Annotated in this window: 89 protein-coding genes (2 of these 89 running past the window's edge); 45 read left to right on the top strand and 44 right to left on the bottom strand. The window is 51.5% G+C overall.

Annotated elements, in window-relative coordinates; translation table 11 throughout:
- Both PJI16_12540 and PJI16_12535 read left to right on the top strand, forming a co-directional pair.
- A protein-coding gene (locus PJI16_12540; GenBank protein ID MDT3778388.1) for a TonB-dependent receptor crosses the window boundary here: on the top strand, positions 1-1,600 show its 3' portion. 368 nt of this gene lie to the left of the window's left edge; 1,600 of the gene's 1,968 nt are visible here — the last part of the coding sequence; its start codon lies beyond the left edge, outside the window; it ends in the stop codon at positions 1,598-1,600.
- Positions 1,601-1,767: 167 nt separating this feature from the next.
- On the top strand, positions 1,768-2,754 hold the full coding sequence (locus PJI16_12535) for an HDOD domain-containing protein (GenBank protein MDT3778387.1): 987 nt from the start codon (positions 1,768-1,770) through the stop codon (positions 2,752-2,754).
- Between the two features lie 26 nt (positions 2,755-2,780).
- On the opposite strand, the gene PJI16_12530 is transcribed toward PJI16_12535, so the two are convergent.
- Positions 2,781-3,932 (bottom strand): GGDEF domain-containing protein, encoded by a 1,152-nt coding sequence (locus PJI16_12530; protein ID MDT3778386.1) that lies wholly within the window; start codon positions 3,930-3,932, stop codon positions 2,781-2,783.
- A 370-nt stretch (positions 3,933-4,302) separates the two neighbouring features.
- On the opposite strand from PJI16_12530, the gene PJI16_12525 reads away from it, so the two are divergent.
- Positions 4,303-4,923 carry an RNA methyltransferase gene (locus tag PJI16_12525; protein ID MDT3778385.1) on the top strand — a complete coding sequence of 207 codons (621 nt, stop codon included), beginning with the start codon at positions 4,303-4,305 and terminating at the stop codon, positions 4,921-4,923.
- Positions 4,924-4,994: 71 nt separating this feature from the next.
- A complete protein-coding gene (locus PJI16_12520) occupies positions 4,995-5,252 on the top strand; it encodes a DUF1653 domain-containing protein (protein MDT3778384.1) in 258 nt (85 codons plus the stop codon).
- Positions 5,253-5,526: 274 nt separating this feature from the next.
- On the opposite strand, the gene purE is transcribed toward PJI16_12520, so the two are convergent.
- Entirely contained in the window at positions 5,527-6,015 is a 489-nt protein-coding gene (purE, locus tag PJI16_12515; GenBank protein MDT3778383.1) for a 5-(carboxyamino)imidazole ribonucleotide mutase, read from the bottom strand.
- A gap of 249 nt (positions 6,016-6,264) precedes the next feature.
- Here purE and PJI16_12510 point away from each other — a divergent pair, with 249 nt between their 5' ends.
- Entirely contained in the window at positions 6,265-6,900 is a 636-nt protein-coding gene (locus tag PJI16_12510) for a peroxiredoxin (protein MDT3778382.1), read from the top strand.
- Positions 6,901-7,284: 384 nt separating this feature from the next.
- Here PJI16_12510 and PJI16_12505 read toward each other — a convergent pair whose 3' ends face one another.
- From PJI16_12505 to ettA, 4 genes are all read right to left on the bottom strand, one after another.
- Positions 7,285-7,629, bottom strand: a complete 345-nt coding sequence (locus PJI16_12505) for a hypothetical protein (GenBank protein ID MDT3778381.1) — start codon at positions 7,627-7,629, stop codon at positions 7,285-7,287.
- Between the two features lie 86 nt (positions 7,630-7,715).
- On the bottom strand, positions 7,716-8,168 hold the full coding sequence (locus PJI16_12500) for a hypothetical protein (protein ID MDT3778380.1): 453 nt from the start codon (positions 8,166-8,168) through the stop codon (positions 7,716-7,718).
- Positions 8,168-8,350: a hypothetical protein gene (locus PJI16_12495; GenBank protein MDT3778379.1), complete on the bottom strand. Its 183-nt coding sequence runs from the start codon at positions 8,348-8,350 to the stop codon at positions 8,168-8,170. The genes PJI16_12500 and PJI16_12495 overlap by 1 nt, the downstream gene beginning before the upstream one ends.
- 94 nt (positions 8,351-8,444) lie before the next feature.
- Entirely contained in the window at positions 8,445-10,130 is a 1,686-nt protein-coding gene (gene ettA, locus PJI16_12490) for an energy-dependent translational throttle protein EttA (protein ID MDT3778378.1), read from the bottom strand.
- A gap of 324 nt (positions 10,131-10,454) precedes the next feature.
- Here ettA and PJI16_12485 point away from each other — a divergent pair, with 324 nt between their 5' ends.
- The gene (locus PJI16_12485) at positions 10,455-11,012 is read left to right on the top strand and encodes an NUDIX hydrolase (protein MDT3778377.1); all 558 of its coding nucleotides are present in this window, start codon (positions 10,455-10,457) and stop codon (positions 11,010-11,012) included.
- Positions 11,013-11,170: 158 nt separating this feature from the next.
- On the opposite strand, the gene PJI16_12480 is transcribed toward PJI16_12485, so the two are convergent.
- Complete coding sequence (locus tag PJI16_12480; GenBank protein ID MDT3778376.1) at positions 11,171-11,674, bottom strand: methylated-DNA--[protein]-cysteine S-methyltransferase; 504 nt, start codon at positions 11,672-11,674, stop codon at positions 11,171-11,173.
- A 108-nt stretch (positions 11,675-11,782) separates the two neighbouring features.
- On the opposite strand from PJI16_12480, the gene PJI16_12475 reads away from it, so the two are divergent.
- Positions 11,783-12,250 carry a helix-turn-helix transcriptional regulator gene (locus PJI16_12475; GenBank protein MDT3778375.1) on the top strand — a complete coding sequence of 156 codons (468 nt, stop codon included), beginning with the start codon at positions 11,783-11,785 and terminating at the stop codon, positions 12,248-12,250.
- Positions 12,251-12,341: 91 nt separating this feature from the next.
- Here the strand turns inward: PJI16_12475 and PJI16_12470 are convergent, their stop codons facing one another.
- From PJI16_12470 to PJI16_12455, 4 genes are all read right to left on the bottom strand, one after another.
- The gene (locus tag PJI16_12470; protein MDT3778374.1) at positions 12,342-12,710 is read right to left on the bottom strand and encodes a hypothetical protein; all 369 of its coding nucleotides are present in this window, start codon (positions 12,708-12,710) and stop codon (positions 12,342-12,344) included.
- A 306-nt stretch (positions 12,711-13,016) separates the two neighbouring features.
- Positions 13,017-14,255 carry a hypothetical protein gene (locus PJI16_12465; protein MDT3778373.1) on the bottom strand — a complete coding sequence of 413 codons (1,239 nt, stop codon included), beginning with the start codon at positions 14,253-14,255 and terminating at the stop codon, positions 13,017-13,019.
- Between the two features lie 321 nt (positions 14,256-14,576).
- Positions 14,577-17,138: a DUF2791 family P-loop domain-containing protein gene (locus PJI16_12460; GenBank protein ID MDT3778372.1), complete on the bottom strand. Its 2,562-nt coding sequence runs from the start codon at positions 17,136-17,138 to the stop codon at positions 14,577-14,579.
- Positions 17,139-17,252: 114 nt separating this feature from the next.
- Entirely contained in the window at positions 17,253-17,993 is a 741-nt protein-coding gene (locus tag PJI16_12455) for a hypothetical protein (protein ID MDT3778371.1), read from the bottom strand.
- Positions 17,994-18,779: 786 nt separating this feature from the next.
- Here PJI16_12455 and PJI16_12450 point away from each other — a divergent pair.
- Complete coding sequence (locus PJI16_12450) at positions 18,780-19,406, top strand: pseudouridine synthase (protein ID MDT3778370.1); 627 nt, start codon at positions 18,780-18,782, stop codon at positions 19,404-19,406.
- Positions 19,407-19,425: 19 nt separating this feature from the next.
- Here the strand turns inward: PJI16_12450 and PJI16_12445 are convergent, their stop codons facing one another.
- Together PJI16_12445 and PJI16_12440 are read right to left on the bottom strand one after the other, a co-directional pair.
- Positions 19,426-21,114, bottom strand: a complete 1,689-nt coding sequence (locus PJI16_12445; protein ID MDT3778369.1) for a glutamine--tRNA ligase/YqeY domain fusion protein — start codon at positions 21,112-21,114, stop codon at positions 19,426-19,428.
- A 609-nt stretch (positions 21,115-21,723) separates the two neighbouring features.
- Positions 21,724-22,401: a hypothetical protein gene (locus tag PJI16_12440; protein ID MDT3778368.1), complete on the bottom strand. Its 678-nt coding sequence runs from the start codon at positions 22,399-22,401 to the stop codon at positions 21,724-21,726.
- 453 nt (positions 22,402-22,854) lie between these two features.
- Here PJI16_12440 and PJI16_12435 point away from each other — a divergent pair, with 453 nt between their 5' ends.
- Entirely contained in the window at positions 22,855-23,121 is a 267-nt protein-coding gene (locus PJI16_12435; GenBank protein ID MDT3778367.1) for a YtxH domain-containing protein, read from the top strand.
- Between the two features lie 305 nt (positions 23,122-23,426).
- Entirely contained in the window at positions 23,427-23,564 is a 138-nt protein-coding gene (locus PJI16_12430; protein MDT3778366.1) for a hypothetical protein, read from the top strand.
- A 475-nt stretch (positions 23,565-24,039) separates the two neighbouring features.
- Here the strand turns inward: PJI16_12430 and PJI16_12425 are convergent, their stop codons facing one another.
- Complete coding sequence (locus PJI16_12425; protein MDT3778365.1) at positions 24,040-24,582, bottom strand: hypothetical protein; 543 nt, start codon at positions 24,580-24,582, stop codon at positions 24,040-24,042.
- Between the two features lie 336 nt (positions 24,583-24,918).
- Between PJI16_12425 and PJI16_12420 the strand changes: the two genes are divergently transcribed.
- From PJI16_12420 to PJI16_12405, 4 genes are all read left to right on the top strand, one after another.
- On the top strand, positions 24,919-25,857 hold the full coding sequence (locus tag PJI16_12420; protein ID MDT3778364.1) for an alpha/beta fold hydrolase: 939 nt from the start codon (positions 24,919-24,921) through the stop codon (positions 25,855-25,857).
- 221 nt (positions 25,858-26,078) lie between these two features.
- Positions 26,079-27,431, top strand: a complete 1,353-nt coding sequence (locus PJI16_12415; GenBank protein ID MDT3778363.1) for a DUF3422 family protein — start codon at positions 26,079-26,081, stop codon at positions 27,429-27,431.
- Between the two features lie 253 nt (positions 27,432-27,684).
- On the top strand, positions 27,685-28,551 hold the full coding sequence (locus PJI16_12410; GenBank protein ID MDT3778362.1) for an HDOD domain-containing protein: 867 nt from the start codon (positions 27,685-27,687) through the stop codon (positions 28,549-28,551).
- An 85-nt stretch (positions 28,552-28,636) separates the two neighbouring features.
- Positions 28,637-29,353, top strand: a complete 717-nt coding sequence (locus tag PJI16_12405) for a TIGR04255 family protein (GenBank protein ID MDT3778361.1) — start codon at positions 28,637-28,639, stop codon at positions 29,351-29,353.
- Positions 29,354-29,438: 85 nt separating this feature from the next.
- Here the strand turns inward: PJI16_12405 and PJI16_12400 are convergent, their stop codons facing one another.
- The 7 genes from PJI16_12400 to PJI16_12370 all read right to left on the bottom strand — a co-directional run bounded on the left by PJI16_12400 (position 29,439) and on the right by PJI16_12370 (position 49,234).
- On the bottom strand, positions 29,439-29,738 hold the full coding sequence (locus tag PJI16_12400) for a hypothetical protein (protein MDT3778360.1): 300 nt from the start codon (positions 29,736-29,738) through the stop codon (positions 29,439-29,441).
- A gap of 99 nt (positions 29,739-29,837) precedes the next feature.
- The gene (locus PJI16_12395; protein MDT3778359.1) at positions 29,838-31,352 is read right to left on the bottom strand and encodes a diguanylate cyclase; all 1,515 of its coding nucleotides are present in this window, start codon (positions 31,350-31,352) and stop codon (positions 29,838-29,840) included.
- Positions 31,349-42,511: a DUF4347 domain-containing protein gene (locus PJI16_12390; protein MDT3778358.1), complete on the bottom strand. Its 11,163-nt coding sequence runs from the start codon at positions 42,509-42,511 to the stop codon at positions 31,349-31,351. The genes PJI16_12395 and PJI16_12390 overlap by 4 nt, the downstream gene beginning before the upstream one ends.
- A gap of 379 nt (positions 42,512-42,890) precedes the next feature.
- A complete protein-coding gene (locus PJI16_12385; GenBank protein ID MDT3778357.1) occupies positions 42,891-45,020 on the bottom strand; it encodes a biotin/lipoyl-binding protein in 2,130 nt (709 codons plus the stop codon).
- On the bottom strand, positions 45,021-46,466 hold the full coding sequence (locus PJI16_12380; protein ID MDT3778356.1) for an HlyD family efflux transporter periplasmic adaptor subunit: 1,446 nt from the start codon (positions 46,464-46,466) through the stop codon (positions 45,021-45,023).
- Between the two features lie 48 nt (positions 46,467-46,514).
- Positions 46,515-47,372 carry an efflux RND transporter periplasmic adaptor subunit gene (locus PJI16_12375; protein MDT3778355.1) on the bottom strand — a complete coding sequence of 286 codons (858 nt, stop codon included), beginning with the start codon at positions 47,370-47,372 and terminating at the stop codon, positions 46,515-46,517.
- On the bottom strand, positions 47,369-49,234 hold the full coding sequence (locus PJI16_12370) for a TolC family protein (protein ID MDT3778354.1): 1,866 nt from the start codon (positions 49,232-49,234) through the stop codon (positions 47,369-47,371). Before PJI16_12370 ends, PJI16_12375 begins: the two co-directional genes overlap by 4 nt.
- 671 nt (positions 49,235-49,905) lie before the next feature.
- Here PJI16_12370 and PJI16_12365 point away from each other — a divergent pair.
- The 7 genes from PJI16_12365 (at position 49,906) to lipA (ending at position 72,350) form a co-directional block, all read left to right on the top strand.
- Positions 49,906-58,527, top strand: coding sequence for a DUF2341 domain-containing protein (locus PJI16_12365; GenBank protein MDT3778353.1), 8,622 nt, complete (start codon positions 49,906-49,908; stop codon positions 58,525-58,527).
- 340 nt (positions 58,528-58,867) lie between these two features.
- Positions 58,868-59,092, top strand: a complete 225-nt coding sequence (locus tag PJI16_12360) for a hypothetical protein (GenBank protein MDT3778352.1) — start codon at positions 58,868-58,870, stop codon at positions 59,090-59,092.
- The gene (locus PJI16_12355) at positions 59,089-64,992 is read left to right on the top strand and encodes a DUF4347 domain-containing protein (GenBank protein ID MDT3778351.1); all 5,904 of its coding nucleotides are present in this window, start codon (positions 59,089-59,091) and stop codon (positions 64,990-64,992) included. The genes PJI16_12360 and PJI16_12355 overlap by 4 nt, the downstream gene beginning before the upstream one ends.
- Complete coding sequence (locus tag PJI16_12350) at positions 64,989-67,529, top strand: ATP-binding protein (GenBank protein ID MDT3778350.1); 2,541 nt, start codon at positions 64,989-64,991, stop codon at positions 67,527-67,529. The genes PJI16_12355 and PJI16_12350 overlap by 4 nt, the downstream gene beginning before the upstream one ends.
- A 229-nt stretch (positions 67,530-67,758) precedes the next feature.
- On the top strand, positions 67,759-69,591 hold the full coding sequence (locus tag PJI16_12345) for an EAL domain-containing protein (GenBank protein ID MDT3778349.1): 1,833 nt from the start codon (positions 67,759-67,761) through the stop codon (positions 69,589-69,591).
- 395 nt (positions 69,592-69,986) lie between these two features.
- Positions 69,987-71,219 carry an HDOD domain-containing protein gene (locus tag PJI16_12340; protein MDT3778348.1) on the top strand — a complete coding sequence of 411 codons (1,233 nt, stop codon included), beginning with the start codon at positions 69,987-69,989 and terminating at the stop codon, positions 71,217-71,219.
- Between the two features lie 216 nt (positions 71,220-71,435).
- Positions 71,436-72,350 carry a lipoyl synthase gene (gene lipA, locus PJI16_12335; GenBank protein MDT3778347.1) on the top strand — a complete coding sequence of 305 codons (915 nt, stop codon included), beginning with the start codon at positions 71,436-71,438 and terminating at the stop codon, positions 72,348-72,350.
- Between the two features lie 459 nt (positions 72,351-72,809).
- On the opposite strand, the gene PJI16_12330 is transcribed toward lipA, so the two are convergent.
- Together PJI16_12330 and PJI16_12325 are read right to left on the bottom strand one after the other, a co-directional pair.
- Positions 72,810-73,151 (bottom strand): hypothetical protein, encoded by a 342-nt coding sequence (locus tag PJI16_12330; GenBank protein MDT3778346.1) that lies wholly within the window; start codon positions 73,149-73,151, stop codon positions 72,810-72,812.
- Between the two features lie 393 nt (positions 73,152-73,544).
- On the bottom strand, positions 73,545-74,231 hold the full coding sequence (locus PJI16_12325; protein ID MDT3778345.1) for a Spy/CpxP family protein refolding chaperone: 687 nt from the start codon (positions 74,229-74,231) through the stop codon (positions 73,545-73,547).
- Between the two features lie 124 nt (positions 74,232-74,355).
- Between PJI16_12325 and PJI16_12320 the strand changes: the two genes are divergently transcribed.
- The 6 genes from PJI16_12320 to PJI16_12295 all read left to right on the top strand — a co-directional run bounded on the left by PJI16_12320 (position 74,356) and on the right by PJI16_12295 (position 79,735).
- Complete coding sequence (locus PJI16_12320) at positions 74,356-75,501, top strand: citrate synthase (GenBank protein MDT3778344.1); 1,146 nt, start codon at positions 74,356-74,358, stop codon at positions 75,499-75,501.
- A 65-nt stretch (positions 75,502-75,566) separates the two neighbouring features.
- A complete protein-coding gene (locus PJI16_12315) occupies positions 75,567-77,285 on the top strand; it encodes an FAD-binding protein (protein ID MDT3778343.1) in 1,719 nt (572 codons plus the stop codon).
- Between the two features lie 114 nt (positions 77,286-77,399).
- Positions 77,400-78,359 carry a succinate dehydrogenase iron-sulfur subunit gene (gene sdhB / locus PJI16_12310; protein MDT3778342.1) on the top strand — a complete coding sequence of 320 codons (960 nt, stop codon included), beginning with the start codon at positions 77,400-77,402 and terminating at the stop codon, positions 78,357-78,359.
- Positions 78,356-79,240, top strand: a complete 885-nt coding sequence (locus PJI16_12305) for a CoB--CoM heterodisulfide reductase iron-sulfur subunit B family protein (GenBank protein ID MDT3778341.1) — start codon at positions 78,356-78,358, stop codon at positions 79,238-79,240. Before sdhB ends, PJI16_12305 begins: the two co-directional genes overlap by 4 nt.
- Before the next feature lie 97 nt (positions 79,241-79,337).
- Positions 79,338-79,550 (top strand): type II toxin-antitoxin system HicB family antitoxin, encoded by a 213-nt coding sequence (locus PJI16_12300; protein MDT3778340.1) that lies wholly within the window; start codon positions 79,338-79,340, stop codon positions 79,548-79,550.
- Positions 79,547-79,735 (top strand): type II toxin-antitoxin system HicA family toxin, encoded by a 189-nt coding sequence (locus tag PJI16_12295; GenBank protein ID MDT3778339.1) that lies wholly within the window; start codon positions 79,547-79,549, stop codon positions 79,733-79,735. The genes PJI16_12300 and PJI16_12295 overlap by 4 nt, the downstream gene beginning before the upstream one ends.
- A 167-nt stretch (positions 79,736-79,902) precedes the next feature.
- On the opposite strand, the gene PJI16_12290 is transcribed toward PJI16_12295, so the two are convergent.
- A complete protein-coding gene (locus PJI16_12290; GenBank protein MDT3778338.1) occupies positions 79,903-80,874 on the bottom strand; it encodes a DUF2891 family protein in 972 nt (323 codons plus the stop codon).
- Positions 80,875-81,053: 179 nt separating this feature from the next.
- On the opposite strand from PJI16_12290, the gene PJI16_12285 reads away from it, so the two are divergent.
- From PJI16_12285 to PJI16_12270, 4 genes are all read left to right on the top strand, one after another.
- Positions 81,054-81,488, top strand: a complete 435-nt coding sequence (locus tag PJI16_12285; GenBank protein ID MDT3778337.1) for a hypothetical protein — start codon at positions 81,054-81,056, stop codon at positions 81,486-81,488.
- A 269-nt stretch (positions 81,489-81,757) separates the two neighbouring features.
- Positions 81,758-82,144, top strand: coding sequence for an SET domain-containing protein (locus PJI16_12280; GenBank protein MDT3778336.1), 387 nt, complete (start codon positions 81,758-81,760; stop codon positions 82,142-82,144).
- A gap of 196 nt (positions 82,145-82,340) precedes the next feature.
- The gene (locus tag PJI16_12275; protein ID MDT3778335.1) at positions 82,341-82,787 is read left to right on the top strand and encodes a hypothetical protein; all 447 of its coding nucleotides are present in this window, start codon (positions 82,341-82,343) and stop codon (positions 82,785-82,787) included.
- Between the two features lie 446 nt (positions 82,788-83,233).
- Positions 83,234-83,551: a hypothetical protein gene (locus PJI16_12270; GenBank protein ID MDT3778334.1), complete on the top strand. Its 318-nt coding sequence runs from the start codon at positions 83,234-83,236 to the stop codon at positions 83,549-83,551.
- A 102-nt stretch (positions 83,552-83,653) separates the two neighbouring features.
- Here the strand turns inward: PJI16_12270 and PJI16_12265 are convergent, their stop codons facing one another.
- On the bottom strand, positions 83,654-84,016 hold the full coding sequence (locus PJI16_12265; GenBank protein MDT3778333.1) for an HIT family protein: 363 nt from the start codon (positions 84,014-84,016) through the stop codon (positions 83,654-83,656).
- A 395-nt stretch (positions 84,017-84,411) separates the two neighbouring features.
- Between PJI16_12265 and PJI16_12260 the strand changes: the two genes are divergently transcribed.
- Complete coding sequence (locus tag PJI16_12260) at positions 84,412-85,221, top strand: hypothetical protein (protein MDT3778332.1); 810 nt, start codon at positions 84,412-84,414, stop codon at positions 85,219-85,221.
- 45 nt (positions 85,222-85,266) lie between these two features.
- Here the strand turns inward: PJI16_12260 and PJI16_12255 are convergent, their stop codons facing one another.
- From PJI16_12255 to PJI16_12195, 13 genes are all read right to left on the bottom strand, one after another.
- Positions 85,267-85,959, bottom strand: coding sequence for a glycerophosphodiester phosphodiesterase family protein (locus PJI16_12255; GenBank protein ID MDT3778331.1), 693 nt, complete (start codon positions 85,957-85,959; stop codon positions 85,267-85,269).
- 385 nt (positions 85,960-86,344) lie between these two features.
- Positions 86,345-88,384, bottom strand: a complete 2,040-nt coding sequence (locus PJI16_12250; protein ID MDT3778330.1) for a TonB-dependent receptor — start codon at positions 88,382-88,384, stop codon at positions 86,345-86,347.
- Between the two features lie 273 nt (positions 88,385-88,657).
- Complete coding sequence (locus tag PJI16_12245) at positions 88,658-89,383, bottom strand: ZIP family metal transporter (protein ID MDT3778329.1); 726 nt, start codon at positions 89,381-89,383, stop codon at positions 88,658-88,660.
- Between the two features lie 371 nt (positions 89,384-89,754).
- Entirely contained in the window at positions 89,755-90,249 is a 495-nt protein-coding gene (locus PJI16_12240; GenBank protein ID MDT3778328.1) for a hypothetical protein, read from the bottom strand.
- 185 nt (positions 90,250-90,434) lie between these two features.
- On the bottom strand, positions 90,435-90,779 hold the full coding sequence (locus PJI16_12235; protein MDT3778327.1) for a cytochrome c: 345 nt from the start codon (positions 90,777-90,779) through the stop codon (positions 90,435-90,437).
- 69 nt (positions 90,780-90,848) lie between these two features.
- Positions 90,849-91,547, bottom strand: a complete 699-nt coding sequence (locus PJI16_12230) for a c-type cytochrome (GenBank protein ID MDT3778326.1) — start codon at positions 91,545-91,547, stop codon at positions 90,849-90,851.
- Between the two features lie 28 nt (positions 91,548-91,575).
- Positions 91,576-92,094 carry a cytochrome c gene (locus tag PJI16_12225; protein ID MDT3778325.1) on the bottom strand — a complete coding sequence of 173 codons (519 nt, stop codon included), beginning with the start codon at positions 92,092-92,094 and terminating at the stop codon, positions 91,576-91,578.
- 95 nt (positions 92,095-92,189) lie between these two features.
- Positions 92,190-92,786 carry a superoxide dismutase family protein gene (locus PJI16_12220; protein MDT3778324.1) on the bottom strand — a complete coding sequence of 199 codons (597 nt, stop codon included), beginning with the start codon at positions 92,784-92,786 and terminating at the stop codon, positions 92,190-92,192.
- A 91-nt stretch (positions 92,787-92,877) separates the two neighbouring features.
- The gene (locus PJI16_12215) at positions 92,878-93,342 is read right to left on the bottom strand and encodes a cytochrome c (protein ID MDT3778323.1); all 465 of its coding nucleotides are present in this window, start codon (positions 93,340-93,342) and stop codon (positions 92,878-92,880) included.
- A 510-nt stretch (positions 93,343-93,852) separates the two neighbouring features.
- The gene (locus PJI16_12210; protein MDT3778322.1) at positions 93,853-95,139 is read right to left on the bottom strand and encodes a DUF2130 domain-containing protein; all 1,287 of its coding nucleotides are present in this window, start codon (positions 95,137-95,139) and stop codon (positions 93,853-93,855) included.
- An 80-nt stretch (positions 95,140-95,219) separates the two neighbouring features.
- Positions 95,220-95,690 (bottom strand): toll/interleukin-1 receptor domain-containing protein, encoded by a 471-nt coding sequence (locus tag PJI16_12205; GenBank protein MDT3778321.1) that lies wholly within the window; start codon positions 95,688-95,690, stop codon positions 95,220-95,222.
- A 143-nt stretch (positions 95,691-95,833) separates the two neighbouring features.
- Complete coding sequence (locus tag PJI16_12200) at positions 95,834-96,085, bottom strand: hypothetical protein (protein ID MDT3778320.1); 252 nt, start codon at positions 96,083-96,085, stop codon at positions 95,834-95,836.
- Between the two features lie 237 nt (positions 96,086-96,322).
- Complete coding sequence (locus tag PJI16_12195; GenBank protein MDT3778319.1) at positions 96,323-96,622, bottom strand: hypothetical protein; 300 nt, start codon at positions 96,620-96,622, stop codon at positions 96,323-96,325.
- Positions 96,623-97,029: 407 nt separating this feature from the next.
- On the opposite strand from PJI16_12195, the gene PJI16_12190 reads away from it, so the two are divergent.
- A complete protein-coding gene (locus tag PJI16_12190) occupies positions 97,030-97,722 on the top strand; it encodes an SDR family NAD(P)-dependent oxidoreductase (GenBank protein MDT3778318.1) in 693 nt (230 codons plus the stop codon).
- Between the two features lie 108 nt (positions 97,723-97,830).
- Positions 97,831-98,424, top strand: a complete 594-nt coding sequence (locus PJI16_12185; GenBank protein MDT3778317.1) for a heme-binding beta-barrel domain-containing protein — start codon at positions 97,831-97,833, stop codon at positions 98,422-98,424.
- A gap of 991 nt (positions 98,425-99,415) precedes the next feature.
- On the opposite strand, the gene PJI16_12180 is transcribed toward PJI16_12185, so the two are convergent.
- Entirely contained in the window at positions 99,416-100,012 is a 597-nt protein-coding gene (locus PJI16_12180; protein ID MDT3778316.1) for a carbonic anhydrase, read from the bottom strand.
- A 216-nt stretch (positions 100,013-100,228) separates the two neighbouring features.
- Between PJI16_12180 and PJI16_12175 the strand changes: the two genes are divergently transcribed.
- The 6 genes from PJI16_12175 (at position 100,229) to PJI16_12150 (ending at position 105,552) form a co-directional block, all read left to right on the top strand.
- Complete coding sequence (locus tag PJI16_12175; protein MDT3778315.1) at positions 100,229-100,582, top strand: TraR/DksA family transcriptional regulator; 354 nt, start codon at positions 100,229-100,231, stop codon at positions 100,580-100,582.
- A gap of 157 nt (positions 100,583-100,739) precedes the next feature.
- On the top strand, positions 100,740-101,351 hold the full coding sequence (locus PJI16_12170; protein MDT3778314.1) for a class I SAM-dependent methyltransferase: 612 nt from the start codon (positions 100,740-100,742) through the stop codon (positions 101,349-101,351).
- 26 nt (positions 101,352-101,377) lie between these two features.
- Positions 101,378-102,649: an NAD(P)/FAD-dependent oxidoreductase gene (locus tag PJI16_12165; protein MDT3778313.1), complete on the top strand. Its 1,272-nt coding sequence runs from the start codon at positions 101,378-101,380 to the stop codon at positions 102,647-102,649.
- Positions 102,649-103,434 carry a methyltransferase domain-containing protein gene (locus PJI16_12160; GenBank protein MDT3778312.1) on the top strand — a complete coding sequence of 262 codons (786 nt, stop codon included), beginning with the start codon at positions 102,649-102,651 and terminating at the stop codon, positions 103,432-103,434. The genes PJI16_12165 and PJI16_12160 overlap by 1 nt, the downstream gene beginning before the upstream one ends.
- Before the next feature lie 399 nt (positions 103,435-103,833).
- Positions 103,834-104,292, top strand: a complete 459-nt coding sequence (locus tag PJI16_12155; GenBank protein MDT3778311.1) for a response regulator — start codon at positions 103,834-103,836, stop codon at positions 104,290-104,292.
- 183 nt (positions 104,293-104,475) lie between these two features.
- Positions 104,476-105,552, top strand: a complete 1,077-nt coding sequence (locus PJI16_12150) for a mechanosensitive ion channel (GenBank protein ID MDT3778310.1) — start codon at positions 104,476-104,478, stop codon at positions 105,550-105,552.
- A 74-nt stretch (positions 105,553-105,626) separates the two neighbouring features.
- On the opposite strand, the gene PJI16_12145 is transcribed toward PJI16_12150, so the two are convergent.
- Both PJI16_12145 and PJI16_12140 read right to left on the bottom strand, forming a co-directional pair.
- The gene (locus PJI16_12145; protein MDT3778309.1) at positions 105,627-106,040 is read right to left on the bottom strand and encodes a CBS domain-containing protein; all 414 of its coding nucleotides are present in this window, start codon (positions 106,038-106,040) and stop codon (positions 105,627-105,629) included.
- A gap of 126 nt (positions 106,041-106,166) precedes the next feature.
- Positions 106,167-106,970, bottom strand: coding sequence for an iron-containing redox enzyme family protein (locus tag PJI16_12140; protein MDT3778308.1), 804 nt, complete (start codon positions 106,968-106,970; stop codon positions 106,167-106,169).
- Positions 106,971-107,737: 767 nt separating this feature from the next.
- Between PJI16_12140 and PJI16_12135 the strand changes: the two genes are divergently transcribed.
- The gene (locus PJI16_12135; GenBank protein ID MDT3778307.1) at positions 107,738-108,049 is read left to right on the top strand and encodes a hypothetical protein; all 312 of its coding nucleotides are present in this window, start codon (positions 107,738-107,740) and stop codon (positions 108,047-108,049) included.
- Between the two features lie 83 nt (positions 108,050-108,132).
- Here the strand turns inward: PJI16_12135 and PJI16_12130 are convergent, their stop codons facing one another.
- Entirely contained in the window at positions 108,133-108,270 is a 138-nt protein-coding gene (locus PJI16_12130; protein ID MDT3778306.1) for a hypothetical protein, read from the bottom strand.
- A gap of 736 nt (positions 108,271-109,006) precedes the next feature.
- Here PJI16_12130 and PJI16_12125 point away from each other — a divergent pair.
- Both PJI16_12125 and PJI16_12120 read left to right on the top strand, forming a co-directional pair.
- Complete coding sequence (locus tag PJI16_12125) at positions 109,007-109,624, top strand: hypothetical protein (protein ID MDT3778305.1); 618 nt, start codon at positions 109,007-109,009, stop codon at positions 109,622-109,624.
- Positions 109,625-109,627: 3 nt separating this feature from the next.
- Positions 109,628-110,836, top strand: a complete 1,209-nt coding sequence (locus tag PJI16_12120) for a L,D-transpeptidase (GenBank protein MDT3778304.1) — start codon at positions 109,628-109,630, stop codon at positions 110,834-110,836.
- Between the two features lie 20 nt (positions 110,837-110,856).
- Here the strand turns inward: PJI16_12120 and PJI16_12115 are convergent, their stop codons facing one another.
- Positions 110,857-111,348: a hypothetical protein gene (locus tag PJI16_12115; protein MDT3778303.1), complete on the bottom strand. Its 492-nt coding sequence runs from the start codon at positions 111,346-111,348 to the stop codon at positions 110,857-110,859.
- A 115-nt stretch (positions 111,349-111,463) separates the two neighbouring features.
- Between PJI16_12115 and PJI16_12110 the strand changes: the two genes are divergently transcribed.
- Positions 111,464-113,431, top strand: coding sequence for a S8 family serine peptidase (locus PJI16_12110; GenBank protein ID MDT3778302.1), 1,968 nt, complete (start codon positions 111,464-111,466; stop codon positions 113,429-113,431).
- A gap of 456 nt (positions 113,432-113,887) precedes the next feature.
- Positions 113,888-114,454, top strand: a complete 567-nt coding sequence (locus tag PJI16_12105) for a TIGR00645 family protein (GenBank protein MDT3778301.1) — start codon at positions 113,888-113,890, stop codon at positions 114,452-114,454.
- Positions 114,455-114,457: 3 nt separating this feature from the next.
- Here PJI16_12105 and PJI16_12100 read toward each other — a convergent pair whose 3' ends face one another.
- A protein-coding gene (locus PJI16_12100) for an amino acid permease (GenBank protein MDT3778300.1) crosses the window boundary here: on the bottom strand, positions 114,458-115,343 show its 3' portion. The gene runs 566 nt beyond the window's last position; the window shows 886 of its 1,452 coding nt (coding positions 567-1,452); the start codon falls outside the window, past its right edge — the gene reads right to left on this strand; the stop codon is at positions 114,458-114,460.

The raw sequence follows: 115,343 nt of genomic DNA, 5'->3' as shown, positions 1-115,343 counted from the left end.
CCAGCGAGGCGGTTCTGTTGATCTTTCCACTATTCCTATTGATCGGATCGAGCGAGTAGAAATTGTTCGGGGGCCTCTCTCGGCATTTTATGGTTCTGAAGCTATGGCGGGCGCAATCAATTTCATTACCAAATCTGCTTCCACGACTCCCTCCTTTCGCCTTTTGGGCGAAGGAGGTCGATACGATTATCTCAAAGGGCTTGTCCAAACCGGAGGATCACTTGGACCATTGTCCGCCAATCTGACGCTGTCCCATACCCAAAATGGAGAGCAAATCGAGAAAGATTCATTTTTGATGGACTCGGCTGGATGGAATTTTTCCATTCAGACAGATCCCAACTTTGACATTCAACTAAACGGGCAATATACAGATTCAACGGTACGGAGTTTTCCAGAAGGCAGCGGTGGTTTGGAATTCGCTTTGCTCCGGGAAACCGAACGTCGAAAGACCCAAGAATTTCTGACCGGTTTGTCAGCCTCATTTCACATGCCTTCGGGTTGGCAGCATCAGGTATTTCTGAGCGTCACTCGGAGACTTCAAGACGTCTCCAACCCCGGAATTCTTGCGACTCCCGCCACCTATGCCCTGCCTCCGACTGACTTTGAAACCCTCTACACCCGTTTTCAAACACGCATGACGACAACATGGACGATCAACCCACAATGGAAGTTTTCCCTTGGTGAACAGCTGACTCATGAACGCGGAAGACGGAACGGGACGCAAAACTTGAGTTCCTTCGGAGGCCCCTCCGACCAACCAGATGACTTTGCCATTCGGCGAACACTCGGTGGGACCTTTGCCGAACTCACATCGGTCTTGTGGCAAAAACTGACCCTGAATTCCGGTGTTCGAGCCGATATCTCACAAGGGTTCCAGCCGAAGATTAGTCCCAGGATTGGAGCGAAATATCAACTGGTAGACTCAATCCAGATTCGTGGTGGCTATGGAAGGGGGTTCAAATTGCCGAGCCTATCCAGCTTAGGAGATCCCTTAATTGGGAACCCGTCCTTAAAACCCGAAACCAGTGTCGGGTGGGATCTCGGCCTAGACTATCACACAGTCGATGAAAGCTTTACCGCAACAATAGAATACTTTCACAACCGGTTCAGGAACCTTATTGACCTCGATCCCGACCTCCTCAACCAAGGAATTATTCGCTTGGCCAATATTGATGAGACAGAAACTCATGGTTGGAATATTTCCCTGTCTCTTACGCCAATCCCTATTATTACTTTCCAGTCGAGTCTCACCCACCTCACCACTCGAGTGACGGAAACTGGAGATCAACTAAGGAACCGCCCAAAATGGCGCGGATGGCTTGGGGTTACGATGAAGCTATCTTCGACCCTCAATGTCAAAAGCCAAGTTACATGGGTCAGTTCCAGTTTTGATTTTCAAGTTCCTACCCAAACCACACGAGTAGGAGGATTTGCCAAGGCAGACATCACGGTTAATTACCATCCCTTTACCGAATGGAGTTGCTACGCAGCCCTCGAAAATGTCACCAACGCTTCCTATGAACAGTTTGCCGGCTTCCCGGCTCAACCATTCACCTTTCGTTTGGGATTGGAATATAGGCCAGAATTTTCAGTTCGGTAATGATGCCGAAAAATATGACAGATACGTCATCACCCCATATTCCCCCATGAATCTATGGGGACCCTGCTTAAGCCATGCCTTGTTTTGACCGAAAAAAGGAAAGACGTTAAAGAGGCAACGAAGTTTTAATCTCTATCGCTTTTTTTTCATTTCACTAGGATTCTTTCATGCAACTCACACTTCCATTAGATCCCGTTCAAGACGAAGAGCGTTCCACGATTTTTGAGAGGATAAAAGGCTGTAAATCCTTGCCCATTTTGTCTCCCCTGGCCTCGACCATTCTCAAAATGTGCCAAAATGAAAAAACTGATGCCTCAGAATTGGCCACGATCATAAGCCAGGATCCAGGAATGGCCGCTCAAATTTTATTTATGGCGAATTCGGGGTATTACGGTGGATCTCGACACAAGGTGACCAGCATCGGACAGGCCGTGACTCTGCTTGGATTTTCAACGATCGCCAATCTGGCTTTGTCTTTTTGCTTTTATCGTTTAATCAAAGATATGAAAGAGGTCTCAACTTCCGGGATTGACCATGTAAAATTTTGGCGGCGATCCATTCTGGCCAGTGTGGCAGCTCGTGCCATTGGAAAACACTTTTCTTTTCCGGACGTAGAACTCATGTTTCTTGGTGCCCTGCTTCAGGATATCGGCCTCTTAGCATTAAACGAGGTGGCCTCGGGTGAAATTGCTTCCCTCCAGGAACACAATCAGGACAATCATGCCACATTACACCAGTATGAACTTGAACACTTGGGAGTCGATCATTCACAGGTGGGAGCCTGGCTGGCCCAGCATTGGCAACTTCCTGAGGAGTTTCAGATGGCCATTCTCTATAGCCATACACCTGAATTATTTGAGACTCCGTTGGACTTTCAGCCTCTAGTAGATACCGTTGCACTCTCCGGTATCATTGCGGACATCTGGACCAATCCCGATACCAACGCTGCCATTGCCTCAGCCCAGAAGAACAGTCAGGGGCGCTTAACCGTTCAACCGGAAGACTGGGAACCGATTCTGGGGCACATCATGGCGGGAATTCCACAAATTGCCAGTTTTTTCCACAGCCGGATTGGGAACTTTGAAGACATGGCCCACATCCATCAATTAGCCTTACAACAACTGAGCTCTACTGATCCTCAATTATTCGGCTAAACGAAGCTCATACCTACCATTTTGACTCAGTCTTTCTTCCCCACTCCAACATTATCAGTTGCCAGACACAATTGATTCCGCCCGTTGTCCTTTGCCCGGTACAACGCACGATCTGCACGTTCTATCCATGAGAACACGGTTTCCCCAGGGAGTAACTCTGCCAATCCGATCGATGCCGTGACCGGAATAGTGATGTCTTGGTAGGAAAATTCCTCTCTTCTCACAGCATCCAACAGACGCTCACCCAATCGCTGGCTCAGTTCCTCTCCGGCTCCCTGAAGCAAAACACAAAACTCCTCCCCTCCATATCTGGCAATAAAATCGGTTTTTCTGGGAAAGGTCGACACCAGGCGCTTCGCCAGTTGCTGTAACACCACATCGCCTGCCGGATGGCCATAGGTATCGTTGACATGCTTAAAATGATCGACATCAACCATTAAAATACAGGCCAACGTCCCGGAGAAGAAACTCATGCCGGCTGTTCGCTCTAATTGAAGATCCAACGCTCCGCGGTTATAGAGTTGAGTGAGAGCATCCAGCGTCATGAGCTTTCGTGCGCCACCCAGCTCCTCTTCAACAACACGCAATTTTTCTCCAAGACTTTCCAAGCGTTGTTGCTGACGTTCTTTTCGTTCATCCACAAGAGCACTGATACCTTCAACCACAGCCAAGAGGGCTTGTTTCACATCCTGTAAAGAACCGTCCTCGATTGCCGTACGTAATTGGCCCAAATGATTGGATACTTGTTGATCAGTTTCCTGATCCTCCACAAATGTGCGTCCCATGATATTGGTAAATTCGCAAAGAACATTTCGCATATCTTGAAGATTGCGTGTCACATAGGATTTTTCCTGTTGACGATGGCCATTGACAAATTGAGTGAGTGCCCCCCAATCCCGTCGTGGGCTTGCATCCCCTTTTTTTGTCTCGTCGCCGATCTGGGCACCCACCAATACATGTCTCGCCCACCGTTCAAACTCCTTTTCTATCTCATCTTCCGAAAGGTGGTCTAGTTCAATCGCATGACGGCCCAGACATCGCAAAACCCTGGCTAAGGTTTCTGCAGCCTTGTCGGATTCTCCCGATTCTCCTGTAGGCCTAGATTCGTTTGCGTCTTGCTCCTTTTGGGACCCATTAGCAGATTGATCTTTTTTCCCAATGGACCAAGATCCTAACATGTCGTCCTCCTCTTCAAGTCACTTCTGCCTATATGTGTTTCAGTCAAACATCCAGCGAATGCATGGGCCGAGCGGGGTAACTGTTTCATTCAGTTATCGGCATTTACTCTAGGTCTCTTGAGTCACTTTTTGTTATGCTCTCTCCCAATAGCTACAAACAGTAGGGCTAAAGGGATTTCTTGATCCCCGTTTACCTCGTTCACTCCAATTTCTCTAAAGGCTCGTGAATCAACCACACCCGATCTCCAGTAGACAAAATGCCCACTTCAAGCGATGGGTATCATTACTTGACTCTCATGGGATTAAACGGCATCGCCTCTGCCTTGTTTCTGGGCATAAACTCCGAAAGGAAATCGGATCGAATTCTGAGGTGACGGTCCATGAAATCTTACTTCCCCCATCGTGGAGCTACAGAGAGGACCTCCCATCTCAGGCCATCCCCTATCAACTGTCTCATTCCCTGTTTCAGGAATTGGACGTGTTTGGAACGAAAGAACCGCTCCTGGTCTGCGGCGTTCCCGAAATGTCTCAGGCAAATCTAAGCCGATCTCCAAACGGATTGGAAGTCTTGTGTCCAATTGGAGACCCTGGGAACCTGGGGGCCTTACTCCGGTGCTGTCGAGCGTTTGACGTGCGAACGGTGGTGTTGCTTCAGGAAGCCGTTCACCCCTTCCACCCGAAGGTCATTCGTGCCAGTAGCGGCGCGGTATTTGTCCAGTCGTTACAATGGGCAGACTCCATTACCGACCTGAATGCTCCTGACACATTGCAATGGATTACCGCTTTAGATTTGCACGGGACAAATATCTCTACCGTGAAATGGTCTAAGCATGTCCGACTCCTTATTGGAGAGGAAGGCGTCGGTGTGCCACCCTTTCAGTTTTCGGAACGCCTGTGTATTCCTCAAATCCATCCCTCGATCCCATTAAATGCCACAGTCGCAGGAAGTATCGCCCTCTATGCCTATCGCCAATACCACTCACAGGACTAACCAATGGCGATCGGACCGTACTTCGTAACCGGTTGTGGCACCATTCGAACAGAACAACACCCATTCGCCTTATGGACACATCACACTCGCCTCAAGACCAGCAACTCCCAACGATTCAACCCGGTAGATATCGTCACTATAAAGGGAAAGAATACCAGGTCATTGGCGTCGCCAAACATTCCGAAACAGAAGAAGAGCTCGTGGTCTACCGCGCACTCTATGGCGATTGCGGCCTTTGGGTCAGACCGGCCAAGATGTTCTGTGAGAAAATTGAAATGGAGGGAAAACTAGTCTGCAGATTTGAAAGGATCGACGATGTAAAAAACTAAAATGGACGCCACGACCATCAAAACGTGATGAGATGACTCGTAACTCGTCTGGTCAGACAGAATGTCTTTCCTCTTCGGATTCAAGAAAGGCGATTTACATCGTGGTACTCATCCCTCCCAATTCTGGGATGGGTTGCCTTGTCAATATCGGGCAGCCGGACATGATATCCAACACTCTGGTTCGGGAGGCTTCTATGCACTCTCCTCATCAAGCGCCCTGCCTGTTGTCATACACCTTTTTTCGCAAACTATTTGCGAAATTCTCCACCGACACTCACAACTGTTCGGCTAATACCGAACGCGTTTGTTCTTCTCGATACGCTTGTAACCGTCTAGAGAGGGAATCATCTGCCAATGCTAAAATCGCAGCAGCCAACAGCGCCGCATTCACGGCACCCGCGCTCCCTATCGCCAAGGTTCCTACAGGAATACCTCTGGGCATTTGAATAATCGACAAGAGGGAGTCGAGGCCTTGCAAGGACTTTGATTGCATGGGAACACCCAACACAGGCAATTGGGTTTTCGCCGCAATCACTCCGGCTAATTGGGCTGCCCCCCCAGCCCCGGCAATAAGCACCTGCACTCCACAAGATTCCGCCTCACTAATAAACTCCATCAAAACATCCGGAGCCCTATGCGCAGAAAGGACCCGACTCTCATGGATAATATGCAGCTTAGTAAGCGTCTCACTGGCCAACTGCATTATTTCCCAATCCGATTGACTCCCCATGATAATCGCGACCTGAAATGATGACTCAGCCATAACCTCTTGTACTCCTTCTTAATTTGTTATTCTTATATGATAATGGGTGGGGAAAAAGTCCATGTCTCAATTAAACGGGCTTACCTTAGAGCATTTCGACCCAAGTTGACCATATAACGGGAACTGTCTTACACTAAAATGCCTCTGAATTTTTTGAGGAAATTCCCAATAGGAGCCGACCAATTTTCTCGCGGGTTTTCTACCGCAGAGATATATTACTCACTTTATTCATAATGGGAGAGAAATAATATGGCAATACGTCTTGGAGATGAAGCACCAAATTTTACAGCAGAAACGACGCAAGGCACCGTGAATTTTCATGAATGGCTTGGGGACGGGTGGGGCATACTTTTTTCGCATCCCAAGGATTTCACTCCGGTTTGCACCACGGAATTGGGAACAATGGCGAACATGACAGAGGAGTTTAAAAAACGAAACGTGAAAGTGTTGGCTATCAGCGTGGATCCGCTCGACTCTCATAATGGCTGGGTCAAGGACATTAATGAAACTCAACACTGCACGGTGAGTTATCCCATTATTGCCGATCCAGAAAAAAAGGTCGCGAATCTCTATGACATGATTCATCCCAATGCCCTCGACAATATGACCGTTCGCTCGGTGTTCGTGATCGGACCAGATAAAAAAGTCAAATTAACCCTGACCTATCCCGCCTCAACTGGCAGAAATTTCAATGAAATTCTTCGTGTGATTGACTCACTGCAACTAACCGCCAAACATAAAGTTGCCACCCCGGCAAATTGGAAAGACGGAGAAGACTGTATCATCACGCCCGCTGTGACGGATGCAGAAATCCCCGCACTATTTCCTAAAGGTCATCGTGCGGTGAAACCCTATCTTCGCTTCACCCCGCAACCCAACCGCTAGAGCCCCCCAAAAAACTGAGGCAGCGCCACACAAGTGTGGCGCTGCCCGTGATTCATCCATTCCTTGTCCTCGTCTCCCCTGACAATTTCTGATCTGGCAAGTCCGTCTTATGGCTCATAATGCAGCATTTCTATTAAGCAGGACTGTGTAATGATTCGGTCTACGGTCAGAATGGCAAACGTCCTGAGACGATAAAAAGCCAGAAGGAAATAGGTCCTCGGAATTGAGCGCGAGGGGGGAGGGCACGGACAGATATGTTGAATATCCCCAATCCGGAATTGTTTCCCTTCGGTCCTTCTCAGAACGCTCCTCATTGGAAAACTGCTGTGGGGCAACCAACAAGAATTTGATAAGGGACGGGAACAAATTCTAGAAAAAGATCAGTCAGGATTGATGGGTTTCAAATAGGGCCACATTCAACGCATAGTTGCAATGACAGGACCCACATCTGAATTCTACGGCAGACTGTTCGATATGAACCAAGCTGACCCTGACCTCTTTGGGATGGCTCTGAACACATTCTTGAAGCCGAAGTAGTTCATGGCTATCAATTCCGGTAGTCTCTTCTGAGGATACCGACGCTTCGGGAAGGGTCAAACGATGGCGCATCTGACAATTCGTACAAAGCACCCCGACAATTTGCGGGGGAGAAACAAGTTTAACATTCAGGCACAGCGGGTGTACGGAGAAACATTGTTGAAGAAAAGCTCCGCTTTTATGCACGCTCATACGATTAATCCCATCAATTCTCTTGTAAAAAGAATGACCTCACCTCTTGAGGATTTATTCATCACTTACTATATATAGGACCAAACTTACCCGGAAAGACCACTCTGAAATGGATCGGGAGGTTGGGGAATTGGACAGACATCCCGCTCCCATTGACGCAGGATCCCCTCTTTATCAAAGGTCAAAATATACATAAAACAAAACACCTTTTCACGTGGGCCACCTTGAGCCCCACCCATCAGGCTTCCAGCCTGCTTGCCTAAGGCCTTTACTCCAGACGGATCCAATTCACTTTCAGACATGGCAAATCTGTAGGTCCAAGTGGTCTTGTCTGAAAGCAATGGATCTTTGACCATATGAGGTTTCCCCAACTTCGCTTGGATATCCGCCTGCGTTAACTCCCCCACGCCATCGTCGAAATAGCTATCGCGCCAGTGAGAACAGGCAACGAGTCCAAGACAGAGCATGAGGACCAGACCTGGAATAAATAGGTTCACATTAAAACGATGAGGCGACATGCCCCCAGATGATTCAGCCATCACCCCTTGCCCTGTGAACCTGCAAAACAAGCCTTCACTAAAGCGAACACTTGGGCGACTAAGCCTGTCGCAATCATCCCTAACGCGGTCGGAAGCATGGGAGAGCCAGGATGTTCTAATCCCTGAATACCCAACATAAACCCTACCGCGACACACAGAATCCCTATAACTCTGGCAATCATGATGGAACCAGATTTCCCGCTCGATCTTGCAACGGGAGGAGACTTCTCTGAGGAAGATGGCATATGGACAGGTTCTTTTGACATCCTCAAACCATCAGGATTTGGTCAGTTTTCTGTATCTGATTTGATGGGGACGTTCAGCAGCCTTCCCCAGTCGCTTTTTGCGATTAGCCTCATATTCACTGTAATTGCCTTCATACCAACTCACCTGGCTGTTCCCTTCAAAGGCTAAAATATGGGTGGCCACACGATCCAGAAACCATCGGTCATGACTGCTGATCACCGCACACCCCCCGAAATGATTCAAGCCCTCCTCTAAAGCCCGCAGGGTATTGACATCCAGATCGTTCGTCGGCTCATCCAGTAATAACAAGTTCGCACCCTCCTTCAGGGTGCGGGCTAAATGAACCCGGTTGCGTTCTCCACCGGATAAATCCTTAACCATTTTTTGTTGATCAGACCCGGAAAAATTAAACCGTGACACATAGCCACGCGAATTCACTTCCATTTTCCCTAATGCGACGGTTTCTTTTCCATCAGAAATACATTCCCAGACATTCAGATTGCCATCAATCTCGCGATTCTGATCGACATAGCCCAGGGTAACCGTTTCACCCAAAATCAGATCGCCCGTATCCGGTTTAACCATCCCGGCAATGATTTTAAACAGGGTGGACTTTCCCGCCCCATTCGGCCCGATTACACCAACGATACCGCCTTTGGGCAAAGAAAATGAGAGCCCATCAAATAGCAGACAATCCCCATAGCTCTTTGAGAGATTGGAGGCTTCCACCACAACATCACCAAGCCGTGGGCCGGAAGGGATATAAATCTCCAAATCATCAGTTTGTTGGCTCTGCTCTTCACTCACCAATTGTTCATACTTCGTCACACGGGCCTTCCCCTTAGCCTGACGACCCTTGGGAGACATGCGAATCCATTCAAGTTCCCGCTCCAGAGTTTTTTGTCGTTTCGACTCGGACTTTTCTTCCTGGGCCAGTCTAGCCTGTTTCTGCTCTAACCATGAAGAATAGTTGCCCTGGAACGGGATACCTTGCCCACGGTCCAACTCGAGAATCCAACCAGCCACATTATCTAAAAAATACCGGTCATGGGTCACCGCAATCACCGTGCCCTTATATTCCTGAAGATGCTGCTCCAACCACCCCACTGTCTCCGCATCTAAATGATTGGTGGGCTCGTCAAGCAGCAAGATATCTGGTTCTTGGATCAACAATCGACACAAAGCCACTCTGCGACGTTCGCCGCCGGACAAGAGGTCAACTTTAGTATCCGGAGGTGGACAGCGGAGGGCATCCATAGCGATCTCTAATTGATGCTCCAATTCCCACCCATTGACTGCCTCGATTTGCTCTTGCAGTCTCCCCTGCCGCTCAAGTAACTTTTCCATCTCCTCAGGACTCACATCTCCCGAAAAAGCTTGACTGATCTCTTCGTAATCCCAGAGCAGCTTGGCAACCTCGGCCCGCCCTTCCTCAACGACTTCCTTCACCGTTTTTCCAGGCTCCAAATACGGCTCCTGCTCGAAAAGGCCTATGGAATATCCCTTCGAGAAGGTAATGTTCCCGATATAATTGGTATCCAGGCCGGCAATAATTCTGAGGAGCGTACTTTTTCCCGATCCATTCAATCCCAACACTCCGATTTTGGCCCCGTAAAAAAATGAGAGGTAGATATCTTTCAAGACCTGTTTTTTCGGAGGATGAATGCGTCCCACACCCACCAATGAAAAAATAATTTGCCGATCATTCGTACTCATGCCATTCGCTCCAATCAGTTCTTACGCGATCCAAGATTTGTCAGGGTTGCAAGAAGACACATGCAGATGCCAACCTTACCAAAGGAATACGAGGATTCACAATCCAGGCTGGGAAGTGAGCCCCTTCCCTTCAAAACGTGACTGAGATATGCTCCGCATAATGGAAAGGGCTCATTGTAAAGCACGGCATTGAATTACGGGCGAGACAGAGTATGCTAAAGAAAGGCCCACGCAACCCAGGTCTTTCAGATCGTGAAACACGCTCAAGTATCTCGCTCAACGACCTGTTCATCTAAATTTCGATCTACCACCTTGCCCAACAACATCAAATACTGTGCTCAATGCGGATCCGTCGTTGAAGAAAAAATTCCTTCAGGCGAAACCCTTCTCAGAGCCGTCTGTCCATCCTGCCATATCATCCACTATGAAAACCCCAAAATCGTGGCGGGCAGTATTCCTGAATGGGAAGATAAAATTCTTTTATGCCGGCGGGCCATTGAGCCACGATTAGGGCTCTGGACTTTTCCGGCTGGATTTATGGAATTAGGTGAGAGCACCGAAGAGGCGGCAGCCCGGGAAACCCTGGAGGAAGCGCATGCGGAAATCGCCATTCATAGCTTATTGGGTATTTTTAGCCTTCCACATGTTTCTCAGGTCTACGTGGTCTACCGGGCACATTTACAGAATCTGAACTTTAAACCCGGCCCGGAAAGCTTGGATGTCCAACTGGTCCCCTTGGCCGACATCCCCTGGGAGCATCTGGCCTTTCCTGTCATCCATGAATCGTTAACTCGATACGTAAAGGATATCCAAACAGCCACTGCGCAAACCCATTCCGCCGTCGTCCCCACCAAAAAGCCTCCGTCATTTTATTCGTCCTAACCGTCGACCGGCAGTGAAGTGGTTCAATCAAGATAAATGGTTAAAAAAAAGATTCATAGGAATAATTGTGGACAATAAAATGGGGCAAAGGATTTGTTTACGGTCGAAGCTACTATTCCAGACGTGAGGTAAGGGGCCTGGCGAAAATGACAAGCGTTTTAATGCCTCAACTGTTCTAATGCCAGAAGTGCGGTTTTTATGGGTAACCCGCCGCCGTAGCCCACCAGCTTGCCACTAGATCCGATCACCCGGTGGCATGGCACGATAATAGAGACAGGGTTTTGGCCATTAGCAGCCCCCACGGCCCGTGAAGCTTTCGGGCTGCCCACCTGCCTGGCAATTTCACCATACGACACCGTGCGACCATAGGGAATGCCTTGGAGAGCTTTCCACACATGTCGTTGGAAGGAGGTCCCTTGAAGGTTCAATGCTATCTGAAACTGTGTTCGGGAACCGTCAAAGTATTCCTTCAGTTGCTCCAGTGCGGCATGAAATGGCTCACGCGATTTTTTCCAGGTCGGCAGGATGTCGAGGGGGTGGGCTCCATCTTGAAACTGCAGAGCATGCAACCCATATGGGCTTCCCACCAATAGAAGCCGGCCAACCGGACTTGGACTAATCCAGTAGGATACCTCTAATTCCTTGGATGACTTTTGAGTCACAGGTGGCTTCCTCATAGTGAGTTTCACGATTGTAGAAAGTGAAGCACGTTCGGGTTTGGTAAAAATTGAGGATGGACAGGCTAATCAATATTTTCCTATGATCGAATCATGTCCATTCATCAACATTTGGGGCAGTGGTGTCAAACAAGAGGACTCTCTCTGGCCGACCTTAGCCAACAAACGGGAGTGCCACTCACGACCTTACAGGATTTCCAAAATGGAAACTGGGACCCACCGTTATCCATTATGACCTTGATTGCCCAATCGTTGAATGTGCCTGATGCCTGGCTCCATCATGATCCCAGGACCCTTCTGCGATTATGGAATGACCCGGACGAGGATAATCCTGAACTTCCGAACCTGGCTTCTCCCGATCCCCTGTTTCAACGACTGATCCAGACAAGCCGTGACCACCAGGACCTCTTCGTCCTACTCACCAGCCTGCTTCACCACGGTGATCCTAAATTAATTCGCGCGGCTCAGGTCAATCTTCAAAGTCTCTTCAAACAGATACGCCCCACCACTGTCCCATGGGGGTCGAGACCTCCAGGACATTTCGAACCTCCCAATGATTAACCACCCAACCTCATCTTACTCAAAGATTGAGTTGAGCCAAAGGGAGAAATGACTGTTATGAAAATGGAGCAGAAACAGGAAAAGTACCGACTTAATATACCAAAGCCCTTTTCACGGTTTGGAGAAGCTCATCTACAGTAAAGGGTTTTTGCAAGGTACAGATCGGCTGGAATTGTTGATGAGGGCCCTTCATCGTTCCGCCCGGTGTGGGAATATTGCCCGTCAAAGTAATCATCGGAATACTTGGAGATGGTCCGGAACCAAGCCCTGTGGGTTCGTCTTCCCTCTCTTCCATGGCCACCACATCCATAATAATCAGGGACGCTTGAAAATTTACATGATTTTGAAGACCTTCCTGACAGGTCCCTGCGGCCATAACTGTATACCCGGCTGATTCCAAAGAAAGAGAAAGAGACTCTCTCACCTGAATATCATCATCAATCACCAAAATTCTATTCATTGAGTTAACCATAAGTTATTCACAAATAAAATGAAAATAACCGTTACCATAGAACAAAACGCAACTTTCTCCTCCGGTAAACGAGCAATTTACGTTCCTTCTCAATTAAAATGGCCTAATGTAATTATTCACTCATAAAAACAAATACTTACGAATTAAACTCGGAAATATTTTCGTTTGCAATATGAAGGTCTAAACATTCAATATGCAGGGATTAGCATTCAATGATCCCCATCCACTCCCTAATGAACCTTGGAATAACCTGACGGGACCTAGAACGAACTGAGACACCCACACGGTAATTCTTTAAGTATTTGATGAGCGGTCCTTAAATCGTCGACTGTTCCTCCATAACCACCATAGCTGAAATCCAAAGCCGGTAAGCATCGCGGCCAATCCCACATATAAGCCGGTTATTTTCCCATAAAGAACTCCGACCAGTAAGAAGATGGAACTTCCAGTCAGATACAAACAGACAGCTTGAGTAATGGTGGAAGTGGCCCCACGATGAACGAACTGACCTTGAAAAAAACTTTCCCATGGACTCAAAGCAGGGAAAATCACCATAAGCCAGAGCGCTGTCGAGGCCAACATGGTCAGCTCAGGAGTCAGAGCCGCGCCCCATTCAAACCAGAGGGTAGAGAGTGGAGTCGCGGCAATCACGAAAAGCATTCCGCTCGTACACATGGAAATCATTGCCACAAATCTCTTCAAAGGAACCAGAAAGTGTGGCCGGTCACACAGGGCAACAACCACTTCCTGCATCGCCAATCCTCCACCCCGAAACACAAATGAGAGCCCTCCCAATACCGGCCATACAGCCAAGGACTCTATTGCGTTCGGCATCCGACTGATGGCCGCACTGACAATCGGTAAGTTCCCAAGGGAAATCAGTGGAGTAAAGGCGAGAGGCCAATAAAACACGCTCAATTGTTTCAACGTGAGAGGCGAAGAATGCGCCGGGCTCGCCTTAAGATTTCGGAGGATTGGACGCACAAAAATAAGAATAAAGCCGGCCTCGACCATCGCTCCGGAGGACATCGCGACAGTTGCCACGACAATTCCGGGAAAACTGGATACGGCTAATCCTCCAAGAAGGACAGCACTACTCACAATTAATCGGACCAACGTTCCCAGACCAATCAAGCGGGTCTGGCCTGCGCGAATGACCACTCCTTGTAAAAACCTTCTCACCGCAATGGAGAGCGTCCAAGGCGTCATGCACTGGAGACCCATTCTGGCCGGTTCCACAATAACCTCGGGAACTCCCAACACGTCTTGAACAATGATCCCATACACGGGGGTAAAGGCCACCACAACATGAATGACTGTCAGAATACTTCCTAAGGCCACAATGAAATTGCGAATAAGCCGGTAGGCTAACCAATCCTTACATAATGCGGTTGACGCAACCAGAATCATAATGACGGGTGCTTCGATCATGAGGGAGAGAGGAAAAACCACTCCACCATAAGCCGCTAAATGGATCTCCGGATCAACAAGGCGTGAAACCGTGGCCGTCACCAGTGGAAACTCGAGGGCCATGAGCATCCAACTCGTGGCCAAGGGCCACCACATGCGGAAAATTGTGTGGTACGGAGAGAAAGGTGTAAGGAGACCGGGCGAGTTAGTAGCCACGAAACGACGAGTGATTCAAAATAAACATGTTCGCTCAGAGTCCGACATGGGCAGGAAAGCTGAGAAGAAACGAAATGCGAATACGATTATACACAACTACATATAGCTCATTGCCTGGGAAAGTACAGCAGGAGGTCATTCACGAAAGGGAGCGACCCTTTCGTGAAGATTCTACACTATCATGAAAGCGAGGAGTTCCGCCAAAAGGCCGGAACCTTACAATGGAGACTATGGAAGGTTAGTAGAAGAATCAGGCACACCTCGAATCCCATGGGAAACGAATTCCTGTTCTTCAGGCGATTCCCCCGTGACCGACTCGGGATCCGAAGCAAAGCGGCCCGCATGGCTTTCCTCCTGGACATCCTCTTCCTGGAGATTTACTTGGTCAATACAAGAGGGTTTCCATGTCGAGGCTTCAATTTCACATTCTTCTCCAGGATAGAAACGAAGGGAGTCCCAATGCGTCACCCAACTCTTCACGTATTTCCGCATACTGGTTCCTGGGACTATTTGGGCCGGATCATTCGCCGCATTTTCCCACATATGCCACCCATGCCCTTTCAGATGAAGCGATCGAATCGTCTGATAGGCTTCTTGAATTATGTCGTTCGGTGGCTGTCCGAGGGGAATACGTTGCGACTCCAATAAGCCCATGCCTTTCTCTGCCTTGTCGGCTAATATACGCTCGTCCTCTGTATTCTTGGCTCGAAGTTTCTCCAAGAGTTTAATCTTGTCACCTTTTTTCTCTAAGACCTCTTCTCGAAAGTCATTGGTTAATGCCAGCACAGTACCCAATCCCGGCAGAGTAGGACCGCCATCCAAATTCATGAGGCGTGCCACTTCAGCATAGGATTTCGCCCGCTGATTCACCGAATATCGGCCGATCAACTCGGCTTCATCGACCAGCAAAATCCACCCGGCATACCCCGCAGCTTGCATCAGACGAGCCGCAAACTGAAAACGCTGAAGCGCCAACTCTGCAGCCGATATCTTGCCAAACGCATATCGCTCTCCAAATCCGGCCTCTTGCAGGTACTTTTTTAAATCGCCTACCCCGATGGGGTCTCCCGTCCAAAATCGGGTCATTCGGTGACCCAACTCCATATCGGAGCTCAATCGTTCATACAGCATCAACGTCGCCGCAAACCTCGAATCAATCTGACTCTCCGGATTATTCACCCACGTGACAAGCTCTCTATAGCGGGGTGCCCAGACATCACATTGACCCGCGATTTCCGAAAACACTTCCCCTCGCTTATCAGGGATTACGGCAGCCTCGATCGCGGAGTAATACAGACGGACAGGGTGATACAGAGGCGTTTCCTTACTGATCACAATCCTGCTGCAGATGAAATTGGCATCCAACGCCAGGTTTTGGAGATACTCCAGAATATGCGACTTCCCACTGCCAAACTCACCCTCGATCACCATGCCACGAGGGCACGGACCCGTCGTAATATTTTGCTGTGTAGCTTCTAATAACCGCCGAAAACGTCCCTCCACCTCAGGCTGAAGACATCCGAGCGTCGTCACCACATGCCGGTTCGGAACCCCAGCCCGCAGACCTTCAATGACACGACGGGCTTCTCCATCAGGTGCCATTCTCCTTGGCATCCCGGTGGAAGAACCGGTCTCTCCTTCAGACACCGACTCATGGTCATCTTGAATCCGAACCAGCGACGACAATGGATTCTGGCGGTGTTTCGGACGAACGTCATCCCACACTCGCAGCTTCAACGCCTCGTACCGATCCACGCCCCGGCGGGCATCGGTCAAAAAATCTTGTGGAGCCAGGATCACCATCAGCAAGCCTTCCATCTCATCAGCCGAATCAATAAATTGACGAAGCAATTCATATAAATCCATGGTGGCTGAAGGAGAAAAGGACAGAGAGCCATCAGTCGGCAACGCATCCTTTTTAATAAAATACCGGGAGATATCGAGTGAGAGAAGGAGGCCTCCCTGTCCCGTTAATCGAAGCCAGCGGGTTAAAGAAGACAGCATGTGCCGTGCATTATGACGCGAGATTTTTTGATAGATGAGAGCCTTTTTGACTCCAGTCACAAGCCGAAGGTCTCCACACAGCCACTCTTTCACGGCTGTGGCCAAGACACGATCCGAATCGCCCGCATCTAACTGAGCCATGCACAACCGAATCATCGCCATGCGAAATTCACGGCACAGGCCTGAATCGCCTTCAATTGCTTTCTCCATCCATGTTTGAATGTCCCGGCGGAGCATCGGCTCCTTCCGTTCATTCACCATTGCAACCTGCCGCAACGAAAATTCTTGCCGGTCCGAAGGAATTTGATGCCCATGCTCTTCGAGCAACCGTTGGAGAAATCTATAGGCAAGTTCATCCCAATCTATTTGTTTGGCAATTTTTTGAAACAGTCGCTCGACCATGTGGGCTTTTGTGAATCGCGCGTCGACTCTTGCCAACACATATTTTTCACGTTTGGCGAGTCCCTCCAATTCCTGTTGGCAGGTTCTCAAGACGTCTTCACCCGGGAACACGGCAAATTTGACCGCCCCTCCCCCCTCACGGACGAAACTCCCAAGATATTCATGGTGAAGGATGCCCAGCCATTCTCGGAGATCCAGATTAAATCGTGGACCCTCCTCGGGGTGAATATTTTTCTTTGGCGATGGCTTCGAATCTGACTGATGTTGTTGCACACATTCAAACTCGTCCTGACGTATGTCATTGAGCAAAGAGGGGGAGGAAGGCAGCTCCTTTTCTGTTCTCACGGACTGTAAACGATTCAAGGCCTCAATTAATTTGCTCATTGTACGGTTCCTTCCCCCATGAACATTCTGAAAATTTCAGATTTCACCACTCCACACCTTATTCCATGACCATCCTTGACCATACTTTGACAGGCTCCACTAAACATAAATCCCTTACACAGGAAAATGCACACTGATTTGACAGGCACGTTTAAACAATTGATTGGCTCGTGCTTCGCATATTTCATCATCGTGAAGATTGAATAAGGTTCGTCCGATTTCATGAAACGGCACACCCAGATCCACCGCATCCAACACACGTAGATACATTGGCCATTCATCACGACATTTTCGCCGTTCGAGACTTCGACCCACTTGATGTTTTTGCCATTCCATAAGATCTGCCTTAACTTTTTCAATTTGACCCGATAAGGGCTTTTTCAGATCAAACACGGCCGCCATTCGCCATTCCGACAAACACAAGGTGACCTCTTCACCTCCCCCCAGCCAATCCGGTCCCTGTCCGAAATAGATCCGACCGTAATTCGAATCAAAGGACAACATCCAGGGTTTCGCAATGGAGGGATTGGGAAGCCCACTGAGATGGTATTTTTCTAATGAATTTGGCATTCGAGCTTTAAATGCCGGATGATCCGGCGAAAAAACTTTTTTGCGATACCGGGTGGGATACTGAGGATCTTTGGCACAGGACAGATCAAAATCATATGTTTGTAGGTAATGTTGTTCCCAATCCTTCCGGTAATCTGAACGCCGACGGAGAAACTCCCACCGCCAAAATGTATCGTTTAAACTCTGAGCGCAGGGATAGGTCTCCTCAATCTTCCAGTTAGGAACGGGGACTGACACTCGGGGATGCCCGTGTATTTCCTTGGGCGGTCGTTTACTGCTAGACATCTTGCAGGACCTCCTGTTCGGGAATATTCAATGGTAGAATGCCGGATATTAGGTACTTTCGTGCCGGGAGAAGACAGCCAAAGACCGTCAGTCCCGGCTCACGTGACATTCCAGCGACCACCCTCAAACCCGCAGGCACTCAGGTATACTGATAACCCGGTTTAAAAAAGGATTTTGTCGATTCTCAAACTACGGCACGAATAAAAGAGGCAGGTGTCGGGAGACGAACTGAGGGATTTTCATTCATGATGAGGAGAACAGGTTTTGCGCCTTGACCAAGAGACCCCATGGACCCATCCAAACCAGGAGAGCACCGTCACGAAACAAGCTAAAGCAACCATGGCCAAGACAAAACAAATTTTCCCTATCATGTCGAAGACCCCCAGGATAGCGGTTCTTCATGCCTGCCAATACTCTCTGTATCGGCAGAGTTTTTACAGGTCTTTACTAGATACCTAAAAAACATACCCTTCTTTAAAGAAAATAACTCCAAAAATTCTACAAAACAATGGGCAAGATTTTCCATTCCTTAATTTTCATCTATTTTTCCTGTAAATCACCAAAATCCAGAATACGTTTATAAAAAATGGATCACAGGCAATTGGTACATTCCTCATCAGTTCAGACGGGATCGGATCAGAAAACCAAAAACGATTGATGAAAATATTTCTGTTAAAAATCAATACATTAGAACAAAAATAGGCAGAACATGTGAGCTCCCTAGTACAAGGACTATCAAAGATCTCGAATTACTTCTTAGGTGTCGATTCCAACAAAAAACCAACCATGTCTGACTTTGAGAGGTCGATCACAGAAGCACAGCCTCCTCGTCCGGCACGAACCACCGTCATCCTTTTCCATAAGCCCAAAGGGTATCTGGTCACTCGAAAGGATGAGAGGGAGAGAAAAACGGTCTATCATGTCCTACCGCCTTTCCTATTGCAGGAAGGATGGGTACCCATCGGCCGACTGGACAAAGACTCCCGTGGCCTCCTGCTCTTCACCCAAAATGGAACAATGGTTGACCGCCTCACTGAGCCAGGCGGATGCGAAAAAACTTATGCGATTGAGATCAGGGGAAGAATTTCAGACAATGACCTATCCCGGGTGTTACAGGGAGTTTCCACTTCCATCGGACCATTAAAAGTACACAGGATTACAAAAAAAAGAGAAGTCGGACCCAAAACACAACTAGAGGTCGTCTTACGGGAAGGGAAAAACCGTCATCTCCGTCGAATCTTTCATGCCCTAAAGGATCCAAAATTTCATACGCCGCTCAAAGTTCTCGACCTCAAACGAATACAAATCGGCCCATTGACTTTGGATATCCCGGTAGGGGCATGGAGATTTTCAACACCGGACGAGGAGACTCAATTGCTGACTATGTTTAAAATCCCCATACATACGGGTTGAATTCCTGCTCAAGAAGCTTTCATTTCTTATCAATTTTCGCCCAGGTATCTCGAAGAGGCACCGTCCGGTTGAACACTAACCGTTCCTGAGTAGAGTCCGGATCCAGGCAAAAATATCCCTGCCGCTCAAACTGAAACCGACTACCTGATGGCGCTCCTCTGAGACCGGATTCGACCCGGCAATTAGACAGTACCGTCAAGGAATGTGGATTGAGCAACCGGTGAAGGTCCTGAGGCTCACCACCTGAACCGGGATTTGTGTGAGTCAGCAAGGCCTCATACAGTCGCGCTTCGGCAGGAAGGGCATGCTGAGCTGAAACCCAGTGGAGAGTCCCTTTTACCTTTCGACTTGATTGATTTCCTCCACTTTTCGTCTCAGGATCGAAAGTACATCGTAGAGCCGTGACTTCCCCTGTTTCTGGATCTTTCTCAACACCGACACAGCGAATAATATACGCATAACGAAGGCGTACTTCCTGCCCTGGAGATAAGCGAAAAAACTTTGGAGGCGGATTTTCACGGAAATCGTCCTGTTCAATATACAGTTCACGAGAAAAAGCTATTTCCCGTTTGCCTTGGGTGGGATCCTCAGGATTATTGACGGCCTCTAAAGCCTCAACCTTCCCAACCGGATAATTTTCAATTATGACTTTCAGTGGATGCAAGACCGCCATCACCCGTGGCGCCGACCGATTTAAATCTTCCCGAATGGCATGCTCCAACAAAGCCATTTCAATCACACTGTCACGTTTCGCCACCCCCACACGCTCACAAAAATTTCGAATCGCCTCAGGGGTGTACCCCCGACGCCGAAGCCCTTTCAAGGTGGGCAACCTGGGATCCCCCCACCCGTCCACATGCTTCTCCTCAACCAACTGGTGAAGCTTGCGCTTACTCATCACGGTATGCCCGAGGTTCAAACGGGCGAATTCAATTTGCTGGGGATAGCACGAGACTTCACATACCTGGAGGAGCCAATCATATAGGGGTCGGTGATCCTCAAACTCCAGGGTACATAACGAATGAGTAATGCCCTCCAAGGAATCGGAAAGCGGATGCGCAAAATCATAGGTAGGATAGATGCACCAGTCATCACCTGTCCGATAGTGCGTGGCATGTCGGATACGATACAAGGCAGGATCACGCAGATTAATATTTGGAGAGGTCATATCAATTTTGGCCCGCAACACATACACCCCATCCCCAAATTCTCCGGCCCGCATCCGAGTAAATAAGGCCAAATTTTCTTCAATGGTGCGGTTCCGGTGTGGGCTATCCTTCCCCGGTTCCGTCAGAGTCCCGCGATAAACCCGGATCTCTTCGGCCGTTAAACTATCAACATAGGCGTGGCCGGTTTGAATCAGTCGCACCGCAAACTGATAGAGCTGCTCAAAATAGTCTGAGGCAAAAAAGAGGCGATCGCCCCAATCAAAGCCTAACCACCGGACATCTTCCTGAATTGAGGAGACATATTCCATGTTCTCTTTGGTCGGATTCGTATCATCGAAACGAAGATTACACAGACCACCGAATTCCTGGGCAATGCCAAAATTCAGGCAAATCGATTTCGCATGGCCAATATGCAAATGTCCATTGGGCTCGGGGGGAAAACGGGTATGCACTTGGTGGGGAATAGCCTGGCGTTCCAGATCTGAAGAAACCTTTGCTCTGATAAAGTCGATGGAAGAATGTTGGTCAAGTGACGACATAATTACAAGCTTTCCGAAAAATTAATGCCAGAATTTCAAAGTAATCGCATCTACAGGAACAAAACCCGGTTTCTTTGGTTTCCATCAATCAGCACATAGAAACTCGTGAAAGGATGATCCAGGCCTCTCCCAATACCTCTTTTGCAACCTGTGTGTTGTTTTCCGTTCAGAAGACCGATCCCCCACGCTACCATGAGCCACGCCAACTCTCAATACAAGGGAGACAAAATCCGATCCCTTTTGATTGCCCAAACAAGGCAGATAAGACAGGAACGTCGAAACTCTCGAGACTAATTCGCACGGCTTGTGAAGAGACAAAGACAATCCGATTCAGCATATCCCCCGGTTTGGATCTCCCGGGAGAATGAGGAATAGTCGGTTTATTAAGCAGGAAAAACCCTGACTTTATGGACAGATGGTAAACCAACAAGAAAAAAATTGGGAGATTTCTACAGTGAATTACAAAAAATCGTGCATTGGGAGAGGAGGGAGCGACGGGGAAGGAGGAGCGTTTTTACGCCATCCAAAAGACACAGTCCCTGTGATATCCGTGGGGGGTGGTAGAAGATTAGGGTAACCACGGACTGGCGGAAGGACCGGAAACTTGTTTTAAGAGAAGGTTTTGGTATAGACAAAATTCTGACGCACGGAGACCCCATCTTTCCCTACTGGAGCCGTCTTTCCTTGTGGAGCTACCCCTTTCTCTTTTGTCCCTTTCGAGGCTTCTTCATTGTGCGCGTTCAATTCGGAGAACTCAGATCCCTTTGCCGCTTTCGATTCCCCACCCTCATCCTGACCATTTTTCAATTGTCTCGCCCACAGGTTGGGCTGACAAACAAGGTGAAAGTTGGGAGCAGGGACGGAATCATCAATGCGCCATAATTCGAGTTCAGCCCCATAGAATTTCACTTCATCACGGGAAACTCCATTCAGCCAATCCAGGGTCTGGCGAATTTCCGGAGAAATGGCCTGGGCCACACACACCACCGTCTTCGCATCAAGGCCCGCAGCATACATGATCAGTTTACCCAGGGCGTCGGGATCAATGCCCTCCAAATGACCCAACACAATCACGTAACTCCCGGTCTTCGCATCTTTGGCGAGGACGCCTCCGGACAAAATACTGAGAGGAATGTCACTTCCAGCGGGCTTGAGGGCTCGCTCGATCGTCTCACCCAATATATCTAAAATTTCTTCTTGTTGAAGCCACGAGGCAAACCCGTCGGCCTCATTTCCCCACACTTCACTTAAATTTATTTTTCGAAGTTTTCCAACTGGTTTTGCCATAACAACCTCAACCGGATAATTGTTGGTTTTTGCTTACTATTCCAATGAGACGTACTAGTTCTTATCGACCGTTGCTCAAAAAAGTTAAGACAAAAAACACGAAACGCACGACCTTCCTATGAACAGAGTCATCTCGTGTCATACCGACAGCCAACCCAAACATTCCTCAGGAAGTCCTCATCCAAAACGCCCAGTGGCTTGAATCTGAACCATCCCTGAAGTTTTGGGGTTCAATCAGGTCTCCGGTCATAGGAGACATTCACGTAAAACAAATTACTTACGACTCATTGATCTTTCTTCAATTTAGAGTACAATAGATTAAGTTCATTCACGCATGAATGGTCCTCGTATTCCATTCAACACCCTTCTCCTGACCCTAAGATCCCACTGGAACGAGAGACCAAACAGGATGGACAAGCACGTGTTTCCCACTTTAAACAGGAGGTTTCTGCTATGAATCGATTCCCCTTATTAGGGCTAAGTCTTGTTTGTGCATTTGGACTGGTGGCTTCACTATCAGGGTGCGGGGAAACAGAGGGCCCTGCCGAAAAGGCTGGAAAGAATCTTGATCAAGCGGCCGAAAAAACATCCGAATCCGTCAATAGCGCCATGGAAAGCACGGGTGAAGCCATGGACAATGCTGCCGAGCAAACGGGAGAAGCCGCCCACGAAGCAATGGAAAGTACCGAACATATGGCAGAGGATGCCGCGAAACATTAAGGAGGCTTTCCTTTATTCACCTCGCTGCTAGTACCTGCCACCCTCCCACAGTTTCCAGCTTGAACTGCCAACGGCAGGTAGGGGAGGGGTAAAAGATCTCATCTTCCTCTTTTTCTTGTGCATTCAGATGGTGAATGTCATACCATCAGAATCCAGGGAAGAGGGGGGGTAGGTTTTGTTGTGAACACAAACCTGAGCTAAGACGAAAACCTCAACACGGATGCTCAAGGGATAATTCACAAATAATGCGGAGTTGAGTCCCACTGCTCACATTTCGTGTTTAACCAAAAGGGGGCAAGAACGACATGATGGTCGATAAGTGGATAAAAACTATCGTGGCCCTGCTAGCTCTCCTCTTTGCTCTCTCTAGTACGTCCCTACGGGCAGAAAACCAGTTGGAGTTTGGAACGGATACCGAGTTCCTGGCAGATACCCACCGATGATACCGTGTTCACGCTCAGTTGCCAGGTACACTATTTTCTGGGCTCATAATTCCCGGTCGGCCCACAACTCCTGATTTCCCCTGCCGAAGGCCTCACTCAGATTACCTCCACTTGAATCGGCCGGTATCACATTCCGGTCGTTCCAGTCACCATCATTCATTTTGGCGGAGTGGAGCTTGTCTATGCGAATCATGACCAAGGCAGTCAGGCCATGTCCCTGGCAACCACGCTGATTTTCACCTTCCAGGCTCTGGGTCTACCGAATCAGGTGAGTAGCAACCACCATCGGTATGTTATTGGGAATTCGATTCTAACTCTAACATTCGCACAGCCCAACCTCCCTACGATGCCAGGCATTCCTAGGGTTAGATCACCATCAACATGGAAACTTATGTTCTCCAAGGTGTTGGGAAAAAGTAAGACGACATGAGACAAACTGACGTATTCACGTCGTTTGAAGCTGTCCGGGAATTTTTTACTCCTTCACATTTTCTAAATACTCTGCAATACGATTCAATGCCAGCGCATTGAGCCGCGTCCCATACCACCGGGGCATCACCCTATCGGAGTATCCGGGCACCACATACGCGCCTGGATTCAAAATGGATTCCTGGATATATTCTCGAACGGTTGTCGCCGTCCCTTGATATTGAGGGTCTGCCAATCGAAGGGGGCCATTCGTCCCTAAGACTAACCGAGGTCCCTCACGCCCCAGAGCCGGGGCAATACCTGGAATGGTATGACACACCGCACAGCCGGATTGCACAAACAACTTTTCCAGCGGCTCGGTGCCCGTGGCCAGTGGCACATCGGTGAGTTTCACCGACGGGACTTTCTCTGGAACAGACTGTGATTGGTTCGAACGGGTGGATTCCCCTATATTTGCTTCGCTAGGGTCCGATGCCGATTGATTGAACAGATTCACTGAAAGAGTCGCCATAATCCCGCAGGCCACCACCATAAAAATAAGAAACGTTTCCCGGCTTCCTGAGGTTTGTAAGGACTTCGGTTTTTTCATAGACACTTCCACGATCCTACGGTAAAGATTGACAGCATACGGCCAAACAAGATGGGCCAACAACGAATAAAAACCTGAGGTGGTCTACCGAAATTTCCACTGCCCTGTCAAATAAGTACTCACGTTCAATGTGATCACACCCACCTGATTGACCAGTCTCTACTGAACCATTTCCGTTATCCAGACTTGTTTCACACACAGGAGTTTTGGTATCCCAATCATGAGAGACAGAGGAAAAGCCCTCATCATAAAACTCTATCCCCACCCATGCTTAATCATTCCTTGTGGCCATCCGAGGCATTTATTCCACACCCATGGCTAGCTGACCCACACCGTATGACCCTTCTCCCACGCTGGTGGCCACGCGGTAACTTTCCATCCGGAATGCCCACACAAGAACGCATCTTTCAGGTCTCCCCCCAGGTGGGCCTTCTGACAAAATGTCATTGGCAACCCTCCCCCTCACAACACCCCACCATCCTGATAGTTCATGGCCTCGAAGGGTGTACCGAATCACACTATATGAGGGGTCTGGCCAGGAAATGCTGGGATGCAGGATGGAATAGTATTCGCATCAATCAACGAAATTGCGGGGGATCCGAACATCTCACTCACACTCTCTATCACAATGGGCTCAGCCAGGATTACGCCAGAATTATTCAAGAAATTACCGAAGAGGATGGCTGCACGGCAGTGTGGCTCATCGGGTATTCCATGGGAGGCAATCTCACACTCAAATTAGCCGGCGAGCATGGAACCACCCTCCCCTCCCTTCGTGGAGTCGCAGCCGTCTGTCCCAACATCCAACCCGCAGCCTGCGTACGTGCACTGCAACGTCCCTCCAATTGGCTCTATCATCGCTATTTCCTCAAAAGCCTAACCGCCAAATTACGAAAAAAATCCCAACTATTCCCGGGTCGGTGGGATCTCTCACACCTCTCTCATATTCGTACTATGTGGGAATTTGATGAGATCTATACCGCTCCAGACGGAGGGTATCGGGATGCCGCAGACTATTACGAACAAAGCGCCGCTCGTAATACGCTGTCTTCAATCAAAATTCCGACCCTCGTGATCACGGCCCAAGACGACCCGTTTATCCCCTACCCCATGTTTGCCGACCCTGGTCTCCACTCCAATCCCTTCATCCACCTTGAGGCGCCTGCACATGGGGGTCATTGCGGGTTTTTTCAACGGCACCATAGCCATGAGGACCCCTTTTGGGCGGAAAATCGAATATGTGAATGGATTCAGGCTCAACTCGCCCCAGCATGACCACCATTGGTGCCTGAACTCGTTCCGTGTGAATGCCATCCAAACCCCTTTAAACACTCAGCTGCCTTCATTCCCATTCTCCTCTTGCCTGAGACCTATCAGGTAGGGTAGAACTCTGTTCAAATGAGTAACCTTTCCTTCCAGTTTCGATTCCAGTCACAAGTCTTCGCGCACCAATGAAATTAAAACCCGGTTCCCCAGGAAAAGGAATTCTTCGCCAAATGCATAAGGCGCAGGAAAGATATTTGGAAGGCTGGTTGGGTGTTCCCGCCCATGTGCATCACACAGCGTATCGCATGGCGAATCCGGCAAGTGAACGCCCCCAAAGCCGAAAAGAGTTCCAACAACTGCTGAACTGTTTGGAGATCGAATCTTCTCACGTTGTCCTGGAAGATAAGGTTGGATTCGGAGTCAAGAAAGGAACGAATGGGGACAAACTCATTGCCATTTGGGAAGCCCACACAGAATATTACAGCTACCAGATTTGGCATATCCCCTCTGACGCGACCCAACCATTAGGATTCGGACCGTTGGGATTTCCCGGGTATGTATTTCCTTTTTCTCCGTTGGGCATCCAGGTGAACGCATTGGATGTGTTGGTCATCTCGGCGCGTACCTACGACCAGGAGGAATTGGGGACCCTTCTCCCCGGGCCACAAATGTATGCCAGCAAGGTTCTGGGGGAGGACATCTCCGTGGCCACCAGCTTTACTCCGGACGAACATGATCGAGAACGATATCTCATTTGGGCGCCCGATCCTGTTTTACTACGCCAAAAACTGGCCAGACTGATTACAATTTTGACCACACTTGAAAACTATACCCATCTGATTCTCCTTCCCTATCCAGCCTTCTCCCGGTCGGTCGATCAGGTTCAAATCTTCGAACAGCGTCAGCTCTATCAACGGACCCTTATCACGAAAGAACTGAACCGAGCGACACATAGTACCCTTCAACAGTGGCTGGAAGCGTTAACCCATGATTTCCTTGAAGTGGGGAGGTTGACCGCTTCGCTGCGTTATCGCCTTTCGGCTTCGGTCCCTTACGATCGGATTGTGCACAGTAATACCCTGGCACTTCAGGAACATCCCCTGCCCTACGGTCGAACGCTCATCGATTATTTTCAATGGAAAATTACAGGGGTGTCCGATGGATATCAGCAATTACTGACCCGCATTCAGGCCTTAGAGCAGGACTTTGAGGGCACCATTGCAGTCCTCCGCACCAAGGTGGAGCTACTTTTACAAGAGCAAAACTTGGCGCAACAAGATCAAAACGTGAGTCTCCTGGCCAGCTTGGATAAAACCACAAAAAGCCAAGTCGTCTTGCAACACACCGTAGAGGGCCTCTCCGTGATCGTGATTGCCTATTACGTGAGTGGCCTAGCCAACTATCTCTTTAAGGCCCTCCACGAACTCGGTTGGCTGGACAAATATGAATTAGCCTCTGGGATTTTTGTGCCCATCGCCCTGGGCCTCTCATTTGCCATCATCACATGGGGCAGAAATCGCATCCATAAAAAAATATCAGCAACGACCCAACCCTCCGTCTCTCATAGCCCCGATCGTTCCTAATTATTACGCCCATTCTCCTCGTTCCTTCGCCAACATGAATGAAGCCTGACCTCTCAGGGCAGCGACAGACTCCTTCCTGGCTTCTGAACGGACATCCCATTTGAAAACCGACCCCAACCAGCTGCATGACCCAGCAGCAAACCTGGAAATGAAAAGAATTCACTTTAAGTACCCCAGGGAAATGTCCGAGAACTACAAGAAAGAGGCAAATTTTTCGCCATTGAACACCAGAGCTGCACCAGAAGGGATCAACATGCTGACAGCCGAAGAACTCGTAAAAAACTGCACGAAACTTTTTACGCTGCCGGACGTCTATCTGCAAGTCAAAAAGGTCATTGATAATCCTGAGTCCACCATGGCCGATCTGTCCAGGGCGATTAGCATTGATCCCGGCATGACTGTCGCCGTCCTCAAGTTAGTCAATAGCGCGTTTTACGCGATGCCTCGAAAAGTCGAGACCATTTCTCGGGCTGTCGGAATCCTCGGTATGCAACCCCTCCACGATTTGACGCTCGCCATTTCTGTCACCCAAACTTTTTCCGGCCTTAACCAACAAGTGATGAGTATGAGCGTATTTTGGTCAAACAGCTTTTTTAGTGGACTGGTCGCGCGGGAATTAGCAAGAAAGTGTTTTCTGGTGGACAGTGAACGGATGTTTGTAGAGGGTTTGTTAAGAGATATTGGACATCTCATCCTCTATGAACAACTCCCCGAACCGTCGGAACAGGTGTTACGAGAGTCCGCTACGACCGGGACGCCCATTCATATTATGGAACAACGGATATTGGGCTTTGATTTTACGGAAGTGGGCCAGACACTCATTGAGGAATGGCACCTACCAAAAAATTTCGGAATCGCCATTCGGTATCAGAACAATCCATCCGGCAGCACCGATCACGCATTTGAGGCCGCGCTCCTCAATATGGCGAGCGCACTCACGGAAGGGTTCCAGGCACCCAATGGGCATGCCCCATGGCAACACCTGGTGGCTCCCGAATCCTGGAAATTAACGGGTCTGGATGAGGAAGGCCTCATAGAATGCATGACAGAAGCCGGCAAGCAGCTCTCCGGCATGTTAGATCTCATGAAGGAAGCACACCAACCCGTTGGAGCCTCTTAAAGACAAGAAAGAACTGAGTGTCAACGGGTCCAACGAAAAATCTGGACGCTGGAATGCACCCTCCACTCAAAAAAGGCTGAGTCCTATGACCACAAAAACGCACTCGTCCGTCATGTACCAAAAGACTCCGTTACTTGATGTCACCTTCCAAATGACCTTCCCACAAAATTTACAAATATCTTCCGCTCCGCCGGTCAATTTTCAAGAAAGAGTCAAAAATCTTTTTCCAAATTTCTCTCTTACACAAGATAAAGCATCCTATAATTTCCTCAGTGCCGATCAGGGCTGGCAACTGGTCTTAAGCCCGGGATCTCTTGCGGTGGTCGCCAGGCAGTATGAAGGCTGGGACGCCTTTCAGACGCATATCCGGTTGGCGACGAACGCAGTGGAGAATGAATATCCCCCACCATATCTCTCCCGTGTCGGATTACGTTTCAGAAATATCATCCGGAGGTCCGCCCTTGGCCTTACGAACAAAGATTGGAATCAACTGTTACAGAACAAATGGACAGCAGATCTCGCCTGGGCTGAGGTGGCCGGAGCCATGAAAGCCACATACAGTGAAGTGGTGATGGGACTGAATGGCGGAGATGACCTGGTGTGCGTGCGACATGGACTCGTTCCAATCGCACAACCTGTACAAGAATTGGGCTATCTCATCGATCATGATTTCTTTGTGAGTGGACAATTTGCAATGACAGAGATCGCAGGCAAACTCACAGAATATCACCAAGCCGCCCAACGATTTTTCAAATTATGGATCACCGATATATTGCATCAGGCGATGAAACCAACGACCTGAGCTGGGTGCATTCTTCGCGGCTCGAAGCAGGAAATTTTCAAGAAATGGTCCTCAAATTTTCAGTACTCTCCTCTTTCCACCATATTCACTCTTGAGGGTATGAAAAATAAAGAAGAATGCCAATCCAAATTGTTAGACCTAACCAAAAACTGACCTCTCTGCATGGCAGTTCGCTTTTAAGGGCCTCCTTTTTAAGTTGAGGTCGAAAATACCCTAAGCTCAAAATACCAAGAAAAAGTTCTCCAGTTAACAGAAAAAGTGGTGCAATAAAAGACAAAATTAATTGCACTGCAGTTCCAAAAATCGCCCAGAATAAGTCCATCGTAAAGTCATCCCATAGGACTACACTCCCGCTTTCCATTCTTACCGCCAAAAATTCCTTCATCCACTTCGATTGCACCTACGAGGGGCATTTTTTTTGACTAGAGCTTGAGTAAAAATCATCCGTAAATTGCATATGATCCGACTACCTCCCCCGCTGCAGCTAGGATACTGAATGACTCATCCATTTCTCGTGTTGGGCCGATTTAGCGACCGCTTCATCAACCGTCCACTGTTCCACCCGATTCCGCCCATTCCCTTTGGCCACATATAGGGCTTTGTCGGCTTGGGCCACCAAGTCCAAATGATCAGAAGCACCTAAACTGGCGGCTGACACACCAAAACTCATTGTAATTTTCTGCCCGGACGTCGTGCGAATAGCCGTACTGGCCAAGCGTTCAATGTTTTCCCGTAACCGTCCGGCCACCAACATGCCCTCGACACAAGTCTGCCCAGGCAGGAGAATGCAAAATTCCTCTCCCCCATACCGGCCAATAATGTCCAAAGGACGTAAAGCTGTGGATAACACTTGCGCCACGATTTGAATCACTTGATCCCCCACCGCATGACCAAACCGATCATTATACGACTTGAAATGGTCGATATCCGCCATAATACAAACCAAATCTGTCCCGTCACGTTGGACCCGCTCCCACTGATCTTCAAACGCTTCGAAAAAGGCTCGCCGGTTGCAACAACCCGTCAAAGGATCTCGGTGAGCCAGTTTTTCCAGCTCGGTTTTTGACAACTCTAACTCCTGAATCGTATCTTCCAATACCGTCACATCATTGAACGACACCAAAATGCCTCGGACCTGTTTGCATGCACCAAAAATGGGGGTGCAATTGACTCGAAATTTTTTTACGGTTTTCCCTGGCCTCTCCCAAACCAGGGGCACATCCAAATTCAAGGTTTTGTCCTGTCGCGCCGTCTTCCAAGGGTAGGTGATCAGCGGGGTGACCGGGTCGGGAGACGTCCATTCAAAACCATCCAGTGTGCTCCCAATCAGGTCATGAGGATCAACACCGACAATGAGACTAAAGGCTCGATTGGCCAACACAATTCGGTCATCACCATCCAGGAACACCACACCCTCTGCCAACACATCAAACGCGGCCTGCACCCGCATGGGGACCACTGAACTGGGATCGAGTTGCCGCAACGTTCTTTTCATATACAAAAAATAGCCCAAAAACCCGTAGACCATGACCAGGGCAAGGAATCGCACCCAGGCATTATCAAGGACATGGGTCCAGGTCCCAGTATCCATAGAAGGAAATCGGAGTTGTAACGTTCCCCAATGCAGGTCCCCGTTAAAAATAGGAATCTGAATATGATCGAGCGTAGAGCGGTCTCCGGATGGCTGGATCCAAAGAGCACGATGGGGCCCGGCCATGGCCATAATCTCACCATTTTCCAAGACCAGGGCCACTGATTGGATATCCGCATTCCGTTCAACTAACAGATCCAAGGCCTGCTGGATGGCCTGGTCATCCTCCCTCTGCGCCAGAATGGAATACTGAACGGCTATGGCTTCGCTATACTTTTGCCGATAGGAAAAGATTTGAGCGGCTTGGTCCGGAATGAGGCCGATCATCAGGTCACAGATTAAGAGGATACTCAGAGTAAGGGATACCAAACCCAGACTCATCCAAAAAATGGGTGTCAGTCGTTTCATGAGGACCCTGGGTGAACAGTCGAGAAAGGTGGAGGAGATTTGATATTCTTCTGGTCTAATATCCGATCCAATCCTTGATGCTCCCAGGCTTCTTTCTCTGCGGCTTCTTTCATCTTTTTCGTCAAATTCTCTCGACCCTGTTTATCCATATCCAGAATTGCAATAGGGTCAAAGCTGCGCCAGGCCGGGAGCGCAGCCAACATGCTCGCCACCAGCGTCCCACTTCTCACCAGCCACGCCACGAGGACTCCCGAGACACCAAGCCCCGTATATTCCATCATTTTGACGAACAAGGACCGTTCGTCGATAGTTTGTTGGGTGGTCTCTGCTAACTGATCGGAAAATGCATTCAACTGTTGAAGAAATTCATGACCCAGTTCGATATGAGAGAGCAGCACCGGTGCCGGAGCGTACGATAGAATTTGTTCCGAGGTGGTTTCAAAAGCCGCTGGGCGCAGGAACGGGGCAATCTCCAAGACTCTGTTCCAGTCTGGAGCCGGCTGAAGATGAGGATGACGCGAAAGATCCCGTCCCGGTGAGGATTGACCAGCAAAGGGACCCGGAGACTCGATTTGGGGTGTACCCATGGGGGAAGTATTGGTATCAAGTGGCGACTCCGGAATTGGCGGAGGACTGGGTGCAGGCGTGGGCGTGGGACCTGGTTGCGGTGGAGGCAGTTGGGACAGGCCTTCCTGAACATCCGTGACGGTCACCTGAATCATTTGAGAATCCACCCCGCCGTTGCCATCACTCACCTGTACGGTGACCTCATAGACATTATTCGCGTCGGCGTCGGCCGGCGTTTCAAAGTCTGGGGGCACCGTGAAGGTCAACACCCCGCTGGTGGGATCGAGGCTGAACCGCGCCGCATCCGCCCCACCTAAAATCGTAAAGGTCAATGTATCCCCCGGCACATCCACATCGGTCGCGGTCACCGTCGTCACCGAGGTTTGGTTTTCGGCCACATTAACCACCGCCGTCGCCCCCCCGCCGTTACTGGTAATTATTGGGACATCGTTGGCATCCGTCACTGTCACGGCGATTGCTTGGGAATCCGCACCGCCGTTGCCGTCACTCACCTGTACCACCACGTCATAGACGTTATTGGCACCCGCATCGGTCGGTGCATCAATGTCGGGGGCGACGATGAACGTCAACACCCCGCTGGTGGGATCGAGGCTGAACCGCGCCGCATCCGCCCCGCCGGTGATTGTATAGGTCAGGGTGTCCGCCGGCAGATCCACATCGGTCGCGGTCACCGTCGTCACGCCCGTTTGGTTTTCTGGTGCATTGACGGCCGCGGTCGGCCCACCCCCGTCACTGGTAAGCACCGGCGCATCATTGACCCCCGTCACCGTGATGCCCACCATATCCACGTCCGTCGCACTGTTGCCGTCCGTACTCGTCACCGTCAGCGTGTCCGCGCCCGTATAGTTGAGGTTGCCTTGATAGCTCACCGAGGCCAAGGTCGCATTGATGTCGGCCTCACTGCCCGAGAGGGTCAGCGAACTCGTGCCATTGGCCCCCGCACTGATCGTCGCCGCCCCACTCACCGTTACCGTCCCTTGCCCGACCGCCAACTGCACCGCACTCAAGTTGCCGTCCACATCCGTCACCGAGAGGCCCGTGATCGTGAGCGCCGTATCTTCGGCCACCACCTGCGCCCCCGGCACCGTATTCACCGGCACATCATTGACCGCGGCCATCGTCACCGTCGTGTCGTAGTTGGCACTCGTGCCCCCATCGCCATCGGTCAGCACATACCGCACCGTCCGGCTGCCCAATGTCGGGTTGGCCGTGTCCGTGTTCTCATAGGTGATGTTCTGCACCAGCGCCCCCGCCGCCGTCGCCTCGGCATTGGCATTCAACGTGATGACCAGGTCGGTGCCCCCACTGCCGCCGGTCACGGTGCCGATGGTCACGCCTTGATAGGTGACGGTACTGCCGCTGACGCCAATCTGCCCCGCCCCCGTGCCCTGATCGCGAATGGCCAGCACATCCTCCGCACTGTCACTGCCCGCTTGGAAGGAGACCGTCAACGTCCCCGTGTCCAAGTCCGCCGAGTCCACATCCGTCACCGCCGCATTGCTCCCCTGCTCGATGACTTGCGCCCCGTCCCCTTCCGTGTATGCCAGCGTGTCGCCACTCAAGTTGGTGAGGACCGGCACATCATTGACCGCGGCCATCGTCACCGTCGTGTCGTAGTTGGCACTCGTGCCCCCATCGCCATCGGTCAGCACATACCGCACCGTCCGGCTGCCCAATGTCGGGTTGGCCGTGTCCGTGTTCTCATAGGTGATGTTCTGCACCAGCGCCCCCGCCGCCGTCGCCTCGGCATTGGCATTCAACGTGATGACCAGGTCGGTGCCCCCACTGCCGCCGGTCACGGTGCCGATGGTCACGCCTTGATAGGTGACGGTACTGCCGCTGACGCCAATCTGCCCCGCCCCCGTGCCCTGATCGCGAATGGCCAGCACATCCTCCGCACTGTCACTGCCCGCTTGGAAGGAGACCGTCAACGTCCCCGTGTCCAAGTCCGCCGAGTCCACATCCGTCACCGCCGCATTGCTCCCCTGCTCGATGACTTGCGCCCCGTCCCCTTCCGTGTATGCCAGCGTGTCGCCACTCAAGTTGGTGAGGACCGGCACATCATTGACCGCGGCCATCGTCACCGTCGTGTCGTAGTTGGCACTCGTGCCCCCATCGCCATCGGTCAGCACATACCGCACCGTCCGGCTGCCCAATGTCGGGTTGGCCGTGTCCGTGTTCTCATAGGTGATGTTCTGCACCAGCGCCCCCGCCGCCGTCGCCTCGGCATTGGCATTCAACGTGATGACCAGGTCGGTGCCCCCACTGCCGCCGGTCACGGTGCCGATGGTCACGCCTTGATAGGTGACGGTACTGCCGCTGACGCCAATCTGCCCCGCCCCCGTGCCCTGATCGCGAATGGCCAGCACATCCTCCGCACTGTCACTGCCCGCTTGGAAGGAGACCGTCAACGTCCCCGTGTCCAAGTCCGCCGAGTCCACATCCGTCACCGCCGCATTGCTCCCCTGCTCGATGACTTGCGCCCCGTCCCCTTCCGTGTATGCCAGCGTGTCGCCACTCAAGTTGGTGAGGACCGGCACATCATTGACCGCGGCCATCGTCACCGTCGTGTCGTAGTTGGCACTCGTGCCCCCATCGCCATCGGTCAGCACATACCGCACCGTCCGGCTGCCCAATGTCGGGTTGGCCGTGTCCGTGTTCTCATAGGTGATGTTCTGCACCAGCGCCCCCGCCGCCGTCGCCTCGGCATTGGCATTCAACGTGATGACCAGGTCGGTGCCCCCACTGCCGCCGGTCACGGTGCCGATGGTCACGCCTTGATAGGTGACGGTACTGCCGCTGACGCCAATCTGCCCCGCCCCCGTGCCCTGATCGCGAATGGCCAGCACATCCTCCGCACTGTCACTGCCCGCTTGGAAGGAGACCGTCAACGTCCCCGTGTCCAAGTCCGCCGAGTCCACATCCGTCACCGCCGCATTGCTCCCCTGCTCGATGACTTGCGCCCCGTCCCCTTCCGTGTATGCCAGCGTGTCGCCACTCAAGTTGGTGAGGACCGGCACATCATTGACCGCGGCCATCGTCACCGTCGTGTCGTAGTTGGCACTCGTGCCCCCATCGCCATCGGTCAGCACATACCGCACCGTCCGGCTGCCCAATGTCGGGTTGGCCGTGTCCGTGTTCTCATAGGTGATGTTCTGCACCAGCGCCCCCGCCGCCGTCGCCTCGGCATTGGCATTCAACGTGATGACCAGGTCGGTGCCCCCACTGCCGCCGGTCACGGTGCCGATGGTCACGCCTTGATAGGTGACGGTACTGCCGCTGACGCCAATCTGCCCCGCCCCCGTGCCCTGATCGCGAATGGCCAGCACATCCTCCGCACTGTCACTGCCCGCTTGGAAGGAGACCGTCAACGTCCCCGTGTCCAAGTCCGCCGAGTCCACATCCGTCACCGCCGCATTGCTCCCCTGCTCGATGACTTGCGCCCCGTCCCCTTCCGTGTATGCCAGCGTGTCGCCACTCAAGTTGGTGAGGACCGGCACATCATTGACCGCCGTCACCGTAATGCCCACCCCATCCACATCCGTCGCACTGTTCCCATCGGTACTGGTCACCGTCAGCGTGTCCGCCCCGGTGTAGTTCAAATTGCCTTGATAGCTCACGGAGGCTAAGGTCGCATTGATGTCGGTCTGGCTACCCGAGAGCGTCAGCGTACTCGTGCCATTGGCCCCCGCACTGATCGTCGCCGCCCCACTTACCATCACCGTCACCGTCCCTTGCGTCACCGCCAACTGCACCGTACTCAAGTTGCCGTCCACATCCGTCACTGAGAGGCCCGTGATAGTGAGCGCGGTATCTTCGTCCACCACCTGCGACCCCGGCACCGTGTTGACCGGCGCCGTATTAGCTACCACATTCTGCGCGAACTCGGAGGTATCTCCATAGGCCAGCGCATCGTCAATGCCGACCTGCCCGACATTATCAATAACCGTCGCGGTCGCGGTCACAAACTCGCCACCAGCCACCACAGCCGGAAGCACTGAACTAATGGTGCCATTGCCACTGCCATCGGTGGTTACCGTGGCAGAGCCTAGATAGCGTTCAGCTTCGCCATAGGCTGTCCCATCGGCAATGACACTCGCAAAAATTTCTATTCGATACGTGGTACTTGCTGAACTGTTCAATGTGCCGTTGATCGTGACCTGTGTGCCCGTTGTCGTCACACTTGTCAACACCGGATAGTTTTGAAGGTTGTTCGAACCTGTGTCACCGTCTCCCACATCATTGGCGGTAATCCCGTTAATCAGGTCACCGGCATCAACAAGATTAACTCCGAGGCCTAAGTTGGAGTGTATCGAATTGCCTAGGATAGAGTTTCCAATGGAGTCCCCGGTCCCTGATATCACAATGATCCCGTCATCGTTATAAGCGATCACATTTCCTTGGCCGGCAGTGGTGCCGCCCACCAGGTTATGAGATGACACGAAATTACCAATTTCAATACCGCTCATGGTATTGCCAAGATTGCTTGCGCCCAGTAAATTTGTGCCGATGTAGTTCCCTTGAATGATGTTGTTGCTGTTGCCCGAGGTGAGGCTGATTCCGCGTTGTGAATTTCCAGCAATTACGTTTCCATTGCCAAGACCATCTCCAATCATGGCGGTTCCCGCACCACCTTCAATTCGAATCCCGTCGAATCCGTTGGCCAACTTGGCATTAACCGCAGCATTCGTGCCGATAGTGTTGCGATAAATTTGGGTACCGGTGGTACCTCCACCATTCAGGTAGATGCCATGTACGTTATTACCAGAAATGAGATTTCCCGCACCTGCGACCAGACCACCAATGATGTTGTTGGTACCGTTTTCGACCGTGATGCCTATGGAGTTAGCGACAGCAGCCGAACCGTCCCAGTTGGTACCGATATAGTTTCCACTCAGGGTGTTTGGACTGACTGTCGCCCCTGTCAGGTACACACCAGCCAAGGTATTGCCGGAGATGACATTTCGTTCCGCCGTCGTCGTGCCACCAATCAGGTTGTCTTCTGACGCAAGGTAAATGCCATCACCATCATTACCTCTATCGAGAGTCCCGCCTTCATCGAGACCAATGTAATTTCCTATGATGGTATTCGTATCTCCACCAGTGGCAATATGGATTCCATCGCCCGCGTTGCCACCAATCACATTACGCTCATTGATTGTCGTGCCACCGATCGTGTTATTGCCGGTGTTTGTGAATACCCCGTGCCCAACGTTCCCGCGATCTGTTAGCCCATCGACCGCTAAACCGATCGTGTTCCCGGAAATAGTATTGAAACCCGCACCCGCATCCATGAAGACCCCTGATCCCGAATTGCCACTAATGTAGTTCTTGGCACCAGCCATATTGCCGCCAACGACATTAGAAATCGCCCCGCTCGTTATCCACACACCATGGCCACTATTTCCTAAAGCCACCATGCCGGTGCCATCCAACCCAATATAATTTCCTTCCACAATGTTGTTATCACCTGAGAGTTCGATGCCGTCACTCGTGTTTCCAGAAATCACATTCCGCGCAAGGACGGTGGAGCCACCAATTTGTGTATTGTTGGCATTGACCGAAATCCCATCACTGCTGTTGGCAAGAGCTCCGGTACCGGCGGCATTGGTACCGATAAAATTGCCTTGGATTGTGACGCCGTCGGCACCCGCACCAATGGAGATGCCGGTCATCGTATTCCCGGAGATCACATTTCCGGCGCCAGCCAAAGCCCCACCGATGGTGTCAGTCCCTGACCCTGAAAAGGCAATCCCATTTTGTGTATTGCCTAAATCTAGGGTCCCCGTGGCATCGGTGCCAATATAATTGCCTTGAATGACATTGCCGCCATTCGATCCTTGTCGCAAGATCCCACTGCCTTGATTGCCGGAAATCAGATTGCGATCCGCCGCGATCGTGCCACCAATGATGGTGTTCTGCGCACTGAAGATGTACAGTCCCGCGCTACCATTTCCCAGGTCCACCGTGCCGGTCACATCCGTGCCAATATAATTGCCCGCAATCGTGTTGCCATCAGAATTATTAATTTCAATTCCTTGTGAGCTAAACTGATTAATCACCAACCCTCGAATCGTACTTCCATCACTCCCGGTGATGAGCCGCAAGCCATCGACGGCACCTGCACTTGTTCCATTCAGTTCAATAATTGGCGTACTACCAAAATCCGGTTCCGCCGTCCCATCGATGATGACAACACCGGTGATATCCGGCAGTGCACCGTTACTCCCATCCCCCGGATTACCGACTTGAATGGTATGGGCGCCACCGACCAAGACATCCAGAATATTGAAATGAATCGTGTCCGTCCCCGCGGTGTTATTCACAGCGGTAATCGCTTCGCGTAGCGAGATCTGGTTATCTGCTCCACGATTAGAGAGTAAGTTAGAAATCGATGAGGTGTTTCCATCCAACACGTCGCTCGTCGTATCAACCACCAACGTGGACATATTCAAGGCGATGATGTTGGCTCCGAATTCTGAAGTATCGCCATAGTTGCCCCCGCCCAGATCCACGGTCGCGGTGGCAGTAATGGACGTACCTGCTGAAACGGCCGCAGTCAAATTTTGAAAAAAGTTCACATTCCCGCTGCCATCGGTGGTGACGTTGATAAAACCAATATAGACTTCACCCTCTCCATACCCGCTTCCATCTGGTGTGGTACTGGCAAAAAATTCAATGCGATAGTTAGTGGTGGCGGTGCTATTGAGTGTGCCGGCCACATAAACGTTCGCTGCCCCATCGGTGTTGGCCGAGGTTAAGACCGGGAAATTCTGAAGATTGTTGGGGCCGGTGTCTCCATCACCCACATCGTTCGCTGTCACCCCGTCCGCATTCAGATCGATGCCGAGACCGTTATTCCCATACATCTCATTGCCCAGAATCGCGATACCAGTCCCTGCGGAGGCAAAGGCATGAATACCATTGCTCCCTTGGAACGCAATGGTATTCCCGGCCCCGGCGACGACGCCGCCAATCAATGTATTGGTTAACCCGTTCTGAACAGAAATGCCATACAGGCCTGTGGTGAGGTCAAGCGTGCCGGACACGTCGGTGCCAATATAGTTACCCTGAATGGTGGTACCCGTGCTGCTCACACCGATAGAGATCCCAGTCACCGCATAGCCCGCCACAACATTTGCATCATTGGCGGACGTGCCCCCAATGACCGTATTCACAGCATTCGAGCCAACAGAAATACCAAACGAACTACCGGACAATCGGGTAGTACCGGCACTATTGGTACCAATGAAATTGCCCCGAACAATCGTGCCAACGGAAAGGGAACCGGAGATATCAATTGCCGCTTTACCAAACGCCGCGTTAATGATGTTCCGCGCATTGACCGTTGACCCGCCAATGGTGTTACCCGCAGCACTAGAAATATAGATTCCATCTTCACCGTTCAACAAACCGGTAACCGAGGTCCCCGCGGCGTTCAGACCTATCAGGTTTGCCGTCATGCTATTGGCGGATGTGGTGCTTCCAATAAGAGTGATACCATAGCCTGTGTTAGCCGATATGACGTTACCCACACCAGAGGCCCCATCACCAATGAAGTTGGCACTGGCGCCAGTATCTAAGCGGATACCGTCTCCGGTGTTTCCAAGTGCGGCCGTGCCGCCAGAATTGGTGCCGATGTAGTTTCCATAAATGGTGTTGCCGTCCGCTCCCGCACCGTTGAGATAAATCCCGTGACCTCCGTTACCGGAGATGATATTGCGTGCGAACGCCGTTGCCCCGCCAATCGTGTTATTTGACCCGCTGATGAGAATGCCATTCGCGGTATTGCCCACACCGAGCGTACCCGTCACATCCGTCCCGATGTAGTTTCCCCAAACAACTGAACCAGTTGAACTTCCGCCAAAATTGATCCCGTCTCCAGTATTTCCAGAAATGATATTGCGCTCCACCGCTGTGAGACCCCCGATGATTCCGTTATTTCCGTCGTAATCAATGCCGTCATCGCCATTACCAAGGTCCACAGTTCCAGTCACGTCGGTGCCGAGATAATTACCGACGATGGTCACGTTGTCCGCGTCGATATTGAGTGCATCACTGCCAAAACGGTTGATCACGAGTCCACGGATTGTACTGCCTGATCCCGTGGAGATCGTCAGCCCATGTACCCCACCACCGGCCGAGGTGCCATTGAGTTCAATGACCGGTGTGCCGGAAAAATCGGGTTCGCTCCAGCCATCAATAAGGACTGCATCGGAAATGGTCGGTAGCGCAGACAGTACATTTATGGTATGGGGGCCAGAACCTGAAATATTAAATGCAATGGTATCGGTGCCAGCGGTGTTATTGGCAGCAGTGATGGCCTCCCGCAGAGAGATTCCATCTCCGCCATCACTGGCAATCAGTGCTGCGACAGATGAGGTATCTCCATTGCTTACATCATTCGTCGTGGTGACCGTAAGTGTCCCGGCAGTGGCGGCCACGTTGAGGGCGAATTCTGATGTGTCGCGGTATGTGGAGGCTCCTATCTTGACCGTGGCGGTTGCACAAATAGCATTTCCAGAAGATACGATGGCACTCAACGTGACATTAAATGTTGCATTACCACTTCCATTGGTCGTGACCTCGGTAAAGCCCAGATAGGTCTCTCCTTCCCCATTCCCCGAGGCATCGCCAGTCGTGTTTCTGAAAAACTCGATACGGAAGTTAGTACTGGCGGTGCTATTGAGCGTCCCATCAATTGAGATCATCCCCGTGCTATCAGTAACTGCTCGGGTCAGTACGGGAAAATTTTGCAGATTGTTCGCCCCACTGTCTCCGTCACCGCTGTCATTTGCGGTGATGCCCGCCGTTCCCAGGTTGATGCCCAGCAGCGTGTTCGAGTAGATCGAGTTGCGGACAATCGCGTTGCCGGTGCCCGCGATCACATCCACGCCGTTCATCGAATTATTGGCAATGATGTTGCCCTCATCGATCCCCTCGCCACCAATCATGTTGTCGTGGGCCGTATTCTGAAAGGTGATACCCTGGCGATTACCCATCGCCGTCGTGCCGTCGGCACCGACGCCGATATAGTTTCCTTGAACGACGTTGCTATCGGCGTTCTGCCAGAATCCAATTCCGAAACTGTCACCGCCTGTAGAGTTCCCTGCGATGATGTTGCGGTCAGCAGCCGTCGTGCCACCGATCGTATTGTCGTCGCTCTTGACGGTGATCCCGTAGCGGTTGCCGAACGTCGTCTGCAACCCACTGACGTCCGTGCCGAGGTAGTTGCCCACGATGGTCGAGCCCCCGGCGTTGACATCGATCTCGATGGCGTCGTCGCCCGCGAGGTTGATGACGAGGCCTCGCACAGTCGAGGCGCCGGTCGTCAGCGTGAGCCCGTTCGGATCCCCGGAGGCTACGCCAGCGGCATTGAGTTCGATGATGGGGCCCTTCGCGGCGTCATAGCCCGCCTGCGTACTGCCGTCAATGATGACCCCCTGCGTCACGTTGAGGTCGGAACCGCTGAGCGTGATGCGGTACCAGGACCGCGCCGTACCAGCCATGTAGTCGGCATCGAAGTCAGTAATCGCCGCATCCGAGAGCGTCGTGGCCACAGGCGCCCCAAAGGTTCCGCCTACCCCATTGTCGCGGTAGTACAAGTGATTTGGGTCAGTCAGGGCGATATTGAATGAGATGGTGTCTGTACCCGGGTTGCCATTGGCATCCAGAATCGCCTGGCGCAGAGAGCCCGCTCCGGAATTGTTCGTATTGGTGACGGTATAGGTAGCCAAGACTCCCTCCCAGGTGTCCTGGGTGGCCTGACCAATCATGATAGACGTTTCAATAAATCCCGTAGAGACTTCCAGTTGCCAGTTGGCATATTCGCTGACGTGCCCGGTGCGGTCCGTGCTCGCGGCGATATCCGCTCCTGTGAGGTCGGCTAAGGCTTGCATCGCGGATAGGCCGGCCTGACCGCGGCCAAAGTTACAGCCGTAGATCAACAGATCGGCCTCGGCAGACAGACTCTGGCCAATCTGACTAAGCAGCGCCGCATACTGATCGCTGATCGAATCGTTCGTGAGAAAGGCCGTGCCCAAATACAACTCGGCCTCGGTGCCTTCCCCGATGAGATGGACCGCATCGATATCACTTCGGCCCTTAAGTGCTTCCGCAATTTGTTCGATCCCGTCCCGTCTCGCATCCAGAAGAATGACTTCCGCGGCAGGATCAATACCGTCCATAAGCGTCTGGTAATGTTCTACACGCGTATCGATAAAGACGATTTCTTTGCGATCGGAGGGTGCAGAAGGGGAAAGACCGGACGTCCAGAGGGTGTCCTGATCAGCAGAATCCGTATGAGTTGAATCCGTGGATGTTTCGCCCTGGGGGTCGGGAACACCCGGTTGATCCTGGGTGGTAGTGTCTTGAACGACTTCCGCTCCCGTGGCGAGGGCAGCTCCATCGAATAAGATCCGGGGCTCTAAGGCAATAAAAGTCCCGGTCAATCCCGCCGTGGGAGGTGTTGGGGGTTGAGTCAGCTTCCGCTTCTTGTGCGTGGCAGAGTTCCCCTTCTTGGGGGCTGTCCCGGCTTCCAGTGTTGCGGGCTTGCAGAGCAGATGTTTCATGTGTCGATATTCATTCATACAAAAAATCTGAAGACGAATAATCTCGGGTCACAAACCGTTCGAAAAGCCCTCAAACCCCATAGGGCATTCATCAACGGAGTGGTTTCCTCAAAAGGAGGTGCTCCCCTATCCTTTGTCGGACCTTGGGGAAAGACTCTTGATGCGGATTAAGAAAGGTTTTAGCCGGATATTTCGCGGCTTCGGAAGGTTGGTGGACGTTCTTTTATATATCGAAATAATACTGGAGGTTGGGTTACGGGAAATGGGGACGATTATTGAAGCATGCGCTGACTTCTAGTTCCCGGTTGACATATTCACTGGCGTGACCGATCCGGTCCGTACTCGATGCGATATCTGCTCCCGTAAAACCTGTTGGGAATCAGGCCCCGCTTTCCCGAATGATAATGGATGCCGCACGTGCCCAAAGATGCCCCATCACACTTTGACCATTTCCCCTCACATGGACCACCCCTCGCACAACCTGATTCCAGGATGGTTCCTTGTCCGTCACATCCAGTTCCACCCGGTACACGGAATGCTCGGGAATCAATCTGCCTCGTGCATCCTGGCGCACTGGAACGCCTCCGGAATAGGTGGAGGCTAAATACGGCAACGCCATTTCCGATTCGTCCACATGACGAAGGTCCCGAAGCTGCCCCTGTCGGACATGTCGCGTAGGGTCGTCCGGATAAAACCATCCTTCATTCCCCACCGTGAGCCGGGCTTTTTCTTTTTCCGTGGCGAGGGCCAGCATCACGGATGGATGTTCCCCAATCACATGCGCCATCGCCATATCGGTATTCACCCACAGCCCTGGATGGAGTGAAGATGCCAGATCCGTCACCACGCCGGAGAACGGAGCACGCAAGATCAATTGCTCCCGGAGCGTAACCAGGCCGGCCAACGCTTTTCGTTCACCCACCAGCGTCTCCCAAATTACCAGATGATCATCACGATCATCCTGATAGGCGACTTCCCGTTCTGCGCGCAATTCTAACGCCGCAATGCGATGTCCGATAATGTCAATCTGATGTTCCACCTGTGGCGACTGTAAGATCAAAAGCGTTTGACCGGGTTCCACCAGATCTCCCTCCTCAACCAACACCTCCACCACCATTGCCGGAGCCGGTGGAAACAGAATCATACGTTCCGGAGCCTCAAGAATCGCCGGAATCTCCACTGTCGTATCCAAGGGCATCACACTCACCAGCACACACCCCATGAGCACGACCCCCACTCCCCGCCCCCGCCAGGATTTCACGACTGCGGTTCGACGTGTCCACCAAACCTGCAGTTCCTCATAGACCGGCCATGCCAGGAACCAGCCTATTTCCACGAGAAAGAGAATGACCCCCAAAACCTTGAAAAAAAAGTAATACACCAGGACCGCAATGCCGACAAACACGACGGCCCGGTAGACCCACACCGCCCACGCATAGGCGATCAGCACCGATTGCCGTTGCGGGGGCATGTGTTCCGGAGGAGCATCTCCCCAGGCAAATAACCATTCCCGTAATTTCCAACGACCAAACCCGAAGGACCGTGATTGTAAATTCGGGACGCCCAGCCAATCGGAGAGGACATAGTAGCCGTCAAACCGGAGCAGCGGATTCAAATTGATCAGCAGCCCGGTCACCCAACTGGTGGTCGCCAACACAAAGAGCATACTTTTGACAATGCCATCAGGACAGAAGTTCCACAAAAAGGTCGCGAGCATCGCCACACTGAGTTCAACCACCATTCCCGCCGCGGCAATGGCCGCGCGTTGCTTCCGGACCGTGAGCCGCCAGGAATCGGTCGTGTCGGTATAGAGGACAGGCACCATAATGAGAAATCCGAGGCCCATCGTGGGGACCCGGCACCCGTATCGAACGGCGGTATAGGCATGCCCCAGTTCATGCAATATTTTTATGGCCACCAACCCGATGATATAACCGGTCATCCCTTGAAACGTAAAAAAGTATAAAAACACATTGGCAAACGATTCCCACTGCCGCACGACCCCCACACACCCGATCACACCCAGGATGACCACACCCCATAAGGCCCAGCGACTAAACAGCGGAGTGACGAACGGAAGCGTTGTCCGTAAGAACCGGTTTGGATTACATAGGGGAATTCTGAAAAATAAATAGTTATGGAGCACTCTCAGCAGCCAATGTTGTTTCGCCTGTTCGGCCTGCCCCAAGAACCCCTGACTTCCACCGGCTAAGGAATCCCGGGTTAAATTGTTTCGATAGAGAAACTGGACCAACTCCATCACATTTCCGGTTGAGACCTTGGCCGAGGTGGTTCGGGTCACCAGATCCACCAATCCCTGGGCCGTTCCCGCCTGCCAATGTGAAAGCAGTTGGAACGCGGACCATTCAATTTGGAAAAATTGATTTCGAACCGTATCCACGATCGTCCAGGTGGGGACGCCATCCGGCGTGGGGGTACCGGGCAGGATCTGAAGATCTTCGCGCAAGGGAGGAAGGGGAACGTCTTCTTGAGGCTTTGGCTGACCCATTTAGAAACCTAGCGTTTGTCGAAGAACTCCGAGGGGACGCCGGAAGAGATGGAAAAAGAGGGTGACCGGTTCCCCATAGATTTTGGCGGTGCCTTGCCAGCCGATTCGAATATCTTCAGGCGGGTCCATGAACGCGGCTTCCACCCGATAGGCCAGGACATTGGTCGGGAGAATACTCGCATGGTAACTGGCATGGAGTAATTGGGCAGGTATAGCTCGTAAGGGATTGGCATTCAAAAACACCTCAACCTGGGCGCCTTCCCGTAACACGATCGCGTCTTCCACCGGTAGATCAATTTTCAATTCAAACTCCTGGGGATCGGCCACTTCCATAATGCGTTCGCCCACCACCACCGGCTTGCCGATCCATTCGGATTTATCCGTGAAAATCACAATGCCCGCCCGGGGAGCTTTGACCTCCACCTGCTGTAACATATCCCAGGCGTAATCCCGCTCGGCTTCTTTCAGCCGGACTTCCGAGGCTTGCACGGGCATGCCCGCACCGGTGTCATGGTCGACAAATGCACCCTGCGACACTTTGCGATACTCCATCCAGGTGACAGACAGATTCTTTTCCGCCACTTCAAATTGATTCCGGAATGTGGTGTCCTCATAGCGAAAGAGGGTTTGCCCCGTCTGAACCAGGGTATTCGGATGGACAAGGATTTCTCCCAGCACCCCATCCAATGGGGCCGTCACCACGGAGGGATCCCGCGGCACCACTTCCACCGGAGCCAGCGTGGACAATCGCACGGGCAGCCACATGGCCGCCATCACGACCACCAGCACTCCCCATAGCCAGTTCTTGAGAACCTTCCAGTTTTTCACTCTCCGTTTCGTGCCCCCAAGCGCCTGCCAGGCATGAGCCACCGTTTCGGCAAACCGCCGGATCAATTGCACTTCCCCGTCTTGCCAGGGTATCTCCCTGGTCAACCACAGACCACCAATCACCTGCTGATCCGCGCAGATTAAGGGACACCAGAGGACATGCGGAAATGCAAAGGACTTCCAATCACGTTGGAGTTCTGTCGAACAATGAGTGAAGGAGAGAGGACCGGGATCTTTGAGGCTTCCTTGTCCCCATAATTCGGAAATGACGCGTTCAATCCAAGTGATCATCGGCGCATTGCGGTCAACCACGGCCACACTGGACACCGCTTCCACCCTTCCCCGCATCCGCCCCTTCGGCGTGATGGAAAAAATACAGGCCTGTCGAAAGTCCACGAGACGTCTGGTCTCATTGGCCAGAAGAAAACAGAGTTCTTTTACCGTTTGAGCCTTGCGGACCTGACTTTCCAGTTGAAGCAGCGCCAGAAAAATACTGGAATCTTTTTCCGTTTTGTTTTTGGAAGCGATGGAAGGGGCGCCGGCCAGACCGGAGGAGGGTCTGAATTCCTTCCCGCTCCCTCGCGAAGGGGACTCTGTCTGGGTTGCTGTTTGCACCACGCTCGTTTCCCTCCTTTGGATCAACAGAGAGGTCGATCCGGGAAGGAGTTAATGTTTGGCAGTCTGTTTACTCGTGGATGTCGGTGAGGCTGCAGGCTTCGTGCTTGGGGAAAATGTTGATTGAGTGGGAAACGTGCCTTCCGGAAATTTTGCGCTTCCACTCATACCGGCTAAGACACCTGTGGGATGTTTGTGAAATCGGCCAAAGACCCGAATGGTTTGACTCACAGGATCAACACGAGGACCAATTTCCACCACTTCCGCCGGATAGTCCTTTTGAGTCTCATCGATACTAAATGAAAAAGGACTGTTCTTGGCGATCCACCGCAGCGAAGACGACGGGAGAATCAATTCAATATCCAGATCCTGATTACTGACAATACTCACGAGATCATCGTACGGATTCACACTTTCATAAGGGTGGACCAAGGTCTTGACCACATGTCCGGCAAAAGGGGCAGGAATCCGGCAACCTTGAACAATCACTTGTGCTCTTGTGAGAACCGCCTGGGCCTTTTTCAATTCGGCCTGCGAGATGTCCACTTCCAACCGGCCAATCCCGTGAAGAGTGGCCAGCTCCTCGTTATTGATGACCGTTTTTTGTCTGGCATCTAAATCAGCTTGGGCCGCCGACAATTCCGCCCGGTATTTGGCACAATCAAATTCAACGAGGAGGTCTCCCTTATGAAATCCGTCTCCGTCTCGAAACGGCATCCGCTTCACTAACGCCTGGATTTCACTGGCAAGCACCGCCTCAACGACAGGTTTCACGATGCCCCGAATCGTCTGAAGATCCGATGAGGGCAAACTACTGCGTCCTCCGCCTTTTGCCAGACTGACGCCTGAAGTCAGCATGATCAGATTCAGGACCAAATACAGAATTGTGATAGGGTGTCGATGTATCATGGATTAACTCTCTCTTGGGGTTGAGTGGTTGTCTCTTGGGATTGCGCGATAGTCTCTTGAGGTTGCACGCTAGTCTCTTGAGGTTGCACGCCAGTCTCTTGGGGTTGGGGCTCAGGCTCTGGTGGTAGCGCGTCAGCCTCTTGAAATTGACCGACCGTCTCTTGGGGTTGAGGCTCGGCCCCTTGGGATTGAGTGTTTGTTGCTTGGGGTTGAGCGTCAGTTGGATGAACCTGCGCAAAGACCTCGGGGCGTTCCAGCCATTCCCAACGTTCTTGCAAGGCCACGGCCAATTCTTCGACACCGTCTCCAGTGATGTTCGTGGGGAAGGGGTCTTCTCCGATCGCGGCTAACACATTGGCATAGGCCATTTCCAATTTGGCCAGTGCCGATTCATACCGTAATTCGGCAACCAGGCCTTGCATCTTTTCCCGGATGACCAGATGTTCACTGAGCCGGTTAAGGGACCAGGCACGTTGGACCTGGTCGGCAATGGCCATTTGAGTGTCGAGGTAGCGCTTCCCCGTGGCAGCATCTTTCATCGCCGCATGATATTGCGCCACCGACACATGGACTTGACTCATCAGAGCCATCGTCAACGCCAGACTTTGCATGTCCAACACCTTCTCCTGGGCGTCAATCACCTGCAAGCGGACGGGATGCCGGAATACATTCAACAGATTCCAGCTGACTTTGGCTCCGTAATTCAGCCAATTGTTATGAAACAGAAAATTGTTGCTATCGTAATTGCCCCCCATATACACATTGAGATTCGGGAGCAATTCCAGGATGGCGGCTTTGGTTTCTTTGGCGTTAATGCGTTTTTGATAGTCGACCTTTCGCAGTTCCGGACGATTCATGAGTGCCCGGTATTCCAAATCTTCCAGTTTCTCATCGACCTTCGACACAAGGGGCGGATGGTCCGGCACGGCCAGTTCATAGGGCTCACCTGGATTCAAGTTCATGAGTTCGGCCAGGTGAATTCTGGATAGCGATAATTCCTGATAGAGCTGTTGAATTTCCCGTTGCGCGCTCAGAAGTTCTCGTTCATATTGTAGTGAAGTGAGTGGATCCGCCAAGGCTCGTTCCCGGATCAGATGGACTTCCCCCAGCGCTTGCGTCACCCAATCCTGAAGGAACGCCAGGCGACCCAACGCCCGTTCCGCTCCCACGGCCTTCCAAAAGGCTGAACGGACCTCTTGTATAACCCGATTGGCAATTCGGCGCTTATCTTCTTCCGCAATGAGCACGTCGTCAGCAGCTTGTTCGGCCCGCACATAGGACAATCCGAAATCCAGCACATCCCAGCTTAAGGCTAAATTGGCCGTGTAAATATTTTTATCAGATGAGGTGGAACTCACGAGTGATTGCTGGCCCGTTTCTAACGACTGACTGCTCGCTCCCGCAAAATTACTGCGTCCATTATAGGCCGCATCAGCCACCACTTTTGGCAGCATATCGTAATGCGCCAGATCCAGTTGCCGATGCGTGACCATTTCCTTTAATCCCTGGACCCGCGTTTCCAAATTATATTTCAACGCCCGCGCCATCGCTTCATACAGCGTGATGGGGCGAGCCACGGGTTCCTGAAATTGTGTGAGTTGGGCCAGGTCCTCTTGGACCCGCTGTTGAATTTCGTCCTGGGTGAGTGGAGTCGGCATGACGGCACAGCCCGAGTCAATCAGGGCCAAGCCCATCACCACCACACCGACCAGATATTTTTGAATGTGGACTGCCATAGAAAAAGGATAAACGATCCAACCGATAAAATTTATTTGTGTACAGATCCCCTGAATCCAAAAACTTGCCTGGAGATAGTCACCACCCGAATGACTGCGTTGACCCGCACGCCGAATTCTCCGCAATTCAAGTCCGTCTTTCCTTCCTGGTCTTTTGAGCATTTTTATGCACAATAGAAACCAGAACTACCCCTTTGGAACCTTCCAGTTCTGTTTCTCGGCCTTTCTATTGTCAAGATTAAGTTTCGGACATTTTTTTATTTATTTCATTCCTGTCCAGCGGTGAAACAATACACAACAACTTCTCCTAATTTCTTATACCGTCATATTGTGACCACCATGGCACCCCCCAAAAATATTTTTCAGGCTGGCCTCATTTTCCCCTCAAGTTTTTTTCCTTTTCTTTATGAACCAGACCCCGCCCGGTTTGTTGGCAATCAAGGACCCGATACAGTTCGATCATCCAAACTCTTCCCGTTCCTAAATCCGTTTTCGCCCTCAAACCCCTAAAAATCCAAATGGGAAAATTTTTCCTTATTGCATACAGTAATTAAAAGCAATGGCCGAATAAGGAGATGGGCCAATCTCATGCGGGTGGAATGTGTCAAAAGAGACAACAAGATGTCAGTTGTGCCATGGAAGATCGGTTGGGATCATGCCTGCCGGTGAACAACTAAAGGAAGAGTCCCGTCATCAGGATAGGTGCGCGATGTCAGGAGAAGCCGCACAACCAGAGCGAATGACTAAAACACGAAACGTCTACGCCAGCCCTCACCGGCAATAGGAATTGCATTGGCATGAAAACACTCTTAGCGCTTGAACCCAGAATCCTCTTTGATGGAGCCGCCCTCAGCACCGGAGCGGAAGTGGTTCAGGACACCACGACCCAGGATCAAACTACTCCGGACACCGATGCTGATGCGGATAAGAGTTCCGGCGCCAACATCACCACTGAGAATGAAGCCTTATGGGCCTCAGGTCTCTCACTGGCCACTCCACCCGATCGTCGGGAAATCGTTTTCATTGATACGCGTGTCGAGGATTACCAGACCCTCATAAAAGGGATCGATCCGGCCGCGGAAGTTATTCTTCTGGAATCGACGCACGATGGTGTAGAACAAATTGCCGCAGTCTTGGCCGGACGCACGGACGTTGAGGCCATCCATCTCATCGGGGAAGGTACCGAGGCGGAACTGCATTTGGGTACCGCCTTTCTCACCACAGATTCAATACACGGGAAATATGCCGAACTGTTCAGTCAGATTGGGCAGAGTCTGTCTGCCGACGCGGATCTCTTGATCTACGGCTGCAATTTTGGCCGTGGAGAAAGCGGCCTCTCCGCCATTCAAACGTTAGCGGATCTTACCGGAGCCGATATCGCCGCGAGCATCGATCGCACCGGTCACGTCAGCGAATATGCCAACTGGGAATTGGAAGTCTCCACCGGGTTTATTGAAACGTCGATCGTCATCGACCAGGCCACCCAAGACGCATGGGAAGGGGTGTTGGCCACCTACACCGTCACGACAACCACCGATGGGGGCGCCGGGTCCCTCCGCCAGGCCATCATCAATGCCAATGCGAACGCGGGCACGGATACCATTACCTTCGTGGGGAGTGGGACCTATCTACTCACCATCACCGGTACGGGCGAAAATGCCGCAGCCACGGGAGACCTGGATATCACCGAAAGCCTCAACATTATCGGGAACGGTGCGGGGAGCACCATAATTGATGCCTCAGGTCTGGGTGGCACACCGGATCGCGTGTTCGACATACGGACCGGAATAACGACGATGTCCGGCGTGACGATCAAGGGTGGCTCTGGAGTGACCGGTGCGGGTATTGAAACTCAGTCAGGGACGACGCTGGATCTGATTGATGTCGAGTTGCGTGAAAACTTTTCCGCGGGCAACGGTGGTGGGATTTTCAATAGCGCAACGCTCACCCTTGACCGCGTGACGATTGCCAACAATACGGCTTCCGGTAATGGTGGTGGCATTTATTTTTCTGGAGGTGTTGGTGGGACTCTCACGAACGTCACAATCAGCAGCAATAGTGCGGCTAACGGCGGAGGGCTATATAATTCCAACACAACTGTTACCATTCTCAACAGTACCATCGCCGACAACTCCACTGGCATCGCACAGTTAGGGGGGGCAGCTATTACCCAACTGAAAAACTCGATTCTCGACAACGTGGGGGCGAACGCCAATACTCCTTTAACCTCGATGGGATTCAATATCGACAGTGACGGCACAGCCGGTATTGGAGGGCCGATTGACCCCAGGCTGGCAGGCCTGGCTGACAACGGAGGCCCAACCAGAACACATGCCCTCCTAGCCGGAAGTCCGGCCATCAACGCGGGCACGGCAACCGGTGCGCCTACTGTCGACCAGCGGGGAGCGACTCGGGACGCGAGCGTCGATATCGGCGGGTTTGAGGCAGGGAGCAACGCCCCGCCGGTGATCAACAACCAGGTTTTCCCGGTTGCAGAAAATAGCGCAAACAGCACGAGTGTGGGAACCGTGGTGGGAACAGATGGGGATCCACAATCCGGTTACAGCAAATTGTATTGGGTGGATCCGGCTACCGACGAGGTGCGACGGATTAATCTGGATGGCAGCGGGAGCCAGCAACTGGCCATGCAGTTCGACGGCATGAACGGGACAGGACCACGAGGTGTCACGATTGATGATGTCAACGGAAAGGTTTACTGGACTAATAACACGACCAACTCTCTTTGGCGCGCCGATCTTGATGGCGGCAACCCGGAGCAACTTCTGACCGGGCTTAACAATCCACTCGGGATCACCGTCGATCCGACTGGGGGAAAAATCTATTGGGTCGATACCGCCGGGACCGCCATCTGGCACGCCAATCTGGACGGCAGCAGTTCTGCTTCGTTGATTACCGGCATCACCGATTCCAAAGATCTCACCGTCGATTCCACCGGCGGGAAACTGTACTGGACCGACAAGGGAATCGGCACGATCAAGCGCGCGAACCTGAATGGAAGCACTATTGAGACAATCGTGAGCGGACTCAACGACCCGTGGGGTATCGCCTTGGATGTGACCGCCGGCAAGGTCTACTGGAGCGAGGCTACGTTAAATGAAATACAGCGCGCGGATATGATGGTCGGCGCAACGGCCCAAACCGTTGTCACCGGAGCGAACCAGCCGCGCGATCTCACGCTGGAATTGGTTCAAGGAAAAATCTATTGGTCTGCCGCAACCACTGACCGAATTGAAAGCGCGAGTTTAGGTGGATCGCCATTGCCACCGGTGACAGCCACCGGCGATTGGCCAAGCGGCCTGGCAATCGGGCCGGCGGTGCGCAATTTAACCTTTTCGATCATCGGGGGTAACACAGGAGGCGCATTTGCCATCAACGCCGTGAGTGGAGAAATCACAGTTGTGAATAGCGCCGCTCTGGACTACGAAACGAACCCTTCCTTCGGTCTGACGGTGCAAGTCACCGACAACCTTGGACTATCCGACACCGCGACCATCACCATCAACATCGGAGCGGTCAACGAGGGTCCTGCATTCAGTGGTCTGGACAACACCCCCACCTTTACCGAAGGTGGCGCGGCGGTGGTGCTCGATAACAACGCCACGATTGCCGACCCCGAACTGGATACCGCCAACGACTATAGCGGCGCCTCGCTCACGTTGGTCCGCAACGGCGGTGCCAACGGCGAGGATGTGTTCGCCGGCAGCGGCACGCTGAGTACCCTGACCGAAAGCGGCAGCCTGGTAGTGGGCGGCACGACCATTGGCACCGTCACCACCAACAGCGGCGGCACACTCGTCTTTACCTTTAACGGGAATGCCACAACGGCCCGGGTCAACAGTGCTTTACAGCAGATCACCTATGCCAACAGTAGTGGTACGCCGCCGGCAAACGTACAGATCGACTTTACGATCAACGACGGCAACGCCGGGGCCCAGGGTAGCGGTGGCGCGCTCAGCGATACCGGATCAATCATGGTCACGATCGATCCCAACACTACGCCCACCGCCACAGCCGACAACTACACGGTCGATGAAGACACCTCGCTGACAACCGAACCGGCCTGGTTTAATGAGGCGTGGCTCAGCAGACAGAAGTTGACGTTCAACAACCCCGCTCAGGCCGAAAACTTCACGGATTTTCCGGTGCTGATCACGTTGGATGCCGGGAACATCGATTACACCAAGGTGCAAAACGCCGGGGAAGACCTCCGATATGTCGACCCCGATGGCACCGAGTTGGCCTACGAAATTGAAAGTTGGAATGAGTCGGGCACGTCCTATGTCTGGGTCAAGGTGCCGCAAATCGATGCGTCGTCCGGCACGGATTACATCTGGATGTATTATGACAACGCCGGTGCCACTGATAACCAAAACGCCGCGGGTGTGTGGTCCAATAACTTCGAGGCCCTCTCACATCTTCACGATGATTTCACGGACTCGACCGGCAACGCCCACAACGGGTCCAACAATGGTTCGCTAGATATCAACGGCACCATTGGTGACGGTCAATTCTTCGACGGCGTGAATGACCGGATTGACATCCCGTCAAGTGCGGGCATCGATAATATTTTTACCGGGGGAGCCACGGTGTCGGCCTGGATCAACCCGAGCGCCTGGGGCGAGGGTGGCTATGGCCGTATCCTGGATAAAGGGGATGCCGCCATAGTTACGAACGGCTGGGCGCTTCAGCTTGAAAATACCGGCAGTCGTCTGATTTTTGAACTTGGATTTTCCGGCACCGAGGGACGGTGGCGATCATCCGACAATGCCATCTCGCTGGACACATGGCAACTCGTCACGGTGGTCTTCGATAGCAGTTCCGCGACAAACGACCCGACAATCTATGTAAACGGCGTGGCTCTCGGTATCACTGAATCGGACACACCAAGTGGAACAGCCAATTCCGATGCGGGGCTTGATCTGGCGATCGGCAATCGATCCGGTTCAACGGACCGCACGTTCCAGGGGATACTGGACGAAACGCGGCTTGAAACTACGATTCGTTCCGCGGATTGGATCAAGGCCCAATACCTCTCGATGACCGGTGCCTTCGTCACGTTCGGCACGGGTGAAGGTCCAGGCGGTGTGCTGGCCAATGACACCGACGCAGATGGTGATCCGTTGACGGCCATCCAGGTAAGCGCCGATCCCGCCAACGCCCAATCCTTCAGCTTCAATGCGGATGGTTCTTTCTCCTACACGCCTGTCGCAAATTTTACCGGCACCGACACATTCACCTACAAAGTCAATGACGGAACGGATGATGGGAATACCGTCGTGGTTACGATCAACGTCAATCCGGTCAACGATTCTCCCACGGTCGCCACAAACACGGGGGCCACGGTAAATGAAGCCTCCTCTGGCAATATCATCACCACGGCCATGCTAAACGAAGGCGACCCCGATGATGCCGGCATCGGTTTGACCTATACGGTCACGGCCGTCACAACCAACGGCACTCTTCGACTCTCCGGAACGCCACTCGGTGTGAACGATACCTTTACCCAGGACGATATCGATTCTAATAGGGTGACCTACGATCATAACGGCAGTGAGACCACGACCGACAGCTTTAATTTTTCCCTGGCTGACGGCGGTGAGAACGGTTCCACCCCTGCGACAGGTGTGTTCACCATCACCATCAGTCCCGCAAACGACCAGCCGCTATTCAGCGGTCTGGATAATACGCCGACCTTCACCGAAGGCGGCGCGGCGGTGGTGCTCGACAACAATGCCACGATCGCCGACCCTGAACTGGATGCCGCCAACGACTATAACGGCGCCACGCTCACGTTGGTCCGCAACGGGGGCGCCAACAGCGAGGATGTGTTCGCCAACACCGGCACCCTGAATGCCTTGACGGAAAGCGGGAGCCTGGTAGTGGGCGGCACGACCATCGGCACCGTCACCACCAACAGCGGCGGAACGCTCAGCTTGACCTTTAATGGGAATGCCACGACGGCCCGGGTCAATAGCACCCTGCAGCAAATCACCTTTGCCAATAGCAGCAGTGCCCCGCCGGCCACCGTGCAGATCGACTTCACAATTAACGATGGTAATGCGGGCAGCCAAGGCAGCGGTGGCGCACTCTACGATACCGGATCAATCATCGTCACCATCAACCCCATCAATGACCCTCCGATCATAGATCTGGATGCCAACGACGGTTCCGGCGCCACGGGCAACGACTATGCGGCCACGTTTTCCGAGGGGGCCGGCCCAATCGGGATTGCCGACAGCGACACGGATGTAGTCGACCCCGACAGCACCACATTCACGTATGTGAAACTGGCCGTGAGCGGCCTGCTGGACGGCAATGCCGAGACTCTTGTACTCGACGGCGATACCTTTACCCTGGCAAGCGCGGTGGCCGGTCAGAACACGACCGGCGGAAACTATCATGTGGTGCTCGCCACCGGTGCCGGAACCGCCACCCTGACCATTACCAAGCAGGGCGGCGGCACCTTCAGCGAGGCGGAAACCGAAACTCTGATCAAGACGGTCCAATATCAACATACCGACACGGCGACCCCCACCGACGGTAACCGGTTGATCGACGTCATCGTCAACGACGGCACGGCCGACAGTGCCGCCTCCCGCACATCGATCAATGTCAATCCCGGGAACGATCCACCAACGGCAACGATCATCGCCTCATCCTTCGGCGTGAACGAAGATGATACGTACAGGCCCATAGCGGGCGTGAGCGTTTCAGATATCGATGCTGGGACCAATGATCTGTCCGTCACTTTGTCGGTAAACAACGGACTCCTGAGACTGGTGACCACCACGGGTCTCACATTCGTCAGCAGCACCAACGATAGCGCGACGATGACCGTGACGGGAACGATGACCAATCTCAATAATGCATTGGCCACGCTCAGGTACCAGCCTGACCCTGATTTTGCCGGCACTGATCTGTTGACGCTGATGGTCGATGATCTGGGGAACACGGGTGGCGGATCGCTCACCGCCATGGATACGGCGACCATTGTCGTTGCCCCCATCAACGACCCTCCGTCCTTTAACGGCCTGAACCAGACTCCCACCTTTATTCAAGGCGGCGGAGCGGTTGTGCTCGATAACAATGCCACCATTACCGACCCCGAACTGGATGCCGCCAATAATTACAATGGTGCCACACTGACTTTGGTTCGCAATGGCGGGGCCAACGCCGAGGACCTGTTCAACGGCAGCGGCACGCTCCTTCCACTGGTGGAAAGCGGGAACCTGATGGTGGGAGCCACCACCATCGGCACGGTCACCACCAACAGCGGGGGCACGCTGGTGCTGACTTTCAATAGCAACGCCACCACGGCGTTAGTCAACAGTGCCTTGCAGCAACTCACCTATGCCAATAGCAGTGGCACGCCACCCGCTAGCGTGCAAATTGATTTCACCATTGACGATGGCAACGCCGGCGGCCAAGGCAGCGGCGGCGCGCTCAATGATACCGGCTCGATCACGGTCACCATCAACGGCACCAATATTCCTCCCGTCGCCGTGGCCGACGCCTTTACCGTCACCCAAGGTTCAACCGCCATCCTGAACCTGGCCGGCAATGATCTCGATGCCGATGACGGCCTCGACCTGACCAGTATCACCATTGTCACCGGGCCAACCAACGGCACCATCGACAGCATCAATACCGATGGGACGGTGACGTACAACCACAATGGATCCGCCACCGTCACCGACAGTTTTACCTACACCATCGATGATCTGGCCGCCGCCACCTCCAACACCGTGACCGTGAGCCTGACCGTGAATCTGTTGAACGTGCCCCCTGTCGCGCTGGCCGACAGTTTTACCGTCAACGAGGGCACAACGACAACGCTCAACCTGGCCATGAATGACATCGATCTCGATGACGGCCTCGATCCGGCCAGCATCACCATTGTGGCCGGGCCCACCAACGGCACAATTGCGAGTATCAATGCCAATGGAACGGTGACATACGCGCACAATGGCTCCGAAACCCTCGCCGACAGTTTTACCTACACCATCAATGATCTATCCGGGGCGACGTCCAATACTGTGACGGTGAGCCTGACCGTCACCCCGGTGAACGATGCGCCGGTCGCCGTAGCCGACAGCTTTATCGTCAGCGAAAGCTCGACTACCATACTGAATCTCGCCGGAAATGATACCGATGCGGATGATGGACTGGATCTGACCAGCATCACCATTGTCTCAGGCCCTGCCAATGGCACTATCACCAGCATCAATGCTGATGGGACAGTGGATTACACGCACAATGGCTCCGAAACCCTCGCCGACAGTTTCAGCTATACCATCCGGGATCAGAGCGGAGCGACGTCCAACACCGTAACGGTGAACCTGACCGTGACCCCGGTCAACGATGTGCCGATCATCACCTCGAATGGGGGCGGGGCCAGCGCGAATATTTCGGTCATCACGGGCAACACTCCCGTGACAAATGTCGATGCCAGCGATGCCGAAGGCGCTACACTGACTTACAGTATTATCGGCGGGGCTGATGCGGCGCTCTTTCGCATTGATCCCACCACCGGCGTCCTCACCTTCATCACGGCTCCCGATTTCCAGGCACCAGGCGATGCGGGTAGGGACAACATCTATGACGTGACCGTCCAAGCCTCCGACGGCACTGCCGTCGACACGCAGGCCATTGCCGTCACCGTGACCCAAGCCAATGTTCCGCCGCAAATTTTTATTCCACCGCCGCCGGACTCTCCGCCTTCACCGGATCCCCCGCCGAGAGATGCCGGCGAAGAGACTTCGGGGGACCAGGCGCCAGGCAATTGGGGCAGTTTTGATCCCGGCTCACCTGGGAATATCCCCGATCACGGCCAGGGCTCTACCGCCACTGGAATCCGAGATTCAAACACGGGGAATCCTCTGGCACAGGACGATGGGCGCGCCAAGCAACCAGATGAAGAACGCACCAGGATTGTGGATGAGATGAGTGACATCATGGGTTCCTTTCATAGGCCATTGGACCTTACCACCCTCAAGAATGAAATCCGGTCATTGCTGCACAGATCAGGATTCCTCCAGGACCTGGATAGTGTGCGCGACGGAATTCAAGATGTCGCGGCATCCGAAAAAACTTATTTAGCCTCCAGCATTGCCGTGTCCACCGGTATGTCTATTGGTTATGTCATATGGCTCCTTCGAAGTGGTGTCCTGTTGACGGCCCTGCTCTCGTCGGTGCCGGCCTGGCAGTTTGTGAATCCGCTGTTAGTTCTCGATTCGGCCACGAAGAAGAAGCGTCAAAAGGGCCAGAAGGCTGTGAAGAACGATTCGGTGGAGTCTCTGTTTGAGAAATCCATGGCGTCTACCGGAATAGTTGGGGAAAAGACCGGGGACCCCGCAAAGACCGCTCGAGCCCGTTGGTTCAATTGGAATAAGCGATGAACACCTTATCGACGAAATTCCGTCTGGCGTTATTTCAGTCATTCCCATTAAATGTTGAATTCTTTTTTTCATGAGGTCTCTATCCGGACGTAGAACAACCTCCAATAACTTTCATGACCATCTCTTCATGTCACCGAATCTAAGCTGAAAACCCCCACGAAATTTCAAGGTCAACTCCCTCCTTATTTTCACCTTGAGTCAAAAGCGCTCCTCCAAGACGTCGGTTGAAAATCACACATCCGATTCTGCCCTCTCCTTTTCTCCAGAGTCCTCCAGTTCATGAATAAAGAAAAATAGGGAATGGGAAAATATTGCCTGATGTTGTCCAGTAATCATGTAAATGGCCGAAAAGAAAGAGAAAGATTTCTTCGATTTTGAGGGTATAGAGATAAAACAGGGAGAAAAAATGCACCAGGCAACATTTGCCGCCTTCCCGGCAAAAGCTCTGTGTAAAAGCAAAAAAAAGTTTTGTGTTTTAAGTGAAGAAGAACCACTGCGACTCAAGCACTTGGAACAACACAACTGGGCGACCAAGCACACGGGATGGAGGCAGCCAGCAGTATGAAAACGCTATTGGCTCTCGAACCAAGAATTCTCTTTGATGGAGCCGCCCTTTCCACGGGGGCAGAAGTGGCTCAAGATCAGACCGCTCAAAATCAAGCTCCGGGTACCGATGCTCATGCAGACATCAATTCCACTGCCAACATGACCATTGACAGTGAGGCCAATTGGGCATCCAGTTTTTCACTTGCCGCCCCCACTCCATCCGATCGTCGGGAAATTGTCTTCATCGACACGCGGGTTGAAGATTATCAGGCCCTCATGAAAGGCATTCACCCTGGCGCTGAAGTCATCCTTCTGGATGCGGGGCGGGACGGAATTGAACAAATTGCGGAGGTGCTCAAGGGCCGGAGTGCTATCGACGCCATTCATCTTATTGTCGAAGGCACCGAGGCGGAACTGCATTTGGGCACGGCCTTTCTTACCAATGATTCAATTAGCGATCACTATGCGGCGCTGTTCAGTCAGATTGGACAAAGTTTGTCTGCTGAGGCCGACTTGCTGATCTACGGCTGTAACTTTGGACGCGGTCAGGCCGGCTTATCCGCCATGCAAAACTTAGCCGACCTCACGGGAGCGGATATCGCCGCGAGCACGGACCGGACCGGGCACGTCAGCGAATATGCCAACTGGAATTTGGAAGTCTCCACCGGGTTTATTGAAACGTCGGTCGTCATCGGCCAGGCCACCCAGGATGCCTGGGAGGGAGTCTTGGCCACCTACACCGTCACTACGACAACTGATGGGGGCGCCGGGTCCCTCCGCCAAGCCATCATTGACGCCAATGCGAATGCCGGCACGGACACTATTACGTTCGTCGGGTCCGGAACCTATCTGCTCACCATTACCGGGGCTGGCGAAAATGCCGCAGCCACGGGTGACCTTGATATTACTGACAATCTCATCATTATCGGAAACGGCGTCGGAAACACCATCATCGACGGCGGTGGAATCGATCGCGTGTTTCACTTAAGAGGTACCACTACAGCAACGATTAGCGGGATTACAATTCAAAACGGCGTTGAGAACAATGGCGGCGGAATATTTGTGGATAATACAAGCATCTTGAATCTCTCCGACGCCACACTCTCTGGGAACAACAACAGCGGAACCGGAAACGCTGGAAGTGGTGGAGCCATTCACGTTCACGGAACGGCGAATCTCAATCGCGTGCTTTTGTCCGGAAACACGGCGGACACTGGTGGTGCTATTGGCTTCCACGGGGGAGGCGGAGGGACCCTCACCAACGTGACCATCAGCGGCAACACCGCTACCAACGAAGGGGGCGGGCTCTGGACCGATACCCCCATCTCCGTGATCAATTCCACGTTCACACTCAACAATGCCAATGACGCGGGAGCCATTTATTCCAACAGTGCAACCGTCACCATGTCAAACACCATTGTCAGCGGCAATACCGCCACCACGGCGAATAAGGATGTCCGGGGCAGTTTCAGCAGCAATGGCTTCAATTTGATTGAAGTTGTGGGCACGGCGACCGGTTTTGGCAGCGACATCACCGGCGTGAGCGCCAATCTCGACGTGCTGGCGGACAACGGCGGCCCGACCTGGACACATGCGCTGCTGGCCGGCAGCCCGGCTCTTAACGCGGGTACACCGACTGGGGCGCCGGCCGTCGATCAACGGGGATTCACCCGTGATGCCGCGCCTGATATTGGCGCGTATGAATATAAGTCCTCCGCCTTTGTCTCCAAGAATGAATTCATGGTCAACGCTCCTTCCGGAGACAACGAAATGACCAGCGGCCCGCTACGCGGGGCCGAGCGGGCAGTTGATATCGCCCCGAATGGCGACTACGTGGTGGTGTGGACGAACGGCACGTCCAACGACCAAGTGTATGCCAAAGTCTTAGACGCCAGCGGCAACCAGAAGGTCGCACAATTTCAAGTCAATATCGGAGGTGGGACGAACGCATGGACGGATGTCGCCGTCGACGACAGCGGTAATTTTCTCGTCACCTGGACTCAAGGAAACGATGTGTTCATGCGACGCTTTCTCGCTAACGGCACCGCCGTCGACGCCGGAGACGTGATCGTCAACACCGGCACGTCTAACACTCAGCAAAATCCTTCCGTGAACATGAATGGCGCCGGTGATTTCGTGATCGCATGGGAAGGGGACGGCGGCGGCAACGAAGGAATCTTTGTACGACGCGGGAGCATGGGCGGAGGGTTGATCGGCAGTGACATCACCGTCAACACCGCAGCGGCGGCAAAAGATTCCTCGGTAGGGATTTCGGATTCTGGTGGTTTTGTGGTCGTCTGGGATAACGGGTCCGACGTGTTCTTTCAGCTCTACAACAGCGGAGGGGTTTTACAAAATAGCGGTCAGGTTGACGTGTTCTTACAGCTCAGTGCCGGTGCAGCTGCTGTGGGTATGAGTGGCGATGGGCGGTTTACCGTGGCCTATCGCGCTACAGTCCTTGATGTGGAGGTCTATGTCCGGCAATTCGACGCAGCAGGAAATGCGCTCTTTCTCCCCAAAATTGCCAATACCTCAGGTCTCTTAACCACTCAGACAAATCCCTCGATCACCATGGATGATATCGGTGAGTTCATCGTTGTATGGGAGGGGACCGGAAATCAGCCTGGGCAGAATGACACCGCCGGTGTCTTTGGCCAGAAATTTAACTCCAGTGGTCAAAAAATCGGTGTCGAGTTTTTGATTAATCAAACCACCGCCAACGTGCAGGACCGGGCCTCTGTGGCCATGCTGGACCGAGATAACTTTGTCGCGGTATGGACCGGCAGCGACGGGGCGCAAACCGATATTTTTGCACGCCAGTACGGGGCAACATCTGCACCGACTCTGGATTTGGATGCCAACAACAGTTCCGGAGCCACAGGCAACGATTATGCTTTCACCTTTACCGAGGGCGACGGCCCCACGGCAATTGCCGACAGCGATACCGACCTGACGGATGTGGATAGCACGACCTTCGCCTACGTGACTCTGTCCGTCAGCGGCCTGTTGGATGGCAATGCGGAAGTCTTGATCCTCGACATGGATACCTTTTCTCTGGCCACCGACGCGCCGGGCCAGGACACCACCGGCGGCAACTACCATGTGCGTGTATCCACGGCCGCCGGCACGGCCATCGTGACGATCATCAAGCAGGGAGGCGGGACATTTAGTGAGATCGAAACGGAAACGCTCCTCAAGGCGATTCAATACCAGCATATGGATACGGACGCACCTTCAGATGGTGACCGGCTGATCGAGGTAAGGGTGAACGATGGCACCACAGACAGTGCCGCCGCCCGCACGACCATTAACGTGGATCCCGCCAATGACCAGCCTGTCTTCGGCGGTCTGGACAACACGCCCGCCTTTACCGAGGGGAGCGCCGCAGTTGTGCTCGACAGCAATGCCACCATCGCCGACCCTGAACTTGATGCCGCCAATGATTACAACGGCGCCACGCTCACATTGGCCCGGAACGGCGGAGCCAATGCGGAAGATGTGTTCGCTGAAAGCGGCACACTGAGTATCCTGACCGAAGGCGGCAGCCTGATTGTTGGCGGAACAACCATCGGCACCGTCACCACCAACAGCGGTGGGACATTGGTCCTCACTTTCAACAGTAACGCCACCACGGCATTGGTCAACAGTGCCCTGCAGCAGATCACGTATGCCAATAGCAGCAGCAACCCACCGGGTAGCGTGCAGGTTGATTTTGTGATTAACGACGGCAACTCGGGCGGACAAGGCAGCGGCGGCGCGCGGGGCGATTCAGGATCCATTACCGTCACCATCAATGGGGTCAATGATCCGCCGACCGTGGACCTGGATACCAACGACAGTTCCGGTGCCACCGGCAACGACTATACCGTTACGTTCACTGAAGGCGGCGGGCCGATTGGCATCGCCGATAGTGACACGGATCTGTTGGATGCGGACAGCACCACCTTCGCCTATGTGAAACTGGGCGTGAGCGGACTGCTGAACGGCAATGCCGAGACGCTCGTGCTCGACGGCAATATCTTTACTCTTGCGACCGCCGTGGCCGGACAGGACACCACCGGCGGGAACTATCACGTTGTGATTGCCACCGGGGCCGGAACAGCCACTGTCACGATTACCAAACAAGGCGGGGGCACGTTTACAGAGGTCGAGACGGAAACGGTGCTCAAGGCCATTCAGTATCAGCACACGGATACGTCGAACCCCACCGACGGAAATCGATTGATCGACGTGTATGTCAACGACGGCACGGCAGACAGTGCCGCCGCACGTACGACATTCAATGTCAATCCCGTCAATGATCCCCCGGTAGCCGTGGGGGACGGTTTTATCGTCAATGAAGGGTCCACTACCCGGCTGAACCTTTCCAACAATGATAGCGATCCCGATGACGGGTTGGATCTGATTAGCATCACCATTGTCTCCGGCCCCACCAATGGCACTATCACCAGCGTAAATGCCGATGGAACGGTGGATTATACCCATGATGGCTCAGAAACCCTCTCCGACAGTTTTACCTATACGATCCGTGATCTCTCCGGCCTCACCTCGAATACTGTCACGGTGGACTTGACCGTGACCCCGGTCAACGATCCCCCTACTGCAATAGCCGACAGCTTCACCGTCAACGAGGGATCCACGAATACGCTGCATCTTTCCAACAATGATACCGATCCGGATAACGGATTGGATCTCACCAGCATCACCATTGTCTCCGGCCCTACCAATGGCACCATCACCAGCATTAATCCCGATGGGACGGTAACCTACACCCATGATGGCTCAGAAACCCTCTCCGACAGTTTCACCTATACGATCCGTGATCTCTCCGGCACGACCTCGAATATTGTCACGGTGGACTTGACCGTGACACCGGTCAACGATGCACCGATCATCACCTCGAACGGGGGCGGTGCCACCGCCAATATTTTCGTTACCACCGGCACCAGGGCCGTGACGGATGTGCATGCCACGGATGCGGAGGGCAATCCCCTGACCTACAGCATTGTGGGCGGTGTCGATGCGGCGTTATTTACTATCGATCCCGCGACCGGGGTCCTCACCTTTATCACGGCCCCCGATTTCCAGGCACCTGGCGATGTCGGGGCCGATAACATCTATGACGTGATCGTCCAGTCCTACGACGGCACGTCCGTCGATACACAGGCCATTGCCGTCACGGTGACCCAAACCAATGTTCCGCCTCAAATTTTCATTCCCCCGCCACAGGACCCTGCGCCTTCATCAGATCCCCCGCCGAGAGATTCCGGCGACGAGACTTCGGAGGACCAGGCGCCGGGAAATGGGGGCAGTATTGATCCCGGCTCGCCAGGGAATATCCCTGATAGCGGCCAGGGTTCCACGAGCACCGGTGCCAAAAATTCGGTTACCGAGAATACTCTGGGACGACACGAATTGCCGGCTAAGCAAGAGGATGGAGAACGCACGGGGATGGTGGGGATGGTGAGTGACATGTGGAGTTTGCTCAGAAAGCCCCTTGATATCACAGCCTTCAAGGATGAAATTCGGTCATTGCTGCACCGATCAGGATTCCTTCAGGACCTGGATCGCGTTCGCGACGATGTTCAGGAGGTCGCCGCCACCGAACAAGCCTATTTGGCATCCAGCATTGCCGTATCCACCGGCCTGTCGATCGGCTATGTCGTCTGGCTCCTGCGCAGTGGGGTGCTATTAACTGCCCTGCTCTCGTCGGTGCCGGCCTGGCAGTTTGTGAACCCCCTGTTGGTGCTGGATGCGGCGGCGCAAAAAAAGCGACAAAGGGGGCAGAAGGGTGTTGAAGGGGATTCGGTGGAGTCCCTGTTTGAGAAACCCACCGCATCTGCCGAGATAGCTAAGGAGACCACCGGGGACCCCGCTAGGGCCCCTCGAGCCCGGTGGTTCAATTGGAATAAGCGATGAACATTCTTTCGACAAAATCCCGTCTGGCCTTCGGCCAGGTCAGTCTCCTGGTCAGTGTGTTGCTAACAGCAAGCTTGTTTGGTTTGATGCCGGACCGAACCGAGGCAATTCGCCAGGGACGTGCGGCCTTGGCCGAGTCCATCGCCGCCAACGGCTCAATACTGATCACTCAGGAAGACGTTGACCGCTTGGAAGGAATTTTGCAATTGGTCGTGGACCGAAACGCAGACCTATTGTCTGCCGGACTGCGAATGGAATCGGGGCTTCGGCTTGTCACGATTGGGGACCATGAGCAACATTGGCGGGACGACAATTCGGACTATTCTTCTAATACCCAGGTGACGGTCGCTATTTGGGAAGGGGAGGACAAATGGGGTCAAGTTGAACTGCGATTCAGACCGTTAAGTGACGAAGGCTGGATAGGGTTTATCACCGGGCAACAGACACAACTTCTGCTGTTCGTGGCCCTGATGTGTTTCATCGGCTTTTATTTGTATTTGGGAAAAATGTTGAAGCAACTCGATCCATCACAGGCTGTTCCTGAACGTGTCCGCTCCGCTCTGGACACGATGGCTGAAGGACTTCTGGTGCTCGACAACAAAGGGCAAATCATGCTGGCCAATCGGGCCTTCGCTACCCTGTTGACCTCTACCCCTGAGGCGCTCTTGGGTCGCAAAGTCGGGGATTTTCCCTGGTCTGATATCGAAGGCCATCCGTTGGCATCAGGGACCCACCCCTGGCATATCGCATTGAATTCGGGAGAGGCTCAAAAGAACGAACGTGTCCGATTGACCCTGCCCGACAACACACGGCTGACTTTCATGATTAACTGCTCCCCTATCCTTGGCAGCGGAGCCAAAAATGTCGGCGTTCTGGTCAGCTTTGACGACGTGACGCAATTAGAAGAAGCCGAAATCGAGTTACTGAAGTCCAAAGAGGAGGCCGTTGCGGCCAATCAGGCCAAGAGCGCCTTCCTGGCCAATATGAGTCATGAGATCCGCACGCCGATGAATGCGATCCTGGGTTTCACAGACCTGCTCAAACGTGGCTTCGGACGTGACTCCATTGAAACCCGTAAACACCTCGAGATCATCCATTCCAGTGGGAAACATTTGCTTGACCTCATAAACGATATTTTGGATCTCTCAAAGGTCGAGTCGGGGCATCTGGAGATCGAACGGGTACGATTCAATCCCTATCTCGTGATCATGGATGTCGTCAGGGTCCTGGGGGTAAGGGCTCACGAAAAGGGCATTGAACTCGAACTCAAGATATCGGATGACGTGCCGGAGACCATTATCGGCGACCCGGGCAGGATACGTCAGATTGTCACCAACCTCGTGGGGAACGCGGTGAAATTCACTGAGCGCGGCGCGGTCACGGTGACCGCGCACGCCAATCAGGTGGCCGGAGATATGCTCCAATTCCATATCGATGTCGCAGATACCGGTATCGGCATGAATGTGGAAGCCACTCAGCGAATTTTTGAAGATTTTGTCCAGGCCGATGCCTCGGTGACCAGAAAATTTGGTGGAACCGGCCTTGGATTAGCTATCAGCCGCAAGTTCGCACGCGCCTTGGGTGGGGATATTACGGTGGACAGTCAGCCGGGAGTCGGCAGTGTATTCAAGATCACACTGGATGCCGGCAGTGCGGTGGAAGTGGCCTGGGTCACACCCGAGCAGGCCTTAACGATCGACGATTCGGGCATGATGCAGGAACACACCAACTGGATCTTTCCATCGGCCAGGATCCTGGTCGTAGACGATGGGCCGGAAAACCGCGAATTCGTGAAGGTGGTCCTGGAGGGTTATGGTCTGAGCATCGACGAAGCGGAAAATGGTTTGATGGGAGTGGAGATGGCTATGGCCAGCGAGTATGACATCATTCTCATGGACATGCAGATGCCTGAGATAGACGGGCTCACCGCCACTCGCACGTTACGCGACAGAGGCCTGCAGATCCCCATCATTTCGCTCACCGCCAACGCCATGAAAGGCTTCGAGCGAGAGTTATTTGATGCCGGATTTTCCGACTATCTCACCAAACCCATAGACATCGACCGGTTCCTCGCTAAATTGGCTCAGTTCCTCCAAGGTCAACCAGTCGGTGAATCGTCCAGGCAATCGGTCCTGCCGGAGTCCTCGCAACATCAAGCCTCAACGATAGAGGATTTCTCACCCATTGTTTCCAAGTTAGGGGCAACCAACCCGAAATTCGCCAACGTAATTGCCCGTTTTGTGAATCGGCTGAGTGAACAATTGCAGGCGATGGATGCTGCTTACTCGAACCGGGATATGGAGGCCTTGGCCAAGCTGGCTCATTGGCTGAAGGGTGCGGGTGGCACCGTGGGATTCGATGTGTTGAACAAGCCGGCTGCTGAACTGGAAGCTGCGGCCAAGGCTGCCGACCTGGCAGTCATTGAACAGCACCTTCACCACCTTCACCATCTGGCGACACGCATAGCTCATGGGGATCGGGGCATCCTTAAGCCAGTGGCAGTGGGAGTGCCCTCTGCCGGCAAACCTGTCGGATAAGGCCACGGCAGCCAATCCCATCGCATGGGACCGGCCCTCCCGACCGTCCAGCTCAACGATTGTCAGGTGGCTTCGAGGGGTCCATTCACAATCGGCCTCTTTTTTTTCGTTTTCACTTTATTCACTTAATTTTCACTTTGCAACGACCGAACTGTCTCTCAAGGAACCTAAGAGGCGTCTTGGACTGACAGTGGTATACGGAGATTTCAAACTTTGAAATTATCGCGACATGGATACAAAACAGGCAGATCAGAGAACACTACATTCTGAAAATAGCGACGGGCTACTTTTGGCTAAACCCGTTCTTAATGAATTGGGATGCGATGAAACCTCGCTGACTCAGGCTACGATCATGATGGTCGACGATGAGGCAACGACCATGGACATCATGCGCGCGTACCTGGAGGATGCTGATTATCAGCATTTTGTGCTCGTGGAAGATTCTTCCCAGGCTATGAAACTCATTGAAGAGCATAGACCTGATATCCTGTTGCTTGATCTGATGATGCCGAACGTCCCGGGATTCGAAATCCTGAGGCAGGTGAGGGACCATCCCAAGCTGAAACATCTTCCTGTCATTATCCTGACCTCTTCCTCCGACGCAGAGACCAAGCTCCAGGCCCTCGACCGGGGTGCCACAGATTTCCTGGCCAAGCCGGTCGATCCCAGTGAATTGAAACTCCGGGTTCGCAACACCCTGGCTGCCCGGGCCTATCAGAACCAACTTGCCTACTATGATGCTTTGACGAAATTGCCGAACCGGAGTTTGTTTCTTGACCGCTTGGCATGGTTTATACAGCGAGCGGAACGCCATCACGAGAACCTGGTGTTGTTGCATATCACACTCAATCAGTTTAAGCGCCTCTCCAATACCTTCGGCCCGGAAATTTCGGATCAGCTCATCACGCAGATCGCGGAGCGGATGAGTTCATGCATGCGCCGATCGGATGTATTTGGGCGAGGAATACCCGATTCAAGTGAATTGGATAGCCTGTTTCGCGTGGATGGGGATGAATTCTCTTTATTGTGTCCGACGATGGCTCATGCGGAACATGCGACGAAGTTAGCCTCCCGTATTCTGAAGGTCATGGAATCTCCGTTCAATGCCGATGGGACCGAGGTCTACATTTCCCCAAGCATCGGTATTGCAAGTTTTCCTGCCGATGCCGAAGATTTGACCACCCTCATCCAATGCGCTGTTGGGGCGAGCGCCCAGGCCAACTTTCATGGAAAGGGAGGTTTCAATTTTTATTCGAGCGAACTCAATGCTCATAGCCTGGAACGCCTGCGAATGGAGGCAGACTTGCGCCATGCCATCGAAGAAGACCAACTCCTGTTGTATTATCAGCCGAAGGTTGAGGTGAAAAGCGGGGACATCATCGGAGTCGAAGCGCTGGTTCGATGGGAAAAACCGGACGGCACCCTCATCTTTCCGGATCAATTCATTCCTTTAGCCGAAGAGACCGGCCTGATCATCCCTTTGGGTGAATGGGTGCTGAAGGAAGCCTGTTCGCAATTGGCACGCTGGCAGACTCAGGGGATATGGATTCAGGTCGCGGTGAATGTATCGGCCAAGCAATTCAATGACGGCTATCTCGTTGATTTGGTAAGGGAGACCTTACAGAGCAAGGGGGTCGATGCAAAGCATTTGACACTCGAGCTGACGGAAAGCCTGTTAATGGGAAATGCTGAGCAGGCCGTGGAGACCTTGAACCACCTGATGGCGTTGGGACCAAAGATCTCTATGGATGACTTCGGGACAGGCTACTCCTCTCTCAGTTATTTGAAACGTTTTCCCATTCACGAGCTGAAGATCGACCGTTCCTTTCTGACTGATATTACCCACAACCCTGAAGCCCGGGCCTTGGTCTCCGCGATGATTTATTTGGCGCATGAGTTTTCCCTGACGGTTGTTGCCGAAGGGGTAGAGCATCAGGAGCAACTTGATCTACTCACTACTCTGAATTGCGACCAATACCAGGGTTATTTCTTTAGCCGCCCTATCCGACCTGACGCTCTGTCTCCGATGCTCCATGTGGAAGGCCCTTCCGTCAAGGCATAAAACCCACCTCCCCAATAATTCGAATTTCCCTCACAATCGACTCCCCTCCTCTCCGACACTACCTCCTCTTGTTACCTTTCAAAATTTCGCAAACAATTGACAAAAACTGGCTGGAATATCAGGAGGTTCAACGCTGTTAACGAACCGACAATCCCCGGATTCTGGGCCCCCCGACCTAGGAAAATGAGATTTCCCGGATCCAACAAGCTACTTCCTCTTTCTTTCGTGGACTTCCATGAATTTCAAAGATTTCTCAATTCTTTCTTGTGAAATGCCGACAATAATGAGAGGAGACCCCTATCAGCCTGGAAATTGCAAATGAGAATAATAGGTATCACCACGGATATGCCTTCCTTCGCTATACACATCAAAGCCCCTAATCTTCGCCTCTAGCCATGAACACCGTCATTGCCAATTACGGGAATATTCTCGTCGGTCGCCAACCAATTTTAGGCCCGAATCTGAAAACCATTGGCTATGAGGTCTTGTATCGAAACTGTGAATCCGACTCAGCCATTATCCATAATGAAGAAATCGCCACCGCCCAGGTCCTCTTAAATACCTATCTCGATATTGGCCTGGAGCATGTGGTGGGAACCCATCTGGCTTTTTTGAATATTCCCAAACAATTTTTATTAGATAGATACTGTGAGGCTCTCCCAAAAAACCGGGTGGTCTTGGAAATTTTGGAGACAGTGGAACCCACCCAGCAAGTCATTGAAGCCATAGCATCCCTCTCTCAGCAGGGCTATACCATTGCCTTGGACGATTTTGTCTTCCATGATCGCTTTCGACCGTTTCTGGAATTGGCCGATATTGTAAAAATCGATGTCTTAGGAAAAAGCTCCGAACAATTACAACAAGAGACTCGGCAAATCCGGGATTACCGCGCGCGTCTTCTCGCCGAAAAAGTGGAGACACGAGAAGCCTTTGAGGCCTGCAAGCAGCTTGGGATGTTTTATTTTCAAGGGTTTTTCTTTTATCGCCCAGATATCATTCGAGGGCGTGAAATTCCGGGAAATCGTATAGCTCTTCTGGAATTATTAGGGAAAATTCAGGACCCGAATATCTCCTTTGAATGTCTGGTCGAATTTATCCGAAACGACCTTTCTTTGAGCTACAAGATTCTTCGATATGTAAATTCGGCCTCTGTCGGACTTCCCAGGCGGGTGGAGTCCATTGAGCAAGCCGCCTGTATGGTAGGCATCGACCGGATACGCACCTGGGCTTCTCTCATTGTGATGGCCATAGGGAAAGACCAACCGATGGAAATGCTGGTGATCGCCTTGGTGCGAGCAAAAATGTGTGAGAGACTAGGACAGCAACTTGGCGCCGATTCCCCGGAAAAATATTTCACCATGGGCCTTCTTTCGGTCTTAGAAGCCTTATACGGATCTTCCATGGAAAAACTGGTCGGCACCCTTCCCCTCCCGGACGACATTCTTGAAGCCTTAATCCTGGAGAAGGGACCAATGGGAGCGGCATTGAGCAGCGTGAAAGCCTACGAGAAAGGCCAGTGGTTAGAACTCAAAAAGCTCCAACTCCCTCCTAGCGCGATTCGAGAATACTATGTGGAAGCCATTGATTGGGCAAACCACTTCTCTCCCATGATTGTTGAGCCAGCTTGACATCTTGACAAAGCCACCCATCTGCTACCCCTCCGCTGACTTCAGCCCTCCATAGGGTACAAGATTCCCCGCGCTCCTTTAGAATCGGCAGATCTTTTGGAAAATGTAGGCATCCTTATACTCACATGTTAGAATGAGACATACCTGTCGGATGCATCCCCTACTCAAAGCCACTTTAGGACACATTCACAGGTCACCATAAACTCCAAGAGGCTCATGACATTCATCCCTACTTCAGAAATTTCGTCCGTCTCTTCTTCCGCAAAGCCCTCCCGAAGAAGAAACCTTCCTCCCTGGTTCAAAGTCCGTTTCCGGCCTGGACCCCATTACCAGGAAATCCGTCAACTGATGGATACGCATCGACTGCATACCATTTGTGAAGAGGCACGATGCCCGAATATTTGGGAATGTTGGAATAATCGGACGGCCACGTTTCTCATCCTTGGAGATATTTGCACCAGGCGTTGCCATTACTGCTCGGTGACCACGGGACGCCCGTCCGCAGTGGATCGGGAAGAGCCTCAGCGGGTGGCGGATGCCGTTAAACTCCTAAAACTCCGGCATGCAGTGGTAACCTCGGTCAATCGGGACGATCTCCCCGATGGAGGGGCCACATTGTTTGCGGAGACCATTCAACGAATCCGACATGACAATCCGGCCTGCACCGTGGAAGTGTTGATCCCTGATTTTCAGGGCGAGCAGACTGATCTGGAAAGAGTCATGCAGGCCAATCCGGATATTTTGAACCATAATATTGAGACCATCCCTCGTCTCTTCCCTTCAATTCGTCCACAGGGGAAATACCAGCGATCGCTCCGGATTCTTCAATGGGCCAAAACCATGGGAGGGCGAACTAAATCCGGACTGATGGCAGGGTTAGGGGAATCAAACGATGAAATCCGGCAGGTAATGCGGGATCTTCGGGAAGTAGATTGTGACATTCTGACCATCGGCCAATACCTTCAGCCGACTCTTCAGCATGCGGCGGTTTCGCGATACTATACTCCAGAGGAATTTGAAGAATTCAAACAGGAAGGAATGGCCTTAGGATTTCAGCATGTAGAATCCGGCCCGCTTGTTCGAAGCTCTTACCACGCAGAAGAGCAAACACACGGCAGATCCTGCCCCTAATGCCCTCTTAGGTCCCAAGCATTTTGATCTTCGGGGCCGCAGCAGGCCTCGGTCAGACCGGTTGATGCATGTTCAACCGGGAAACAGGCTTATCTGACTTGAATAAAGATGGATTCTGCTTCTGGGCGAGGGAATCCAAATATACATGTTCGCAAAGGTTCCGCAGAGTGACGAAATCAAAAGCAGTATATTCTTGATAGCACGTGTCACATTTCATCATTGGCCTTCTCTCCAATAATTTGTTATCATGCACCTATCAATGTAAAATTAGCGGAAGGACGAACACTTCGAACCACACACCGTGACTCCCCCAAGTGACAAAGTGAATAATTCTGAAATGTTCACCCTTCCCGCATTCATGGCATCGAGGATAATATTTAAATCCCTACCCGATGCTCTCTTCCCATAAAATTCTACCTCATACCTTCAGCCTAGGGCAGCGAAGTCCCGAGCTGTCTGTTATTGAATAATCAACGCATGTCCATCCTGGGCCGAGACCAGGGCATTAACGGCTTGCCCGACTTCTTTTTGCCCATTGGGAAAGGCAGTATCTTTCCCCACCTGGATTTTAACCTGTTGTTCGGCTGACGCCCCTTCGATGATAAACATATCTCCCTGGATGGCCTGAAGCTTCCCTTCGACATTCCTATACCGTGCCGTCGTTGTCGGCGAATTCGTCTGTAATTCCTGTCGAACCTCAGGTGTTTGAGCCATCGGTTCCCCCTCCATCGCAAAAACCGGCACAACTCCTTGGCAGCCCATCACAAATAACAAGACGCTAAATTTAGTCAATGATTTCATGACAGCCTCCTTCCGCAACCAATAAAAAAATGCGACGAAGTACAGTATCGTGTGCCATTGCTGACCTTACTCAATATATAGACATTGCAAGGCTCATTCCCTCCCATGCCATGTTTTTATTCATGAACAACATCAAATGGTTAGGAGTCTTCCTGTGGCAATCCGCATCAGGTCTGGCATTAAGATGTGCAGGTAATCGCCTACAACTTTCCCTAACACCCTGTAGGGAGATAAATGCAGCTTGGGGGATTCTGAAATAACGCCAGGTCCCTTCTCCGATTGGAAGAAGGGACCTAGGTGATCAATGCCTTGCTCAATGACCTCAAACGTCGATCCTCACTCTCAGGTCGTAAGAAACCCAAGGAGATCTCATCAAGAGGAACACTCCTCTATTCAGGGATGGTTTTTCTCAATCTCACCATCATGGCCATGAGATTTGCCTGGATACTTGCCATGGTGTTCTTCTACGTCTTGTTTTCCCCCTCCATGGTGCGCCATCCCCTCCATTTGCACACGCAGCCGTGACCGGAATTGCTCATATTGCTCTGGAGACAACACCTCTTTAACTTTTAGAAGAACCTCAACACGATACACCATCATCTTTTTTTGCAACAGGCTAATTTCATCGACCTTGCCGGCAATCGCGGCCCTGTCCGTTTTCTTCGCATCCGTGAACATCCCCAAATCCATCATGGCAACCCGTAAATCGGCCCCATTCTGAATCATGGTCTTCCGATACTCCAGCTCGAGCGGACGCAACTGATTCACCTGTTCATCGGAAAGACCCAACTGCTCCTTCATGGCCAAGGTTGAAAGACCGCCATGCCGACCCATACCCTCATGATCGCCATTCCCATACCCCATTCCCGCATGAGGCTGCTTCCCATGGGGATTGTGCTCACTCTCGGGGTCAGCTCCAGCCAAGCTGCCCGTCCCCCACGTGACAAGAGCCACCAATCCCACGACCATCATGAAGTTTTTGAAACCCTGCATACTCAAATCCCCTTTCTTGAAATTAAAGATTACACCAAACGAGAACTCATGATATTCGTCTTTCTCACGGTTATTACTTCGGGTCATCCTGATTTTCCAGGAAAAGTATAGCAAATTAACCAGGAAAGTTGGGGTGGAGTTCACGGGCACGGTATACTAAATTATTCGCAAGTATACGGATGTAACATCAAAGAGAGAGAGAGAAGGTGACATGCAAGATTATTTGCCAGGCCTAGCAGGGGTTCCTGCGGCAAAATCAACTATTAGTTATGTGGATGGGGTCCAGGGGATTCTGGAATATCGTGGTATCCCCATTGAGGAACTTGCTACCCGAAGCAGCTTCACCGAAACAGCATTTTTATTATTATTCAACCGGCTTCCCACTCAAGCCGAACTCGCCCGGTTTCACGAGGACCTCACTCACCATCGCCGGATTAAGTATCGCATCACCGATCTCCTGAAATGCCTCCCAGAGCATGGCCACCCGATGGATGCCTTGCAAGCGGCCGTTGCCGCTCTGGGCATGTTTTATCCGGTACCCGATGTCCGGGATGACAACACCCGGTATTGGACCGCCGTCCGCCTCATCGCCAAACTCCCCACCATCGTCGCAGCATTTGCCCGTCTCCGTCATGGTGATGAGCAGATCCAACCCCGTGACGACCTTTCCTTCGCCGAAAACTTTTTGTACATGCTCACCGAAAAAGTCCCTGCCCCGGACATGGCCAGGATGTTTGATATCTGCTTGATTCTCCATGCCGAACACACAATGAACGCCTCGACATTTAGTGGACTGGTGACCGCCTCCACGCTGGCTGATCCGTTTACGGTAATCGCCTCAGCCATTGGCACGTTAGAAGGCCCGTTGCATGGCGGCGCCAATGAAGCCGTCATTCACATGCTGGAGGAGATTGCGACCATTGAAGCCATTCCGGCATTTCTGGACCACAAATTTTCGTTAAAGCAAAAGATTATGGGGTTCGGTCATCGGATATATAAGGTGAAGGACCCCCGCGCTCACGTGTTACAAGAGTTCGCACAACAATTGGATAACCGACCGGATGGCAATTCCTTATTTGCTCTAGCCAGGGCGGTTGAACAGGAAATGGAAAAACGAGTGGGACCCAAAGGCATTCGGCCCAACGTGGATTTTTACTCCGGCATCATTTACCATCGTATGGGCATCGATACCGATTTATTTACTCCTGTCTTTGCGATGGCCAGGGTGGCCGGGTGGTTAGCACACTGTTTTGAACAATACCAGGATAATCACTTGTTCCGGCCTGATCAAATTTATGAAGGCCCCCGCCATCGTTCTTATCAATCAGTGGAGACCCGTGAGAATATTTCCACCTAGTCGGGTCACGAACCCGACCGTCGTCATCGCTGTGGGATCCAAGTGCCACGCATCAGTACTTGAGAATGATGAACTCTGCCTTTTCTTATGATGTGCTCGTCATTGGTGCCGGCCTGGCAGGCATGCGCGCCGCTATTGCCGCGCATAACCAAGGGGCTTCTGTCGCCCTTCTAACCAAAGTCCACCCCGTGCGCAGTCATTCCAATGCCGCACAAGGCGGTATTAACGCCGCCCTGACGGACCGGGGTGACATGTGGCAAGACCATGCCTTCGAAACAGTGAAAGGCAGTGATTATCTAAGCGACCAGGACGCCGTTGAGGTTCTCGCCCAAGAAGCCGGCCAGGATATTATCGCCTTGGAACATATGGGAGTGATCTTTAACCGCAATGAAGAAGGGCACCTCGGTACGCGCCGATTCGGTGGACAGAAACGCGCACGAACCTTTTTCGTGTCCGACTTTACCGGGCAGGCTATGCTGCACGTACTGTATGAACAAACCATGCAGGCTAAAATTCCCGTCTACGAAGAATGGTTTGTGACCTCTCTCGTGAAAGACGACCAGGGACGGTGTGCGGGAGTGGTGGCCTTTGAAATTCGCACCGGAACATTCGCACTATTTCGAGCCAGATCCGTGATCATGGCCACAGGCGGCTTAGGCCGTGTGTACGAACCCAGCACCAATGCCTTGATTTGCACGGGCGATGGGATGGCCGTGGCCTATCGGGCTGGCGCCCCCTTAATGGATATGGAAATGGTGCAATATCACCCGACAACGCTAAAGGGGAAGGGCCTCTTAATTACGGAAGCCGCCAGGGGAGAAGGGGCCTACCTTCTCAACAGCAAGGGCGAGCGTTTCATGGAGCGTTATGCGCCCAATATGCTGGAACTGGCTTCGCGGGATGTCGTCTCCCGTGCGGAACAAATTGAAATTAATGAAGGGCGTGGCATCAAAGGTTGCGTCCTACTCGACTGCCGGCACTTGGGACGAGCCTTCCTTCAGGATCGTCTCGGACAAATCTACGCCGAAGCCAAAACCTTTGCCAATATCGATTTAGCCGAAGAGCCGTTACCCATCCGGCCAGGCATGCATTACCAAATGGGGGGCATCAAAACCGACACCGAAGGCCGATGTTGGGATGTCCAAGGCCAATGGACCGGCGTGCCAGGCCTCTTCGCGGCAGGAGAAACCGCCTGCGTGAGCCTGCATGGGGGCAACCGGCTTGGCGCGAACTCTCTGTTGGACACCGTGGTGTTTGGCCGACGGGCAGGAACATGTGCCGCAGAGTATGCCAATACGAATCCTCCTCCCACCATTCCGGATAGCGCCATGGACAAAGACAAACATCTGGTGGCTAACATCGTGTCACGGAAAGGACCGGGGGAACGAGCGGCGGCGTTGCGCCTGGAGATGGGCACCACCATGAACCGGCATGTATCGGTCTTTCGTGAGGAGGAAGGCATGGAGACGGCCCTTCACCATATCACCACACTCAAAACACGTTGGCCAGACATCACTATCCAGGATAAGGGACAGGTGTTTAACACCGGATTAATTGCCGCACTGGAACTGGGGTTTATGTTGGACTGTGCAGAAGCCATTATCGTGGGCGCCCTCACCAGACAGGAAAGCCGTGGAGCCCATTTCCGGACGGATTTTCTTGACCGGGATGACGAACACTGGCTCAAACATGTGTTGCTGTATCATAGGCCAGACAGTCCTCCCCATGTCGAGTATCTACCAGTGCGCATCACCCAATGGCAACCTCAAATTCGCGTCTATTAATGGAGCCAAAAATCCGATCATGTCTTTTATTGAATCGCGCACGAACGACAAGTCACCCCCTAACGGCTTAAAGGAGATATACTGTAAGCACAAGCCGAGGAATTACCCACACTGATGCACACCACTCTTCGCATACGTCGCTTTAATCCGGAACACGATCATCCCTCCTCGTACTATCAGGAATATGATCTGGAAATCGATCCTTCCGACAGTGTCCTCGATGGACTCATTAAAATTCGGGAAACCATTGATGATTCCCTAACACTTCGTTGTTCCTGTCGCGGGGCCATTTGTGGATCTTGCGGTATGCGCATTAACGGACACGCCACACTGGCCTGTAAAACCAAAATGATTTCCATGGCCTCGGAAGGTGAAACGATTCAGGTTGAACCCATGAATAATATGCCGGTCATTAAAGATCTGGTCACCGACATGGCGCCTTTCTGGGCAAAGATTCGGCAGATACAACCGTGGCTCCAACCACAAGGGCTGCCTCCCACGGCCGAATACACCGCCTCACCCGAGTCCATGAATCACCTCTCAGGTGTCATGAGCTGTATCATGTGTGGCGTCTGCGTCTCTGACTGTACTGTCCTGGAGGTCGACAAGACGTTCGTCGGGCCTGCCGCCCTGGCGAAAGCCTATCGGTTCGTCGCCGACCCACGGGATGCCGCGACTTCCCAACGCCTGAACTTCCTCAACCAACCCAGTGGCATGTGGGATTGCACCCGATGTATGGAATGTATTCAGGTCTGCCCCAAAGGGGTCGGACCGATGGACCGGATCATGGCGTTGCGGGCAAAAGGCCTGGCGAAAAAAGTTCCATCAACCTGCGGTTCCCGCCATGCCGAAGTCTTTACCGATATTATTAAACATAAAGGCATTCTGGACGAACCTATGCTGGCGATCAGAACCTTCGGCCTTAAAAATATTGGCAGATTACTCGCCATGATTCCCATGGTCCTCCAATCCCTACTCAAAGGCAAAGTCCCCCCATTAGGTCCGCTTCACCGTCCGATCCCAGGCATTCAGCACATTCAACGGCTCTTTAAACAGGTCAGGATTACACGATGAAATACGCCTTTTTTCCCGGTTGTGTCTCAAAGGGGGCCTGCCCCGAGCTGTATCAATCCGTCATGCAGGTCTATCCCAGATTGGGAATCGAACTCGCAGAAATGACAACTGCCTCCTGTACCGGTGCAGGTGTGTTGCAGGAAAAAGACCCGCGGCTGGGCGATGCGCTGAACGCCCGTACCTTTGCGCTGGCGGAACAACAAGGCCTCCCCATCATGACGATTTGTAGTACCTGCCAGGGGGTGATGAGCCAAGCCAACCATCGTCTCACCACTCGACCACACTATCTCCAGGAAATGAACGACTTGCTCCGGGAAGAAGGATTAACCTATCGGGGAACAACCACAATCAAACATTTCCTGTGGATTCTCTTGGAAGACGTGGGCGAGGAGACGTTGCGGCAACATATCACCCGTCCCTTATCCGGTCTTCGTGCCGCGCCGTTTTATGGGTGCTATATCCAACGACCGACCGATGCGCTCGAATTCGACCGGAATCCTGATCGGGGAAAATCTCTTGAACGGATCATCGAAATTTTAGGAGCAGAGGTTGTAGACTTCCCGGGGAAAACCCGATGCTGCGGGTTTCCCATATTGACCATTAATGAAAAAAACTCGCTCGCCATGGTGGCCACCCATACGCGGGATGCTCAATCTCACGGAGCGGATATCATGGTCACTCCTTGCCCGCTCTGCCATCTCAATCTCGACGGCATGCAGACCAATGCCGCCCGTCAGGAACAGACTTCTATTGATCTTCCGATTCTCCATCTTCCACAACTGCTGGGCCTCGCCATGGGGTTGGATATCAAGAGCCTCGGCCTAAACCGCAATCTCATTTCTCCCAAGTCGGCTTTGTCCAAAATTGGCGTTGGTCTGTAATCACAAGAATTGACAAGGCAAGGAACTGCCTCTAGTCTCTGATTAGAAGGGATGTCTATTTATCATCCACTTTGAACGTCTTCAAAGGAGCAAGTCCATGAGTCAAACGTATACGGCGATTATCAAACAAGAAAATGGATGGTGGATCGGGTGGATTGAAGAAGTACCTGGCGTGAATTGTCAGGAATCTTCTCGAAAGGAACTTGTCGAAAGCCTTCGAATTACCTTAAAAGAGGCAGTGGAATTTAATCGTCAGGAAGCATTAGGAGCAGCGGGAAGCGACTTTGAAGAAGAAAAAATTCCTGTATGAAAAGAACTGATCTCCTTCGATACCTGCGCGCTCAGGGATGTGAGTTCTTACGAGAAGGAGGTCGACACTCATGGTGGCATAATCCCAACCTCAACAAACGATCAGCTATCCCAAGACATACTGAAATTAATGAAAACTTGGCAAGAAAAATTTGCAAGGACTTAGGGGTTCCTTCAGCCAAATAGGAAATGTGTCGATCTTCGATACCCCCATTTTCCTCGGCCACGCCATGGGATGAATCCGAAAACCTGAGACCCCTCCCGCAACCTCATTCCTCCCGAATCATCACTGGCAAAAATTGGTTGTGGCTTGTCACCGTAGGTTTCTTGTTATTAACGAGAAAGCTGCGGTTTTAAAACAGCCTTTCATCGAAGCTTAACGCAATAGCATAAATACCGAATTGGGGCACCCAATGCCCGTGCTTTCGATAGTCATCCCGCCAGTACTGCGGCAAATCCATATGCGTGACAATATGATTGACGTACAAGTCACGAAATGCCAGGTCCTGAGTGGATTGAAAGAGCGTCCAGAATGCCCAAGCTCGGCTAAAGTTGAGCCCTGCGGAATGTGGCGTGTAAGCTGTGGGGATCGGTTCCATAGAAAGGCCCTCTGGACAAAATGACTCAAACCATCGCCAAGATTCTTCTTGGGGAAGAATCGTAAAAATGGTTCTGGTCCGTTGCAGAGAGGCCGCAAAAAACTCATCCGTCACGTTGTCATATGAAGGAGGCAAGGTCTCATCAAGAAGGACAACCCACATTCGTGTAAACCTAAGAAGTTTTTCGATTAATACTTGGTCAGCCTTCCATTGACTCCAATTCCACAAATTCAGCAAGGCCCATGACAAATTACCATAGTTCCTCTGTTTCAAATGACAAATAACCTCTCCAGCGGGAAGAGAAAAAATCCATTGTTCCAATTGTGTGGAAATTTCTGCCGCCAACGGTAACAAGTCTCTATTCCCCCACCCCTGCTCCCGTTCTATGGCCAGTTTCAAAAACCAAGAAAAACCATAGGGTATTTCATGATGAAGTTCCCCGTTCCTGAGTGAGGCCAGCTCTGCCTCCAGACAATCAGGCGTGAGTGCCGCATCGACTATTTCAGCCCAGCGATGTTGTCCGGTCAATCGTGAAGCCGTTAATAACGCGTAGGCGCCATGAACACTGGAATGCCAATCGATACACCCACAGAAGATCGGATGAGTGGTGTCCCGCCGGAGAAAACTCTGTTCCACCGTCTCAGCCAAAATCCGTACATAGTCCAACCTGGCCCCGCAGAACGCCTTCCAAGACTGATAGTGTTGATCGGATCGTACATTCACCATTAAGCCAATTCCCTCCTCGAATAGTACCCTACCTCACGCTATCATTCCTTCGGTAAAGAGGTTTGTTCCTGGAAAAATTTCGTTTCCCCTTGCCAGATTTTGGATACGCAAACTTATCAGGGATCTGCTACACTCTCCCAAGTTCGGATATCTCATTTTCACAGACAAAGGCCTTTTCCATGAATTTTGATCCAGCCATCGCCGCACTGCAAGCTCTTCAACAAGCTGAGGACCAAGGAGAACTTGGCGATCTTGAATCGGACGTTTTAGAAGCGGAGGCGATATTTTCCACCGATCAAGGACCACAGGCCAAGCGCGCATTTGATACCCTTCAGGAATTGGGAGCCCAGCTTCCACAGGCTCGACACCTGCAGGAGTTCCTCATTTACATTACCTGGCAGCAAGTCACCGAAGGCCCCCTGCCCCGATATTTTCAACTTGGGCTGGACCTCTGCGATCGGTTCCTCGATCGATTCGGGAAGCAGATTGAAGGCACCCCATCGCATCAACAGGTAGTCGCCATCCGGGAATCGTTTCAAGGCGGATTAGGCATCGAGGAAGAAGAGAATCTCATGCCGGAACATGATGAGGATGCGTTTCTGGGCGGTGATTGACCTTGATCCATTTTCTGTGAACCCGCCGGTGGCTTTACCAATGATTAGACTTATGACCGGTCCGTCCGATCCAGTGAATCCGCATCGCCGGAAAATTGATGCTGTCTCTTCTTTCGCTTCATCTCTTCTACATCCTTGCCTCACCAACTTCGCATTTTGTACAGTTTTCTGAAAGTCCTTTCCCTAGAAATTTTCCAACGTATTGTTGTCATCTGCCCATGCCTCCAACTCATAGAGCTTCGGCCTGCAAAACCAAATGGCCCGTTCCGATGGAAGTCAAACTCAGCGCCATTGAGGGCCGTGGCTTATTCACCAAAGTAACATTGCGACCCAGACAAAAAATCGGTGAGTATGAAGGGGAACGCATCACCCAACGGGAAGGACGAAGACGGGCGAAAATCCAAAAATGGATTGCCATTGTCGAAGTAAATAATGGCAAGTCAATTGATGGGGCAGAAGAGACAACAGGATTCCGGTTCATTAACCATTCCTGCACACCCAATACCTTCATGCGCATTATAGGTGAACGGGCAGAGTTTTATGCCTTACACCCGATCAAGGCCGGAACCGAACTCACGCTCGACTATGGCGACTCACACCATAACGGGGAACTACCCTGTATGTGTCAGACCACAAACTGCCGGCGTTTCATTTAAAGCGTCTTTTTTTCGTCAAAAAAGATCTTCAACCATCAAATGAGGGCATTCAACGCAACCAATTAGAAAAACAATTGTTAAGAATTTTCCCTTACTCCTTACTTTTTATAGGGTCAGGCAAAGCAGAGACACTCTTTCATTTGATATACTAGAAAATTAACCCTTTCAATTACTGGTTTTCACACAGGAGGTAGGAATGAATCGGACAAGTCAACGCCGCATGATCCAAGAGGGAACCATCCAAACAGTTTCGCGCATGATGGGGCTTTTCATGCTGACCATCGCATTGAGTCTGTCTGGCGCAGCAGCCTGGGCCGATGGAGACGGTCATGGTTACAGTCATGATCCAAAATCCAAACTGGAGAAGCTCACGAAGAAGCTGGATCTTACGAAAGAACAGCAAGACAAGATCCTCCCCATCATTGAGGAAAAACACCAGAAGATGGAGGGACTTCACCAACAAATGAAAGACATGCGCCAACAGGCCATGGCTAAAATTGAAGCTGAACTCACTCCTGAACAAAAGGAAAAATGGAAGGAAATGCAAGAAAAACGGGCGGAAAAGATGAAGGAATACAAAGAAAAGCATGGAAAAGAATGTGACAAAAAAGGCAAGCATGGCAAGGACGAAGACGACGATTAACGCCTAGGCTACCCACGGGGGTCGGATTAATTCGTCATCCGGGTTATCTCCGACCCCCGCTCCCAAGCCCCTTGGCTTACTCCTGCTTCTTATCCTGCTCTCGAAAAAGTTTCAGCATACATCAATCTGTCCCATCCTCCATCGCCCTCACCGATGGTGATAACGCATAGCCTTCTGTCATCTCCGCCATGAGTAAGTAGGGATCTATGAATAGATGCCGTTAGCTTCTAGGGAATGACTCCTATGGAGAGACAGAAAACAAGATGAAGGCCGGCCGATACCACCCGCCGGACATAGTGGGAACGAACCGGTACAAATCCAAGAATGCCTGGCAACACAGAAGCGGACGAATTCCTGATGATTTTCCTTAATTTCCTAATAGACCACATAATTGGTAGGGTAGAACCATCCACAGGAGGAACCGCACTGTATAGGGGGCTCAATTCATGCTTGAAATGGTAGAAATTCGGGTCAGTTATCGATATGTGAAAGAACATTCCTGGGTCGTACAGGGCATCACAGGATTTCTTTCTGCCTATTTCATGGAAAAACCAGGATTTGCATTAAAACGCCACTTTGAAGAATTGGAAACCGGCATGCACGTCTGGTTGTGCGATATCCCGCCCAAAATGAAAGTTCCCACGCTCCTGAGGCGGTTGAAGGATGACATCCCTCCCTGCCAATATAAACAGCTCGAAACCAGCCCGCCGGCGCGACCGCAATTTCTTATCGATTCACTGGAGTCGGAAACCGCAACCTCCTAACCTATTTCCAAAACAAGGATTTCGAACGGACAGGAGGGGCGGAAGGAGAACAGGGCATCACGAAAACCCCTGTGAGATGAGCTGAAAACTTGCCTGAGAAGGCTAAGAAGACCAGGGGGATTGTGTGGGATCGATGCACAACGCCGACCGAAGAAGGTGAATCCGTTCGGCCAGTTGTTCAGCGGGAAGCCCTACGGGCTCATGCGGCACACACCACACCGGTTTTAACAGATCGGGATCGGTCTTGAGCCTTGGAATCAGATGCCAGTGCATATGAGGAACCTGATTACCGAGCAATTCATAGTTGATCTTCTTCGCGTCAAACACCTGCGCCAGTGTCTGCGCCGCGTGGCTAACTTCCTCCATCAACATGCTGCGCGCCACTCTGGATAAATCAAACAGTTCGGAAACATGCTCCTTCAACACCAACACCGTCCATCCGGCAAAAAACTGGTCCTCAAACACAAACGCTCTGGTCAGACCACAATCGACAAGAAAATGATCCTTGAGCGGCCATGCTCCAACACATATTTTGCAAGAGGGCTCGGTCACGGCAATACGAAAAGCGAGGGGATCAAGAATTCACCATGAGAGAGAAAAGATTTTATAGACCTACCAGTTAATAGACGAACCCAATTGACTCATGACACTTTCTCCTATTCTGGGACAACATACCGCACCTTCCCTTCACCGTTAAAGTCTTAATTTTTCTTCATGGTATATTGGAATGTGTCGAGAATATGTAAAAAAATGACCATAGAAACCAACAATTCAGAGACGTTCCAGAGTTGTTACCTGTTTGCCATCAGCAGTACATCTTCCATCGTGTTGCCACTTCCTTATGTGGAGAAGGAATCCATATGACAATAGAACCTCATCGCTTGTCCAGAAGAACCCTGTTAAAGCGGGGAATGGGCATCTTCGGCTTATTAGCTGGAGGTTTCAGTGGCGCCTCCAGCCTTGCAGAAATACTCAAGGAGCCCACTCCACGCCAAACCCTGGGGCCCTTCTTCCCCGACGAGGGAGATCCGATCGATGCCATTCGCGAAAACCACGCCATCGGCATTCCCATTAGTCAGGCGAACGATCAGGATCTCACGTTTGTCAAAGGCCGCAGGGGAAAAGCCAAGGGGCAGGTCATTTATTTGAAAGGAAAAGTTCTGAGCGCAAAAAGCGGCAAGCCGATACCTCACACCTCAATCATCATGTGGAGCGCCTCGGCCTCCGGCCGGTATAACCACAGAGAGGATAACGGCATGTTGAAATTCCCCCATCCCACGACCGGAGAAATCATTCACCGAACCTACGATGCGTATTTTCAATACTGGGGACAAGCGGTCACCAATGAGCAGGGAGACTATTGGTTCAAAACCATCGTGCCCGGCTTTTATCCTATCGACCTGCAAGCCGGCCTGTACCGCCCGTCCCACCTACACTTTCAACTGGTACCTCCAGGGCACCCGAAACTGGTCACACAGCTCTATTTCCGTGGCGACCAAATCCCCAACAATGAACTGAACCAGAAATTACTGCCAATGGATGTGGTCATTCTGGATGCCGGGCTCACAACCATAGACCTGGAGAGGGTGATAGTGGACTATGCCCCCGATACGTCGGGGGAGAAGTCGGATGGTTTGGTTGGGCGTTACGATTTTATAGTTCCAAACTAGTAGGCAAGACAGTTTTTCTGAACAGGCAATTTGGTGCAAGCTGGACTAGATCCGGTCGGGAAAGTTGGAAATAATCCCATCGACTCCCATTTGCTTCATTCGGCCAATATCTTCAGGCTCATTAACCGTATAGACAAACACCTTAAAACCTTGCTCCTGGAACGCCTTTACAAGCGGAGGCGTCACAGTATCCCACGCCACTCCCACATGGGTCGCTTGAGCGGCGGTGGCAAAGGCCGTGTAAGGTATGGGCAGGTCTTCGATTAACGCCAATGTGAAAGCATCTCCTATCAACCTTTTTACCGGTAACAGCTCCTCATGAAAAAACGAGGCATAAATCACTGTCCCCTGAAAGTCAGCCGCCTTCACCAAAGCGCAGACGTCAGCAGCAATTCCCCTCACCTTTAGCTCAATCATAGCACCGGCCCGTCCACTGAGACAGGCGAGCGCTTCTTCAAGGAGAGGAATCCTTTCGCCCCCGCCCGCATCCAATTCCCGAAGTACGCTGAGCGACAAATTCTCGACAGTTCCCTTTCCGTTTGTCGTCCGGTCAACCAAGTCATCATGAAGGAGGACCAGCGCTCCATCTGCCGTCCGCCGGACATCAAACTCAACCATGTCGACACCCAATTTAATAGCCAGGTTCAGAGAAGCCAGCGTATTCTCCGGGGCATGGCCTGCCGCACCCCGATGACCGATACGGATTGGATGAGCTGGATGAAGTGGTGTATTGATCATCAGTGAACTCATTATTGTGGCCGTTAATAAACGTAGGAAAAAGAAATGGCGTCATTGGCATTAAGTTTACCATGACGCCCTACTCACAGATCGAGCGAGGCAATGAGGAAGAGCCATTGAATTATTGGACTCCAATCCCCAGGGCTAAAGGGAATTCCCCACTAAGGCAAACTCGTCACTTTTTGGGGATTGGGACATTTATTCATAATATGTCCCCCTGAGCACTGGGATTCCCCTCATAACCTCAACCACCAGTTGGCAGGTTCATCCAATACCACCCAATCGGAATTGGCCACAATTCACTTCCTCCGCCTATAGCATCAGGAATGGACCACCGTTGTCTATTCATCACTGCATATCCTTCTGCAGTGGTTAACGTCCCCCTTCAGAAATTGAGCGTGATCCATCCCATCACACGGCTGCGAATGGTATCACCCAACGGATGTTCCTTATGTTTGTCATTGAGGGCATTAAACACAGAGATGCTCGCTTCCGCTTCCCGAAGGTATTCCGTTGGAGGTCTTTGGCGCCAAAACTTATAGCCGGCCCTTAGGTTGAGTAGGTTATAGCTTCCCACACTCACGGGGATGGTTGTGCCTGCTGGTAAACCCGGGGAAAATGTGGTAATCGGATAGGTGGCCTCACTGACAAAGTGAAAGGAGGCCTCACCGTTGAGCCCGTTATTCCACTCACCCCGCACCCCAACATTCACCTTTGATCGGGGAACTGAGCGACGGGTCAGACCGGTGAACGACTGGTCGATTCGCTCGTAGGCATAATTGACAAATCCTGACAACCACTGTGTGGCGAGAAATTCAAACCCAACCTCACCACCATAAATATCGGCATGTCCTGAAGCATTACCAAATGTTGCGAATGTGGCAGTGGACTCTGGACTGATCAATTGAGAGATATGGTTAAAAAAAAGCGCAGATCGGGCTCGTAAGCGATGATTAAAGTACCATCCTTGATATTCAACTTCATACGACACGATCTTTTCCGGCTTGAGATTACCTGACCCGTCAAAGGGAACCGGCGTAGGTGCCGGGGATGGCGGAGGCGGAGTGACCACGACCAATGCCGAAGCATGGCTTTGCACGAGCGGAGGAGGTCGATAGGCCAGGCTTACTCCGGCTCGAAGGGTATGACCCGGAAGAATCGTGTACATCAAGGCCATCCGTGGACTGACTGTGGGATGAATCTGATTATCCATGTCATACCGCACTCCCACGACAGTTGTAAGATTGTGGATGATTTTCCATTCGTCCTGGACGTACAATCCCAACCGATTCTCCCTGTTGAATCCGTTGAATGCTGGACTCGACAGGGTGATATGGCGGAAATTAATCCCATAGGTTACCCGGTGGTTCAGAATCAATTCCACCGCATGCTGAGCATCGAAGTTGTAGGTATTCGAGGTAATCGGAATATTATTGACCTTGCCGTTCGGATCGGCGAGTTGCACCAGAACTCCTTGTTGGAGCGGAACATTCGAGCTTCCAACGGAGTCATTTATAATGTTCCAAAAACCACGAAGAAGAAAATTACCCTTCTCATAGATAGCTTGAGCATATCCGAGTTTGGGCCTGCCCTTTTGGAGGTCCGCGTCGAATAGGGTTCCATCAAACCGGTTGGTATCGACCAACCCGCCTGAAATCGTAAGTTGGGAAATGTCCGGAAATATGTAATGAGTCTGGGCATTAAATTTGTTCGATCGGAAGGCCAGGTGATCCCGATCTCTCCATTCTTGGGTTTGGTCACGCCCGAATGAAAGGCGATAATCAAATTTCCCGATAATGCCAGCGTGGACTACCGCACTGCTGATAGTTCCAAGTTCCCCTCCCCCAAACTGGGCGATGGTTCCCCGAAGTTCCTCAGCCGACTTCGTGATGATGTTGATCACCCCGTCAAAGGCGTTAAATCCATATACGGCGGAAACCGGTCCCTTCAGCACCTCAATACGCCGTATCTCAGGGAGGACGACGGGAATAGATTTCCAGAACACAATGCCTAGAGCATCGTTATAAATGACCCGTCCATCCACCATCACTAGCATCTTATTGGCTTGCAATTGGTTGTCGCCCCGAGCACTCACATTGAAATCTGCACCGGTCACCTGCATGACCTCCATACCGGGAATACGGCGGAGGATGGTGGGCAGATCAATGGCGCCCGAGTGACGAATGTCCTCATCAGTAATCACATACACATTGGACGGAGCTTCTGAGATTGGCTGTTCGTAGCGGGAAGCAATACTGACACTTTCCTCTTCTTTCAAGAATTCAAGGGCGTCAATGAGGTGGGCTGTTCCGTCAATTTCTGAGATCTTGGCAAGCGGTGCCTCAGCCTGTGCAAGAACAGACAGATTTAACACAAACAATGGGGCCCACAGAAAATGCGCCGATTTGCTTATCTCGACACCCATGCTGTAAGCCTCTGGCAATCCCTAGTTCAGGATGTATACCGAGTCTGGCTTCCGAGAAGTCTTTTCGTATGCATCTGGTAAAAAACCTAACTATGCGCAGAAAAACTCCTATCCTAATCCCCGAAAAAATTACTCGCTAACCCATTCTCATCCCTCCCCTTTTTTCCTCTTTGAAACAAATCCTAACCAAGGCATTGAATAAAGTATAGATTAGGCTGGCGACCGAGCCGGCTGGACAATTTCCGGGCCGAGTCTCGTGAGAATTTTATTAAATTACCCGTGAGTGAGAATGATGCCCAGGGCGACTAGAACGCCGGCTCCCATGGCGGCCAGACTGTAGGGACGGTCTTCCCGCTCGGCTAAGGGCAATAGATGCGTGGCTCCGACATAGACAAATGCCCCAGCTGAAACCGCCAGCAGCGCGCCAAGAATGGACTCATTGATTTGATGAATGATGGGGATTGCCAACAATGTCCCAATCGGTGTGGTAAGAGCCGCAGCCAGAAAGGCCAACAGCCATGACTTTTTCGGAGTGAACCCGCTGCGAAGTAACAATACATAGGTGACGATTCCTTCCGGAAACTCATGCAGGACCATTCCAATACCCGCTAACGTTCCGGTTAAGACACTGACGCTAAACGTGATGGCATACACCACCCCATCCAATGTCGAATGCAGGCCAATCCCGAGCAGAGGAATCAGTCCAATGGCTGTGTCGGGAGTGCTATCGCAGACATAGGCATGAATGAATCGGTTGAGCAGATGGAAGGCCAGATAGCCTCCCAGCAAATATACCGGAGCCTGCTCATTCATGTGGAGGGCTTGAGGAATGATATGGAGAAAGGCCACCGAGATCAGTACCCCGGCTGCGAAACAGGAAAAATAGGAGGCATTATGTTGTCCCCATGCTCCAAACCGACGAATGACATAGAGACCTGTGGTCGTGACCCCGGCCGCAAGAAGACTGGCCAGGATGGCATATCCGTAGTGGCTATTCATCAGGAAATCTGCGTATTTGTGGAAGGCTTGGAAAAAGATACCTGTCAATATTCGGCAGGCATAACACAATAAGGAGAGGATTCTAATCCTAACACTCAAGAGAAACAATAATTATGGGAATTTCTTGCCTGAATTGTAAAAATCTGATCTATATTTGCCAGACAATTCACAATAAACTCTATGCTGTTCATAAACAAAACCTGAAAGGCAATGTCATCCTGAGTATACGGAATAAGCTCGCTGATACTTGGGGCTTCTCAACCTAGGCACAGATTCTTCGCCATGGGTTCCGAATGACAAACCGGTTAGGGGCTACTACAAGCACACAGAGTTCGTCCACTGTTGGGAGAGTATTATCAAATTTTCACAATTCAATCCTGCAAGCGAAAGACTTGATGGCATTTCACGCAGGCGTGGATGGTCTGCTCGAGATGAGGGAGAATCTGCTTGAGGTCTTTGGTCGGGATCATTTCGCCCATGGCTTCTGCAGCTTGATGATGCGCCATAGCCAGCTCATGGTATTCAGGCGGGAATATGGCACCCTGCTCACGCTGCATGGCCACATGGTGTTTCGGGAAACCCAGTTCCTCATTTGTCAGGATAGCGGCCTTGGCAAAGTCTTCTCGCGCTAAAGCGCCAACGATGGCTTCAAGGGCTTCAAGATGCTCTCGCATCGTCAACTTGAGACCCTCTTGTGCGGCCTGGGGAAGATCCAATGCCATACGCTTTGGCAACGAGGCCTTCGGCATCTCATGTTCCAGCCTGTGTGCGGCAGAATGTTCGGGCTCCGCGATAGAGAAACCAACGTTCCACCATAACATTAACGCACCAAGGGTCATTCCAGCCCAGACCTTTCCCGGTTTCATGCCTCTCTCCTTTTTCATGCGACGGCATTTGGCCAAAACCATTCGGCTTAGCAAATAGGTCGGCCTAAGCTGACTGTCTCACGCAGGTCCCCGTCTTGATAGTCCGTAGAATGATGAAAAGGTTTTTATTGTTGCCATTCTGAGGATTGAATCAGAAGAGAATCCATTATCTTGAGAATCAACTTTTACGGTTTCAGGGAACGGAGATAAGCAAGAAGATCGTTTAATTGTTCTTCCGCTATGGCATCTTTAAAGCTGACCATGGAGGTGCCCGGTCGACCATTCTTGATCACATCTTTGAGTTCATCGTCTGACTTAAACTGAGTTTTCTGACTGGTTAAATTGGCGGGAGGAGGGTTGGTGTATCCGGCCATGGCACCATCACCCTTCCCGTTTAATCCATGACAATGCCCGCAAGTTTTTCGAAACAACGTTTGACCTTTTTCGACATCCCCCCCACCGGCAAGAGCCGGGCTTGTCATGACCAGTATTAACGCTAGCCCCAGGACCACTATCGAAAAATTCCTCATATGGTTTTTATGTTTCATCCAACTGAAGCACCGGTGCATCTGTCACTCTCTTGTGGATGTCTATTATGGTTATCTGAAGGTCATCATGTACGCCGTGATCGCGTAGATATCCGTCTCCGGTAGGGAAGGCTTGGGAATATAGGCTCCACTTCCTGGAACAAAGTCATCAGGGTTCAAATTGAAGCGATAGACCCAATCCGCCTGGAGACGATTCCCCATATTGACGAAAGACGTACTGGACGTCCCACCCGTATAGCCACGGCGATTGTCCGCTGGCGTCCAATGGCAATTTTGACAGACATGCTCGCGGTAAAGTTGCTCCCCCCTGGCCAGTTCTGCCGATGTGCCCGGTTTCATCATGCCTTCGGTGATTCTCACATCCTTCAGGGTGCTCAAGAAATCGGCCACCTTTTCCGCTTCTCCGGGTAAGAGCGCAAGATGCCGCCCCTTGCGCTTGAACTTAAAATCGTAACCGACCGGATAGAGTTTTTCCTTTGGATTTTGGAGCCAGGCCACTAACCAGTCCCGTTGATATTTATTACCAGCCCAGATCAAGTCCGGCGCCTGTTTTGTGGAGCGCGGCATTGGCGCGCCATGAATTCGGTGGCAACCAACACAGGTGGACTGTACGATGCCTTCTCCCTCATTCGTGAGGTCAGCCGCTCCTGCTGGGACGAACAAGCCTGCAAGCATCCAGGCAAGAAGAAGGGTTCCTTTGATAAATCCGCATGCTGTTCGACAACCTATCCCAGCAACATTCAATCCCATCACCTGCCTTTCTTCTACACCGAACAATTCAGTGCTTCATCATCCCCCGACCCTGGTGCCCTTGGCCTCCCTGAGGACCTCTCCCTCCGCCATGTGATCCTCCGGAAAAACTTTGCTCATATTGCATCACTGTCCAGATCTCTTCATCCGAAAGCATTCCACCAAATGGAATCATCCCGGTCCCCGGCGATCCATATTTGATCACCCAAAAAATTTCCCCTTCAGACCGATGCTTCCAAAAGCCATGTGACCGAAACACCCGAGGCGGGGGATTGAGGGTCGCGGCACCCGGGCCATCGCCGCGTCCACTGACACCGTGACAATTGATACACGTGCCCTTGCCCTCATAGATCGCCTTGCCTTTTTCGACGATTTCCGGTGAGGACGGCAACGGGCTCTTCAGGGATTTGGCTTCAGCCAGCTTATCCGCCGGGACGCGTGGCATCATCATCTGTTGATGACCATGTTCCTGGGCCGCCACCGGGGATCCACTCACCGCCAGCGCCAGGATAACTCCACTTGTCCATTGAAATGTCTGTCTCATCATGCCTCCTTCTGTCTTTCCTTCTGGGTATCCTGCAACCGCACGCGGAATGTGCCAACGCCTTCATTTGCCCCCCGGTCAAATCGAGGCTGCTCTGCCTACATCAATGATACCGGTTCAATGATTCCACAGGCATCACGGGCGCCTCCGGCACATCCCGGATTGAGTTCGCTATCTTGATCGCAATAGAGATCTTCGTTCGTGTGAATAATGAACGCACTGCCATCATGATCAAACACACTTAACCGGCCATCCGATAAGGCAACCCTGGTGGTCACCGCATGGAGTGTTCCGACTCCGTTGACGACCGTCATATTGACCAGATCACCCATGTGAAAGGGATGATTGAAGTCCGGTGCGTCAGGTGTAGACTTGCCAAAAGGCCCTGGATCATGATGGCCTTTTGCAGCCCCGCATGGTTGACAGCTTGCGACCTCATGGATATGGACGGCATGCTTGCCATCCTTTAATCCGTTCACCTCCATCTGGACATACAGTTTTTTAATCCCTTCTTCAGATTCAAATTCTTTGAGAGTGGCGGTTCCCGTAATGGCCGGGTCCGTACAGCCTTGAATCGTCGCGTTCGCCGTTTTCGATATGTTGTGACTCCCATAGTGACTACAACCTGACAGGACAGCCACCATCAGAGCGGCAACCCCTGTCATCTGACATATTCTGAAGTGGTTTTTTTGCATGATGTCCCTCCCTACATATCTCTCTCTATATGAAAAAGAAATGATGCCCGTTCACCCGATCGCCTGTCTTCTTATAAACATAGATGCGCCATTAGGTTCTTCCAAAAGTTCGGAGATAGGCAATGATCTGCCAGGCCTCCTTATCCGTAATATACTGCGGCATATACGCCACCATATCCGTACCATGACTCCCATGAATCAGAACCCAGAAAAGCTCCCCATCACTTCTGGCTGCCTGCCAGGCGGCATCCGCAAAATTGGTTGGCATCTTGATATCAGGAGGAAAGGTTCGACCCTCGGTCGGTGCCCCTGTGCCCTCCCAGCCATGGCAGTAGGCGCACCAGCCCTTGCCTTCATATAATTTTTTTCCGCTCGCAATAAATTCCTCTGTGGGGGTGAAGGGATTGGTAAAGGACAGAGCCTGTTCTATGCGATCGGATGGGACCCGGGGCTGAAGATCCCCGGCACTTCCCGCCCACACCGAAGCACAGGCGAAGGAAACCATTGCGACGATGATCCAGGTTTTCGATTGAATCTTTTGCTTCAATATTTTCATCAGAACTGTCTCCTTCTTTTGTGATATAGACTCGGCTCTTGCCTCTCCTTCGATAAGTCTTTCCAAATTGCGTGCCAATATTAACGTGAGTTTTTTCTACTGTTTTCATTTTTCAATCATGGAAATGAGGCTATTTGCCTCACTCGCTAGAGGATGCAGATGGACAAATTTCCCCAAACCGGTGTCGTGTGCTGTGAGGCCCCAATCCACACGACACTGAAAAGGAACCTCTCCCATCCTTCCAGCAATGATCATTTTTTAAAGGAAGCGACTTGGCTGTACAGGACAAACCTATTACCGGAAAGGCTAGTCCCCCGGAACCGAAGGCAAAAACCAGAGAAGGCCGGGAACCAGAGGTTAAAGTAAAGATGAGAAATGTTGCTAGATACCACAATGACTCAGGAGAATTGTGGCACGTGGCGGCAAGATTAGGGAGAATGAGTCGATACGGGCATGATCGTGCGAAGACCAAACCTTTGCTTTTATTGGCGAAAGCAGAGGCGGGAGTTCTTACAACAATTTTCCGTCGGATTCGTCCTTGGGTGCATCTAAGGCTTGAAGTTCCAGCCCTTCAATTTCCTGCATGGTTTTTCCAGCGATGCCTTGAAGGTCCCCATACATGCCCACCGTCGCCATCATGACCCGATCAATTTGTTCTTCACGCTTAGCCCATTGCTTCATGATGACTTTCCGCTCCTTATCAAGGTCCCCCTTCATCGAGGAAAACCCCTCTACGATCGCTTGCACCCGTTGACGGAAGCGCGGACCCATCAAATATTGATACACCATTTCCATTTTGGTTTGCTGCCCTTCCGAGGCTTGGCGGGCACCAGCTACCTCCATGAGGGTATTACGCATGGCAATGGCCAGGGGAAGAGCGACCTTGGGATGGCTGACCCAGACGCCGTCGATAAATTCGAATGTTTCCACTTCTTTGGGCAGGGCTTGGCTGACGATGATCGCGATTTCAGCCTTGGCCTGCCGCTGATCCTCGCGTAACTTGATGAGCCAGCCATCACTCCAGTTTTTGGTTCTCTTTGATTCCCACAAGATGGTTCCGCAGGCTTGGCCGATTGAGCTGGATACCCGGTGCAGCACATCGCCCCCATGCTCGCCTTTTGCCACGGGTTGAATCTGATCCAGGGGGAATTTTGATGTGAGCATCGCTTCGAGTTCAAGCTCCTGCACTTCGCCCTGAAGTTGCTGGGACCCCTGTTCGGCACGACGCTTAAGTTCTTCAATTTGTTTTTGCATGGAAGTAATCGTCTGCTCTTTCTCCATGACTTTAAACTTGAGCGCTTCTTCGGCTTCTTTTTTTGCCTGATCCCGCGTGACGGTGAGTCCTTCCTGTACGCGCTTTTCTATGGTGAGATCCAACTCGCGTTTGGCGTCATCCAGCTCCCGTTGCTTTCGGAGCAGATCGGCTTGGACTTTTTGGGCTTCCGCCAGCTTTTCATCCTTTTGTTTAAGTATCCCCTGAATCTCAAGAATTTCTTTGGACTTCTGGTCCAGATCGTTTGAGAGAGCCAGCCTGGCTTTTCTGGCTTCTTCCGCCACAATTTTGCCGCGTTCGAATTTCAGTTTGTCGGCGACTTGCGCGTCCAACGTTTCCTGAGATTTGGCCAAGGCAGCTTCGCGCTCGCGCAGAGCCGCTTCCCGCTTGGCGGCATCCGCATCTTTTTGAGCCAATCGTCGATCGAAGTCCCGCTTCGTGGCTTCGAGAAGTGGGGCCGCGAGCGATTCCGTCAGCTTGATTTCCGTTTTGCACTGGGGACACGTGATCGTTGGTTCAGTCATGGGAGTAATTTTTGATCGGCATGTAATAGGAAAAATATCATTTGGACGGAGGGTTCAGAAATACTTGGTCTTCTCAGGGATTATTTTTCCGAGATTGTATCCAAACGGGCTTCGATCTGCCGAAACACTTCCAACGCAAATTGATCACGATGGGAACCCGAACATTCCCCGTAGGATTTAGACGAGGAAAAACGCGGGCGATGCAGCCGAAAGATTTGCGTATGTTGTAAGCCTTTCAAATCATGGTGCTCCAGATCAATCGGTTGCAACATGACCGGAATAACGGACTTGCCGCCACTCTTCACAAACGTGGGAAGCTCGTGATCCTGAATGTATTGTGATCCGAGAAACGCCGGGCTGACCAGGACCAACCCCACATCACATTCTTCTATAGCATGCTGAATTTCTTCGTGCCATTTTTCGCCTACCAGAATATCGTTATCCCGCCAGAAGGTATAGTGATACAGCTTGGAGGGCGCAGCCTGCTCTTTGAACTTTTTCAAAAATCTGGTCGCCAGATCACGATTGGCCCGTGCATACGAGACAAACATCGTAATGTTCTTCTTCATGTTCGTAGGGGCAGAATCGACAGATATGCCCACCCATCCTAGCCAACCCCCGAGAAAATGTACAGAAGACTGTTGGTGACAATCAGGCAGGATAGCGAATCATTTCCAGGATTATCTGGCGAAGGTCAAGCCCAGACCCGGATGGCCCATTCAGGAATGGGCTGCCAGCTGTCCGCCTTTGTCAAAGATGAGAGGATTGACGGGAATACCGGCCCCAAAAAGTTGTGCCTTTTGCCTTTGGCCTCATCACCACCGTACTGACCAGCCCTTTGCTGGCAGCCGGAGACAACAATGAACTGCCATTCAAGGCCACCAGGATTTTCACTGAGACGATCGATCACGATATTGAGCTCCAAGCTTTCGTTGACGGTGGGCACATGAAAAGTTTACAGATCTCTGACGTCAGAGAACGAACAATCTTCAACATCAATACCCGAAGAGAGCTCGGACCTCAGGAATTAAGCGAATTGACCTTTGCATCGGAACCAGACCATTTACCTGAAAATGCATTGGACCAAACGAAGAAGCCAAGCAAGTCATCAGAGACTTTTTGGCCAAATTCCCGCCAGGAGCCTACGAATTCGAAGGAATAGCAGTAGGTAAATAGGGCAAAACTATAGCCAGACAACCTGAGCCAGATATAACCAAAGCAGGGCCCATGACCAACCATAGGCTAATAACCAGACCCATAGCCATAGCCCCATCCACTTCCAGAGAAACCCCAATCCAATACCCAGACCAAACCCTAAGGCCACACCACAACCTAAAACTAACCCAAGACTATCCACCCGGGGCCAAACCAGCATCCACAGCCAAGTCCAGAAAAGCGCACACACCAACCACAGGCACCAGGTCGAAGGCCCACCTGTCACATCCATAATTTTTCCCAGGCTAGATCTTGACGGGATACCCATCCTATTTCAGCCTCCATAGTTTCGCTTTTAAATGAACGTTGAGGATAAACCTCCGCTGCACATACACCACCCCTTAGCATTCCACATCGGATGGACGAAAGAATCAAAAAACCAGCGACACGAACATGACCAACCCCAACGTCGCATTCATCACACAAGTTCTTTATTACACCAATTGAAGTCTCCCCACAACGCCTGGTTTAGGAATATTGAGTAGGGTAATTGCCCTTTCAAAAGGCAAGCGGAGGAAGTTCATCACTTCCAATTTATCAGTGCCAGACCACACTCCGGAAACAACTCAAGCCTCCCTTAAGACGGACATTGATGCATGTTGATTCTTCTCTTCACATACCATGTCTTTCATGTCAGGATTGAGAAGATTTTATGACTCTGGTATTCAAAAGCCCATGCAACACACCTATTTACTCATAGGCAACTCCGACGGCATTGGCGCAGCCGTGACCCGGGCGCTGTTAGCTCAGGGAGATCGAGTCGTGGGTATTTCCCGGAGTCCTAGTCCACTCGGTCGGGATGGGCCTCGACATATCGTGCAGGACATCGCCGCTCCCGAGTATCCGCAGATTCTGAAAACGCTTCTTGCCGAAGAAGAGCCTTTTGACGCCTGCATATATTGCGCGGCCATTGGCTCGCGTTTGACCCTGCCTGATCTCTCACAGGAGGCGCGCGTTGTTGAGGTGAATTTCACGTCAATGGTACGAACCCTGGCCGCCCTCGCGCCGGGCTGGCTTGAGAAAGGACAGGGACACTTTATCGGCCTATCAAGTCTCGCCGATGATTTTTACAACGCCGACTCCCCTTCCTATACGGCATCAAAGGCCGGTTTCAGCAATTATTTGATTTCAATAGCCTTCAAGCTCCGATCGCATGGCATATACGTGACCAATATTCGCTTTGGTTTTGTGGATACGAAGCTGCCCAAGAACTCCTGGAAACCACTAATGATGACTGCCGATCAGGCTTCAGCCCATGTCATCCAATGCTTAAAATCCAAACCCGTGCAACTGAGCGTCCCCAAATTAGCAGGCCTGGCCATTCATAGTATTCGTTGGATGCAGTCAATGCGGATCTGGTGGTTTTAAAAAACATTCACAAACCATTTGTACGATTTGGTAAAGTCGGTTACGCCAGATTCCAAAAAAGTTCTATGTCCGTTCCTCCTCACACTTTCCTGAAAGGAGCCTATTCTCATGACCAAAGCAGATCATCCCGATGCCGCTGATGCCGAAATTCTTAGACACTTGGGTCCACTCGCTTCTCTAGCCGGACTCTGGGAAGGCGATCAGGGTGTCGATCTCGCACCAGTCAAAGAGGGTGGCCACGAAACTCATTTTCGAGAACGATTGCAGTTTGAACCAATAGGACCTGTAATAAATGGTTTGCAGGTGCTTTATGGCCTCCGTTATTCGACCATTGCCTGGCCGCTGATCAAGGAACAGCCGTTTCACGAGGAAGTGGGGTATTGGTTATGGGATGCGGCCAGCAAACAGGTGATGCGGTGTTTTATGGTTCCTCGGGGCGTCATGGTGAATGCAGGCGGGACTTCGGAGCCCGACGCAAAAGAGTTTCACCTGGCCGCTGACGCGGGATCCGGTGTGTATGGAATTCTCTCAAATCCCTATCTGGATCAGGCTGCGAAAACGGTGCGATATGAATTATCTGTCACCATTAACGAAACCTGGAAGTTCAGCTATAAGGAAGATACGCAGTTACAGATTGCGGGGCGACCTGAGGTGTTTCACCACACTGATCAAAACACCCTGACACGTGTCCAGTGCCTTTGACCCGTATTGATCATGCTGACAAAGAACTTATTTCCCGGTTGCATAGAAAGAATTCCCTTCCAAACGGGATTACAGCCTTTAATCCCTTACCTTGCTCTCTCTTCCCCACGCCATCAATCCATTGCAAACCATCGGAATGCCTATTGCCGAAGGTTGTTATAGGACCACAACTCTTCCGTTAGACATAATCCGGATTCTTCTACCAAAATTATCTCTACGATTCTTCTCCAACCGTTGATTACAATTCAAAGAATTCATCCTTTCTTCTAAATTTTTCCAGATAATGGCCTGATCTGGAAAACCTCTCCATCATTTGGTCCAAAAGGAGAAAGGACAGGAACCCATGAGGTCATTATTCAATTTCCGGCTTTCGTAAAAAAGGAGTCTGCCAATGAAAAAATGTGGGCATATGACTGCTATTTTTCTTCTGCTCAGCTGCACATTCGCTACCTATGGCTGGGCGCAAGACAACATGAGACGCAATGACTTTTGTCAACAACATGCCGACTTGTGGGACAGTGAAGGAAGAATTACCCTGGAGGGGCATAAGCTGTTATATCTTCAGCACCCCGACTGGTGGTTTGACTCTCAAAACAATACATGGAAGGAATGGCCCTCAGAGAAACCTCAGTGGACTATCGAGGAACATAAGAATCTAAACATGGATGGGCCGGACTGGTGGTTTGACTCTCAAAACAATACCTGGAAGGAATGGCCTAACGAGCACCAGGAATCCTTGGAATGCCATAAAAGAATCTATCTAAGTGGCCCTCAATGGTGGTTTGACTCACAAAGTAATGCCTGGAAACGGTGGCCGAGATAGTTCGAGCATTCCTTTCATGCACCTGTAATATACTTTCATGGCTCGGATTGATGATGGTTTATCCCATGTAGCAATTCGAGCCACCCACCTACGATAATTGCCTACGAAGAAGCCTCCCATTCGCAAATTTTGGCAGACTCTCACCAAAGACAGCCTCAGTGCAGTTATTCAAACGATAGTTGGGCTTTTTCTTTCTCGAGGATCGATGAAACTTCTTTTCTCCCAGTCATACACCCACACTTCACCCGTTCCTATGGAATAGACCCATCCATGCAGGCGCAAATTTCCCCGGCGCAATCCCGTTGCGACAGCCGGATGCGTCTTTAGATGATCGAGTTGAACTAACACATTTTCCCGTATGACGGCGGCAAATAACTCATCTCCGTGCAAATGCGTGTATAAATCTTTCATTATACGCACGGTGGTCTCGGCATGCTGAAGCCACGCTTTGACAGCAGGAAGCTCCTGAAGTTTCTCCTGATGCAACAAAGCCCCCATGGCACCGCAATCCGTATGTCCGCACACGATAATATCTTTGACTTGGAGGACCGAAATCCCATATTCGAGAGAGGCCGTACTGCCCCCGATAGCCGCTCCGTAGGTTGGAATTAAATTGCCTGCATTCCGAATAATAAACAACTCCCCCGGTTCAGTCTGAGTGAGTAATGACGGATCGATCCGTGAATCTGAGCAGGTCACAAATACGGCTCTTGGTTTTTGATGACCGGACAACCCGGCGAATAACTCTTTCTTTTTCAAAAACACCTCTTCCTGGAACTTGATTAACCCCTTCAATATTTTTTCAATGTGCTCTCCCTGCTGAAGGATTTTTAATTTCCTTTTGTCGATTATTGGCCTTTCACGGTCTGGCTGGGGTACATTGCTTCCATCATCCTCCAAACCCAATAGCGTCCTATGCCCGTTCTCTCGTATCCATAGTATAGGACAAGAAACACATAACCCTCTTTGATTCTTGCCCTCATGACACAGCCGACTTCTCATTACGACCATTTTCGAACAACGCTCCTGAACCTCAAGGACGAATTGCAGGCCGTATCCTCCACCGGGCAGGAAGCAGCCCAACCGGTGGAACTGGACCAAACGACGATCGGGCGCGTCTCACGAATGGATGCCCTCCAACAACAAGCCATGGCTCAAGCGGCTCAACAACGTCGACACATTCAATTGCAGCGTATCGAATCAGCCCTCCAACGGCTCGAAAACGGCAAATTCGGCTGGTGTCTGAGGTGCGAGGAAGAAATTTCCAGGAAACGATTAGACGTGGATCCCACCGCCCCCCTCTGTATCGCTTGTGCCGATGGAAGGAATCGATAATTGTCACAGGCGCTGCACAATCGACCCGTCCCCTACCGGAATCAACGAATGAACGCGGAGTACAAACCCACTCCATGCTCATCCTGAATTTTCTCGCAGGGGACATATCGCTATTCCTCATAACTGTCCACTATGTTGTAAACCGGAACCCACATTAGTGGGAAGTGACCAGTGTCGACCATACTTCTCCTGTGGACAGTGTCGGCTCATTTTCGTTCCTCCCGCCTATTACGTCTCACTCAACGAGGAAAAAAAACAGTACGATCACCATGAAAATAATTCTGAAGACCCGGGCTATCGAAAGTTTTTAAACCAATTAGCCGAACCACTCCACCAACACCTGAGACCCAATAGTTCCGGATTGGATTTTGGGGCTGGTCCGGGTCCAACTCTCTCTTTCATGCTTCAAGAATCCGGACATACCATGTCGATTTACGACCCCTTTTATGCGTACAATCCTGGAGTCCTGGAACAGACCTATGATTTCATCACGGCCACGGAAGTGGCCGAGCATCTGCACCATCCCGGACAGGAATTTGACCGGTTATGGGCACGACTGAAAGCTAATGGCATATTGGGAATCATGACCCAACTGGCACCACCCGATCGACCGTTTCTGGATTGGTATTACATCAAAGATCCGACGCATGTCTGCTTTTTCTCACACGAGACCTGGGCATGGTTGAATTCACGATGGGGAGGAGAAATCATCTATTTGCACAAGAACGTCGTCTTGTTTCGTAAACCGTCTGACTCCCAACACGGATAGATTCTCGCTCGCTCCCGACGTTGCCTATGCCTTCAAATATCGACATCGCCATCATCGGCGCTGGAGCAGCAGGGCTGGCAGCCGCCATTTTTGCTGCGGAGACAAACCCCAATCTTTCTATCGCTCTTTTGGACGGCGCCAAAACCCTCGGGGCCAAAATCCTCGTCTCCGGTGGGGGACGATGTAATGTCACCAATCAACGTGTCACCGCTTCCGACTTTCACGGGAACAGAAAGTTGATTGAACGCATTCTTCGACGCTTCGACGAACAGGCCACCGTTCGATGGTTTGACTCTTTGGGGGTCCCATTACAGACCGAAGCCACCGGCAAACTATTTCCCAAAAGCAACAAAGCCCGAACAGTCCTCGATGGGCTTCTCAGGCGGTGCGAGGCACTGAACGTTTCTCTTTTGACTCACCACCTCGTTCGGGACCTGACCAGGGCAGGAGGGGAATTCTTGATCCAACATTCCCATGGAACGCTTCGGACCAAACGAGCCATTCTCGCGACGGGTGGCCGGTCCCTCCCCAAAACCGGATCCGATGGATCGGGTTGGGGATTGGCCCAACAGTTGGGACATACGGTCACCGCCACCTATCCTGCCCTGGTGCCTTTACTCCTTGAGCCCTCGTTTTTTCATGCAAAGCTATCAGGCATTTCCCATGACGTAACACTCACGACTACGGTAGCCGGAAAAACCATCGATCGTCGCACCGGCAGCTTGTTGTGGACACATTTCGGCATCAGTGGACCGGTGGTTTTGGATACCAGCCGGGTTTGGGTTCGCGCAGCCGCGCAAGGAGAGGATGTCCGTCTTCATCTCGATTGCTTCCCTCAACCCTCCAACCAAGATGTGGAGAAATGGCTGATTCAGGCAGCTTCCCTGGCCGGACGAAAACTCGTCCCCACACTACTAGCGGAACGGTTACCAACGCGTGTAGCCACTATGCTGGCGGATATCCAACAACCTGCTCTTTCTGACACTCCGGTTAATCTCCTATCCAAGGAGGCTCGCCGGAATCTGGTCCAGACACTCACGAACCTTGGCCTTCCCATCATCGGATCACGTGGATGGAACTTTGCCGAAGTCACGGCCGGAGGAGTCCCTCTTGAAGAAATATCCCCTCATTCCATGGGCTCCCGACACATGCCAGGGCTCTATGTGATTGGAGAAATGTTGGACTGCGATGGCCGCATCGGCGGGTTTAACTTTCAATGGGCCTGGGCGACAGGGTATGTGACCGGATGCCATGCGGCCTTGGATATCATGAAACAACCGACAGGAGAGGAACGGTGATGAGTCAGTATATTTTCGACAACAAATCTGAAGACCGTGAATATCGACGGTTACAATTGGTTGAAGCCGCAAACGATCCGACGACCATCAGGCTATTGGAAGAAACGGGAATTCAACCGGGGTGGCATTGTCTGGAGCTTGGGGCAGGGGCAGGATCCATTTTGCGGTGGATGGGAAATCAAATTGGACCGACGGGACTAGCTGTGGGTGTCGACCAGAAAATCACCTATCTTCACCATGAGGTTGCTCCCCATGTTCAAATTTACCAAGGATCCTTTCTTAATGTTCAATTAGAACAATCTTTTGATCTCCTTCATTGCCGGTATGTCCTGATTCATAATCAAGAAGCGGGAGCCATTCTGAAAAAATTGTTTTCTCTCCTTAAACCAGGAGGCTGGGCGATATTCGAAGAACCGGACTTCACCTCGGCAACATTGCCCGACCAGAAGCAAGAGACGCCGCAAGGAAGAGTGAACCGAGCCATTTGCCAGATGTTCATCAATGTCGGATTAGATCCGGCCTATGCTCTCCGGCTTCCGCACACACTGCAAGAATCAGGATTTCATATCGTCAGGGTTCAATCTCTCATGCATCTGTGTCCGGGAAATTCGCCAATGGCCAAAGTAATGGCGGAATCGGCTCTGGTCCTCGAACAGGAATATTTAAAGACCGGGTTATGCTCACCCGAGGACATTCAACAGTACGTCAAACTCTCACAAAACTCCACCCATTGGGGCTTGTACCATTCCACCACCTCCGTGATTGCCCGCAAGCTTACAATGTGACTCCACCCAATTTCCCTCTTCAAGCCATATCACAACGAACTCAAAAATTTGGAGAATCTATTTTCACATCTTCAATGAGCTCATTTTTCCTCCGGCTTCTCAGGTCGCTCCATTCAATCAAAATGCCTACGATGGGTACGAGGTGAATCTTCGGTATACATCTCCTTTGAACCTTTCTCCTCCTGTTCATAAAAAATCCAAACAGCCTTCCCATGTTTCCTATTAATTTTCAGGGCTGTTATCCAAAACAAGGCCACATTCCCATATCAGGCCAACAGGGCACACTCGTTGCAAGATACTGATGGTTATTCATGCTTCATACTATACGGAAGAGTTCAGCTGGGTTTTTGGGGGAGAGATTTCATTCAACTTCATACGAGGCTTCAAGGAGGATTCGCAATGAACACGAATTATGTACCGGGCACCACTCAACGAACGGCAGGAATGTTTTCCGGCCAAAACTATCGTGGCGGAGTATTGGTCGCCGATGATGAAGCCGCCATTCGAAAAGTGGTTCGAATGGCCTTGGAAAAGGACGGCTATTACGTGGCGGAGGCGGAAGACGGCGCGCAAGCTATCCACATCCTCAACGAAGGAGAGAATCCGATGATCATTGATGTCGTTATTACGGATATTCGGATGCCCAATATCAATGGCATAGAAGCCATAAAATATTTTCAACGTGCATACCCCAGCGTGCCGTTGATCGTCCTAACCGGGTTTCCCGATATCGATCTGGCCACGCAACTCATGAAACAAGGCATAACCGATTATTTGGTCAAACCGGTGGATCGGAAAAAATTAACCGCCGCCGTGGCCGATGCCATAGCCTCACGACAACTCAACTGGTTTGCTTAAGATTGTACTTTCTGTATTTTTGGTGGGCTCCAGGAAAAGACTCCCACTCGCTTCCCTGAACGGAGAGGGGAATTCGAGGAGGAGTCCTTTTGGCCTACCCTCCTCCTACTTATTCAATTGCTCTTTTAGCTTTATCCTACCCCTGAATTCGGGCATAATGTGGTATTATCTGTTCTGAACATTATGACGCTCCTTGACCACTTTTTTGCCGCTCTCCCGATCTTTCTCCCAATTTTATTCGTCTTCGCACTGGTCAGCTCAGGTTTATGGTTTGCTCATTGGTTTTTCTTTCGCCGCAATGGGGGACTGAAGGAGGAAGATCGTTTTTCAGCCCGTGTGGGAATGTTGTTGCTGGTGGGGATCGGGATTGTGCTCATTCTTCTGGCCCTGCCTCTCGACAGAGAAACGCACAAAGAGCTTTTCCAACTACTGGCCCTGTTGATCACAGCAGTCATTACTCTTTCTTCTACCACCTTCGTCTCGAATGCCCTGGCAGGCTTTATGTTGCGGGGCATGCAAAGTTTTCGATTGGGTGATTTTCTTCGCGTGGAAAATCAATTCGGCCGGGTCACAGAACGGGGCTTGTTTCACACGGAAATACAAACAGAAGAACGCGACCTCACGACTCTTCCCAACTTATTCTTAGTTTCTCACCCGATTACAGTACTCCGCTCCTCAGGCACGATTGTTTCCGCCACAGTATCGTTAGGTTATGATATTTCCCACAAGACCATTGAAAAACTGCTAGCCGAATCGGCTCTTGCGGCCAATCTCAAAGACCCGTTCGTCCACATCATGGAACTCGGCGATTATTCCGTAACCTATCGGGTGTCGGGGTTTTTAGTGGAGGTCAAGCAACTTCTTAGTGCACGGTCAAATCTTCGCGCGAAAATGCTCACCACGTTACATAATGCCGGAATCGAAATTGTCTCTCCCGTCGTCATGAATCAACGCAAGCTAGAGGATGGCATTCGAGTCTTGCCACCCCAATCCCCAGATTTGCCGCATGGAGAAGAAAACGCCGGGGAGAGTAATCCTGAATCACTGATCTTTGACAAAGCCGACGCCATGGCACAGATAGAGGGGTTAAAAGAGCAGCGTGAAGCGATTCGAGAGGAAATTGCTGTCTTGGAGGGTCAAGCCAAATCAAAAAAAGAACACATCGGCCCCTGGATAGAGCAACGGATTACGCGGATTCGTCAGGAAGAAGAACGTCTGACCCTTCTGATTCAACAAGCCGAGGCAGAAAAAATTGAGTAAGCTCACCAGAAATGTCTCATCACCAGCAATCATTTTAGTGATTCAATACCTTCCCTCCTCAGCTATAGCCAGGTTCACTTATCCTCTTCAGATGTTTTAAGTTCCTTCGCTACTGTTTTAAAGTAGGCCAAAAGATCTCGCACAGATATAATTCCAACGATTTCTCCATTTTCTCCGGTGACAGCCAAGTGACGAATTTTTCGATCGGCCATAAGATCCCGGGCATAATGAACAGACATATTCCGGTCTACGGTTATGATGGGGCTGGACATCAGTTCCTTCACCTTCAAGCGTTCAATCTGGGCAGGTTGTTCAGCTACCGCACGCACTACATCCGTTTCGGTCACAATTCCGGAAAATTCAGACTCCTGCTTCACCAACATGGAACCAATCCGCCTCATATACATGTGTGTAGCCGCTTCCTGAATGCTGGCATCTTCAGTCACAAAACTCAGATTCCGTGTCATGAATTGCCCAATTGTGGCCATGTCTCTTCCCTCCTACTTCAAAATTGGAAAAGTCTATTGTGGAGGAAATGCCCGAAAAGATCCAGATGAAAAACGTTTTCGTGTTCTATCGATCTTCAAATATAACAAGGAAAAGGGCTCATCGTATTAGCGGTTTTCACTCTCGTTTTTCTTTAATCCACAAGCACGGGCAACTCCATCTCGATAGCGAAGCCAAAGGTCCAATGTTTTTTTCATCGCGGCCAGAATTTTCTCTTGATGGGAACGAGTGCCGGCATAGCGGACCACTATCCCATAGGCATCATGACGATGACCGGTCTCAACCATTTGATGCGCTCGAATGAGATCCATGGCTTGGGGCGATACCCCCTGATGCTTGACCAATGGATGATGTTTAATTTTTTCATGAATCTGCCGGGGAGTTTTTGATTTGACCGTGTGGAGCAGTTCCTGACGATCATTGACGCTGCCTTCGACAAAAATCGTCAAAACGGCTGCGCCTAAGACCCAATCCGAACTATTAGAAATCCGCTCCAACCATGACCGATACCGCCGTGTAGCAGGCAACAACTGAATCTTCTCAAATTCGCGTGGGCGAAACCCTAATCCCTCCATCATTCTCATAAAGAGTTCTGGATGTGAAGTCCCCAATGAAAGCATCCCGGTATCTTCCTCATAAATATTTTCGGCTAACATTTTTCGGACTTCTAACGGAGGATTTTGCCCATGAATGCGGGCCAGGAATACCGGGAAGTCCCGAACATATGACATATACTCCTGCTGGAAATGAATTTTGAGCTGCTGTTTAGACATGGATGGCCCGACAAACTGTGGCCAGGCCCAATGATGTTTCCGAGCCATAATATCCAGCAATTGCATGCGGAATTGTGCTGAAGATAATTTTTTAATAGGGATACCCTCTTTCTGGCAAAAGGTTTTGGGATTTGTCATTCAATCAATATCCAAGCTGAATTCAACGATTTGACAACCAATTGGATTTCAAGCGGCTTTCTAAAGTCTTTGATTTTTTTGAAAATTGAAAACCACAAATTCAACTATTGGAAGATGATATCTGTTTCGTATGGAAAGCTGGCCCAAACATTCAAATGAGCAGAATGAGTCAATTTCGCCATTTATCCTTGCGAAACAGGAGGATTGCCGAGAAAACACACGCATGCGTTCCAGCACCAAAACCAATAATAACAGCTAAAACCCTATTATATTCAATATCATTATCCACATCATTCTTTCTTCTTCATAACATGAATTCAAAGCCATCCCAAAATAGAAATCGCTTAAAAGCAATCAAATTCTCAAATTTTCAGCAAGGTACTCGGAATGTGAGGCATTCCACAGCATGTCCCAATCTGCCTCAAAATTAAAGAGCTCGTGAATACGAGGTTTTGTCGAAAATTTTTCCCACGTTCTTGTCGCTTGATGGCAGATGTAATCACACTTCTACTGATGCTTAACAAGAAATGAATCGTGTTGTACTCATTGTAAAAAACATTGCCCGCATTCACCCATCTCAGAAATCTGGCATAAATCTGCTGAGTACTTAACAGGAAAATTCCATTGAATATTCAAGGCCTTACGCGTCAAATCCTCACCAAGATTGAATGTGGCAACCCATTTGCTTTTGCCTAACAAAGCAACGGGCAATCGAATTCATCAATTCATTGAAAGTGTAAGTTTTCACCACACGGAGGGTTCAACAAATGATGTATGTAGATAGCCGGTACATAAGCATGGCTCGCAAAAGCGAATTATTACAACATGAGCACGCCATGAACCAATTACGAAGACAGGTGGCGCAACTTTCAAAAGCGGTGGCTTGGGAATTGGAACAGCACCAGTCCCATCTCAATGAACTTCAACGGGTGGAAGATACCCTAACTGGTAAAAACCAGCCTACACATGCTAACCAACCGACCTTAGAATCAATTCCTTCTACTACCGGCAAATGGACTAAACTCCGAAAACACAACCACCGGTCTTCTCAAAATCTTGTAGCGCAACTAGTCGGATAGGTTTCCCCGTTCGAGGTTCATCACGTGACCCACGGAATCTCCGTGGGTCATCTCTTATCAATGTACTCGCTCACACGCATCGTTTATGCCGCAAACGGCGGGAAATACACCCTCAAGGGATTGATAACCCATCGAAACATTACCGCCCGGGTGGCAGGTCCGCAATCGAGTGATTTCAGCTTCACGAGCAGTCTACCTGCCCGCATCTTTCGCTTGTTCACACCTCACCTCCACGCGTATGTCATGCCTCACTTATTAAAGACCGAATAGCCCAACCCCTCCAACCACGGAGTTGATCATTCTGGCCGTCATCGTGCTTTTAGACTGAACGTAATTTCTGTCTCCAAGCCTTTTTTTTCATTCTTACAAAGAGTTTTACGGGACAAATAAGAACTCCGATTGAATAGGGCTTGCATCGAACGGGAGTTCAACGATCCCCTTATTCAATAAATTGGATCTTCCTAAACTAATGTCACACCGATCCAAAAACTTCCATGCGTCCCAGCAAAGTCCAATTGATTTTTCATTTACTTCTCTTAGAGAAATTCAGGACAAAGTTTCTTTACCAGGACATGCTGTCCATGGGTAATCCCGCATCGTTCGATCATTTTCCTTGTTTTTCACTCAAAAGAGGTTCTTTTTTCATGTCATACTCCCCTTAGTCCTCTTTTATGGTCACAGATTCATGGCATCTTCTTTGCTCATTATATTTACTTGCAGAAAAAGCCGCTCAGGAAACAGGAAGCGAACAAAAGAACTCACGCTCCTCTTATCTAAAATGTCTTACCCAAGCATACCAGGGATAAAACAACGCCGTGCTTTTCTGATAAGTCCGTGGATTTCGTAAACGAGGGGGAGTAATTCGCCCCTTTCACGCATCGTGGGCCGGGCTCGTACAACCATAACCAAGGGGGAGAACGTGTTCTCCCTCAATTATGAAGGAGGAAATTGACAAACATGGGAATGATGATTCAATCATTTAAAACGGCGGCTCTGGCAGTGTTATTCGGCATCATGCTCGTGGCCTGTGCCGAAAAACCCATCCAGGGGACTGACTCGGCATTGCAAGCTCTTCAGGCTGCCAAGCAAGCCGGTGCGGCGGAATATGCTCCTGAATCCTTGCGTGTTGCTGAGGACGAATATCAAAAAGCGCAAGAAGAAATCGCAGTGCAGGACGATGCCTTTATGCTGACACGCAACTATGAAGTGGCAAATGCCATTTTGGTCAAGGTCGTAGCGGATGCGGAAAAAGCCAAAACCGAATCCATCGCCAGCAAGCAATTGGCGAAAACCGGTGCCGAAGGGGCCGTGGTCCTAGCCAAAACCTCATTAGAAGAAGCCAAAAATCAGTTGGCCCAAGCGCCAGCGGGCAAGGGAACCCAGGCCGACCTGCAAGCCTTACGGGGAGACCTGCAAGCAGCAGAAACCACATTGGGTGAAATTGACGCCATTATGGCCACGGAAGACTATATTGGCGTAAAGGCTAAAGCCGAATCCGTTCAAGCCTTAGCCTCCCGCGTCACTGAACAGGTCGCACAGGCTATTCAGAAGACCGGAAAACACAAGAAGGCATAACACATGCGATGGTGGGGCTCCGGCCGACAACCAGCCAAGCAACCGGCAGTTTGGCTGGCGGCTGGAGCCCTCATCATGTTTTCTTTTCTGTTTGTGGGCTGGTGGAAGGCAGATCGCCTTCCCCAAATCTTCCCACCTCACCTTGAATTGCTCGACCAACAGGTGTGGAGCCATGGCGCGGAAGCTTATTCCCTGGAACGATACCGCGCATTTCATCAAGCCATCATCGATCTCCGGATGCAATGGCGAAGAGAACAAGCGCGCTGGTGGCCGACCGCCGACACCCATACGCTTCAGGCAACCTACCAAAACCTGCTGCAAGAAGGCTCGGCCCTTCTTGAAGTCTCCAAGCACCAAAAATCCACTCGACACCAGCAACTGACAACCGCATTAGAATCTGAACGTCGGCAAGTAACCCGTTTACGGGCATTGACCGGGATATTTGATGTTCGACGAAATCTGCGCGCACTCTCCGTGACAGAAGGGTTACTGAACCAGGCCGCCTCTCGACTCGGGCAAGACCCTGACAATCACGCTCATATTCTTCTTGGACAGGCAAGAGATTCTCTTGCACCCGTTGAGGCTCATGTCATGGCCCAAATGAAACGGTATGGAACCCTCTCACAACTTGCCAAGTGGAACCTTTGGGCCACTAACACAGTGGATTGGTCTTCAAGGACAGGCGGCACGGCCATCGTGGTTATCAAAGCCTCCCGCCAACTCGTGCTCTATCGTAATGGAAAACCGCTGCGCCGTTTTTACATTGATCTCGGGTTTTCAGGACTTCAGGACAAGTTACAGGAAGGCGATGGCGCAACACCGGAGGGGCAGTTTCACATCCAGCAGAAGAAAGGACCGGGATCCACCAAATTCCATAAAGCCCTCTTACTCAATTATCCAACCAACGAGCATCGTCGACGCTTCCAGAAAGCCAAGCTCAAGGGCGGCCTGACGGCGCGACGCGGCATCGGAGGTCTCATAGAAATTCACGGACAACAACCCAATGGCAACAGTACGACGAATGGCTGCATTGCCTTATCCAATACAGACATGGATGCCGTCTTTCATCTGGCTAAAGAAGGGACTCCGGTGACCGTCGTCGGAGCCCTGCAATCAGACAATTGGGTGATGAAAGCTCTCGGCAACATCACCGACCATACCCGCCAACGCATTGCTCTCCCTACGGATTCCCTGACGGTCCGAAACCGGTAAGATTATTCGGAGAGAATCTCTTAAGGTGGTGGATTCGGTGGGGGATCATCTCGGGACCGCTGCATCCGCCGCATCAACATCTGCGGTTCAACCAGCTCAATGTGGTTGAGGTCACGCAGCTTTGCCATACCATGAAGCGCCGTGGCAATATTCCCATCACAACTCTCAAGCCATGCGGCATGAGGCGCATAGGAAAGTGATTCACGAATTAAGAACCCGCACGCCTCTAATTCTTGCCGCCGGCCCTCGACGGGGACGTGGGACTGGAAACGAATAAACACCTTGCCAGACGGCACTCCCTGCGGACCATTGGGCTCAAGACGATAGACCGGTGTCAGCGTGAGGTCGGCAGGAAACGTCGAGAGGTCAGAGACCTCACCCCGGCACACGTTGATAACCGGATCATCAAAAGAGTACAACACCGACGTAATCAAAGCGGGAGGGACCGGCCCATGAACCGCAAAGCAGTCGAACTCACGAACATAGACACGGGATACCGCTTGGGCTACCACGGTCATCCTTAGAGGAAAGTGGGAAAACGGATCGTTCAAAGGCATTCGTCATTCTACGAAGGAATGCGGAGCAAATCCAAGGATCATTGCCAATTCACACAGAAGGAGACCACCCATGCTGTCATTTCGTTATGGAGGACAAAACGGGAAATCGTTCAGGCTGAAAACCGATGAAGAGCTCGTCGTCGTGCGAACTCAGAGTCGTCGACCGTTGGAAGCTGCAGCGCAGTCGCTTAGAGCCCGGCAAGCCCTGGACGATCTTGAGCCGGTCCACCGGTTTCAACATGCCGGCGTGGAAATCTTTCGCTATCCCCAAAACGTTCGACGCGCGAGTGCGCGAGGAGCAATCCGCACCACTATTAAATCGGTAAAAGACGTGCAATTTGCCGGTCGGGTCCTGGTCGATCCTCAATCAAAAAAACCGGTGCTGTACACCGAAAATCTTTTTGTTAAATTTGACGATGACCTGGCCGAATCCACTTGTCGGAAAATCTTGAAAGCCTCCGGACTCGGAATCAAACGGGTACTGGAATATGCTCGCAATACCTTCTTTGTCGAAGCGCCGGAGGGCACAGGGCAAGAGGTATTTGCCATTGCCGAAAGTCTTTTGCGGCATAAATATGTGGAACTCTGTCACCCTGAACTTGTCAGACAAATGGGATGGCGCACCGCATTTCCACAACAATGGCACCTGAAAAAGACCACGATTGATGGAACGGTTTATGATGCCCATGCCAACGTGGAGGCCGCCTGGGCACTCAGTGAAGGAGAAAATACCACTGTCGCGATCATCGATGACGGGATGGATCTTGATCACGAAGAGTTTGCCAGTTCTGGAAAACTTCTCGCTCCTCGCGATGTGACACGCGCCACTGACGATCCTCGACCCGGTAGCCGGGATAATCATGGAACCGCCTGTGCAGGCGTCGCCACCGGCAACGGTTTTCATGGTGCCGCCGGGGTCGCTCCCAAAGCCCGATTGATGGCCATTCGCTATGTCTCCCCGTTAGGCTCACAGGCCGAGGCTGATGCATTTATCTGGGCCGCGCAACATGGTGCTGATGTCATTTCCTGTAGCTGGGGGCCTGAAGATGGCGCCTGGTGGGACCCCCGCGATCCCCTTCATCACACCCTGGTTCCCCTGCCGGATTCCACCCGACTTGCCATAGATTGGGCCGTCGCCAATGGACGCAACGGAAAAGGCTGTGTGATCACCTGGGCCGCCGGAAACGGGAACGAAAGTGTCGATAACGATGGATACGCCAGCTATGAAAAAGTGATTGGCGTGGCCGCCTGCCACGCCAAAGGGAAAAAGAGTGCCTATAGCGATTTCGGCAAGGCCATTTGGTGTACCTTTCCCAGCAACGATACCGTTCTCCCCATCCCGGGAATTTGGACCACCGATCGCTCGGCGTCAGCAGGATACAATCCCGGACAAGTGAGTCGAGGCGATGCGGCAGGCAATTATGTCAACGATTTTGGCGGCACATCAAGCGCCTGTCCCGGTGTCGCAGGAGTGGCCGCCCTCATTCTCGCTCGCAACCCCTCACTGCGCTGGGATGAGGTTAAAGATCTCCTCAAGCGCTCGTGTGATCAAATCGATCCAAGTGGGGGAAAATATGACACCAACGGCCATAGCACCTTATATGGATATGGACGGATCAATGCCAAACGCGCTGTTGAGTTGGCTGCACCAGCCATTCCGACTCCCACCACCGTTCATGCCTCCACCGCCGTCATTCCCATTCGCGATCTTCAAACTTCACGACTCTCTGTTCAAGTGGCCGAGACCACAGTACCCACCTCCGTCAAAATCGGAGTGGACATTGAACATTCCTATATCGGTGATTTAATCATAAAGGTGGTCCCGCCCAATTCAACAGGGGCCTCGCCCATTCTGCTCCACAATCGCATTGGAGGCGGGACAGACAATATCCACACTACCTACGATGTCACCACGACACCGGACCTCCTGGCATTAGCAGGCAAAAATCCAAAGGGAAAATGGTCACTCACGGTTCAGGATAAAGAGAAGCTGGATACCGGGCGCATCTTACAGTTCTCAGTGACGCTGATTTTCTAAAGGAAATAACGGGCATGGCATTTGGGAGTGTATAGGCACATTGGCCACCGTCTGACATATCGGTGGCCGACACCACCTGAAATGAAATGAGGAGTCGCCACCGAAGAACGTTTTAGAATAACTTGATCTGATTTGAGCGCTCCCAGTATATTTGACAGACAACTCACCAAGGTCAAGAAAACAATTCCATACTCTTGTTTCAATTCCTTGCTTGCCCACCTCCCGCACTGATATTGATCATTCCTCCTCACTCATAAAATTTCTTTCCTACCACCTGTAATTGATCAACGTGGAATGATGTGCGTTCCTCTCTTTTTTCACATCACATTCTGCAACATCAGTCTATCTTTCAATGATTACAAGTTATTTTTCGCATGCGTTCCCAACGCGGTCATGCTCCCAGACCGACTGGAGAGCCTTACACGTTCATTCATCATTTTTTCAAAGGAGGTTTTCATGTCCCAATCCCCGACTTCACCGGGTTCTCCCATCGATTCCACGCCGGAAGACATCCCGCATTGGATTGAACATGCATTCGAAATGGGCATCTTTGCCAGCCGGTGGATCCAAGCACCATTATATGGTGGATTGATTATCGCTGAAGTGCTCTATGCCTGGAAATTTCTGACCGAACTGTGGCACATGGTCCATGAAATTGGCACCCTCACTGAAACCGTATTTATGTTAGGAATTCTCACCCTGGTGGATATCACCATGGTGGCCAATCTGCTTACTATGGTCGTCATCGGAGGGTATGCGACCTTTGTCAGTAAAATTAGTCTGGAGAGTCATCCTGATCGACCGGATTGGCTCAGCCATATCGACCCGGGAACCATCAAAGTAAAATTAGCGGCTTCGTTGATTGGCATCTCCAGCATTCATTTACTCAAGGCCTTCGTCAACATTGCCAATGTGCCAATTGAACACATCCAATGGCAACTCATCATCCATCTGACCTTTTTAGGCTCGGCCGTGTTGTTAGCCTGGACCGATAAAATCATGACCAAGGAGAAGAACCATTAACCCCTATGGGAGTCTCGAAATATTTCCATGAGGGGCGGCCAACCGGCTGTGGCGATGGCCATAGAAGGCGTAGACCAGAAGTCCGATACATGTCCACGCCCCAAAACGAATCCAGGTAAGTAAGGGGAGAAAGAGCATAAGCCCAAAACACGATAGTGTTCCCAATACGGGTATCCAGGGCATCCAGGGAAGCCGGAACGACCGTGGATGCTCCGGTTGGGTGACACGGAGCCACAGCACGCCAAGGCAGACAAGACAAAACGCAAAAAGGGTTCCGATATTCGTCATATCAGCGGCTTCTCCAATGGGGATAAACCCAGCGAGAAGCGCGACCCCTGATCCAGTCAGGATGGTGGACAGGGACGGAGTCTGATACTTGGAATGAATCGTGGCCAGGCGAGGACTGAGAAGACCATCTCGAGACATCGCAAAGAAGATCCGGATTTGCCCGAGCATCATGACCAGTAATACGCCGGTAATCCCGGCCAAAGCCCCAACGGCAACCAGGGCTGCGCCCCACCGGTATCCTGCTCGGCTGAGGGCGTCTGCCACAGGTGCATGAACATCAATGGTTGTTACAGGGACTAACCCCGTCAGAACAGTTGCCACCAAGATATAAATAAGCGTGCAGAATGCCAAGGATATTAAGATAGCCCGAGGGATGTCCTGCTGGGGGTTTCGAGCTTCTTCGGCCGCCGTCGAGACCGCATCGAAACCCACATACGCAAAAAACACAATGGCTGCGGCTGCTCCGACCCCGGATAGCCCATTAGGAAGAAACGGGGTCCAATTCTCGGCGTTCACCCCTCCTGCTCCAACAGCCAGAAAAAAAAGAATAACGAAAAGTTTCACGACCACAATCACACCGGTGATCTGTGCACTTCGCTTG

The sequence above is a fragment of the Nitrospira sp. MA-1 genome (assembly GCA_032139905.1).
Lineage (GTDB): Bacteria > Nitrospirota > Nitrospiria > Nitrospirales > UBA8639 > Nitrospira_E.
Note: the sequence above shows the minus strand (reverse complement) of the source record. Positions and strands in the feature narration are given on the sequence as shown.

What these genes read in the sequence shown, in the direction of transcription:
- PJI16_12190 (MDT3778318.1), top strand. Translation starts at nt 97,030, where the DNA reads ATGCAACACACCTATTTACTCATAGGCAACTCCGACGGCATTGGCGCA.
- PJI16_12455 (MDT3778371.1), bottom strand. Translation starts at nt 17,993, where the DNA reads ATGTCTAGCAGTAAACGACCGCCCAAGGAAATACACGGGCATCCCCGA.
- PJI16_12145 (MDT3778309.1), bottom strand. Translation starts at nt 106,040, where the DNA reads ATGGCCACAATTGGGCAATTCATGACACGGAATCTGAGTTTTGTGACT.
- PJI16_12465 (MDT3778373.1), bottom strand. Translation starts at nt 14,255, where the DNA reads ATGGCCCTCGAGTTTCCACTGGTGACGGCCACGGTTTCACGCCTTGTT.
- PJI16_12250 (MDT3778330.1), bottom strand. Translation starts at nt 88,384, where the DNA reads ATGGGTGTCGAGATAAGCAAATCGGCGCATTTTCTGTGGGCCCCATTG.
- PJI16_12220 (MDT3778324.1), bottom strand. Translation starts at nt 92,786, where the DNA reads ATGCAAAAAAACCACTTCAGAATATGTCAGATGACAGGGGTTGCCGCT.
- PJI16_12150 (MDT3778310.1), top strand. Translation starts at nt 104,476, where the DNA reads ATGACGCTCCTTGACCACTTTTTTGCCGCTCTCCCGATCTTTCTCCCA.
- PJI16_12535 (MDT3778387.1), top strand. Translation starts at nt 1,768, where the DNA reads ATGCAACTCACACTTCCATTAGATCCCGTTCAAGACGAAGAGCGTTCC.
- PJI16_12425 (MDT3778365.1), bottom strand. Translation starts at nt 24,582, where the DNA reads ATGAAAAAACCGAAGTCCTTACAAACCTCAGGAAGCCGGGAAACGTTT.
- PJI16_12255 (MDT3778331.1), bottom strand. Translation starts at nt 85,959, where the DNA reads ATGATCAATACACCACTTCATCCAGCTCATCCAATCCGTATCGGTCAT.
- PJI16_12260 (MDT3778332.1), top strand. Translation starts at nt 84,412, where the DNA reads ATGACAATAGAACCTCATCGCTTGTCCAGAAGAACCCTGTTAAAGCGG.
- purE (MDT3778383.1), bottom strand. Translation starts at nt 6,015, where the DNA reads ATGGCTGAGTCATCATTTCAGGTCGCGATTATCATGGGGAGTCAATCG.
- PJI16_12290 (MDT3778338.1), bottom strand. Translation starts at nt 80,874, where the DNA reads ATGGTGAATGTACGATCCGATCAACACTATCAGTCTTGGAAGGCGTTC.
- PJI16_12475 (MDT3778375.1), top strand. Translation starts at nt 11,783, where the DNA reads ATGTCCATTCATCAACATTTGGGGCAGTGGTGTCAAACAAGAGGACTC.
- PJI16_12195 (MDT3778319.1), bottom strand. Translation starts at nt 96,622, where the DNA reads ATGGGTATCCCGTCAAGATCTAGCCTGGGAAAAATTATGGATGTGACA.
- PJI16_12225 (MDT3778325.1), bottom strand. Translation starts at nt 92,094, where the DNA reads ATGATGAGACAGACATTTCAATGGACAAGTGGAGTTATCCTGGCGCTG.
- PJI16_12345 (MDT3778349.1), top strand. Translation starts at nt 67,759, where the DNA reads ATGGATACAAAACAGGCAGATCAGAGAACACTACATTCTGAAAATAGC.
- PJI16_12135 (MDT3778307.1), top strand. Translation starts at nt 107,738, where the DNA reads ATGATGTATGTAGATAGCCGGTACATAAGCATGGCTCGCAAAAGCGAA.
- PJI16_12245 (MDT3778329.1), bottom strand. Translation starts at nt 89,383, where the DNA reads ATGAATAGCCACTACGGATATGCCATCCTGGCCAGTCTTCTTGCGGCC.
- PJI16_12165 (MDT3778313.1), top strand. Translation starts at nt 101,378, where the DNA reads ATGCCTTCAAATATCGACATCGCCATCATCGGCGCTGGAGCAGCAGGG.
- PJI16_12210 (MDT3778322.1), bottom strand. Translation starts at nt 95,139, where the DNA reads ATGACTGAACCAACGATCACGTGTCCCCAGTGCAAAACGGAAATCAAG.
- PJI16_12405 (MDT3778361.1), top strand. Translation starts at nt 28,637, where the DNA reads ATGACCACAAAAACGCACTCGTCCGTCATGTACCAAAAGACTCCGTTA.
- PJI16_12325 (MDT3778345.1), bottom strand. Translation starts at nt 74,231, where the DNA reads ATGACCCGAAGTAATAACCGTGAGAAAGACGAATATCATGAGTTCTCG.
- PJI16_12205 (MDT3778321.1), bottom strand. Translation starts at nt 95,690, where the DNA reads ATGTTTGTCTCGTATGCACGGGCCAATCGTGATCTGGCGACCAGATTT.
- PJI16_12410 (MDT3778362.1), top strand. Translation starts at nt 27,685, where the DNA reads ATGCTGACAGCCGAAGAACTCGTAAAAAACTGCACGAAACTTTTTACG.
- PJI16_12155 (MDT3778311.1), top strand. Translation starts at nt 103,834, where the DNA reads ATGAACACGAATTATGTACCGGGCACCACTCAACGAACGGCAGGAATG.
- PJI16_12320 (MDT3778344.1), top strand. Translation starts at nt 74,356, where the DNA reads ATGCAAGATTATTTGCCAGGCCTAGCAGGGGTTCCTGCGGCAAAATCA.
- PJI16_12285 (MDT3778337.1), top strand. Translation starts at nt 81,054, where the DNA reads ATGAATTTTGATCCAGCCATCGCCGCACTGCAAGCTCTTCAACAAGCT.
- lipA (MDT3778347.1), top strand. Translation starts at nt 71,436, where the DNA reads ATGACATTCATCCCTACTTCAGAAATTTCGTCCGTCTCTTCTTCCGCA.
- PJI16_12340 (MDT3778348.1), top strand. Translation starts at nt 69,987, where the DNA reads ATGAACACCGTCATTGCCAATTACGGGAATATTCTCGTCGGTCGCCAA.
- PJI16_12270 (MDT3778334.1), top strand. Translation starts at nt 83,234, where the DNA reads ATGCTTGAAATGGTAGAAATTCGGGTCAGTTATCGATATGTGAAAGAA.
- PJI16_12470 (MDT3778374.1), bottom strand. Translation starts at nt 12,710, where the DNA reads ATGAATAGAATTTTGGTGATTGATGATGATATTCAGGTGAGAGAGTCT.
- PJI16_12430 (MDT3778366.1), top strand. Translation starts at nt 23,427, where the DNA reads ATGATGGTCGATAAGTGGATAAAAACTATCGTGGCCCTGCTAGCTCTC.
- PJI16_12445 (MDT3778369.1), bottom strand. Translation starts at nt 21,114, where the DNA reads ATGTCGTCACTTGACCAACATTCTTCCATCGACTTTATCAGAGCAAAG.
- PJI16_12395 (MDT3778359.1), bottom strand. Translation starts at nt 31,352, where the DNA reads ATGAAACGACTGACACCCATTTTTTGGATGAGTCTGGGTTTGGTATCC.
- PJI16_12105 (MDT3778301.1), top strand. Translation starts at nt 113,888, where the DNA reads ATGTCCCAATCCCCGACTTCACCGGGTTCTCCCATCGATTCCACGCCG.
- PJI16_12240 (MDT3778328.1), bottom strand. Translation starts at nt 90,249, where the DNA reads ATGAAACCGGGAAAGGTCTGGGCTGGAATGACCCTTGGTGCGTTAATG.
- PJI16_12505 (MDT3778381.1), bottom strand. Translation starts at nt 7,629, where the DNA reads ATGAGCGTGCATAAAAGCGGAGCTTTTCTTCAACAATGTTTCTCCGTA.
- PJI16_12185 (MDT3778317.1), top strand. Translation starts at nt 97,831, where the DNA reads ATGACCAAAGCAGATCATCCCGATGCCGCTGATGCCGAAATTCTTAGA.
- PJI16_12400 (MDT3778360.1), bottom strand. Translation starts at nt 29,738, where the DNA reads ATGAAGGAATTTTTGGCGGTAAGAATGGAAAGCGGGAGTGTAGTCCTA.
- PJI16_12230 (MDT3778326.1), bottom strand. Translation starts at nt 91,547, where the DNA reads ATGGGATTGAATGTTGCTGGGATAGGTTGTCGAACAGCATGCGGATTT.
- PJI16_12365 (MDT3778353.1), top strand. Translation starts at nt 49,906, where the DNA reads ATGAAAACACTCTTAGCGCTTGAACCCAGAATCCTCTTTGATGGAGCC.
- PJI16_12390 (MDT3778358.1), bottom strand. Translation starts at nt 42,511, where the DNA reads ATGAAACATCTGCTCTGCAAGCCCGCAACACTGGAAGCCGGGACAGCC.
- PJI16_12160 (MDT3778312.1), top strand. Translation starts at nt 102,649, where the DNA reads ATGAGTCAGTATATTTTCGACAACAAATCTGAAGACCGTGAATATCGA.
- PJI16_12300 (MDT3778340.1), top strand. Translation starts at nt 79,338, where the DNA reads ATGAGTCAAACGTATACGGCGATTATCAAACAAGAAAATGGATGGTGG.
- PJI16_12355 (MDT3778351.1), top strand. Translation starts at nt 59,089, where the DNA reads ATGAAAACGCTATTGGCTCTCGAACCAAGAATTCTCTTTGATGGAGCC.
- PJI16_12420 (MDT3778364.1), top strand. Translation starts at nt 24,919, where the DNA reads ATGACCCTTCTCCCACGCTGGTGGCCACGCGGTAACTTTCCATCCGGA.
- PJI16_12110 (MDT3778302.1), top strand. Translation starts at nt 111,464, where the DNA reads ATGCTGTCATTTCGTTATGGAGGACAAAACGGGAAATCGTTCAGGCTG.
- sdhB (MDT3778342.1), top strand. Translation starts at nt 77,400, where the DNA reads ATGCACACCACTCTTCGCATACGTCGCTTTAATCCGGAACACGATCAT.
- PJI16_12375 (MDT3778355.1), bottom strand. Translation starts at nt 47,372, where the DNA reads ATGATACATCGACACCCTATCACAATTCTGTATTTGGTCCTGAATCTG.
- PJI16_12125 (MDT3778305.1), top strand. Translation starts at nt 109,007, where the DNA reads ATGGGAATGATGATTCAATCATTTAAAACGGCGGCTCTGGCAGTGTTA.
- PJI16_12175 (MDT3778315.1), top strand. Translation starts at nt 100,229, where the DNA reads ATGACACAGCCGACTTCTCATTACGACCATTTTCGAACAACGCTCCTG.
- PJI16_12280 (MDT3778336.1), top strand. Translation starts at nt 81,758, where the DNA reads ATGGAAGTCAAACTCAGCGCCATTGAGGGCCGTGGCTTATTCACCAAA.
- PJI16_12435 (MDT3778367.1), top strand. Translation starts at nt 22,855, where the DNA reads ATGAATCGATTCCCCTTATTAGGGCTAAGTCTTGTTTGTGCATTTGGA.
- PJI16_12140 (MDT3778308.1), bottom strand. Translation starts at nt 106,970, where the DNA reads ATGACAAATCCCAAAACCTTTTGCCAGAAAGAGGGTATCCCTATTAAA.
- PJI16_12295 (MDT3778339.1), top strand. Translation starts at nt 79,547, where the DNA reads ATGAAAAGAACTGATCTCCTTCGATACCTGCGCGCTCAGGGATGTGAG.
- PJI16_12330 (MDT3778346.1), bottom strand. Translation starts at nt 73,151, where the DNA reads ATGAAATCATTGACTAAATTTAGCGTCTTGTTATTTGTGATGGGCTGC.
- PJI16_12120 (MDT3778304.1), top strand. Translation starts at nt 109,628, where the DNA reads ATGCGATGGTGGGGCTCCGGCCGACAACCAGCCAAGCAACCGGCAGTT.
- PJI16_12500 (MDT3778380.1), bottom strand. Translation starts at nt 8,168, where the DNA reads ATGGCTGAATCATCTGGGGGCATGTCGCCTCATCGTTTTAATGTGAAC.
- PJI16_12440 (MDT3778368.1), bottom strand. Translation starts at nt 22,401, where the DNA reads ATGGCAAAACCAGTTGGAAAACTTCGAAAAATAAATTTAAGTGAAGTG.
- PJI16_12235 (MDT3778327.1), bottom strand. Translation starts at nt 90,779, where the DNA reads ATGAGGAATTTTTCGATAGTGGTCCTGGGGCTAGCGTTAATACTGGTC.
- PJI16_12510 (MDT3778382.1), top strand. Translation starts at nt 6,265, where the DNA reads ATGGCAATACGTCTTGGAGATGAAGCACCAAATTTTACAGCAGAAACG.
- PJI16_12315 (MDT3778343.1), top strand. Translation starts at nt 75,567, where the DNA reads ATGATGAACTCTGCCTTTTCTTATGATGTGCTCGTCATTGGTGCCGGC.
- PJI16_12385 (MDT3778357.1), bottom strand. Translation starts at nt 45,020, where the DNA reads ATGGGTCAGCCAAAGCCTCAAGAAGACGTTCCCCTTCCTCCCTTGCGC.
- PJI16_12460 (MDT3778372.1), bottom strand. Translation starts at nt 17,138, where the DNA reads ATGAGCAAATTAATTGAGGCCTTGAATCGTTTACAGTCCGTGAGAACA.
- PJI16_12530 (MDT3778386.1), bottom strand. Translation starts at nt 3,932, where the DNA reads ATGTTAGGATCTTGGTCCATTGGGAAAAAAGATCAATCTGCTAATGGG.
- PJI16_12520 (MDT3778384.1), top strand. Translation starts at nt 4,995, where the DNA reads ATGGACACATCACACTCGCCTCAAGACCAGCAACTCCCAACGATTCAA.
- PJI16_12305 (MDT3778341.1), top strand. Translation starts at nt 78,356, where the DNA reads ATGAAATACGCCTTTTTTCCCGGTTGTGTCTCAAAGGGGGCCTGCCCC.
- PJI16_12215 (MDT3778323.1), bottom strand. Translation starts at nt 93,342, where the DNA reads ATGAAAATATTGAAGCAAAAGATTCAATCGAAAACCTGGATCATCGTC.
- PJI16_12360 (MDT3778352.1), top strand. Translation starts at nt 58,868, where the DNA reads ATGGCCGAAAAGAAAGAGAAAGATTTCTTCGATTTTGAGGGTATAGAG.
- PJI16_12415 (MDT3778363.1), top strand. Translation starts at nt 26,079, where the DNA reads ATGCATAAGGCGCAGGAAAGATATTTGGAAGGCTGGTTGGGTGTTCCC.
- PJI16_12275 (MDT3778335.1), top strand. Translation starts at nt 82,341, where the DNA reads ATGAATCGGACAAGTCAACGCCGCATGATCCAAGAGGGAACCATCCAA.
- PJI16_12350 (MDT3778350.1), top strand. Translation starts at nt 64,989, where the DNA reads ATGAACATTCTTTCGACAAAATCCCGTCTGGCCTTCGGCCAGGTCAGT.
- ettA (MDT3778378.1), bottom strand. Translation starts at nt 10,130, where the DNA reads ATGAGTACGAATGATCGGCAAATTATTTTTTCATTGGTGGGTGTGGGA.
- PJI16_12450 (MDT3778370.1), top strand. Translation starts at nt 18,780, where the DNA reads ATGTCTGACTTTGAGAGGTCGATCACAGAAGCACAGCCTCCTCGTCCG.
- PJI16_12495 (MDT3778379.1), bottom strand. Translation starts at nt 8,350, where the DNA reads ATGATTGCCAGAGTTATAGGGATTCTGTGTGTCGCGGTAGGGTTTATG.